The following is a 115343-nucleotide window of genomic DNA, read 5'->3' as shown; positions in this document are numbered from 1 at the left end:
GTGGTAAAATCGTATTCGATATCACTAATTCATCATTGTCATTGGAATAAATCCTGACAAGCAGTGGATTTTCTTCTTCCGTGCGATTATGTTTCAAGGCATTTTCAATAAAAAGTTGCAGCGTAATAGGTGGAATCTGCATACTCAGTTTCGATTTGTCAATGTCAATATGAAAACTACAGCCATCGCCCATACGGTTTTGAATAAGAAAAAGATAAGCATCGAGAAAATGCAGCTCTTCCTGTAAAGAAACCAATTTCTTTTTAGAGTTAACCAGCAGATAACGATAGACTTTAGCAAAATTCTCGGTGAAGTCATATCCTAACTGCTGATCCTTGAGTATTAACTCCGAAAGTACACTAAGGTTATTAAAAACAAAATGCGGATCCAGCTGTAATTTGAGTGCCTGAAGTTCTATCTCGGCCGCTATTTGTTTATTCTCGGCTGCTTTTACTTTATATTCGGCTGCTTTTAAAGTCGCGTTCTTCCAGTTTTTCAGTAAAAAATCACCCGTATTGAGGGCACTTATCATTAAAGCCCATAATACGATTGAAATAATGGTATATACAGCTTCTCGTACACCTACGTTAATTGGCTGTATAACAATTAAATAATCTCCGTAGATATAATAAATTATGCTTAAAACAGTAGTAACCAACAATGCTCCAATGGTTTGAAATATGATTTGAATTATCAGGCGCGTTATAGGACGAACCATCCATGATATTTTCTTGTTTAAAACCCTGTCAATAAAAAGGCTGGTGATCAATATTGTAACACCAAAAAGTATATTAGTTGCGATATCTATCAGCATCAAGTGTGCTGGAAGGTTAAAATATTCCTTCCAGTAAGAAAATGGAAATATGATGAATAGGGTAGAGTAAGAGCCTAAAAATAAAAATGTAATCAGGAGCAGACTCTTTAAGTAGCTCTTTTTTACAGGATCAGTTATTTCGTCGGTGTGATTCACAAGATTCGTTTTTGGCAGGACATCAAAAGTTTGTTAGATTCCTTTTTGAGTTTGCAAATAAAAGGATTTTTAAATAAAACTACAGAACTTTTTAAATGCTTATGTTTTATTTATCATTCGTAAATGTACTGTATATAAAGGGTTTCGTAAAAATAAACAACCCCATTTCAGTTCAATATCCCAAATTGACGATTCACCTGACAGATTTGCCGTTTCACTTAATAAATTTCCTGAAAGAGATATACCAGCAATATTTTTGCGCCATAATTATAACAATTAATATAACAAAAATGAAAAAAACAATGGTAATGACAAAGGAAGATTTCAGTACTACAAAATCTAATTTCCGATTGCAAAATTATAAGAGTAATGGATTAATTCTTTTTTTTCTGGTACTGTTTACTTCTGCGGTTTCTGCACAAAAATCAAAAATAGTAGATGTCTTTTTTAAATACGGAATTAACTCTAGTATTCTTGATCCTCAAAAAATAAAACGACCTGATAATTTTGCTTTCGGTTTTAAACAAACCATAATAACAAGCGCAAAGGAAACAGAAACAATTGCCAAATTTGACCCTTCTAATTCTGGAGCAGAGCAATGGAATGTTGTTTCTATTGATGGAAAATCACCATCTAAATCAGAGGTAAATTCTTTTAGAAAAAATCAAAATAAAGCTTCTGCAGCAACCCCGACAGATGATGCAAGTTATAAAATTGAAAAAGAAACGCCAGATCAATTGGTGATTAGTTATAAAGTCGATCCAGATTCTCTTACGAAAGAAAATGCTTTTGTAAAAGACTGCCGATTTTATATGACCATCAATCTTAAAACTAAAAAACTGGAACAAATACAGACGCTTAACGAAAAGCCTGTAAAAGTTAATATTCTTACTGCCGATAAATTTGATATTGTCTTAAAATACAAATGGAATGAAGAGGCAAAACAATTTTTTCCTGTAAATGAAAATCTTATTATGGAAGCTAAATTCCTAGGGCAGCCAACTAACATACAAACCATTACAGAATACTCCAATTACGTAAAAAAATAGTATTACGAAATATCATTATTTCAAATTAAAATAAGTTAAGAAATGAAAAAAATTATTGCAGCCACAGCCTTATTCATGTCCATATTTGGTTACAGCCAGGTTCATCTTGGTGTTAAGGGAGGAGTAAACATGAATAAGTTGGATGGCAAAAACTTTGACAGTGATTTTGAATTGGGTTATCAGCTGGGTGGTTTTGTGTATTACAATTTTACTGATTTTGTAGGTGTTCAGGGAGAAGTAGTATTCAATCAGACCAATACTAAAATCACGGATAATTATAAAGATATTTTTAAAGATGCTTTCAAAAAAGATAAAACACTTAATTATGTAAGCGTGCCGGTATTACTTCGTTTAAACAGTGAAGGATTAATTACTTTTATGGCTGGTCCTCAGTTCAGTTTTTTGGCCAGCGGTAATCAAAGTGTTTTAGATAATAGTAAAAAACTTTTCAAAAAAACGGACTTTGCTTTTGTTGCCGGAGCTGAAATCAATATAAGACCCATTACTATTTATGGAAGATATATCTGGGGATTTTCAGATGTAAGTAATTTTGGTGAAAAAGCGAACAGCCAGCAAATTCAGGCAGGATTGTCTCTTCGTTTGTTTTAAGATGATGAACTCCTGGAAAATAATAAAAGGACTGCTGATTACATTAGTAATACTCATTATCTCGTTATTTATACTAATTAGTACAACAATCACTTTTATTTTGAAAGCGAGAATAGAACTAAATGAAAAGATAAATAGCAGCTTAGGCGTTAAAAATGATGATTTGGTTCGCTAGAAATAGCGAACCTTTTTCGTTTTCTACATTAATAATAATTATCCATCATAATGTAAAAATTGTCCATTTCATATTAATATCTAATAGTAGAACTTTGTAATTATTTGCAAGAATAGATTAAGAACAATTTAAATTTTCTATTATGAATTACGGACAATTAGCTTTTACAGAGACTATTAAAAAAATGCAGGAAGAAGCGGGAAGCAGAAGCGCTTATGATCGTATGGAAAAAATGTCGGTTGTAGACGGATTGACAGAAAACGAGATTAGGTTTATAAGTGAGAGAGATAGTTTTTATATGGCCAGTTTTGGAGAAAATGAATATCCATACATTCAGCATCGTGGCGGACCAGCCGGATTTATAAAAGTGATCGACAATAAAAAAATTGGGATTGTTGATTTTTCAGGTAACCGACAATATATTTCTACAGGTAATATTTCTAAGAATGAAAAAGTAGCACTAATTATGATTTCATATCCGCAAAGAGCCAGATTAAAACTCTATGCAAATGCGAAAATTGTTGATTTAGAAGAGAACAAAGAACTTTTTGATCTTTTAAAACCAGCAGATTATAAGTTCCGTCCGGAGCGAATGATGATTTTTGAAATTCAGGCTTACGACTGGAACTGTCCGCAGCATATTACGCCGCGTTATACAACTGAAGAAATTGAGCAGGCATTATTGCCTCAGAAAAAATATATTTCTGATTTGGAAAATAAGGTAAAAGAACTTGAATTGGAATTATCCAAAAAATAAAATTTAACTATAAAAGACTGTCGCAAATGATAAAGTCTTTCTAATGCAAAGATTATAAATGATGCGTATATTTGGAATTATAAATAATAACAATGCTATCTATGAAAAAAATAGGATTTTTATCGTTTGGGCATTGGGCCAATCATCCATCATATAAAGCTCGTACAGCAAGCGATACACTTCTTCAATCTATTGATTTAGCTGTTGCTGCAGAAGAAATAGGTTTAGACGGAGCTTATTTCAGAGTACATCATTTCGCTCAACAGCTTGCATCTCCTTTTCCTTTGCTTTCGGCTATTGGTGCTAAAACAAGCAAAATAGAAATTGGGACGGGCGTTATCGATATGCGATATGAAAACCCTTTGTATATGGTTGAAGATGCTGGTGCCGCAGACTTGATTTCAGAAGGACGTTTACAATTAGGAATCAGCAGGGGATCGCCGGAACAAGTTATTGACGGCTGGCGCGCTTTTGGTTATGAACCTTTAGAAGGTGAAACAGATGCTGATATGGGGCGTAAAAAAGCTCTGGAGTTTTTAGAAAGGTTAAACGGCGAGGGATTTGCCGAGCCAAATCCATATCCGATGTTTCCAAACCCGCCCGGCTTACTGCGTCTGGAACCGCATTCTGAAGGATTACGCGATCGAATCTGGTGGGGAGCTGCCTCTAATGCTACTGCTGTTTGGGCGGCCGAAAACGGAATGCACCTGCAAAGTTCAACGCTGAAATTTGACGAAAATGGAAAACCTTTCCATATCCAGCAGGCAGAACAAATCAGACTTTATAAGGAAACCTGGAAAAAAGCGGGTCATGAACGTGAACCACGAGTTTCGGTAAGCCGTTCCATTTTTGCTTTGGTCAACGATCAGGATAAAATTTACTTTGGAAATCAGGGTAAAGCAGCGGATAGTTTTGGTTATATAGAAAGTGATAAACGTGCCATCTTCGGGAAAAGTTATGCCGCCGAGCCGGAAAAACTCATTGCAGAGCTTGCTCAGGATGAAGCTATTCAGGAAGCAGATACGCTGCTGCTGACAATACCTAATACTTTGGGCGTTGAGTATAATGTGCATATATTGTCTTCTATTCTAAAATACATTGCCCCAGAACTGGGCTGGCGTTAATTTTTTTAAACAAATAGAAAAAGCTCCCTTTTAAGGGAGCTTTTTATCTATATTATCTAAAACTGCTTAGGATCATAAAAAAACTTTTCTGTTTTTATAAGTTCGCCTTCCCATCTTTGATATGCAATTTCTTCAATTTCAGAAATAGTTCCATTTTTCCATTCAAATCTAAAAAACCATTGAATAACGGCATGATCACCATCTATAAAATACGGTCGAACGCATTTGGATACCAACGACTTGACTTTTAAAAGTGTATTTTTTTCATTAGCAGCAAGATTATCTCTGCCTACTCGTGGTTCTGCCTGATTTTCTTGCATGGAAGCATCAATAGTGTAAAATTTTTCAATTGCTTTATCATGTTCGTTAGATTCGACCATTTTGATAAACTGCTCTATTGTTTCTAATTTAGGCATTTGCTTTGGCTTTTAATTTTTGAATAATTTCTAAATATCTATTCTCAAAAATAGATTGATTGATAGGCAGAACAACCGATTGAAATAGTTTCATTAAATCTTCAGAATGATTTGCGGCTCTTTTGGTTTGTATGTTATAAGGAATAAACTTTATCCATAAAATTGCCTTTAATTCTGTTTCATTTTCATTCCACATCTTCATTTCAACCAGTAAAAGATTATCTGTATATTGAATCAGCTGAGACTCAATTAATACGGTTTCCATCGTAAAAGCAGGTTTCAAATAACTTATTTGATTAGAGGCAACAACCCAGCTCAGTCCTGTTGTTTTCATATATTTAAATATATCGAGGTCGTAGTTTTCAGCAATTTGATCCTCACGGGTATTGATGAAATACTCCAGATATTTTGAGTTGTTTAAATGATTAAAAGGATCACAATCCTGAAATCTGATTTTTCTTTTGGTTTTTAATATTTTTTCCATTTTTAAATGTATTATATCAAATACCGATCGGTATCTGATGGGTTAAATTTTTTTTATTTCCTGATGCCGGCAATTATGGTATTATCTATAAAATCCATTGCGGAATTTATGTATGTTGAATCATTATGGGTAAATGCCAAAAGGGAACTTCCTTCAATTAATGATAAAATTATTTTTGCACATTTAACGGGATCAGTATTTTGTTGAATTTCATTATCAATAATACCTTCATTGATAATATTTGTTAAGCCAACAGTAAATTTTTGAGATAAATTTTGTGCTGCTTTAAACAATAACGGATTAATAAATTTTGTATCAACCCCCGCTCGCAACATAGGGCAGCCGCCTCTGTCTTTAACTAAATCATAATAGCTGCGCTGATAATCGGTTATGGTATGAAGTTTATTTATACTGCCTTGTTGAGCTGCAACTAGTTTGAATAAAGGTGTTATTGCTAAATTTATATTTAATTGAAATGATTGTAATGCTAAATCTTCTTTGTTGGCAAAATTGCAGTAAATAGCACCTTTTGTAAGGCCGGTAGCATTTGTTATATCAGTTAAGCTCGTTCCAACATATCCTTGTTTGTTAAAAATTGGAGCTACTTTATTTAGTATAATTTCAGAAGTGTTCATAATTTAAGGTTGAATTGATAAAATTCTAAAACAAATATAAAACAAATACCGATCGGTATTTGATAAATAACAAAAAAAAATCCCATTTCGTCAAGATGGGATTTTAGCTTTGATCTTTAGCCATTTTAATTCAAAAAAGTGTTCTTTAAATTAATTCGTCAATGCTGCATATTGATACAGCATTTTTGGATTTTCGACTTCATTAATTAAGAAATGAGCAACATTGGCTCTTGAAATTTTTCCAACTTTCATTCCTTTTCGAAGTTCCGGTAATACTTTATAAGATGAGGTTTTATCTCCGTTGGTAAGCATTCCGGGCCTTATAATTTCCCATTTAAGAGCACTTTTCGTGATTAATTCTTCCATTATCGTTTTATCGATATATTGGTCTTTCAGAAATAATGAAATCACCGTTTGCATAAAAAAGCTCAAATACTTTTTACTTTCTCCGGCTCCAAAACCTGTAATAACAAAAACCGGAGCTGAAAAATTTAATTCATCAGCAACATTTATAAGTGTCTTGGCAATATCAGAAAATAGAGTAGTTGCTTTTTTATTTTTTGTTCCAACCGTTATAAGCACGGCATCACAATCTTTTATGGCCTGTTTTAAATCTATTGGCGATGTTGCGCTGCCTTTTATTTTAATTAGTTTAGGATGATTTGGAATCTGATCTGTATTTGTAGATAACGCTGTTACCGTATGCCCATTTTTAAGTGCTTGTATTACGGACTGTAATCCAATTCCGGCGCCAGCGCCTATAATTGCTATATTCATTTTATTTTGTTGATTTAATTTTTAGATATTTTGCAGCAATACTTTTTGGTGCGGTTAATAAACTTTCGCTTCCCCATTTCCATGGAGATCCGGCTGTTGTGAGGATTTCTGCACCAGCTTCTTTAGCAATAAGTAAACCGGCAATCCAATTATAAGTATCAATATCTTCCTGAATAAACAAATCGATTCTTCCTGCACCCACATAAGCCAATTGCAAACCGTGCGGCCCATAATTTCTAATGATTCCAAAATTATCGAGCAGTTTTGTTACGGTAGAACCAATTTTCTCATTTAAATTATTATTAGATTTATCCTGATGCCCGTATTCAAAAACAGCCAGCATAACTGCCAAATCTGTTTTACGGCTAAGTTTCAACGGTTTGTTATTCATAAAAGCACCTTCGCCGTCTTTTGCCCAAAACATTTCATTGGCTAAAGGATCATAAATGACAGAAAAGAAAGGTTTTCCATCACGGATAAGTGCCAGATTTATAGTCCATCCTGCAATGTGTTGAAGATATTGGATAGCACCATCCATTGCATCACAAAGCCAGTATTCCTGCAGTTCTGCCGGATTTCTTTGTGAATCAGTGTCAAATTCGTCGCCAATATGCCAGGGAATATTTGGAAATTCCAGAGATAAATCTTCTTTTAAAGAAGTGAGACACAACGTATCAATAGCTTCTAATTGTTTTAAAAGCTCGTCCATATTTTGTGGAATCGCATTTTGTTTATAGTCTTTTAAAAAGACGTCGCCCACTTTTCGTACTGCATCGAGTATGATGGGAATATTGATTTTGTTTTGCATATCAATTGTAGTATTAATTACAATGCAAAGCTAGTTGGAGTATGATTTTTAATGTAGTTTGAATGAAGGGAAGGATAGTCCTAATCACGGAATTTTTTCCGAAATTCAAGAGGAGTGAGGTTTGTTATTTTTTTGAAAAGTTTTCCAAAATAAACAGGTTCATCATAACCCACTTCATAAGCAATTTCCTTGACGCTTTTATCCGTAAAATAGAGTAATCTTTTGGCCTCCATAATAGAGGCTTCCTGAATGTGAACAGATACCGGACTTCCGGTTAGTAATTTTACAGTGTCATTTAAATGAGCCACAGAAATAGAAAGTGCCGAGGCGTATTGAGCAGGCTGCTTCCAGGTTTTGAAATGCTCTTTTGTTAGTTTTATAAAAGTTTCCTTAATTATAATACTGCGATTTTCTTTTTCTTTATCAACAGATAAATTAGGATCAAGTTCTCCGGCAATTAGGCTCAAAAGAGCATTTAGTAAAGAATGAATACTTTTTTGAGTATAGTTATTTGTGCTTTCTAACTGGACTTTCTCTATTAAACCCATTAGTATAACAAGCTGTTGACAAAAATTTGATTCTCTCTGAAGTAAAAAAGGGTTATCTATTTTATTTTCTAAAAGCTGTACTATTTCTTTACTAACCAGCGACGGATCAAAACTGATCATCCATCCTTTTGGATCTTTTACTTCTATAATATGATGTACTTCTTCAGGAAATATACAAAGTAAGGCTGGAGCAGAAAATTCAACATTTTCAAAATCAATATTTAATTTGAATGCTCCGTTAAGAGCCAGCATTAATTGACAGTGATTATCCCGGTGCGGTTTTGAGATATCGTGGTCTTCAACTTTTGGATCCTCCATATTAACAATGATAATTCCGGCCTTTGCAAGAGGCGAAAGTTCAAATTGTTTAATCGTATGATTTTGTTTTTTCAAGATCGGAAAAGGATGGTTTTTAAAGTAAAAGAGCTTTGTTACCTGCAAAAATAGAGATTAAAATCTCAAATGTTTATTGCCATATTAATACTTTTCAATATATAATTAAATTTTTGGCTTGTAATTAACAGGTTTGTTGAATTGGTTATAAATATAAATGCTAAACCTTTCGATTTAGCATTTATTAAAAATGACCATTGACTAAAATAACAAACGATAGAAATACTCATTTAACTCTAAGCTGTTAATAACACTATTATTATTTATTCCGTCAATTGGTTAAAGTATACTATAGAGCATCCCAGGAAGCACTTGGATAATAAATAGAACTTGTTACCGGAGCTTTCCAATATTCCTGGCTGCCGCCACGGAAGGTGTGAAGACTTACTGCATTTACATTTCGTTTAGCATCGTTAGTTACCCAGCGAATTGTTTGATTTAATATCTCTGTACCATTTACATAATATTTTACATATCCGTTAGTATTTGATCCAGTATTTAACTTAACAGATATTTGACAGTTATATGTCACACCTTCTTGTATGTAGTATTTTTTTCCAAAATCGTTACCAAATTGTCCAGGCTGATCTCTATAATAAACGTAAGGTTGCAGATAAGCTCCGCTTCCTTTGGCAGAGTTTGATCCATTTGGACAATACCACATAAATCTGGCACTACCGCCATTTCCATCCCATCCTGGATCACCGCCAGTATTCTGATCACCAATCAGGATACCATATCCGCATTTTCCACCTCTGCTCCAATAAAATCCGGAATTAAATCTCATTTGAAACCAAACCGTATAAACGCCTGTTGACCAAACGCCATACGATGTACACAGGCCGCCAGGACACGAAAGTGTATTAGTCTGCAATGTGATTGTTCTTGCTCCGGCACTTCCTAACGCAGAAACAATAGGTTCTGCCGCTGCACTATTTGCGGATACTTCCTTGTTAGAACTTTGCTGCACGTCTTTATTAACGCTTTGCGGCTCATTTAAATCTTGTTCCTTGTCGCAGGAATTAAACACTAATACTGTAATAAATAGGAAACTTGTTAATTTTAGGAATTTTTTCATTTTTAAATAATTAAAGGTTAGTAATAATTAATTAATTGTTAGTAAAAAATAGATAGTGGTTATCATTTGATATAGAACGGAAAACTTTTAAAATTCCCGAAATCAGTATCAATGGATACGTAAATAAAAAATAGGTTTTATCTGCGTATAGGTCATGCAATTGTCTTAGACTTGCTGTTGTTTATTACAAATCACATCAATGTTCATGCAATTAGTAATCGACACTGCAAAGTTGCTTAATAACAATTTACATGGGGAGTAAAAAAGTACGTTTTTAGGTACAAAAAAATCTAACCTATGTATTTTGTGTATTTTTTATAGGTTTTAAAAATAGTATTGGTAAAAAAAAGGTAAAAAAATGTACAACATTCAAATAATTAAGACTTTAATATATCGCATTTAGTTTAGCGAGGTTTGAATGGATTTTTATTCATAAGATTAATATGGCTTAAGATTCAAAATAGTTTTATAAAGATAAATACAACCGATTGTTTTTTTTGCTTTTTTTGTCTCCATATTAATGATAATTCGTTCTATCTTATTTATGATAAATAGTATTTATTGAGTTTTTTCCTTAAATAAAACTTTGCTTTAAGGTAAGTTTGTTTCATTTTTCGGATATTTTATGTTCCTATAATGTTTTGATCTTTTATTAAAATTTATAAAAGATCATTTTGTATTTGATAACCATCTTTCTCTTTGTAAAGCATTATTTAAATAAAATTCATTATTTTTAGAATAAAATTTAATTAATGCTTTTTTTATAGCTAATTATTTTATAATTGTTAATAAAAACTAAACACAACCGATTGTGTTTTGGTTATTTTTTATTATTTTTGTTTAAAATACACTTATTGACTAAGTTTTTTGTTGTAGGCAGCTAAACAACTGATTAAAATTCAACTTTTTATTAACCATATAACAGATTTAAATATAATATGAGTGTTAATCTTACAGTTACCTTATACTGGCTTTAGGTTTGTTAGTTGAAGCCGAGGGGCATTCTCTCGGCTTTTTAATGTTTGTAATAAATAGTATAACAATGATTAAAAGAAATATCTTTTTTACCACAGTAATCCTTTTGTTTTTTTTTCATGGGTCAGCTCAAAAAAAAATGCAAACTAAAAAAACTGCTGTCTTTTCGAATGTAGTTTATAATGGTGATGATCACATTTATAATAGCAACCCATTAAAATCGGATGAATTTTATACGCCAATTTTACAGGGGTGTTATCCTGATCCTGCCATTACAAAAAAAGGCGATGATTATTATATGGTATGTTCTTCATTTGCGATGTTTCCGGGAGTACCAATTTTTCATTCCAAAGACTTAGTAAATTGGACAGATTTAGGAGGTGTTTTGAATAACGTATCAGAATTTAATCCGCATGATACCGGAATCAGTGAGGGAGTTTATGCACCCGGGATTACTTACAATCCCCATAATGACACCTTTTATATGATTGTGACAGCATTTTCTGGTGGATTAGGAAATATTATTGTTAAAACAAATGATCCTATGAAAGGATGGGGAAGTCCTATTAAATTAGCTTTTGGCGGTATTGATCCTTCCATATTTTTTGATGATAATGGCAAAAGTTATATTGTTCATAATGATGCACCAGATAAAGGAAAAGAATTGTACGAAGGACATCGTGTAATTAAAATTTGGGAATATGATCTCAATATAGACAAAGTGATTCCCGGTTCAGATAAAATTATTGTAGACGGAGGTGTAAATCTTTCTAAAAAACCGATCTGGATTGAAGCACCGCATCTATATAAAAAAGATGGAAAATATTATTTAATGTGCGCTGAAGGTGGAACAGGAGACAATCACAGCGAAGTTATTTTTAGCAGTGATAATCCTAAAGGGCCTTTTAAGCCATCATCAAATAATCCAATTCTTACCCAGCGTTATTTTCCAAAAGACAGAACCAATAAGGTAGACTGGGCCGGTCATGCTGATTTAATTTTGGGACCGGATAATAAATACTACGGCGTTTTCTTAGGTATTCGTCCTAATAATCAGGACAGGGTAAACACAGGAAGAGAAACTTTTATACTGCCTGTAGACTGGTCAGGTGATTTTCCTGTTTTTGAAAATGGATTAATTCCCCTGCAGCCAAAATTAAAAATGCCGGCCGGAGTTACAAATAAAACAGGAAAAGAGGGCTTTTTTCCTAACGGTAATTTCGTTTTTACCGAAAATTTTGCCTCTAAAAATTTAGATTACAGATGGATAGGATTGCGAGGTCCTAGGGAAAATTTTATTTCATTAAGTAAAAAAGGCTTAGAAATAACTCCATTTGAAGTAAGTATTAAAGAAGTTAAACCAACTTCTACACTTTTTTACAGACAGCAGCACAACACATTTTTATTTACTGCCACAGTTGATTACAAACCGCAGTCAGAAAGGGATTTGGCTGGTATTGTCTGCCTTCAGAATGAACGTTTTAATTATGTATTTGGTATCACAAAAAAAGGAGATGACACTTTTATTTTATTGGAAAGAACAGAAAAAGGCCAATCAAAAATTATAGCAAGTTCTAAAATCAAAATAATAAATTCACTACGTCTGCAGGTAAAAGCTACAGGAGACAACTATGAATTTAGTTATGCTGTCAATGGTATTGATTTTGAAAACTTAGGCGGAGTAGTTTCCGGAGATATCCTTTCAACCAATATCGCTGGAGGTTTTACAGGGGCACTAGTAGGTTTGTATGCTACCGCTGCCAATGATGCCCATCCAGAATAATTGTTCATTTTTAAATTTTCAAACAAAAACAAATTTGTAAATAATGAAATCAATAATTAGGTTTTTAAAATTCGTAATTCTTTTTTTAATAGTACAAAAAGGATATTCACAAGATTCAGATTTTCATGTTTATTTGAGTTTAGGACAATCCAATATGGAAGGATATGCCAAAATTGAACCTCAGGATAAAATAGATATTCATCCACGTTTTCAGGTTTTAGCCGCAGTTAACTGTCCGGAAATGGGACGTGAAATGGGAAAATGGTACACAGCAGTCCCGCCTTTGTGCAGATGTACCACCGGACTTACTCCGATAGATTATTTTGGAAGAACAATGGTATCAAATCTTCCGGAAAAAATAAAGGTTGGTGTTATAAATGTTGCTGTAGGAGGGTGTAAAATAGAACTTTTTAATAAAAATAATTTTGAAACGTATGTTGCAGGTTCTCCGGACTGGTTAAAAAACATAGTAAAAGAATATGACGGAAATCCTTACGCAAGATTAGTTGCAATGGCAAAAATTGCTCAAAAAAAAGGAGTTATAAAAGGTATTTTACTTCATCAGGGAGAATCCAATACAGGAGATACGCTTTGGCCTCAAAAAGTAAAAATAGTATATGATAATTTAATAAAAGACCTGAATCTGGATCCTAAAAAAGTACCCTTGCTTTCTGGAGAAACCGTAAATGAAGATCAGAACGGTAAATGTGGCAGTATGAATAAGATAATTGCAAAACTGCCCCAGGTTATACCAAACTCCTATATTATTTCCTCAAAAGGATGTAAGGCCGAAGCTGATTTTCTGCACTTTAATGCTGATGGTTACAGAGAATTAGGCAGACGTTACGCTGAAAAAATGTTATCATTATCAGGTTATGCATTATCTAATAGGAAAGAGCCTTTTATAGTTCACGCCCCTCTTGGATTTGATGCTGTTGACCTAAATGTAAAAGAAGGAAAAATCGAAACAGTAACTTACGAATCTAAAACAGTAGGATCAGTTAGAAAAACCACTGTTTATACGCCGCCGGGATTCAACAAAAAAAGAAAATATCCTGTCTTATACCTTTTACACGGAATAGGGGGCGATGAAAAAGAATGGTTAAATGGAGGAAATCCTCAGATTATATTAGATAATCTTTACGCCGAAGGAAAAATTGAACCCATGATTGTTGTGATGCCAAATGGCAGAGCAATGAAAGATGATAGTGCTTCCGGAAATATAATGGCCCCGGATAAGGTAAAAGCTTTTAGTGTTTTTGAACAGGATCTTCTAAATGATTTAATTCCATTTATTGAAAAAAAATATCCGGTTCTAAAAGACAGAGAACACCGTGCAATTGCCGGTTTATCTATGGGAGGCGGACAGTCTTTGAATTTCGGACTAGGAAATTTAGATAAGTTTGCCTGGGTGGGAGCTTTTTCGGCAGCACCAAATACTAAGATGCCTGAAGAATTACTTCCTAATCCCGAAGAAGCAAAAAAGAAACTCAAACTGCTTTGGATTTCATGCGGTGATAAAGACTGGCTTCTAGAAAACAGCACACGTACACACGATTATTTATCAAAAAATAATGTACTTCATATTTACTATATAGAACCGGGAGTACATGATTTTAAAGTATGGAAAAATGGTTTATATATGTTTTCTCAGTTTTTATTTAAGACGGTCGATCAGTCAAAATTTGCAACTTATACCATTTTAGGTAATCCGGCCCAGACCAATCCATAATGCTCTTCGAAAGCAATTAGAAAGCTCAAATCTTTAATCAAAATAAATGAAAAATAATTATCTATATCTCTTAAGTTTAGTATGCTTTTTCAATTTAAATGCACAACAATATCCTTATAAAGATGTATCGCTTAGTTCTAAAAAGCGTGCAGAAGATTTAATTTCCCGATTAACTCTGGAAGAAAAAGCAGCATTCATGTGTGATCAGAGTGACGCTATACCAAGATTGGGAATCAAAAAGTTTAATTGGTGGAGTGAGGCTCTGCACGGTTATGCCAATAATGATAATGTTACTGTTTTTCCTGAACCCATAGGCATGGCAGCTTCGTTTGACGATCAATTGGTTTTTCGTGTATTTGATGCGGTTTCAGATGAAGGCCGGGCAAAATACAATCAGTGGATTCAAAACGGAAATGAAAATAAACGTTTTTTGAGTCTTTCAGTCTGGACGCCAAATGTGAACATTTTTAGAGACCCGCGCTGGGGACGAGGACAGGAAACCTATGGAGAAGATCCTTATCTTACTTCAAGAATGGGAGTTTCGGTTGTTAAAGGACTTCAGGGACCTGCAGATGCGAAATACCGAAAACTATTAGCCTGCGCTAAACATTTTGCAGTTCATTCTGGTCCTGAATGGAGCAGACATGAATTGAATCTAAACAATGTAAATCCTCGGGAGTTGTACGAAACCTATCTTCCAGCATTTAAAGCATTGGTGCAGGAAGCCGATGTTCGACAAGTGATGTGTGCGTATCAGCGTTTAGATGATGAACCTTGCTGCAGTAATACCCGATTATTACAGCGCATTCTTCGCGACGATTGGGGATTTCAATATCTGGTAGTTTCAGATTGCGGCGCTGTCACTGATTTTTATACCACACATAAAGTTTCATCAGATGATGTACATGCTGCATCAAAAGCTGTTCTGGCAGGAACTGATGTTGAATGTGTCTGGGATAAATATCCCTTTAAAAAATTACCCGAAGCCGTTGAGAAAGATTTAATAAAAGAAGAAGAAATCAATAAAAGTCTGCTTCGTGTTTTAATCGGTCGTTTTGATTTGGGCGAAATGGATGATGACTCAATTGTACCTTGGGCTCAAATTCCGGCAACTGTGCTTAATAGTAAAGAACATCAACAGTTAGCGCTTGAGATGGCTCAAAACTCAATGACGCTTTTACAAAATAAAAACAATATTCTTCCTTTAAATAAAACCATCAATAAAGTGGCAGTTATAGGCCCAAATGCAGATAATGAACCTATGTTATGGGGAAATTACAACGGAACACCGAATAAAACCATTACCATTAAAAAAGGAATTGAAACAAAACTTGCTATAAATAAAGTCATATACGATAAATCTTGTGATTTAGTCGAAGATAAAGTAACCCAGACATATTTTGACCAATTCTCATTTGAAGGAAAAAAAGGAATGAAAGCTACTTATTGGAACAATCCCAATAGAGAAGGGAACAGTATTGTTTCGCAGCAAATTTTAAATCCCGTAAAAATGACCACAGCAGGTCAGCATGAATTTGCTTCGGGAGTTAAACTAGAAGAATTTTCAGCAAAATATGAAACTGAATTTTCAGCGAAAGAAAACGATACTCTTGTTTTTAAAACCGGAGCTACAGGAGTTTTTGAATTATTTGTTGATGGAAAATCGATAGCGAAGTATACGAACTGGCGTACGGTTCCAGGAAAAATTCCGCTTGCAGTTGAAGCGGGCAGAAAATATAAAATCGAAATTCTTTTTGCCCAATCCAATAATTGGCAGGCTAATTTAGAATTTGATTTTGGAAAAGAGTTTGATATCGATTTCAAAGCCTTGATTCAAAAATTAAAAGGTATTGATACTGTAATTTTTGCAGGCGGACTTTCAACTTTACTGGAAGGAGAAGAAATGCCTGTTTCTTATCCCGGTTTTAAAGGCGGTGACCGAACCAATATTGAGCTTCCTGCCGTGCAGAGAAAATGCTTAAGAGAACTTAAAGCAGCTGGCAAAAGAGTAATTTTTGTAAACTGTTCAGGATCTGCCATTGCTCTAACGCCTGAGACAGAAAGCTGCGACGTTATATTACAAGCTTGGTACCCGGGAGAATCTGGAGGACAGGCAGTGGCAGATGTTCTTTTTGGGGATTATAACCCAGCGGGAAAACTGCCAATTTCATTTTATAAAAACTCAGATAAATTAGGCGACTTTGAAGATTATTCTCTTAAAGGTCGTACTTATCGCTATACCACAGATGTTTTGTTTCCGTTTGGATTTGGCCTAAGCTATTCTAAGTTTGATATTGACGCAGGAAACCTAAGTAAGAACAAGATAAAATCTAATGAAGATACACAGTTAAAATTTTCAATAAAAAACAGCAGTAAACGCGACGGAACAGAGATTGTTCAAGTCTATGTTAGAAAATTAAATGATGCAGAAGGACCGCTAAAAACATTAAAAGCTTTCAAACGGATTGAGCTAAAATCAGGTGAAAAACAAAATGTAACGATCAATTTACCGGCTTCCTCATTTGAGTTTTATGATGCTAAAACCAGGCAAATGAATATCACTTCTGGAGAATATGAGGTGTATTACGGTAACAGTTCGGATGCTAAAGATTTAAAAATGATTAAAATGAATGTTCAATAAATTAAAAACTACCTATTAAATTTCTTTCCCAATAAAAAGTAATTAATCTACAGCAAATTATGAGTTTTAAATATCTTTTATACTTATGTCTATTTAGTTTTTTAAACTTAAATGCACAATCAGTTGTAAAAAGTCCTGACGGAAAACTTAAAGTTTCTCTATCTGTTTCTAACGGTCAGCCTTTTTATAGTATTTCTTATAATGATAGACAGTTTTTAGAAAAGTCACCGCTTGGTTTAAAAACCAATGTTGGGGATTTTACCACAGGATTAGTTTTAAAAACAGATGCAATTCAAAATAAAATTGACGAAAGCTATCAGCTTCCCAATATTAAAAACAGCAATGTTCATTATGAAGCTAATGAAGCTGTTTTTTCTTTCACTAAAGAAAATAAAAGAGCGATCGACATTATATTTAGAGTTAGCAACAACAATGCGGCTTTTAAATATAAAATATATCCGCAAAATGAAAGCCGTTCTTGCATGGTACAGGAAGAAGCTTCAGGTTTTCTTCTGCCGGAAGGCACCACTACATTTCTTTGTCCGCAAAGTAAGCCAATGACCGGTTTTGCCAGAACTGCTCCAAGTTATGAGACATCTTATACATTAGATGATTCTATAGGCAAAAATGGAATTGGAGAAGGTTATACATTCCCATGTCTTTTTAAAATACAGAATAATGGATGGGTTTTAATATCCGAAACAGGAGTAGACAGTGGTTATTGTGCCAGTAGATTAATAGGACATAATAAAGGATTATATAGTATTGGTTTTCCAATGACGGGAGAAAATAATGGAAACGGAACAACTGCTCCCGGTATATCGCTTATTGGAGAAACGCCCTGGAGAACTATTACAATGGGAGAAACATTGTCTCCTATAGTAGAGACTACAATTCCTTTTGATTTAGTGAAACCAAAATATGAAGCATCAAAAGAATATAAATATACCAAAGGTTCATGGAGCTGGATCATGAAAATGGATGACAACACTACTTTTCCGGTACAAAAACAGTATATCGATTTCAGCGCTGCAATGGGATATCAGACTATTTTAGTTGATGCCCTTTGGGATACTCAGATCGGAAAAGATAAAATAGATGAATTGTCCCGATATGGCGCCGAAAAAGGGGTTGGCTTGTATTTATGGTACAATTCAAACGGATATTGGAACGATGCACCACAAGGACCAAGAGGAATGATGGACAACAGTATCATCCGCCGTAAGGAAATGGCTTGGTTGAAAAGCATCAATGTAAAAGGCATTAAAGTAGATTTTTTTGGAGGAGACAAACAAGTCACCATGAAGTTATATGAAGATATTTTAAAAGATGCCAATGATTTTGGTTTGATGGTTATTTTTCACGGCTGTACATTACCAAGAGGCTGGGAACGCATGTATCCCAATTTTGCCTCAAGCGAAGCGGTCTTAGCGAGCGAAAACCTGCATTTTGGACAAGAAAGCTGTAACAATGAAGCGATTAATGCTGCTACACATACATTTATTAGAAATACTGCAGGCAGCATGGATTTTGGCGGCAGTGCATTAAATAAATTTTATAATAGCGAAAATACTTCCAGCAAAGGTTCAAAACGAATGACTTCGGATGTATTTGCCTTTGCGACGGCTGTGCTTTTTCAAAGTGGTGTACAGCATTTTGCACTGGCACCAAACAACTTGACGGATGCTCCGGTCTGGGCTGTAAATTTTATGAAAGAGGTTCCCACAACCTGGGATGAAGTTCGTTTTTTAGAAGGATACCCGGGCAAATATGTAATCCTCGCCCGCCGAAAAGGAGCGAAGTGGTATATAGCAGGAGTAAACGCTCAAAAAGAAACGTTGAGTTTAAAATTGAAACTCCCAATGATTGTTTCCAATGCATCATTAACCTATTATTTTGATGATGAAAAATTAAATGGAAAAGTAAAAACAATCAAACATAAAAGTAATCAGGAAGTTGAAATTAAAATTCCTTCTAATGGAGGGATAGTGCTGGTGAATTAAATAAAAGTTATAATCCGAATCGCAAATTGTGATCTAATTTATATTTAAAAAAAGAAACAACTCCAATATTGTATTTTATTAAATAATAAACATTGAATTTTAATTTAACAATCATTTTATAAATGTCCTCAAAAAAATGTTTTAGAGCCATTGCTATTTTGTTTTTTATAATAAACAGCTTGTTTTCTCAAAATACATTTGAAAACTATCAATTTCGGCTGGTAGATAATGAAACTTCAAAAAGCGGTATTTACACCATTGCACAGGATCAATTTGGCGTTATGTGGATGGGAACAAATGGTGCAGGTTTATATAAATATGATGGAATAAATTATATGGGTTACGAGCAGGACTCAAAACGCAGTAATTCTATTAACAGCAATTTAATTTATACAGTTTATGTAGATAAGCAGAACCTTTTGTGGGTAGGCACCGATGAAGGATTGTGTCTTTATAATCGCAATCTGGATACTTTTGAAAATATCGATCTTCGGAAACCAAGCCAAAAAGAAACTGTAATTTCTGTAAGAAGTATCATTGAAGATGATAAAGGCAATATCTTTTTAGGAACGTTTAATAATGGTCTGCTAAAACTAAATGTCAAGTCAAGGAAAATTACCAGCCTTAAATTAGACACTCCAAATGCAGTAAATTATTTGATTCACTGTTTAGTAAAGGATAAAAAGGGAACTATTTATTTAGGAACTAATTCTGGTTTAAAAGTAGTCGACCCCATAAAAAATGAGGTGAAAAAGGTAAGAATTGCTAAGAATAATGAATTATTATCAGGCACCATTATATCTATGTTTTTTGACAGCCAACAAAACTTATGGATTGGTAACGGATACAAAGGTCTGGTTAAAGCTGATTTGTATTCTAAAGAAAAACAGGCTGTTACTTATCCTATTACCAGAAAAAGAATCATGTCGATTTTGGCTGCAGATGCCAAAACCATACTTTGTGCAACAGAAAATGACGGATTAATCATTGTAAATGACCAAGGTGTTGTTCAAAAAAAATATGAAAACAGCAAATTCAATAATCGCAGTTTAGGTTCTAATTCTGTCTGGTCGTTATATGTAGACAAAGAAAAAAGAATCTGGCTGGGATATTATAATAAAGGTTTAGGTGTTTTTGACCGAATAAACAATAAGGTAAAAGGAATTGAAAGTTTAGCCGGAAATCCACAGTCACTGCAAACCAATTGTGTTACCGGGATTGCCAAAGATGATGAAGGCCAGTTGTGGATTTCTATGGAAGGCGGGGGTGTAGATGTTTACAATCCGGAAACCCAAAACTTTAAACATATTACCAAATCAGATACTCATTTTTATTCAGGATTAACAAATAACAACATCACTAAAGTCTTTATTGATAAAAAACAAAATGTCTGGCTGGCGAGCTGGAATGAGGGAATCTTTTTTTTGAAGAAAGGAAGTAGAAACTTTATTAATTACAATACAAAAAATACTCCTGATTTAGCCTCAGACAATATTATGAGTATTACCGAAGATTCAAGAGGTGTAATATGGATTGGAACTTTTGCAAAAGGACTGCACTATTATACTCCTTCAGACGGCCGTTTTCATCATTGCAATACGAAACCATTTTACGCCAATGGAATGGTAAATTTAGACATCAGAAAAGTAATGGCCGATTCAGATGATGCTGTTTGGGTAGGTTCAACAACGGGTTTGTATAAAGTCAGCACAAAGGATTTTGTTTCTTTCTCCGTGACTTCCCTGCGCGATAAAATGTCAGAAAAGCTCAAAAATCATAAAAGTATACACACTATTAATACGTTATACCAGGCCAAAAATAAAGAAATCTGGATTGGTACTGACGGCGCGGGATTATTTAGCTACAATAAAAAAACAGCTGACTTAAAATGGTATATAAATTTTAATGGGCTGCATGAAAAATCAATTTCCTCAATTATAGAATCTAATGACGGGCGAATCTGGTTAAGCGGAAAAAAGGGAATCAGCAGATTGGATTTAAAAAACAAAACGACGGTCAATTACTCTACCTACGATGGTTTGTTTGGGAATGATTTCAACAACAATTCTGTTTTAAAAGATGAAAACGGAATGCTGTATTTTGGAGGCTACGAAGGCTTAAACTATTTTAATCCTGCAAATTTGGTAAAAAGCAAAAAACAGCTTCCAATTTATTTTACGGATCTGAAACTTTTTAATAAATCAGTAGGGCCGCTTGAAAAAAACTCACCATTAATAAAAGTAATATCAGAAACAAAAAAGATAATACTTAAACACGATCAGTCTGTATTTACAATTGATTTTATTGGTATAAATTATTCTTTTCCCGCCAGAAATGAATTTGCATATTACTTAGAAGGTTTTGAAGATTCTTGGAATTATGTGGGCAGTAAAAGTTCAGCAACTTATACCAACTTAGCTCCGGGCAAGTACGTTTTTAAGGTTAAAGCATCTGAAAAAAATGGGGTCTGGAGCCAGAAGCCATTAGAATTAAAAATTGAAATTTTACCGCCCTGGTGGAAAACATCATTTGCTTATCTTTTCTATTCGCTGTTAGTGCTGGCAGCAATTTATTTTGGCAATCAATATTATCAAAATAGGTTCAAACAGAAACAATTAATACAATTTGAACAGAAAAAAGCAGCTCAGATCGAAAAATTAAATGATAAAAAATTACAGTTCTTTACCAATATTTCGCACGAGTTTAGAACACCGCTTACTTTAATTTTAAATCCTTTAGGCGATATACTCAAGAATAATGCACAGGAACTTTCAGGCGGTGTTTTGAATAAACTGCAGACGATTCAAAAAAGTTCTGACAGACTTTCAAGATTAATCAACGAGTTGATGGATTTTAATCAGCTTCAGTTTAATAAAATGCCGCTAAAAGTGCAGCAATTAGAGATAGTTGGTTTTACAAAAGAAATTGTAAGCTATTTTGATGAAGAAGCCCAAAGCCGTGGAATTCAGCTGCAATTTCAATCAGATAAAAAAACATTAAACGATTGGGCAGATCCTAAAATGTTCGAGAAAATTATTTTTAATGTGATTTCAAATGCTTTTAAGGTTACTCCCGATAATGGAAAAATAACAATAAGAGTAATAGTCAATGAGGAATTAGTTTATTTTCCATTACTAAAACCGGCCTACAGTAATCCTTCATTTTCGGTTATTATTGAAGACAACGGCGCAGGATTGGATAAAAAAGATATTAAGCGAATTTTTGACCGTTTTTATCAGGTAAATAATTTAAACAAAGCGTATTATGGAAGCACAGGAATAGGTTTGGAGGTGGTTCGCGGATTTGTAGAATTACACAAAGGAAATATCGAAGTAGAAAGTGTATTAGGAGCTGGTACCACTTTTATTTTAATATTTCCGATGGGGAAAGAATTTTTCAATGAAAATGATATACTGCATGAAGAATTTAAAAGGAAAAAGAATATAAGTTTTACACCAACGATCGAAAAAGAAACTGTTCAATCCTTTGATGATCAGGAACAAAAAGATCGTGTTTATACCATTTTGATTGTTGAAGATAATGTAGAACTGCGGAATTATTTAAAAAACGAACTTAAAAAAGAGTATAAAGTAATCACGGCAGAAAATGGTCAGATTGGTTTAGAAGCAGCTTTGCAGAAACAGCCTGATTTGATTTTGACCGATGTAATTATGCCTGTTATGAATGGTTTAGAATTATGTAAAAACATTAAAGCAGATTTAAAAACGAGTCATATTCCGTTAATGATGCTGTCGGCAAAAGCATTAGTCAAAGATAAATTAGAAGGAATAGATTCCGGTGCCGATATGTATTTAAGCAAACCATTTGATATGGATATTTTAAGATCCAGTTTAGTGCAGCTGCTTAAAAGCAGGCAGATTATGTTTAATAAATTCTATAACGGCATTACTCCAAAGGCAAAAGAAAAAACTACGACATTAGATAATGAATTCATAAAAAATGTCCTGAATTATATTAATGAAAACATTAATGAATATGAGTTGAGTGTCGAAGTTCTGGCATCGAAAGTATTTTTAAGCAGAAGCCAGTTGTATCGAAAAATTAAAACATTAACTGGTGTTTCGGTAAATGAATTTATACGAAATGTTCGTTTAGAAAAAGCCAAAGAATTAATAGAGCTGGACAATGACAATATAACCGAAATCAGTATTAAAGTGGGTTTTAGTTCTCCTTCTTATTTTACAAAATGTTATAAAGAAAAATACGGACATCTGCCTACACAAAGTAAATAGTTTGTTCATTTTAACTTGAACTTAAAGACGGTTTTATACCGTCTTTTTTTGTTCTAATAATTAGGCAGATTATAGATTTATTATTTGTAATGCAATGTCTTGTTATTAAAAATCATAGTAATTCGTACTAAACGTCTTTTCAAGGAATTATTAAATAATTATGATTAGACCCTTTTTTTATTTCATGCTTAAAAAAAGAATATCATTATTATTAAAATCCTATTTCTGTTTTTTTAAATAAATCACCTGAAAACTGTCAATTAGCTGGTTTTTGTAGTTATCATGCTACAAAATTGATAGTTTTTGCATCATTTTTAATAGACAAAATTTAGGTTAAGCTTATATTTTTGGATGGTAAGAAAATTAAATAACCCAGAAAACAAGTATTAACCATTTTAAAAATTAAACTATGAAATGAAAACCAAATTATTTATTGAATCCTTTTTTTAATTAAAATTTAAGAGATATAAAAACCACTTTTAAATTTTAGAATAAGCATTACAATAATTAAAACTTTACAACCAAATAACTATTTAAACTAATCAAAAAACCAATTGAAATGATGTTAAAATTAAAATTTGCAATAATAACATTGCTGATAATCAGCAGTCATAATATGATGGCACAGTCAAAGACCATACAGGGGGTAGTTACAGATCCCTCCGGGTTTCCTCTGCCGGGTGCCGGTGTTAATGTAGAAGGCTCACAAAACAGCGCCGCTACAGATTTTGACGGAAAGTATACTTTAAAAGGCGTAAACCCTACAGACAAAATTACATTTTCGTTTGTTGGTTTAATTCCACAAACAATCACTGTAGGAACAAGAAATACTATTGATGTTACTTTAGCCTTATCTACACAAAACTTAAATGAAGTTATAGTAGGTTACGGAACTCAAAAGAGAACTAAAGTAACCGGAGCAATTTCAACAGTAGGTTCAAAAGATATTGCCGCCGTGCCAATTACAAATGCAGAGTCAGCTTTACAAGGTAGGGCAGCGGGTGTTACTGTTGTAAATGGTGCTCCGGGTTCTAATCCTACCGTTACCATTCGTGGTTTGGCTACCATGGGAAATAGCGCTCCCTTATATGTAATTGATGGAGTTTTGACCAGTAACTTATCTGGACTGAGTCCTAATGATATTGAATCGATGTCTGTTCTAAAAGATGCGTCAACAACAGCTTTATACGGTTCAAAAGCTTTTAACGGAGTAATTATGGTTACTACGAAAAAAGGTAAAAAAGGACCGGGACAGTTAAATTTTAGTACTTACGCCGGTTTTCAGACTATTACAAAAAGATATGATGTTTTAAATACGCAGCAATATCTTCAGTATGCTAAAGATTTAGGAAGTGATTTAACGGCAAGAGCTGCTGAATTTGGTAATACAAATACCAACTGGCAGGATCAAATTTTTCAGAGTGGTGTAATGCAGGATTATAATTTAAGTTTCTCAAATGGTACAGAAACTTCTACATCCCGTTATTCTGCAGAATATTTGAAACAGGAAGGAGCCGTTATCAATACTGGTTTTGAACGCTATTCGTTTAGAGCTAATAATACACAAGATATTGGCAGACTTAAAGTAGGAAGCAATATTGGAATCTCTTTCAGTAAAATCAATCCGGAGCGTAACTCAGGAGGAAGAACATTATTGGAACATGCTATTAAAATGGCACCTTATTTACCTGTTTACAATGGTGCAAATTTAGGCGGGTATCAAGGCCCAAGCGCTATTGACGGCAATGATGCCGAAAATCCTGTTCGTGTAGCAAATTTAGGATATCAAAAAATTAATAATTTATCTATAATAGGAAATATCTACGCTGAATTAGAAATTTACAAAGGCCTGAAATTCAAATCACAAGTTTCATTAGATTACTTTACGAGTAAGGATCATACCTTTATTCCTAGTTTTAGTGACGGTTCCTATCACAAACAAGCGTTTTCAACAACTAATGAAACCAATACCCAAGGTCAAAATATTGTTTTTGATAATAGTTTAACTTATAAAACGACTATTGCAGCGAAACATAATATTGAGGTATTAGGGGTTATAACTAAAATTGACGGAAAAGGGCAAAATTTAGCAGCAGGCAGCCGTTACTATATTTCAAACGAAATTGATCAGCTGAGATATAATGAAGGAAGTTTGAGTTCTGGAAATTTTGAAGAGAAAAATATTGGATATATCGCCCGTATCAATTACGATTACGATGATAAATATATACTGGCTGTTTCAGGGCGTAGAGATGCTTCTTCCCGCTTTGGAGCTAATAACCGCTGGGGTAATTTCTATTCATTTGCTTTGGGCTGGAATATTGCCAAAGAAAGTTTTATGGCAGATTCTGTTTTTAGTACATTAAAACTTAGAGCAAGTACAGGTACAACCGGAAATGACAGAATAGAAAATTATCAATATGCAGCGACATTGCTTGCTGATTATAATTATCCAATTAACGGAGGAAATGCTCCAGGTGTTTCTCTTGGAGTTGCTTCTAATCCTGACTTGAAATGGGAGTCTAAAAAGGATAGAAACATAGGTTTGGATTTTGGTTTGTTTGACGAAAAATTCACTGGATCTTTTGAATATTTTAATAATAAAAGCAGTGATATTCTTTTTGCAGTTCCGTTAGCGGCCTCTGTAGGGTCTGCCGGCGGCGGAACTCAAATTCAGAATATTGCCGATGTAAAGGTATCCGGATATGAAATATCATTAGGGTACAATGACAGAAAAGGAGATTTTACATGGTCTGCCGTAGCTAATTTAGGGACAAGTAAAAATGAAGTAACAAGTTTAGCGCCGGGAGTAACCAGTGTATTAGGCGGTCCAACAGCAAGAGCTGGTTTGGAGAATTTCTCAAGACTGGAAGTAGGTCAGCCGCTATTTTATTTTTATGGTTACGAAACTAATGGAATTTATCAAAATCAGGCAGAAGTAGACGCCGTTTTTGGACCAGGACAGACTATTATTAAACCAGGTGATATTAGAATTGTTGACCGTGATGGTAATAAAATAATCAATTCTAATGATAAAACTAATATTGGAAATCCATATCCGGATTTTACTTATGGTTTAAACCTTACGGCAGCCTATAAAAATTTTGATTTCAACTGTTTCATAACAGGAGTTCAGGGCAACGATATTTACAATGCCAATAAATTTGATTTAACAGGGATGAATCGTTTGTTTAATGCCAGTACAGAAGTTTTAGACAGAGCAATTGTGGTAAATGGTGTTGTAACCAATCCATCGGCTACTTTACCTCGAGCGCAGGGAGCAGATATCAACTGGTCTTCAGCCAATCAGCGTTATATTGAAGATGGTTCTTATACAAGATTGAAAAATATCACTTTAGGATATACATTATCAGGGGAGACATTTGACAGCCATTTTTCAAATATAAGATTCTACATAAGCGGCCAAAACCTTATTACGATTACAAATTATTCTGGGTTAGATCCTGAAATTGCACGTGCAGATACTAATGCAAATTCTGCTGGTATCGACTTAGGAAGGTATCCACAGCCTAAATCAGTAATTTTTGGACTTGATGTTAAATTTTAATATATAAGATGATGAAAAAAATAAAACATATAGTTGCAGCATTGTTGGGAGTTTTCGCAATAAATTCATGTGACACTTCGGAATTGGAATTAACTAATCCAAACACTTTATCTCCCGACACTTTCTTTAAAACCGAAGCGCAGGTAGAATCTGCTGTAAATGCAGCTTATGCTAATTTACAGACAAGAGGATTGTATGCCCGAAATCTTGCCTTTGCAATGGATCTTATGGCGCAGGATGCAGCAGGAAATCCACAATTAGAAGGTAATAAGAAACCTTTTCAGGATTTTTCTTTTAATGCAGGAAATGATATTATTCAGTATTATTGGGAATCTTGTTTCTTAGGAATATCCAGAGCTAATTTTGTATTAGATAATGAAGGTAAGATTAATGATTTACCAAATTCAGTTTTATCACAAGCGAAAAAGAATAAATTTTTAGGAGAAGCACATTTTTTAAGAGCTTATTATTATTTTCTTTTAGTAAATCGTTTTGGGGATGTGCCAATTTATAAAACCGGAACTATTACAGGTGCTGCAAGAAGCCCTAAAGCAGAAGCTTTTGATTTGATTAGGGCAGATTTAGAATTTGCCTCTCAAAATTTGCTGCCTAGGGGTACAGAAGTTGTAGGAAGAGTGACAAAAGAAGCGGCTTATGCTTATTTAGGGAAAGTATTGTTATACGAAAAGAAATACGATCTGGCTTTAGCTGCCCTTAATAACGTTACAGGATTCAGTCTTGAGGATAAAGGCAGTTTTTACAACAACTTTATGGAAGAAACGGAGCATGGTAAAGAATCTGTTTTTGAGGTTGAATTTAATGAAAACAATGGAACTGGTAACAAATGGGATGATGCTGGAAATAGCGGCGGAACCGGTTTTGCTGAGTCAACGCTGAGAGGTCAGGAATATGGTAATTTAAGCTGGTTCAACGTATATCCGCCTGATGCACTTTTAAATTCTTATGAGGCAGGAGATTTACGTTTTGGAGATACTTTTTATGTGCCGGGTTCCAAATATTTAAACGGAACACGTACTATGACTGCACAAAACTTTAATACATCTGCAGGCCTTAGAAATGCGGGTTGGAAAAAATACCAGAACTATTATAAAAAAGAAGATGAAGCTGTACAATCCAGTATCAACTTCAAAGTTATGCGTTATGCAGATGTGCTTCTTATGAAAGCAGAATGTGAAAACCAAAGAGACGGAGGTTCACAAACGGCTGCTATAGCCTTTATCAAAGAAGTTAGAGATCGTGCAGGTTTAACAACTGCAATTGCTCCAACAAAAGAGGCTGTTTTCACTGCAATCGTTCATGAGCGTAAAGTAGAATTTGCAGGGGAGCAAAGCCGTTTTGATGATATTATAAGATGGGGAAATGCCAGCACAGAATTAGCAGGCAGTGGTTTTCAGGCCGGTAAAAATGAATTATGGCCAATACCTAACAGAGAAACATCTTCTAATCCCAATATAAAACCAAGTGATAATAATCCCGGGTATTAAATGATTTAAATTATGTTAGTTTGAGTTAAGTTAAGTTAAGTTAGTATTTTTGATAAACAGCGCACTTGTAATGCGCTGTTTATTTTTTTGGTAAGTATAGAGAATCAATAACAATTTCAAATCCCAAATTCCAAATTCCAAAATCTACAATCTATCTCTTCTTTCCTTCAAGTCTGTTTCAATTTGAATTTCCATTTTTTTATCTATTACATAAAAGCATAATAGAACGGCACTTATAATAAAGATAAAGCCCGGATAAATACTTATTGAAAGTTTAATTCCTTCTACAGCTGCCGGAACCTGATTGACTTCTTCGGCTACATAACCATATTTAGATAAAAAAGCCGCACCTAAAGCACTGCCTATACTTATTCCAATTTTTAATCCAAAAATCATTGCAGAGAAAACAGTAGCAGTTGCTCTTCGATTGTTTTTCCATTCGCTGTAATCAGCCACATCAGCAATCATGGCCCACAATAAAGGAATTGTTACTCCATAGATAAATCCATGCAATAACTGGGTTAAAAAAACCATCGCAATAGCTGTTCTGCTGTAAAAATTAAACAGCAGTAAACTCAGAGCAGATAAAAAAATGAAAGAGATGTAAATATTTCGTTTACCAAATGAATCTGCAAGAGATTTTGAAAACATAATTCCGAATATCATAAAAATAATCCCTCCGCCATTAAAAAGACTAAAAGCAGAAGTTGGAGCATCTTTTGGCCATTGAAAATCTACAAATCCCATTGCTGTTAATGAATTATTTAGTCTTTCAATAAAAGCTGTAAAACCAATATCATTCAAAAAAACGGTCTGAGCAGCAGGATCTAAATAATATTTAAAATAAAAAACATACATACCGCCCTTTAAAGACAAAGTTATAAATACCAAAATAGTAACCAGTAACATAACCAGCCATGGGCCGTTTTTACACAAATCGATAAAATCCTGCTTCACCGAAGATTCCTGATTTTTTGCAGGAATGATTCTTTCTTTGGTAGTAAAAAAAGTAACCAGAAAACAAATTACCCCAATAAAAGCAAATAGTATCATGGTATTTTTAAAGCCAATTGCTTTATCGCCATTTCCTAAAATTAAAACAAATGGCAGCAAAAGCGACTGAACTATAAATTGAGCTATCATTACAGCAACAAAACGATAGGAGGAAAGACTATTTCGTTCTTTCATATCACCAGTTAAAACACCGCTTAAAGCAACATAAGGTAAATTATTTGCAGAATAAATCAGAACAAGGAAAAAGTACGTCAGCAATGCATAGGTTATCTTGCCTGACAGCCCAAAATCCGGAGTTAAAAAAGAAAGGATCGCAGCAATTCCAAAAGGTAAAGCAGTCCATAATATCCAAGGTCTAAATTTTCCCCATCGTGTTTGGGTACGATCGGCAATAATTCCCATAATAATATTGAAAAAAGCACCAATAAAACCTCCGGTAAAGATAATAATGCTTGCTGTTCCGGCAGGAATTTTATAAACATCTGTGTAAAAGAAAGCCAAAAAAGTAAGCAGAGTCTGAAAAATCAAATTCGCTGCAAAATCACCTAAACCGTAACCTGTTTTTTCTAGTATAGAAAGCTTTTGGGATGTATTACTCATAAATATTTAATGGTTGCTTTTACAGGTTTTATACCCTGTTATATTAATTGCAAATTATTTTTGAAGTGTATTTCTATAAAAAAATAACACTTCATTTTCGTTCTGTCTGATAGAGAATGTGTAATGTAAAAATAGCTTGAAAGTTGAAATAAGTGTGTCATTTTTGAAGCTTATAATATCATTTTTGAAGCATGAGTTCTTTCGGGTAAATCTTTTAAATAATTGATTTAAAACACAACCAGTTGTTTTAAAATTATTAAATAACGATTTACATGTATTTTTATGTGCTATATTTACTGATATTTTTGTTATGCAACCAGTTGTGTAATCGTTGTTTTTTACCTATATTTAAATTATTATAAAAGATTAACAAATAATCCTATAAAATATGAAGGTATATCATACTATTGCAAATGAATATTTGGTTAGAATCCGACGTTTTATTATCGTTTTTTCCTTAGTTATTCCGGTTTTTCTCATTAGTCAAAACAAAAAGAAAACGGATAAATCAGAGCTTATAAAGCCTCATTACAGAAATCTTTTTAAGGAAGCGGGTTACAGTCAGACCGAAATAGACAATAAATTATCCAAAGCCTATTATGATGTTTTTGAAGGGCCAGATAAAGTATATTTTGAAGAAGGAGATTCGTTAGGATATGTTTCGGATATAAAAAATAAAGATGCCCGTACCGAAGGAATGTCATACGGAATGATGGTTGCCGTACAGTTTAATAAAAAAGAAGTTTTTGATCGTCTCTGGCGATGGTCTGTCAAATATATGCAGCATCAGGACGGACCAAGAGAAGGTTATTTTGCATGGAGTGTAAATCCGGAGACTAAAAAGCAAAATTCCGCTGGTTCTGCCTCAGATGGCGAGTTGTACTATATAACCAGTCTGCTTTTTGCTTCCAATAAATGGGGCAACAATACTGGAATAGACTACTACAAAGAAGCCAGAAGAATATTAGATGAGATGTGGAAAAAAGACGGTACAGGAAACATCTATAATATTATCAATACAGAGCACAAACAAATTTCTTTTGTGCCAGAGGGAGACGGCTACAATTGGACAGATCCTTCTTATCATGTTCCTGCATTTTACGAGATTTGGGCATTGTATGCCAAAGACGGTCATGAACAGTTTTATAAAGAATGTGCCGATGTTTCGCGTAATTTTTTACATAAAGCTTGTCATCCTGTAACGGGTTTGAATTCTGATTATACAAATTTTAATGGAGAACCTCATCCTACACTTTGGATGCCGCCTGGATTTCGTTATGATTCCTGGCGTGTTCCTATGAATATCGCAATGGATTATACTTGGTATGGAAAAGATAAAAAATGGCAGGAGGAGTATGCTAAACGATTTCAAAATTTCCTTAGATCAAAAGGACTAAATAGTTATGAAGATCAGTTTAATCTGGATGGCTCTACTCCTGATTTTATTCTTCAGGCAGGCCCGGTAAAAAAACTCAGACATTCCATTGGGTTGGTAGGAACGGCAGCTACTGCATCATTAGTCAATCCTGATAAAGAAAGTATGGATTTTGTTCATGCTGTTTGGAATGCTAAACTCGAACCTTATGAGGATGGTTATTTTGATCCGTACTATGATGGGCTGATGTATCTTTTCAGCCTAATGCATCTTAGCGGAAAATATCAAATTATAGTCCCGGAAGTAAAATAACTTTTAAACAAAAAACTTGAAAAAGTACTTAATTATATAGTAAGTCAAAATTTTAGGATATTCATATCACATTTATGGCTAATTAAATCTATGTTAAAAGTGTTCCTGTTTTTTAATATTAATTTGAACTTTGTAAAACTTGTTTAATTAATAAATGATGATTATGGAAACGCAAATTATTGAACTGGAAAAAAAATATTGGCAGGGAATGGAAAATCACGATTATGAAACGGTAAAGAAACTTACTCGTTTTCCTTGTATAATCGCTGGTAAAAATGGTGTAGAAAGTGTAGATGAGGCCAGCTTTAAAAAGATGTTTGAATCAGGAGATGGTGATAAAATAAAAGTATTGAATATTTCTGATGTCGAATCTCAATTAATTGCTGAAAATACTGCGATAATAGCATATGCAATAGAGTTGGGAATAGCAGATGAAAAACAAAAAGCCCCTATGAAATGTGCCTGCACTTCTACCTGGATCAACGAAAACAACAATTGGGTTTGCGTACTGCATACCGAAGCTGAATTAACCCAGCAGTAAATTGTAATTAAATTTGAAATAATGAGCCCGATATTGCATCGGGCTCATTCGTTTTATTTTTGATGAATTAAAAATGAGATTTTCGAAGAATTGGTTTATACTTTATAAAAAGAGTCACGATTTCATTCTCATCTTTTTCGAGTAAGTCTATGGGAAAATAAAACGATTTTCTGTTTTCCAACAAAATATGTAAATAAGTAGAAGTGTTCCTCTCATTGTATTCATTATGAGTAATTCTTCTGTCTACTTCAAACGCATTTATATCATCCCAGGCAAAAGTCCCTATTGAATTAAAAAAAACTTCTGTATCTCTAAAAATAATCTCAGTGGGTTCTTCCTTAAGGCGGCTAATTCGTATAAATGAAAAAAAGTATAAGAGTCCGATTACACCCAAAAATACAGCCAGAAAAACAGATAAGTTTATAACAGCAATACTAACTGGCAAAAAAATGAGTAACCCTAACAATGAAATTGTTTTGCTTTGATTACTCAATCTTTTATCTCGTTTTATTATAATTGTTTCCATTTATCTATTCTTATTTTAAAGCTTCTCGGGATATAACCTTTCCATTTTTATCGTCTTCAAATCCTATTGAGTAATTTTTGCCATATAAAGGTATTGAATCTAATTAAATAATTGTCATTCAGTATCTTAAATTCGGTTTGTGTTTAGTTAGTTTATATTGTTTTTTTTCAAATAATAAAATAATCTTCTGAATTTATCTACTGGGAATTGTGTAACATACTGCTGAAATTTAATACTTCTGACGCTATTCTCATTTGTATCTTTAAATAGGAAATTAAAACTATTTTATAATCAAAAAAAATATGTTATGGCAGAAATTAAAATTGAGAAAAAGAAACCGATATGGCCATGGATTGCAGCAGTGCTGATAATCGGGGCACTTATATACTACATCTTTGTAAAAGATCATGAAGCTCACAGTGAAAGCAGCATTGAAGTCGAAAACAGTACAAGTGCACAATAACCGGAAAGTAAATAATATTATTTATAAAAAAATTATGGAAAATAAAGACAAAAACTTATACAGACTGGACGAACTATCTAATTATAAAATTGCTTCAAATTATTCTGATGTAAGAGGATGGATGATCGTAGATGCTGACAACCGTACAATAGGCAAAATTGATAATCTCTGGGTCAATAAAGACATGCAGCGCGTGGTCTACCTGGATGTGAAATTAGATAAAGGGTTAATAGATGACAATCGTAATGAGGTTCGTGATGTTATAGCAAACGACAATGGAAAGGAGTTTATTTATAAAGAAGGAGACAGCCATATTATCATACCAATTGGATCTGTAAGTATAAATAAAGACACGAAAATTGTTATGGCTAACAGTATAGGATATGATACATTTAGAAACACAAGCAGATATAACAGGCAGTATAATTTTGACAGGGAATATGAAAGAAAAGTAATGAAGTCCTATTATCCTGAAAATGACCCGGAATCTGGCTATGATAGTAATGATGATGCTTTTTACAACCGCAGGGAATTTGATAATCACTAGCTGCTGATTATGTTATCTTAATACGATTAGAAAGATCAAACGTTAATAATGTTTGATCTTTTTTTGTAATCTGCGATGCGCTAAAGAAATACAGCATTAAAAAATGTCGCAACTAACTACTATTATATAAATTTGTAAAACAAGAAGTAACTAGCTTCTTGCTATTATACTATGAGCAATACATTTTCTGACAGCAGCCAAATTAAAATGGTATCTACTTTCTCTGAGCTTGTACATACCCATTTTAAAGGAGAAATGAATGCGTTATGCTGGTACAGAAATTTAGATGGCGATTTTAATGAGATTGTAGTCAAGTTATCTTTAAAAGAAAATATAACAGAAGTTTATCCTGAAGATCTAATGGCGCTCCAACTATCAGAAAAGGGGAATATAGCAAGAGAAATAATCTTAAATGATTTACAATTATTAACTGATTTTGGAGCTTCGCCCTCACTTAATTTACTGAAGTGTTATGAACGTGATGATGAATTTGATTTCATATCGACAGATGTGTATTCGTTTCATGTTGATCGTTCGCCCATTGCAACAGATACTTTTTTATGTACTTATCATGGAGCTGCAAGTGACATTATTTCGAATTCGCAGGCAGAGCAAAAAATTCTAATTCCGGAAGTACGAACTAAACTAAAAGAGCTGCATAACGGACCATCTGAAGAATTTGAAGATTTTTTGATGGAAAATTATTTTGATTTGCATTATCAGTTACATACCGATGCAGAACCTATTAATTTAGGTTTAGGGCATCTTTGGCGACTGGCTGTAGATCATCCAAAACAACAAGTACTACCTTGTATTCACAGAGCACCAATAGAAAATGAAGGGGAATATAGGTTGTTGTTGATTTGCTGAAATTGCTGCACAATGTATATTTTAAAAAGCTCCAAAGTCATTTGACTTTGGAGCTTTTTTCGTTCGAACTTTCTTTTATCACTTTGTGAATTGCTAATTAGAAATGTGAGAAATGAATTTTTGAGTGAAGTATATTAAAATTTGGGAATGAAAGAGGTTGCAGATTATAATTTGCAACCAACTTGAACTGCTGATTCAATAATTTGAATCGATTAATAATTACTTTTAAATTGTTTGATTATTAACGGCTTAAATAAATTTAATGTATGAAAAATTTTTTTTTACTTACAGGATTAATTTCGCTATTTTCTTTAGGCAATGTAAATGCTCAGGAAAATTCTTCTTCACAAAACTGGCCGGACAGAACAGTTCTGCCGATTGAACCTTACCAAAAAGTAGGCAAAGTCGCGCCCACCATAAAAGATTCGGATAAAATTGACTGGCCAAAAGAGATTAGCGCGCCAGAAAGTGCACCTAACGTTTTACTAATTATGATTGATGATGTTGGTTTTGGTGCCAGCTCTGCTTTTGGTGGTCCCATAACGACGCCAAATTTTGATGCACTTTCCAAAAACGGATTAAAATACAATCGTTTTCATACCACAGCAGTTTGTTCGCCTTCAAGAGCGGCTCTTATTACAGGCCGAAATCACCACACAGCAGCTACAGGAATTATTATGGAGTTCTCAACTCCATATCCAGGTTATAACAGCTTAGTTCCTAGAAGTGTGGCCACTATAGGTAAAATTCTAACGGACAATGGTTACGGTACATCGTGGTTCGGTAAAAATCACAATGTACCAGACTGGCAGTCTACTCCTGCAGGTCCATTTAATTTATGGCCGACTGGTTTAGGTTTTGAATATTTCTATGGTTTCCTTGGAGCTGATGCACATCAATTTAGACCAGCCTTATTTGAAGGCACAAAAGCTATTGACCCTTACTTAAAAGATGAGAAAGTAGATCCTGATTATATTTTAGACAAAGATTTGGCAGACCACGCCATTCATTGGATACAAACACAAAAAAATGTTTCGCCTAATAAACCTTTCTTTGCTTATTATACACCAGGAACAGCACACGCACCTCATCAGGCTCCAAAAGAATGGATTGCTAAATTTAAAGGTAAATTTGATCAGGGTTTTGATAAACAGCGAATAGAGACATATGAAAATCAAAAGAAATTAGGAATTATCCCTGCTGATGCGCTTCTGGCACCAACACCAGATGTATATCAAAAATGGGATGCCCTTACTCCTGGAATGAAAAAAGTAGCAGCAAGAGAAATGGAGGTCTATGCTGGTATGCTTGCTTATTGTGATAATCAGATTGGTAGAATACTGCAGTCCATTAAAGATCTTGGAGAGTATGATAATACGCTGGTGATCTTTATAATGGGAGATAATGGTGCCAGTGCCGAAGACCCAACTGGTCAGGGAATGACCAGCGAGATTGGTATGCTGGTAAACGGAGAAGTTGATACAGAAGAATATATGTTAAAACACCTGGATGATTTTGGAGGACCCTGGATGGCAGAGCACTATTCACAAAGCTGGGCGCATGCTATGAATACTCCATTTCAATGGGATAAAAAAATTGCTTCTCATTTAGGCGGAAGCCGTACTGGAATGGTTATTTCATGGCCGGCAAGAATTAAACAGATCGGTCAGATCAGAAGCCAGTTCGCACATATTACAGATATTGTTCCTACTATTTTGGAAGCTGCAAATATTCCACAGCCTAAAAAAGTGGACGGTTTTGAACAGACACCAATTGCAGGAAAAAGTCTTGTCTATTCTTTCGACAATGCAAATGCTCCTGAAACCCATAAAACACAATATTTTGAAGTTATTGCTAACAGAGGTTTTTATAAAGACGGCTGGCTGGCAAGTACCACTCCTAAAAATCTTCCATGGCAGGGTCATCCTGTACCTTCAGAAGATCCGGTAAAAGATTATAAATGGGAATTGTATGATCTTACAAAAGATTACAGCCAGGCAAATGATATCGCAGCACAAAATCCGGAAAAACTAAAAGAAATGCAAAAAGCTTTTATGGAAGAAGCTGAAAAATATAAAGTATTCCCATTTGATGACCGTTATATTGACAGGGTAAATCCTGAGAATCGTCCGAATTTAAATAAAGGAAGAACAAAATATACTTTCCATCAGGGTGTTTCTCGTATAACCGAAGGAATGGCACCTAATATGAAAAACACATCATTTAGTATTACTGCTGAAATAGAGGTAAAAGCAGGACAAGAAGGCATGATTCTTACTCAGGGAGGTTATTTTGCAGGCTTAGCTTTAATGCTTCAAAAAGGGAAACCAACTTTTGCTTATGCATTCTCTCATTATCCTAACAGCAAATGGCGCATCCAAGCTCCAACTGCTTTAACAGCGGGTAAACACACGATTGTACTTAATTTTGATTATGCAGGAGGTGGTGCTGGAAAAGCAGCAAAAGCAACCTTAATGGTTGATGGAAAAAAAGCAGCGAGTGGCGACATTCCAAAAACAGTTCCAAGCAGATTTTCGGCTGATGAAACTCTGGATGTAGGAGAAGATTTTGGTACTCCGGTAGACAGAACCTATGATGCACCTTTTACTTTTCAGGGAAAAATTGAAAAAGTTACGGTTGATTTAAAATCATAATTATTAGAATATTAGGAGCTAATATAAATTATTTAGAGATTACAAACTTGTTTTATGAAAGAGTCAATGGTTCTTAACTATTTAAGACATTGGCTCTTTTTTTTTTGAAATGGTTTCCTTTGATGTATATTAAATTATTTTCTAAGGTAAAGCTGCATGTCATTTGTAGTAGCGACATTAGTATTATAAAGTTCAGAACGTCTGCTTTTCAAAAACACCATGTGCCACGATATTGTCACCAGTATCAAGATACCTCTTGCTGACGTGTTTATAATGAGTGATATAATTCATTTAATATTTAAAACTAAATACATTTTTATGTGAAAAACAAAAAACAAATGCAACACTTTTAAATCACATGAAAGTTAATATCAACACAATTACAAATTAGAATTTTGTTGCAAAAAAATTGTCATTAGAGCTTTTTTCCGTTTGTTTGGTTTCATTTTATAAGATGAAACGTATTTGCTATCCTATAAATCTATTTCTGTCTATCAATTGGTTAAATTTATTTTGGAAACACTTTTCTTAAAATAAATATGATACTAAATAGATAGAAATTATGAAAAAAATTCTCTTTTCTCTTTGGTTACTATTAGTGCTATTAGCTTGCAATCAGAAATCAAAAACAGTTTCTTCTGAAAACAACAATGAAAGCGACATCGTAACTAAAGTATTCAAACCGAATAATATTAAGGAACAGATCATTTATCAGCGTGGTATTGAAGCTGCTATCTGGAGCATGCCTGCTGTTAATTATCAATTGATGTTTGATGCGTTAGCAAAAATAAATGGCGATTATAATCAGGTTGTTATATGGCCAAAATTATTAGACTGGAAAAATCAAACCCTTACGCCTAATCCTGACGTTATTTATTTAATGCCTTTTTTCAATACAGAAAAAGCAGGACCTGTTGTTCTTGAAATCCCACCTGCAGATAAAGGTGTTTTCAACGGAAGCGTAATGACGTATTGGCAAAATGCCCTTGAAGATGTTGGACCGGGTGGTGTCGATAAAGGCAAAGGCGGCAAATACCTTTTTCTTCCTCCAGGTTATAATAAAAGCAAAATTCCTGCAGGGTATATTCCTTTACAGTCTGACACCTATCGAGGTTATGCCTTATTACGATCCGTTTTAAAAAGTGGAAGTCCTGCTGATGTTGCTGCAGCTGTTGCCTATTCTAAACGAATTAAAGTGTATCCGCTAAGTGAAGCTTCAAAAAATCCTGAGACAGTTTTTATAGATGCCAGTGAAAAAGTATTTGATTCATCTCTACATTATGATTTTAGTTTTTATGAATCTTTAAATAAAATCATACAATCAGAGCCATGGCTCGAAAGAGATAAAGCCATGATCGATCAGCTGAAAACACTTGGTATTGAAAGAGGAAAAACATTCAGTCCAGATGCAAGAACTAAAGATATTTTGGCATCGGCAGTAAAAGCAGCAAAACAATATCTGGATTTAAATTATGAATCTTTTGCTCCTTTTTTCAAAGATACACATTGGGTTTTTCCTGCTACTGCTGAATTCGGAAGAAATATTAAAACTAATTTTCAGGTAGCTGATTCTTATCCAATCGACAACAGGGGAATGATTTATACGATAATCTTTTTTAGCGCCAAACATATTGGCGAATCTCAGTATTATTTAATGCAGTTAGTAGACAAGGAGGGTAATCCGCTTGACGGAAATTTTTCATACAAACTCCATGTTCCTGCCAACGTTCCTGTCAAACAATATTGGTCAATGACAGTGTACAACCGTGATACGCATACTTTTATACGCAATCAAAAATGGGCCGGACGTTCCTCACAAACTCCCGGATTAAAAACAAACAGTGACGGTTCTGTTGATCTTTATTTTGGACCAAAACCACCCGAAAGCGGAGAATCTAACTGGGTGCCAACAGATCCAAAAGGCAAGTTTGAAATATTAGCACGTTTTTATGGTCCTAAACCAAATTTATATGATCAAAGCTGGAAACTGAATGATGTTGAAAAAGTGAAGTAACGTAAAGTAATTACAAAAATCAATACTGATTCTTGAAAACTAAAAAAGATATAATATCCTGACTAGGTGGTTTTTAGGGATTTAAGTAAGATAAAAACTCAAAAAAGATGAAAAAGAAAATATTTCTATTTATGATGTTGATATTCATAGCTGTTGGTCTGATATCTTCCTGTAAAAAAGATGTCAAAGAGAGCGACACCGCTGTTGTAACAGCAAGTGATTCAGTGAAAACTGAAATGATCTCAGGGCCGATACCTAATACCAATATGACGCCAGAATACATTAAAACATTATCAGGCAACATTTATTTATGGGCATGGCCAATGGTTAATATGCATAATCGGAAATTGATGTTTGAAAAAGTGCCCTATCCTGTGTTAGGAAAAGGAATACTTCCACTTTCGTCAATTAACCATATTGCAATGCTTACCGATTATGTTGATGCTGAAGAAAGAGAGGTTGCATGCCCTAATCAGGATGTTGTTTACGGACTAGCGCCATTAGATTTAACTAAAGACGCTGTTATTGTACAGGTGCCTGATTTTGGTGATCGTTTTTGGGTTTATCAGGTTTGTGATCAGCGTACAGAAGGTTTTGCTAAACTTGGAAAAATGTACGGTACTAAACCGGGATTTTATCTATTAACCAGCAGCGATTGGAAAGGTAAGGTTCCTGATGGAATCAACGCTGTATTTAAATCAACAACGACATTTAATGTGGTGATTCCACGTGCTTTCCAATCTGATGATCCAAGTGATAAAAAAGCTATTCAGCCCTTGATTAGTCAGATCAATGTGTATCCATTAGCAGATTTTGATGGAAAAATGAAAAAAGTAGATTACACAAAATTACCTAAAACTCCAGCTGATAAAGTAGTAGCAAAACAAGAAACGCAATGGGTAAATCCTGAACTGTTTTTTGACCAGCTTCCAACTGTTTTAAAAGAAGTTCCTCCTCTCAAAGGCGAAGAAGTTTGGTACACACAAGTACAATCGTTTTTGGATGCCATTAACAAAGATCCAAAACTAAAAGCAATTGCAAAACAGGCGGCGATAGATGCAGAAAAAAATCTTATAAAACCTTTGTTTCAATTTGAAAATGTAGGATATCCGGTAAAATTTAACTGGAACACACAAAAAAATGGCGCGCAGTTTGGAACCGATTATTTGACCAGAACGGCCTGCGCTAAATCGAACATATTTGTAAACAGAGCAATTGAATCTAAATATTTTTATCAGGATTTTGATTCTACGAGAGTTAAATTATCAGGCAGCAATAAATACACGATTACTTTTGCAAAAGGAGAAACCCCACCTGTAAAAGGATTTTGGTCACTTACCCTTTATGACGAACACCACTTTTTTGCTTCAAATGAGCTTAAACGTTACTCTTTAGGAACAAAAAATAAAAATTTAAAATACAATGCGGATGGCTCACTAACGTTGTACGTTCAACATTCTAAACCCGATAGTGATAAAGTCGACAATTGGCTTCCTGCCCCACAAGGCATTTTTTCTTTATACGTAAGGTGTTATTGGCCAGAAGAAAGAACTTTAAATGATGAGTGGAGCCCGCCGGCAGTTTTAAAGACAAATTGAGTGGTGTTTGGATCTTGTTAAATTATTAAACGTTAAACTTTAAATCTCTAGTTTTTAATTCAATGTGTATTTTGTACTGCATTTTTGGTGTTCGTTTTTCTTTTCAGACTAACTAATATTTATGTTTAATTTTTGTTGCTCCACAGGTTTTCTTTTTATGTATAATATTTTAAATCGCGTATGTATGATTGAAATTTATTTAAAAGAATTAAAAAGTTTTAGAAAAATATCTTTTTCTGAATTTTTTCATAAAGAAAAAATTTTCATTTTGTTACCCGTTAGCGCAGATTTGCAATCTGTGCCCTCATAGAAGAGCAAATACAAAAGTTGAGCATTTAAAATAAGTACAACAAAACGTCATCTAAATAATTTTCTACCGACCGTTAGCGCAGATTTGCAATCTGTGCCCGCATAGAACAGTAAATACAAAAGTTGAGCATTTAAAATAAGTATAACAAAACAACATCTAAATCATTTTCTAATCCTGAATAATTCCTAGCCGAACTAAAATAATAATTTTCAGCCAAACTAACAGTTTATCTTTTACGGGATTATTATGATGTAATCTATTTTTTGTTTAATAAATTTATTGCTGTAAATATGTTCCGCATGATAACCATTTTGCCAAACTTTATAATTCTGATTCTTTTTTAAATGCTCACATGACTTTGGAAATATTCCAGCATCCATTCTCTTCTGCTTTCGGGTTCATTTATTATAATCTGTATCATTTTTTTTGATGTAAATTTTTTAAAATCTCTAATAATATCAGATAATATAAAACCATTCGTCCCTTTGCAGAGTAAATGAATATGGCTGCTCATAATGCAATAGGCATAAATTTCTAAACCTTTATTTTCCTGACAATATTTTAAAGCATTTATTAAAACATTTTTTTGATTTAGTCTGGTAAATATATCTATCTATCCTACAGCAGTTATAGTTATGAAATATGCTTCCTCAGTTGTTGTTGCTTTGTATTTTGTCGAAATGTGCTTTTTTCCTACAAAAATAAAAAATATAGTGGAAAGTTTTACTTTTTATTTATGGGTTTTTGAAGGAATTACTTTGCGGGCACAGATTGTAAATCTGCGATATCGTTGCGGAAAGACTATAATAAACTTTACTGAAAATAAAAACGATTGCATTTGTCATTTGGCAAATGCAATCGTTTTTTGTTCCCATACTTTTACATTATGATTAATTTGAAATAATTAAAAAATGGTAAAAACAGTTTTGGTAACAGGAGCTTCAGCAGGAATAGGCAAAGCTACAGCTATTTATTTAGCACAAAGAGGATACAAAGTATATGGTGCAGCACGAAGAGTAGAACTTCTGCATGATTTAGAAGAATACGGCGTGAAAGTAATTGCTTTGGATGTAACAGACGACAACAGTATCTTGTCATGTATAAATAATATTTTGAATCAGGATTCCCGGATTGATATCTTAATAAACAATGCCGGTTTAGGATCTTATGGAGCATTAGAAGATGTGTCGATGGCAGAAGCAAAAAATCAAATGGAAATTAACCTTTTTGGTGCTGCACGTTTAATACAATTGGTACTACCTGAAATGCGAAAAAATAAGTTTGGGAAAATCGTAAATATTTCTTCCATTGGTGGTAAAGTTGGGCTTCCGCTGGGAAGCTGGTATCATGCCAGTAAGTTTGCTATTGAGGGACTGAGTGACTGCCTGCGTAACGAAGTAAAACAATTTGGCATAGATGTAATCGTTATTGAACCGGGCGGAACAAAATCAGAAATGATCCAGAATGGAACTGCCGATTTAATACGTATTTCCGGGAAAACAGTATACAAAAATTTAGCAAATGCAGTCGCAAAATCGTATGCCGCTCAAAAAGAGAAAGCAATTGAAGCTGTAGAAATTGCAAAATTAATAGCAAAGGGTATTGAATCAAAATCACCAAAAACACGTTATATTGCAAGTAATGCAAAACCATTTTTATTTATTAAAAAAATAGTATCGGATAAATTATTTGATAAATTAGTGATGAGTCAAATGAAATAACTATGGAAACCTTAATTAACTATTTATTGCAATTTGGAAATTTGAACAGTCATCAAATTGAATTAATTAAAAGCAAGCTTGTTTTCAGAGAAATTAAAAAAGAAGAGTATTACCATCAAGCTGGCAGGATACCTACTGAAATTATTTTTTTAACAGAGGGAATTATGCGAGTCTGTTATTACAATCACAAGGGAGATGAAATTACCAAATATTTTATTGATGAAAATAATTTTCTGGCTGATATAAATAGTTATAATCTTGAAATTCCATCCACAGAATATGTTCAGGCAGTTACTGATTGTAAATATTTTATGCTCTCCAAAAATGCAATGAAAGAATTGTCATCCACAATAATTGAGTGGGATAAAATTATAGCAAAAATTACGGCTAAAGGATTGGCTGACAAAGTCAATAGAATCAGCCCTATGATGACTGAGGGAGCCAAGGAGCGTTATCATAAATTTTTAAATAACTTTCCAGCTCAGGCAGAAAGAATACCGCTTTCTTATTTAGCTTCCTATTTAGGGATTACCCAATCTTCCTTAAGCCGAATAAGAAGAGCATCATTTGAAACGAAAAAAGATCAAGATGAAGAAATTACGTAAATAAAGTTTAATTGTTATTTACAGCTTTTTCAACTACAGATAATCTTTAAATAAAAAAGCAGTTCCTAATTTTGAACTGCTTTTTTTATTAATTTAAATTACGTAATTGTAGAAGTTTTTATATCTCAATTTAAAAAAGACAGTAGATAAATATAGCATGGGGAAAGCATTTTTAAATCCTTGAAAACCGAATATAACTAAAAAATTAAATTGCCTGGCTCTCCGAAGTCATCCTTGTAAAACGCTCCACAAATGTCTCCGACTTTGCGCATTTTTTTTGCTTCTTAGAAATTCTAAACCTGATAAAAGTCTCCCGACTTTTTATTGTTAGTTTTTATTTTTCCTTGATTATTTTAATTAACGTACTTTTGGTTTAACCAAAATATTATTTATAAAAGTAAAATATGAAAAAAATTATTGTTAGTATGTTTGTTCTAAGTCAATGTTATACTATACACGGACAATCGATTGATAAAATTATTACGAACAAGGAAGTAACTCGTATAGAGAAAATACTTTCGGCTGATGATATGCAGGGCAGGAGAACTTTTACTCCCGGTATTGATAAAGCATCAACCTTTATAGAATCAGAGTTTAAAGCAATTGGTTTGCAAACTTTTAATGCGGCAACCAATTACAGACAAGAATTTTCGATGACTTCCTCTAAAGCCGTTTCTTCAAAAATTACTATTGACGGCAAAGAAATAAATAATAATCAGGTGGCAACATTCTCCTACCTTCCTCAGGTTTCTTTAACTGAAAAAAGCGATATTGCTATAGTAAAAATAAATAAAGGGGATAACATTGGCGAGAAATTTAATGAATATTATAAAAGTCCGAAAAATCTTTTGGTACTGGTTGACCCTTCATTTGATAAAGTTTTACCCAATATTCAACATATTGATCGCGTAAATGCGAATCCTGGAAACAATACGATTATGTTTGTTTTTGGTACCACAGCAGCGACCACTTTTTCTGTTGAATTAACGAATACAATCTCCAAAAAAACACTGAATAACGTTGTTGGAGTATTACCCGGAAAAACGAAACCCAATGAGTATGTGATTTTTTCAGGACATTATGATCATTTAGGAGTAGGCTCTCCTGAAGAAGGTGCTCCGCATCCTGCAACAGATTCTATTTATAATGGTGCTAATGATGATGCCGCCGGAACAACAGCAGTAATTATGCTTGCGAAATATTTTAAAAAACAAAATAACAACGAGCGTACTATTATTTTTACCACATTTGTAGCGGAAGAAATAGGGGGGTATGGCGCCAAATATTTTTCTAAACAGCTTGCGCCAGAAACAGTGATTGCGATGTTCAATATCGAAATGATAGGAACAGAATCTAAATGGGGTAAAAACTCGGCTTACATTACAGGCTTCGAAAAGTCGAATATGGGACAGATTTTACAAACTAATTTAACAGGCACAAGTTTTAAATTTTATGCAGATCCTTATCCGGAGCAACAATTATTTTACCGTTCAGACAACGCTACGTTAGCCAAACTCGGAGTTCCTGCTCATACGATATCTACTTCAAAAATGGATAATGAGCTACTGTATCACACAGCCGATGATGAATTTGAAACGTTAGATATTGATAACATGACCCAAATAATAAAATCAATTGCATTAAGTTCTTCTTCGATTATTAGTGGAATAGATACGCCAACAAGAGTAGATACTACTCAATTGAAGTAACATATATAAAGAATCGAAAAAGCACTGAAAATGATTGGTTTTCAGTGCTTTTTTATTGGGTATAAACTAGCTGTCTAAAAGGTTAAATTATAAGCAAAATTGGAGGCGACGCAATAATTTGTGTGCGATGATTTTACCACAAAACTTAAACTGTTTTTTGATATTTACTTTAGAATTTTTTGGTTGCATCTTATAACTTGAAACCATTATAATTTATTCAATAAATTATCATTAGTTAATTTTAGATAAACCTAAATAATGATATTTATGAACTATTTAATTGCTACAGTCAAAAGAACTATTTCATTAATTAAACCAATTCTCTTATTGTTAGTTTTTGCAGTTGGAACAGGAATATTTGGATGCAAGGGTCCTAATGATTCAAAAGAAATAGAGAATCCAAAACAAGAAAATGGAGAAACAAGCAGTTTATTTAAGGAAATAGCCTCAAAGAAGGATCCCGTTATTGAAGTCGCCGGTACAAACGAAGTACAGAAACTTGGGGATTATTATGCTGCCAAAACTATTGGAATATTGGCTTATCAGTGGGGATATGCTCCCATTCGAATGGAAGAAACCATGCGGGATTATATAACTGTTCCAAATCCAAAACCTGCTACAAGTTACAGGGCACCTTTAAATCAAATAGGCTGGGCACGCTCATTGCCTACATCTGCAGATGCTGATATGCCGACAGCGAATAACGATACGTTCTATTTGAGCGCTGTTGTAGATTTAAAAGAACCAATGGTTTTGATTACGCCAGACACAAAAGACCGTTATTATGTTGTTGATGTTTTTGATATGTATCAAAATCTGATCAGTTATATCGGCAGGAGAACAACCGGTACAAAACCGGGCAAATTTGCTATTGTCCCTCCTGGATGGAAAGGCGTCATTCCCAAAGGCGTTACTAAAGTAATAACCACTACAACACCAAAAGTTTGGCTTTGGGGAAGATTAGCAGTGAAAGAAGGCGAAAATATTGATGAACTTCATAAACTACAAGATCAATTTAAATTACTCACTCAAACGGAATTTAACGGCGGTGCTGCATCAAAAGGAAAATATAGTTTACCATCTTTTCCACAACTTGCCGCAAATGATAGTTTGAAATTTTATAAAAAGCTAGCCTTTGTAATGGCTCAGAATCCAATTAATGAAGTTGACAAAGGATTGGTTGGTCAATTTGAAAAAATTGGACTTACTCCAGGTAAGTTTGATCCTTCAAAATTGAACAAAGATCAATTAAGAGGTTTATATGATGCCACGCTGGAAGCTCCGCTTACTATTATTGCCTCAGTAAAATCAGCTGCAGCAGTAGTAAACGGATGGCAATGGGTTACCAAACTGGACAGTTTTGGATATGATTATGCTTTACGTTCTATGATCGCGGGACCTTATTTAGGGGGGCAGGGAGAAAAAGAAGCTTTGTACCCAATACGATACACAGACAGTGAAAATAACGAATTAGACGGTAAAAATACTTATAAGATGACCTTTGAAAAAGAACCACCAGTAAATGCATTTTGGTCGTTAACAATGTATGATGCCAATAATAAACTGTTTGTTAAAAATGATTTAAACCGATATAAAATAAGTAAGGACATTAAAGGGTTTGTCAAGAAAGCAGATGGTACTTTTGAAATTACCATTTCCCATACAAAACCCGCCAACACGGACAACTGGCTACCCGCTCCAGATGGTGGTTTTTATATGATTTTAAGATTCTATCAGCCTACGGACGAAGTTTTAAGTGGAAAATATAAAATACCGCAAGTTATTAAACAGTAATCTATAAATAAAAGGTAACTTATTAATCAATAAATATAAAAAAAGGCGCCAATTTTCTTCAATTGGCGCCTTTTGGCTGTGGTGACCTCGACAGGACAATTTCTATAAATTTTACAGAAGATTTGAAGACATTGGCTTATTACATGCAGGATATGTCTTTGAATGGCACCAACATTTTGGTTTGGATGTCCTGTTAGGATTTAATGTAAAAATTGTGTCACTTTTACCAGATTTGCACCCGTTTTGTATTTAGATATACTTTTTTTAATTATCGCAGAACGAACCAATTTGTTTTAAATGCCTTTCGGTCTGGTATTTATTAAAATTGTCCCATTTTGGAGCGGTACTTGTTTTTTGTCCGTACATAGCATTCAGGCAAATGTTGTTGTCCTTGTATTTGTCATGTAAAACAGCCAAAATTTTAAAGAAAAATTCATCCAGCATGATGATGGCTTCAAATTCTGATTTTAGTGTACTGTAATTAGGATCTGAAGGATTTAATAGCTGCAGTAAATTTAAAAGTTCTAGCTTTTCTTCTTCATTGATTTCAGTAGCATAACCCGTTTTTAAGGTTTTAAAGACCAGGTTATTCCAGACTTTGCTGTCATGTCCCCATTGCACATCAGGCAGGTTTAGGGAATGTTCGCAAATTAGAATAATAGAAAAAAGAACATCATTTAAATACTCCGCCGGGAATTCGTCAAAGCTTCTGAATTCGAAACCGCTCTGGTACATTTTTTCCTGATTAAAATCAAGCCCCACTTCCGAAAGCATTTCATATTCCATGTCGGCTTCAATCTGATCGCGCCACCAGATGTTTTCTTCTTTTGTAAATTTCAGTAGTTTTCTAAAATTGTCTACCTTATAGGTTAGAATTTTACCTTTTGGCATTGATTTGTTATAAGTTCCAACACCTATGTAACGGGACATGGCATTTCGCATTGAACCCAAAGTAAATTTTTTGTCTAAACTATATTTATCACTGATCACACCCATAATATCAGGGCTTCCGAGCGTGGATATGAAAAAAGGCTCAAACCACTGTAATAGGTAAATGGCGTTAGCATGTGTTTTTTCAAAATCATTGTAATCCACAATTCTGCTGTCTTCTGTTAATGATGGTAAGGTGATATGAAAATGGTAAGTTCCGTTATTGAACAAAACCAGATTTTCCTGATTGGTCATAAACATATTAAGGCCGTTGTTGTAATCCGGAAAATTTAATTTTCCGTTTAACACAGACGATTCGTTGATTTTATCCAAAAACAATTTTTTGGTCGCTTTCAATTCTTTGCAGGAATCAGTAATGGTTCTGTTTTCAAAATATTTGGTTACAAATTCAATGGAATCACCATCAAAATGCACGGATCCCATTGTTTTGTTTCTTTGGGTAATCATACTCTGAATGTTGTATGGCTGATCTTCAAGGAAAAGTTCCATGATCGATTTGCCCAGATATTCCGGATTTTCAATCGGTTCTGCGATCGTCTCACCGGCTTCCGTATCGATTAATGTTTTTACTGGCGATAACGTTTTGTGTTGATAATTGATATCGAGCTTTTCCAGCGAATGACTGTTCATCATTCGGCTTACTTTATAGCTTTCAGTCAGGTTAAAAGCTTTTTTCAGCATAGGAGCCAGGCTTTCGGGTTTATAGCATTTTCTGTAATCAATACTATATTTCTCAAAGCCAATTTTTTCTTGTATAAATTCACCAGAAACTATTAGGGGTTCTTCAAACTGCATGTAGGTTTCGTTTTCCAATCCTATTCCCCAATAATATTTTTTTGTCTGATTGTCTTTCATTTATACTTACTTTCTTTTTTAAGGTTATTTTAATTTATAAAGTCATTTTTATTCAGGAATACAAATTCAATCTGTTAAAACCAGAGACAAGAAACCTATAACGGATTAAGCATATTGTTGCCTCCATTATAAAAGTTTTCGTTTACTTTTAAAAATATAGGAATTTGTATTTTAGATTTTTTGCAATTTTATCGACTGAAATATCAATTTAGAAGTAAAATTTTATAGTAAGTTTATAAAATTACTTTCGTTATTAATCACTTTTGTATCAATAATTTAGGCAAGAGAATAGCTAAATCACAATTTTTGCTGTTCTTGTTTTTTCTAAGTTGCAAAAGTAGTTTTTTATTATCGTATTTCCAAGTACTTAACTCGTTGGTAATCAATATTTTTTTTTGAATATTTAACGATATGGCAAATTGCGTTTTTATTCGTGATAATAAAACACATAAGAGGAATACAAATCATCATTCCACCAGTCTTTTCTCACCTCCGAAAAGTAATTGTAATTCAGTTTTCCTGCCTGTGACTGCAGCGGATATACGACAACGCCATTTTCGCGGTACGCTTTATGCAGCTCTGTTTCAGGAACCACGGGAACAATGTGTCCGGAGAGACCTTTTTCTCTTCTCTTGGCGCAGATTATTCCAATTCCGCCATGTGCATTTACCTTCTGCTGGATTTCTTCAGCTGTAAACATTTTTTCCCATCCAAAATTTGGTCCCCATTCTAAAAACCAGTCGTGTATGGCACTGGAATAGATGCGGTCTACGGTTTGTTCAAAAACAGCTTCTACATCTTGTCCCTGTATAATTTTTTCAAGGGATTCGGGAGCCCACCAAACGGTTGGAACATATACTTTAGCGAAATAGCAATAATCATAAGAGTATACATTGCAATAAGTGTCTTCTACAGTTCTTTGATATCTAAGACTGGTTTCAACGTCCAGTTTATCAATTATTCGGGCAATACTTTCTTTTTTACTGGCTGTATCAGTCAGGTCCCTGTAAGGAATGGAAGAATCCATTATCGGTTTTTCTTTCATTTCCATAGAATCCAGCCGCGATTGCAGATCTGGTAACAAATTGGCTTCCTTGATTTGAATATTCGATAGTGTATGATCATCTAAAGGTAACGATGCTACTGTTACAGTATTTTTTTCCATCTTGACTGCTTAAAATTAATTGACCTGACGCTGCTAAATTGATTAATTATACAGCGAAATTTGGTTAGCCAGCGGGTAAATGTAAGGATTTTAAGTTGCTAAAGAGTTTTAGAAAAAGACAAATTACAGAAAATTGTGTGATTGCTTTAATTGTTTGGTCCTTTTAAACACAAAAAAAGCACCAATTGTCTTCAATTGGCGCCTTTTGGCTGTGGTGACCTCTATAAGACAAATTTTTATAAAATTTAGTTTTATATCTAATTTTACAATTCTATAAAAAATACAGCTTTTTTAGTGGTAAATACTTTTGCCTATAAAATACTAATTCTTTGCAGTGAAGCCAGTATTGTATTATAGTGAGCTGACTATTTGCTGTGCTATTTCTTCTGGCTTCTCTTCAGGAAGAAAGTGTCCCGCATTTTTAATTACGAGCGAAGTTACATTTTCAGCTACTAGTTTTATCATTTCACCGACTCCTTTTCCTAGTGAATATTCACCTCCTATAGCAATTACAGGTACTTTAATTTTATTTTGTAGTAAAGGAGTTGTCTGATCAATCGAATCAAAAACTGCTCTGTAAATTCCAAAAGCTCCCTGAAAACCATTATTTCCTGCGAACGTACGACAGATTTCATCAATCTGTTCGTTGTCTATTACATCTTTACCAGCTGTCATCCAATCATAAAACCAAGTCAGGAACTCACGTTCTCTTCCTGTGAAAAGAATTTCCAGCGCTTTTGGAGCATGCGGAAGAATCCACCACCACATCGGTCCCATCTGGCTTTCCATGGTCTCGCGGGTGAAGGAAAGGTGGGGAGTCAGCACCTCGTTTAACATAACGACCATTTCCAGATAAAATAATGACTTAATTTCCTGTGGATGGTCGGCGCTCCATATAAGGGCTGGTGCAGCTCCCATATCATGTGCTACAATGGTAATCGGTTTTCCTTTTCCAAAATCTATTTTTTTGACCAAAGCCCTGAAATCCTCACTCATATTACGTGCGTCATAACCAGAAGTCCCTTCAGGTTTATCAGAATCTCCATATCCTCTCATATCAGGAATTAATACGGCGAGTCCTGCATCGATAAGAATTGATGCCACTTTTTTCCAGGAGCTGGAAGTGCCTAAAAAGCCATGCCATAATAAAACAGGTTTCCCTTCAGGATTGCCTCCAATAAGATAATTAATTTTAACTCCGTTAACTTCTGCCGTATAGGCTGTAAGCTCTTTATTTAGATTACTGGAAGGTGTTATATTTTCGTTTGTATTTTTCATTTTTTTATTTGTTTAGGGATGTTTTTCCTAAGCCAATTGCAGTATATAATGATTTTTTGATTTTGCAAGGCAATAGAAATTTCGCTGGAATTATCCAGTACTGATTTAAACAATCAGTTTGCTGGAAAATCCTGTCCGTAAATTTTTAATCTGTTTTTTGAATTTTTAAGAACTGTTACCCTAAGTAATCAGGCGCGTAGGTTCTCTGACCGTATTTAATATCTATTTCTTTTAAAAATTCTCTGCGTTTCTCTGTCATTTCAGGAACGGGCAGAAATTCACCAGCCTTTACCGGAGTACCGATCTCCTGAAATAAGTTTTCCAGTCCTGCGGGTATAACTGTACAAAGCAGACGTGCATAATTTTTTGAAGTGTTTTTAAAGCAGTGAACCGCTCCGCCAAAAGGAATATTTATAAAACCGTCTTGACTTATAATGTGTTTTCCGGCTTCAGTTTTAAATTCGAGTTCTCCCTCAAGTACATGGAACATTTCCTGTGTTTCAGGGTGCGCATGCGGAGGTGGTCCCCCGCCTGGAGGTACTATCATTTCGATAACGGCGTAATTGCCTCCAGTCTGTTCACCAGAGATTACGATTCTGTAATTACCTCCGGCAACTGCAAGTCTGTCTCCTTCATTTTTACTGATAATAGTGATAGTTTTTTCCATAGTTACATTTGATTTCCGCTGTACATGCCGCCTTTGTAGATTTCTCCTTGTTCATCTGTGAAGAATAAAACAAGTTCTGAATCTTCAGAAGCCTTTATTGAAATAGTTTCATCCTTAAGTACAATACATTCTTTTTTCTTAATGTCAATAGTACCGTTTACCTCCACCGATCCTTGGAAAACGTATAAAAGGGCAGTAAGGTTCTCAGCTGGTAATTCTGGAATTTCAGAAATACTTCCCTTAAGAAGTTTCATATCGTAAATCCAGGTTTGGCTGCTAAACTGAAATTCAGTTTCAGGATTTGGAGATCCGATAAGGCGCCAGCTGTTTTCACTATGCAGACTGTCGAGTTCTAAAAATACTACTTCGGGTTTGAGGTCTTTTCTGCCGGGACGGATAAAAATCTGAAGTCCTTCCATGGTTTCCTGCTGTCCCATAATTTTTTCTTCATGAAAAAATGAGCTGCCTGCCTTCATCAGCATAAGTGTTTTTCCGCCGATTACCTTTACAAATCCTTCCGAGTCGCTGTGTTCTGCTTCACCGGTTCTGAAATAAGATAATATTTCATCATTAATATGAGGATGCATTTTTATAACCGTATTGCTGTTGATTTCGGGATGGTCTATTCTTCCAATACTTCCAATGCCGGTATCTGTGCTTGATACCGCAGAGCCCGGATACAATATCTTTATAGGGCCGTGACCGAGAAACTGGGAACTGTTTATTTTCTGTATCATAACTATTTATTTTAAAGAAGCTGGATATTGTATATCCAGCTTCTGTTCTATGAATTTATTAATTAAGAAAACTGTCCAACTTTAGACATTACTTCTTCAAAAAGGATAGGAAGAACTTTCTGCCCATCTTCTGTTGCCCAGTTGTGTACCATTTCCGAAATGATCTGATTAATTGTTGTAGTTCTAACACCTTGGCTTTCCCAAGTCTGCTGTGCGATATCATCAGCAATCTGTGAAGGAGATCCGCCCGCGTCAAGAACTACCTGAACATTAAATCCTTCTTCCTGCATTGAAATTGAAGGCCAAACGATACATACATCATTTGTAAGCCCTGCCATAATTACGTTTTTTCTTCCTCCAGCTGCTTTTAAAACGGCATTTTTAAAATTCTCGTCATCCCATGCATTTGTAATTCCTTCTCTTTTTACTCTATCTGCAAATTGTTGTGGAAGCAGATCCTGTAAATCCTGAATCAGCGGTCCCTGTGCATGATCTTCCTGACTGCTTGTAAGAACAACCGGAATGTTTAAAGCTTTTGCAAATTTAGCCAATGCTCTTGTTCTGCTCACGATCATTTCATGAGGTCTGTTTGCTGCAAAATTAAGTGTACCTGTTTGATGATCTATTAATAGCATAACGGTATCATCTTTTGTAAACTGTTTCATTTTCTAATGTTTTAAATGTTTTGTAAATTTTAAAAATCTTTGTTATTGATTTATAAGACAAATTTATTGCAGCTCTGAAACAGAAAGCGATGACATTTGTCAATAAAGAACATTAGAAGCATGAAGAGGATCTTAATTTTATTTTTGAATCCGTTTATTTCGAACCCGGCTCAGTGTTTCTTTGCTGATACCAAGATAAGAAGCAATAATATGCTGGGGAAAACGCTGTATGAAATCGGGGTAAGTTTTGATTAACTCTTCATATCTTTCCATAGCAGGAAGAGCAATTGAATTATTGAGTCTTTTTTGGGAAGCTATAAAACTGCTCTGGTTCATTTTCCAGAACATTTCCTTAATTGTTGGTATTTCAAGCAGACGCTGTAGATCATCAGCTTCCAATACGAGAAGTTCGGTATCTTCCCATGCATCTATATTGTAAACGGAAGGTGTCTTCATTAGATAACTTTCGCGGTCTACCATCCACCAGTTTTCAAGAGCCAGTTGAATAATATGCTCATTACCAGCACTGTCAACACTGTACTGTCTCATGGCACCTTTTAGTATAAAACCAGTAAACTGGCAGATATTTCCCTGTTTCAGGAAAAGCTCTTTCTTTTTCAAGCTTGCAGGTTTCAGTGATGTTTTAATTAAAGCTTCATCTTCCGGCGTAAGAAGAGTTTCGCTGTATCTGTTAATATAGCTAAAAAGCTGGTCGTACATAGTATCAAATATTTTTAAATAAAAGTACAAAATATTTGCATTTTTGTGATAGTTATCTATAGGATCCGGAATCAGTTGAACAGGACATCCAAACTGTAGGTTCTGTTGTATCTGGGAATAACTTTTATCTTAAGAATTTTAAACCCATCTAAAAATGAATATGAAAGGTTATTGCTATCCAAAGGCTATTATTCTGCAGTCAGTCTATTTCAAGCTTAGGTTTACTTTAAGTTATCGGGATGTTGAAGAAATAATGAAAATTAGAGGGGTGATTGCTTCGGAAGAATCAGATGATTAGGCCAGGGATCTCTATGTTTAAATCATTCGGTATGTTGGCGGGTTAACTTTTAAATCACCTAAATTCTTATATTTGATTCTGACAGATGCGACAGAACCTTTATATTACCCAAATACTTAACAAGAAAACTGTAAAAAAAATAAGTTTTATAAACGTTTTTATTCAAACCTCAATAATTATTCTAATTACAAAAAGATTGCCCATGAAAAAACAAACCTATATTATTATCATATTTTTTTTTATTAATCTAATTCAAGCACAAAAGAATAGTCAAGATTATTTTACATTAAAGGGTGTTTTAAAAAATAATTACAAAGGGTATTTATACGTTTCTTATGCTGATAAAAAAGATAGTTGTTTACTAGAAAATAATAAATTTTCTTTCAAAGGGCATATATCAGGTAACATGACAAATGTATTTTTCTGGTTGAAAGGAAAAACTTGTGTAATGAAAAAAGAATTTTTTATCGAAAATAAAAACATTAAAATCAATTTAGCTTTTTATGATGAAATCCAAGACAGAGATACGACAGTTTTTTTTCATACAACTTCAATTGTGGGTACAAAAACAGCTCTAATACAGGACGATTATGAAAGGTTTGCTGCTAGTAATTTATATGCTAAAGATCAACATCAAAAGTTATACAGAAAGCTAAACACAATGGCAGTTAAAACCCAAAAAATTATTATGTGGGTAATTTAATAGAGGAAATGTGTTGGGATAGCACCTTGGATAAAAATCAATTAAAAAAAATATATAGTAAATTAGATAAAAAAAATCAACGAGAAAGCACTATTTATATTATAGAAAAAAAACTGTATCATAAAAACGACATAAATGTAAACGATATGGTTTATGATTTTGAATTGCCTGATGAAAACAATACTGTATTTAAAACAGTATCTTTAAAAAGGAAATGGTATCTTATAGATTTTTGGGCAACCTATTGTAGTATCTGTATTGCTACATTTCCTAAATTACAAAAGATTCATGATTTATATAAAGACAGGAATTTTGAAATTTTAGCAGTTTCTGTTGATAAAGATTTGCAACAATGGCAAAATTTCCTGAAAATACATGATCTAAAATGGAAAAATTTAATTGAAAAAAGAGGTATTGACAATAGCGAAGCTGTAAAAAAATATATTTCTTTTACCCCATCAAATTTTTTAATTAGCCCCGAAGGTAAAATAGTTGCAAGGAATATTAGTCCCGAAGATTTAGAAAAATTACTCAAAAAAAAATTAAAATAATCCTAAACAATGACAAAGAATTACAATTACCTTTCCCAGTATTTGGAAAAGGAAGACATCTTTATTGGTAAAAATGAATTTTTGTTTCAAATACAATCACATCCCAATTATCCATCGTTGTTGTCTGTTGCCGATACTTTGCGTATTTTTTTTGCTTCTTAGAATTCTAAACCTGATAAAAATCTCAAGCTAATGCTTCCTGTTTTATATTAAGCATTTCTCTGAAACGTTTTACGTTTTTTCTCTGATGTATTTTCTGTTCCATAAAGAATATCAATTTTCTAAAGGCTTAAAGATAAAACCATTTTTTGAATTAAAACCTTGCGTTTCAAAATTAAAAAAAAATCCCATTTCGTTAGAAATGGGATTTTAAGTTTGTGACCCTTACTGAACAATTTACAAACCATTTTATGAACGATTTAAAGAAATTGGCTTATTTTCAAGTGAATTTGTAAGGTAATTATTTTTGTTTTTTGTTTCAAAGCGGTTTGTATGTATCGTAAGGGTTAAACATTAAAAAATGTTAAAACATATTTATATTTAAATTTATCAAGATGTAATAGCTTTTTATAAAATTCCTGAAAATAATATTTGACATTGATTAAATAAAACGAGTTAGTTGGTAGTAAAATTATATATTATCTGGAAATTATTCAAATCAAAATTTGATGAGAATATACGAGTTTTTAAACAGGTTTATCTAATCAGAAAGTTATTGTTTTAGATATTTATTATATATGAATAAGAGCAGGATTCTAACCTTAAACTCGAAACCTGAGTATTTGCTGTATTTCTATTTTTTTTAAACCTGTGTTTCCACGATGTTGGCGGGTAGCCGAAAATTTTATCGTGAAAGAACTTTTTGAAGGACCAACTTGATTGTAATCAGCGTTATAATCTAGTTATAAAAAAAACAAATATTTTTTTTTCCTGCAAAAACTGAAAAAAAAAACGATTTAGTTCGGTTTACAATTGTTTTGTCTTGATTTTATAGACTTATCGCTTCAAATATTGCTGACAAAAAGGCATGCTCTCCATTTTTATATTTATTGGGAATTCTGCCTATCATTTTTTTGTTGAATAAGTTCGTTGCTGTTTGTCATTTCTGCCCCGTCTTGGCCAAGTTTTAAGATCATTTCGTCTTTCCTGTACTGTACGTCATCCCCAGTCCCTATACAGTCTTCAATAAGGCATACTTTGTAATTATTTTTTAATGCATCAATAGCAGTTTGTTCAACACAATATTCTGCGAGATACCCGCACAAAAATAATTTGCTGGGATTAGTATTATCTAAAAAATCATTAAAATCTTTTGAAGTAAAAGCACTGTGTTGATTTTTAGAAATATACGTAAAGTCATTTTCGAAGCTAAAGTCATTATCTAATTTATGTCCGAATGTATCTGGAATCCCAATTCCCAAGTTTTTCTGAAATTGTTCAAATTGATAATTAGAATAAATAACTACAATCTCATTTTTATTCCACAAACTTAGAAGTTCGTTTATTTTTTGTTTGGTATTAGTTATTTGAGAAGTTTGATGCTGCTGTGCATAAAATCCATCAAGATTAGTAAAGTCATTTTGGGGGTCAATAAGTATTAGCAGTTCATTACTCATAATATGGTACTATTTTAAGCTAGTAGTGTTTCTAAGTATAGAAGTTTTTTGCCCTTTTTAAGAATTTTATCAAAGATATGAATTTCTTTACTTGTTTGAATTAGGCAATTTAAACCAAATTACATAAATTACATGTAAAGTATAGTTTTAATTTTTTCCTTGATTTTTATGATTCATGTATGATACTTAAATACTATCTCGAATAAATCTGGCTAAATCTTTTTCTACTGTATTGATATTTTTTTCAAGATTTTGTATAATTCTCTGTCTTTCTGTTTCAGATTTATTCTGGCTTAATTTTTTCTGCCCCTGCAAATCGGTAACTTCAAACTCAAAAGCAGTTATTCCCCTCATCATCCCTTTTTTAAATTTATCGGGAAGATTATCCCATTGTTCTTTATAGCTTTGTTCGTAAGACATGATCATTTTTTCCAGAGCTTTATATTTAAGATTTTCATCAGTGATAATTTTTGCTTTACCGTATGCATGAACTGTTATATAATCCCAAGTTGGAACACTTTCAATTTTATCATAATGTGTAGGAGAAATATAGGCGTGCGGCTCACTGAAAATTATAAGTGAAATACTTTCCTCAATAAATTTAGCCTGCTCATTGGCGGCTGCGAAATGAGAAGTCAATATTAGTTTTTCCGAGCTGTCATCAATAGCAAATGGAAGGTGGGTAGCAATAGGAAGGCCATCTTTCACTGTAATAATACTAGCAAAACTGTACTGTTTGATAAAGGCAATTTTTTCTGTGATGTCTTCGAATTTAAAAATATCAGGTATAAACATGTTTTTTATTTTTTAGTTTAAAATTCTATTAAGCTCTTAATTTTATAAAGTTCTATTTGGCAAATTTTTTGGTTCCCGCAACACAAAGGATTACTCCGAGAATAACAATCAGCATACCGATGCTGACCTTTTCATGAAGAAGCATAGCTGCCAGCGCAAGACCAAAAAGCGGCTGCAGCAGCTGCAATTGGCCAATGATCGCAATCCCTCCCTGCGCGAGGCCTTTGTACCAGAATATAAAAGCTATAAACATGCTGAAAAGAGAAACATATCCAAGACTGATCCAGGCTCCTGAAGATATATTGGTAAATGTATCAGGCATGTAAATAAATGTGAGTGGGAGTATTACAGGCAGAGAGATGACCAATGCCCATGAAATTACCTGCCAGCCTCCTAATGTTTTAGTAAGTTTAGCTCCTTCGGCATAACCAAGTCCGCACAATATTATTGCGGCTACCATAAGAAGATCGCCTGCAGATGACGTTGAAATTCCCTGAGATGCCGAGTACCCTGCCACTAAAAGACTTCCTAAAATCGAGAAAACCCAAAAAATAGGATTAGGACGTTCGCCTCCTCGGATTATGCCAAAAATGGCTGTTGCTACAGGCAGAATTCCAACAAAAATAATGGAGTGTGCCGAGTTTATATACTGAAGTGCTAAGGCGGTAAGCAGTGGAAAACCAATTACTACTCCTAACGAAACAATTATTAAGGGTAAAATCTGTTTTTTGCTCGGGCGTTTCTCTCTGCAGATCAGTAGAGCAGAAAGCGCAAGTACGCCTGCAATAGCAGCTCTGGCTACTGTGAAAAACACGGGATTAAATTCTAAAACTCCCACTCTTGTAGCCGGAAGCGAGCCGCTGAATAATACTACTCCGATAAATCCGTTGATCCAGCCCTGGGCTGTGTTTTCTTTTATTTTATTCATGAAATATATTGTTTTTATCTGTTGCTGCAGTTTTCTTTTGTCAATTACTTTAACCGCATTTAAAAGTGTTTTCTAATATGGATCTCATAATCCTGCATTGCTCTCACAAGTTCTTTTACACTGTCAAGCGGGAGAGCATTGTAAAGAGATGCCCGGAAGCCTGCGTGTCCTTTATATTGCTTGATGCCGCATATATTTCGCCGAGCTGTAAAACTTAGAAAATCATTTTCGTAAGCTGGATTATTTAATAAGAATGTAACATTCATTCTGCTGCGCTGCTTACTGTTTGTGACGCTTCCTGAAAAAAGACTGTTTCTGTCAATCTCATTGTAAAGAATACTGCTTTTTTCGATATTGCGTTTTTCCATTTCATTTAATCCTCCCTGCGCTTTAATCCATCTAAGATTCATGAGGGTGCCGTAAATGGAAAAAACAGGAGGAGTGTTATAAACTGATTTATGTGCCGCCAGAACTGCGTAGTTGAAAACATTCGGAATTTTTTTGGTGATTTTTTCAAGCAGACTGTTTTTAACTATTATAATAGATACTCCGGCCGGCCCAGCATTTTTCTGCGCACTTGCATAGATCATATCAAATTTTTCAACGTCGATCAGGCTGCTTAATATATCAGAAGACATATCGCATATAACAGGTACGCCGGTAAACGGAACTTCATACTGGGTTGTGCCGTAAATTGTATTGTTTGATGTGTAATGAAAATAGACACAGTTTTTCGGAATAGAAATATATTCCGGGATAGAATTGTAGCTGTCTTCTTTTCCAGAAGCGGCAATATGTATTTTTCCATAATACTGCGCTTCTTTAATAGCATTTGAAGCCCATACTCCTGTATCCAGATAAGCAGCATGATCATTCTTCTCTAAAAAATTGAGAGGTATCTGCGCAAAATGCTGGCTTGCTCCGCCGGCAAGAAACATGACAGTATAATTTTTATTAATCGAAAGCAGATCGCGCAGCAGCTCTTCAGCTTCTTGCATAATTTTTTCGAAGTGAGATGATCTGTGCGAAATTTCAAGAAGAGAAAGCCTTGTTCCATTAAAATTTCTAAGTGCGTCGGCAGTTTCATTGTAAACTGATTCGGGAAGCACTGCCGGACCTGCACCAAAATTATGTGTTTTCATATTTTAAAAAGTAATTGCTTGTGCGAAAGTATATTGAATGCTAAACAAACACAGTAACAATTTTGTATATTTGAATAGACACAGTTACTTTTCCAATATGAAGAAAGATTTTTTATATAATGAAATAGCGGAAAACATTGCTGAAAAAATTCATTCAGGCGTATTAAAAGAAGGCGACCGTCTTCCATCAGTACGGATGTTAAGCAGAGAACATGGAGTCAGCATTAATACGGTAAAAAGGATATTTTTAGAATTGGAGTCAAGATCTCTGGTTCAGTCAAAAACGTAGTCAGGATATTTCGTAAGTCCTTTAAACTATCTGAAACTGCCTCTTCCTGAATCGAGCCAGCCTCTTTTAACGCTAAGCAGTAATGAACCTAATGAGCTGATAAACAAAGTCTATTCTAATATGGGAAATACAGACTTGACTCTTTTTTCAATTGGCGTGCCTTCAGGAAATCTTCTTCCTCTTGCAAAGCTCAAAAAAGAAATTGTTTCAGCATCAAGAGAACTGAGGGAAGGCGGAACAGAATATGAACCTCTTCAGGGGAATCTTAAATTTAGAAGGATGATAGCGGCGCGTTCATTAGCATGGGAAGGGCATTTAAGTGAAGGCGATATAATCACAACATCTGGATGCATGAACGCCTTATCACTATGCCTTATGGCTTTAACAAAATCAGGCGATGTAATTGCTATAGAAAGCCCGTGTTATCCGGGAATTCTGCAGTTAACATTAAGTCTTGGATTACAGGTTATGGAGATAGCAACGCATCCTGTAACAGGAATTGATATTGAAGTTCTTAAGAGCATAATGCCTAAAATAGATATTTGTCTTCTGGTTCCGAATTTTAATACGCCTTTGGGGTACTGCATACCAGATAAAAGTAAAAAAGAGATTGCAGAACTTTTTTCCCAGTATGATATCCCGCTTATTGAAGATGATACTTACGGCGATATTCACTTTAGCCAGAAACGTCCAAAATGCTGTAAATCATTTGATACGGATGGAAACATCTTATGGTGTAGTTCAGTGTCTAAAACACTTGCTCCGGGGTATCGTGTCGGCTGGGTCGCTCCAGGGAAATATAAAGAGCAGATACTGCGGCTAAAACTGATTCATTCTGTTTCTTCCACTTCTCTGATTAATGAGGCAGTTGGAAACTTTCTTATGACGGGAAAATATGAAAACCATCTTCGCAGGCTCCGTAAGACACTTCAGGAAAACTATCAGAACTACGCAGTTATAATCGCTGACCATTTCCCATTTGGAACCAAAATAAGCAGACCGCAGGGAGGTCTTGCACTATGGGTGGAGTTTCCAAAAGAAATTGATACGGCTGAGTTGTATAATTATGCATTACAGCATAAAATAAGTATTGCTCCAGGCAGAATGTTTACGCTTCAGGACCAGTTTCAAAACTGTATGCGTTTGTGTATCGGACTGCCATGGACAGAAGAATTAGGACAAAAATTAAAACTGCTGGGCAGCCTTTCCAAGAAAATGAAGCAGAATTCTGCCGGAAACTAGGCAATTCAGCTTAATTCTTCAGGGTTAAGGTTCTTTTCCTGATGTAAAACCGTTCCTATATTTTTAAGCCCCCAGTCATCCATTATTTTAATAAGGGGAATCAAGGATTCTCCCAGTTCAGTAAGAAAGTACTCTACGCGCATTGGCACTTCAGCGTATACTATCTTGTACACTGCGCCGTACTCTTCAAGTTCGTTAAGCTGCTGTGTTAACACTCTTTTTGTAGCTGTTGGTATTGCCCGCTGTATGTCAACAGGTCTGTGAGACCCTGTGTTTATAGCTCTTATAAGCCACGACTTCCATTTTCCGCCAATAACAAGCTGTGCTACTTCAACGCCGCAGGTTGTGTTTATTGGTATTTTACGCTCGTACATAACAAATAGAATATATTTAAAAGATTTTTCAAAGGTACTCAAAATAGAAGAGTGTAAAAATTATCAGTGGGTGATAAATTTATCACGTATTTTATTACTTGTTATTGGGATTTAACTTTGCAGCTGTAAAAACAATTATAAAAGTTTAAGTAAAACAGCTTAATTATGAAAGCAATACAAGTTAAGGCGAAAGGAGAACCGATGCAGTTAGTTGAAATACCAATTCCAACGATTAATGATGATCAGGTGCTTATCCGGGTAGAAGCATGCGGAGTATGCCGAGGCGACGCAAAAATTATAGAAGGTGCGGCATCTGAGTACCCTAGAATACCAGGACATGAGGTAGTTGGTGTAATAGATGCAGTCGGCGGTAATGTAACCAAATGGGAAATAGGACAAAGAGTTGGCATTGGGTGGCACGGAGGTCATAATCATACAACAGCACTTTCAATTGACGGCGGTTATGCGGAATACATGGCAGCTTATGAAGATGGATTAGTGATTATTCCCAATGAAATAAGTCCAGAGGAAGCAGCGCCGCTTTTATGCGCCGGCGAAACAGTATTCAGTGCTTTACGAAATAGTAAAGCACGTATGGGAGACTTAATTGCAGTATCTGGAGTTGGAGGACTTGGACATTTGGCAATCCAATATGCGAGTAAAGCGGGATTTAGAGTAGCAGCCATTTCCAGAGGCAGTGAAAAAGAGAAACTGGCAGTTCAGCTTGGGGCTCATTATTACATAGATTCTGAAAAAGAGGAAATAGGAGAGGCATTGCAGAGATTGGAGGGTGCGAAAGTAATTATCGCAACAGCGCCAAGCAAGAAAGCGATATCTCCATTGATTAATGGACTTGGTAAGGATGGGGAGATTATTATCGCTGCCGTTTCAGATGAGCCTATTGAATGGTCGGCAATGGACTTCCTGAAAGGACCCTACAGCGTGAAAGGTACTTTTACCGATATAAATGAAATGGCCGATGCAATCAATTTTAGTGTATTGACTGGAGTTCGCCCTATCATAGAATTGTTTCCTTTAGAAAAGGCGCAACAAGCCTATGAAAAAATGATGGCGGCCAAAACCCATTTTAGAGCAGTAATTCAAATATCACAATAAAAGAAAGAATCATGAAAAAGTTGTTAATAGCAAATATATTATTTCTAATACTCACAATAAGTGCTTCAGGACAGAATTCAAATGTAAGAAAAGGTCTGACAGATGAAATTTGCGAAAAATTATCTCTAACTGCACAGCAGAAAAGCAGGGAATTAGGAGTAGAGATCAGTTTTGCAATTACAGATGATGCTGGTGTAATGCGTCTTTTTAGAAGGTTTGGAAATGCCCTTCCCTTGAGTGTAACGCTTGTTCCCGGTAAAGCGTATACATCAGCTGTTGCAAGAACTAAAACGGAAGACCTTGCTAAAGCTGTTTCGGATGGAGGAGATCTATATGGCATAAATACTGCTGATTCCCGAATAACAGTTGTAACGGGTGGATTTCCACTAATTGTCGACGAAAAAGTAATTGGTGCGATTGGAGTAGGCGGAGGAACAAAAGAACAGGACAGGTTGATTGGAGAGTTTGTGGTTCTGACTTTTGAAAATTTGATCAAAAAATAATATCTTCAAAAGAAACTTTAAAAAACAACTGTGAGCATTTTACGTTCTAGCAGTTGTTTTTTTGTTTTTGGAATGTATACGGATTTTTCCGTAGTAGAATTACTAAATTTGTTATCAATATATTAGGATGAAATAAAAGAGAGAAAAACTATATCCTTAACGGGACTTCGAACCATCGTTCAGCTCCGATTAAATCTCAGATAAAGCCACTTTTAGACTGTTTACTTTAAACAGACTAAGAATTCCTTGTGAAATTTCGAACCATAAAATATCAGGTTGTAAAGGCTTGAAAAATCTACAAATTTGTTTATAAAAAAAGAGACAACTAGTAACTAGTTGTCTCCTTAAGTGACCTCAAAGATACAAATTTCAAACCATTTTCTGCAAGATTTAAAGAAATTGGCTTATTTTCAATTGAATTTGTAAGATAACTTCTTTGAATTTTTATGTAAAGGCGGTTTGTATGTATCGTAGGGGTTAAACGTTAAAAAACGTTAAAATATATTAAAATTTATTAAGATGTTGTATTTCTTATAATAATTATAACAATCAAATTTAGCACTGTCGGAATATAACAAGTAATTTTTTGATGAAATTATAAAATAATCTTGAGATTATTCTAATCAAAATTTGGTGCGGATATTAGAGTTTCCATAGTGCTTTAATCTAATCAGAATGAAATTTTGTTAGACATTTGATCTGCTAGTTTTCTGTATAAATAAAAATATTTAATTCATTAATTGTCGCTCGATTGAGGTCAATAACTGATTTATTTCTCTAATAAATATCCAGCAAATTTTAAAATTTTATCTTGCGACTTAGTCAATGAAGCAAATACAAATAAAAGTATCATAAGGCCCAACATTATCAGAATACTGATTAAGGGTATGTCTTTATTACTTAAATTGAAAGATTTAATAATGGCAATACCTGCTACTACTCCAGCAATTCCTAATGCATATTTAACAATTGGAACTTCTTTAATCGCTTCTTTAATAACTGAAATAGGATTCATGGAATTAAAATGTTAATGCAAATAAACTTTAATCGCAATTGGGGAGCTGCAAGTAAATTATTTTTAAATAATAAATATTTGATTATCAGTCAAATATAGTAAAATAATGTGATTGAAAGAGTATTTTAAATATTTTTAGGGATACAGCATTACTTTTTATTTGATTAAAAATAGGTTAAAAAGTGCTTGCCGCTGGAACAGTTTAAATGTACAACTTAAAGTCAGTTAAAAAATAATTGCAGCTGCGCTAAAAACTATATTTTAACTTCTTTCCAGCCTTTTTGAGATGAATTTGATGCTGAAAAATACCTCAATGGAATTTTGAATAATTTTTTGAGATCTTTTAAAACGCTCTGCAGGTTTTCCCTATTCATAGCTTTTGAATTTTTTTTGAACATAACCTGATAAAAAGAGCTCCAGAAAATTGCAGCATCGTCCATATAAATACTCTTATCAGGACCAATTATTGAAAAACAGTCTGATATTGACAACACTGCATCGGCTAAATCTGAATTAGTTGAAGAACACGATGAAATAAACAATCTTTTACGATCTAATTTGTCACCAAGAACCAGAGCTAACTGCTTAAAGCTGATCTCGTCTAAAGTCGTAAAAATTGAGTTCTTGCTACCATGGCAGGATAAGTGAAGATATCTGTAATTCAGTTCCACAAATTCCTGCAGAAGATACTCAAATTCCTTTTTGGTCCGGATATAATAATATTTGTGTTCAATCTGCGAAAGATTAAGGATTTTAGATATTATTTCACCTTCAAAATATTTCTTTTCCTCGTCTTCAAAATCAAGACTTTCAATGATGAAAACGTAAGGTTTTGTCTTTTCGAACTCGGTCATTACAATTAATTTAATATTTAGAAATAAGAATTAAACAGGTACTGAAAAAAAGAATAAATTTAATACCCTTTATAATAATGTTTGGTCAGCGATTTAAAATAAAGTTCCGTTAAATGGTGGTCAATTTCAATCTTTCCTATTTTTTTGAACAGTTCTTTACATCTGTTCTCTTTAGGTATCTTATAAATGATTTTTTTTACAATTGCATTAATTCCCTGTCTTTTTATTTCACTTTTCTGATCAAGCTCATCCACTAAATATTCCCAGAATTTATCACTGGAGAGTGTACTTTCCATAACTTGTATCTGCTGCTGCAAGCCGTAAAAAACTGGTATTTCGATATCTGAATTTAAAAGATACTCCAAGATTAATTTATAGTTTGGTTCATTGAGATCTTTATTAAATTCTTCAATTACGAACCTTTTCTGGTTAAACTTTAATTTTGTGTGGAACACAAGTTTACAGGCATGATATAAATCCAAAAGCAGTAGATCAGCAGTCCTGCTGATTTCTGTGGGTTCCAGCCTTCCATGTGCAACTTTATTTCTAATCAGCCTAAATTTAAAAGAATAGTATTCGTAATGAAGTTCCCATCCATAAATTTTCTCCAGCCTGTTTACTTTCTGCTGAAAGCCTTCATTTAATAAAATATTATCATCACTTCCTGTCAATATGCATATGTCATGGAAAATTCCCTCAATTATTGAAGGTACCGTATTGGAAAACATAATTTTTTTTCCGTTTTCATAAATTGTAAGAGCCTCATCAATTATTTCTTTTCTCATGTCCAGCAGATGATGTTTTTCTATCAAATCACCAACAGCTAAAACAATGTCGTTTTCTGTTATATAGTCAGCCAGATACTGATTAAATTCGCTGCCGTCCTCTTTTTTATATAATTCGCGTACTTTTTTAAATTCGGGATAGGGCATTTCAGGAAATTTATTGATTAGAGCGTCTGGACGCTGTGGTATATAAGAATCGGGATTCCATCTGTATGAATAAGCAATATCACCGAATGTTTTAAAGAAATACAAAGTGTCGACAGAGTTATCCAATGCATATCTTTCAATATCGTTCTTTAAAAAATTAATGATCTTTTCCTTCGCTTTCTCGTTCAGTTCTTTATAGTGGTAAAATATCGGCAGTTTTTCCTGAATCTGTAATGCATCACCATTTTTGTTTATATCTTCAATTTTGCTGCGGATACCCAGTAATGTCTCATCAATTTTCTTCAGATCATTTGAAGCGTCCATGAATGTTTCTAAAAGCACCTCTTTAGGTTCTTTTATTAGATTAAAATATTTCCTGCAGATGTATTTGTGAAAAGATTTTTCGTCACTGATTACGCTAGTTATTTCTTTAATTTTCCCCTTGCGCACATCTTTCATAATTTTATGTTCGCCAGGTATTGATTTCTTAAGCTCGCTGAAGTTGATTTTTTCAAGATAACTCTTTGTTAATTCATTAAAATCAGCATCAAAAGCGTTTATGTCCAATAATTCATTCAGCAGGTGTTTGGAAATTTGATTAAAATCGGATTTCGACAAGATGCCTTTTTCTAATAGATCATCTAATATTTTCCCAGAGTTGACTTCTTGCCCGCTTTTTTCTGATGCGATTTGCGTCATATTCATGAATTAAATTTTATGCTTGTAAAGTGGAGTTATTGCTTCTTATAAATCTGCTTTTATACTTATAATGCCTGTTAATTTTTGCAATATAAGAAATTACTACAAACTTTGTAAATTTTAATCTATCATAACGCTCTTAAAAAATAGAAAAAAACTATATCCTTTACGGGATTTCGAACCATCGTTAAGTTTCGATTAATTCTCTAATAGGACCACTTTAAGACTGTTTATTTCAAACAGACTAAGAATTTCTTTTGAGAAAATCGAAGCACAAATATTAGGCTGTAAAGGCTTGAAAACTCTATAAGTTTGTGCATAAAAAAAGAGACAACTATTTGCTAGTTGTCTCTTTTAGTGATCTACGATACAAAATCCAAATCATTTTATGCAAGATTTAAAGAAATTAGCCTATTTTCAAGTGAATCTATAAGATAATTATATTAGTTTTTATTGAGAATCGGTTTATTTGTCCTGTTGTGGTTAAATGTTAAAATTGTTTGTTTTTTCCTATGCTTATTTCCAATCTGCCTGTTGTTCTGAATACATTCTGCCTACTCAGGCTGCTATTGTAAAAGTGTTGAAAGTTGCTCAACATAGGTGTAATCATTGTTTTCTATTTTTTCGGATTGACTATTTTTTACCCATATGAAAAAATCATTCGTAGGATTAAGGTTTAGTCTTTTAAGCTGATCTTCTACTAATCCCATTGTATCAGCAGTTAACTTTTCAAACCATGCTTTTTCGATCCCGTTTTCCAGATTTATTTTTGCTTTATACTTAGAAAACTCCCACAATTTGTTGATAATCTCTGCCTTTACTGTTATCTCGATATTAAGTGAGGCAGTATTTAAAGCTTCTATCTCCGGTAGGATATCTTTAATGTTATCAGCAGGAACTATAGGCAATGGCAGATAATTATCGAGTTCCTCCATTTCTGATCCATTATAACCATCCCTAATAATCTCAAAAAATCTTTTTGTAAAGCGAAGACCGCCAATAGCCTTTTTACCTTGCACATTTAAAAGCGTAAAAAATGTCGACGGAAAATCGGCTAGAGGATATAATGCTCTGCATATAAGCTCCATAGTATCCATTCTTTTAAAGTCAAAATTGATTATTGCTAAAGTTGTATGTACATGGTGTTCGGTTTCTTCAAGTCGTTGAGGAGGTAATATTTGATGGCCAAGAATAAATTGACCAGCAAGCAGAATATTTTCCAATGTCTTTAATTTAGACTTCTGCTCCTGACAATACCATTGGTCAACACGATCTTTTCCTTTTTTATAAAACCTATTAATGGGATCATGTGAGTAAAAGTAATTTACGGTTTTAATTAAGTCGGAATATACTTTGTCTTCATTGGCAATTAAACTGCTTGTATTGAAATAGGCAACGGATAAAGCTTCAATTTTTGCATACGCCCGCTGCATTTCCTGTAACTTGTAAATTACGGACTTAAGCTGGATGAATGCTAAATTGCGAGCAGCCGGTTCTTTAGGAATAAAGAAGCTTATTAATTGATTGTTTGCATTATTAAGTGATGTAATCCAATCATTCACTGCTTTTTCGTCAATAGACTTATTTTCCCTTCGAAGCATGTTTCTGCCGAATTTTGGGTAGGACTTCTTGAAATGAATCCGTTCGGAAACGTTGTCGCTTATTATCTGGAGAACTCCAGGTATCACCTGCTGCTGAATTAGATTGCGTTCAATTAGAGCTTCGATGTAATTGTTTATTTTTCGAGCCCATTCAAGGGCAAGATTTCGCAAAGCTATAATCTGCTCCTGCCATTCGTATGCGGAAGTTGAATGGTAATTGGCAATTATTGTTTCTGACCAGATCTGATTATAGCGCACCGCTTCCTGATCGATTAGAACTTTTGGTTTTAGACGCTTGGAAGCATCGGTTTGAACCACCATTACAGCTTGCTGAGATGGGAATGGAAGAATGAGGCCCTCGGTATCATATCTGCTGTAATAGGGTAGTAATGAATAGGCTGATTCTATTCTCGTAACGCTCTGCTGGTGTGGTTTAAGAATATTTTCAGGTTTTACTATAAAGCTTATTATAAGGTTGTCTTCATCTCCCTCTTCGACCGAAATGGAGCCCGTTTTTACTTTAATATAACTAAGAATATTTTTTCTATTTTTTTTAATGTAATTCTTAAACTCAACTGGATTAGTCATTTGAAAATATTGATAGATTTCGAGTGCATCGCTAAAGGCGGTGTTATCATTCAATTTTAAGAGTTCTTCGTCGAAGGTGAAAAGGAAGTCCAGTTTGAATCCCAAACGATTATACCATTTTGTAAGACTGGAGAGCCCATCGAAGGACGTTATTTTTTTGCTTGAATCCTTCATTCCATTGAAAAGCTCAAGGGCAAAAAAACTTATATCGCTCTCCTTTAGGGAATATCGCGGTAAGTCTTGCAATTTTTCTAGAAGAAAATCAATTTTTGAAGACTGCGCACCCAATATGACTTTTAACTCCTGTAATGTAGTTAAATTAATCTTAGGAATAGTTTGCATGACAAAGAGATCCAGCCCGCCATTTTTAAAAACCTGATCAAATATGTCACGATTATCAAACCAATACCTTAAAGGCTCAGCATGTGATATCCCGTCTAAGGCCTGGACCATTTCAATTGCTGTGCTGTTTTTTAATTCACCAGCGACACATTTATAAAAATCGTATTTTTCTTCCGGTTTTATAATAAGTACAGCATTTGCAAAAAAATCAGGTTTTTGATCAGGTTGTAATATTTTATATAAATTCAGCAGTGTTTCGCTTTCTGGTATAGTTCGGTGGAGTAGTTCTGTAAGATGCGAGGATCTAACTGGATGAAGTCCCTCAATATAGGTTCTGTTGAAACTTAGGAAATATTCATTTTCTAATTCAGCAAGTGTTTCTCCACGATCCCCGCTAAAACCTACAGTATCGGCAATGTGCTTAAGCAATGCCTTGCTGGACACCTGAAGATTGATGCAGTTTGCCATTGAGACAAGCCTCAGAATTTCAAATTTTGAAGTGCCTGAAGCGGTCTGATTGATTGTTTTGAGCTGGTTTTCCAATCTCTCTCTAATCATTTCGCCTCTTGTAAGCAGAAAGGTGTATTCTATGAGTAATCCATTTTCACGAACCAGTTCGTAGGCAGGCTGCCAGGCAGTAATATCCTGATGAAGCTTCTGTGTTTTTTCAAACTGTTCAAAAATGCTTTTGGCTTCGTCCAATGATAAACTGATATCTACAAGGTTTACTTTAATTCTTGATATATCGCCTCCGTAGCGGAACCAGTCCTCCTGTCTAGCAGTGACAAGAAATTTTATTCCCTTTTGGCCCACTTTTTCAACTACAAAGCCCCATTTTTCTGTTGTTGAATTCAGACCGTCAATAATAACAATTGGATCCTGTCCTATATAAATTCTAGTCTCTAAAAAATCTGCTATTGCATTTGCTTCCTCCCAATTTCGACAGACGTTTAGCTGATAGATTGCATTGTTCTTAGATAATTCCAGCCCAATCTGCCAAGCCAATGTTGATTTGCCCTGTCCGCTGGAAGAACGGATAATGGTTACATTAGAGTTTGACATAGATTCAGAGATGGTTTCTTCCCATTTTTTGCGTCTGGCGGGAAGACAGGCAGCAACATGATACGGCTGCGCGGCTTTACCTTCAAAATAATCAAAAGAGTTTTCCGCCGTGCTGTAAAAATCTACTTCATGGATGTAATTGTTTGTAACTGCAGGATTAACAGCTGCCTTGGAATGCTGGTCTTTGATTTCTGCAAACAGTTTAGCCACGTCTATATGCGTAATGGTGTTTCTGTTTTTGGACCAATCAAGAACATGATAGAATAAGCTTTTAAAATACTGCATTTCTGTTCCCTTTGTAATATCCCATTTTTCAAAAAGAAGTTTTGTGCATAAAATAGACAGTTCTTGCTCGCTTTGATGCTGATAAGAAATACTGTTAAAAAAAGAAAGTATATCAAACTCGGAGTTGGTATGTCTGGATAATTTCTGTTTCCAAAAATACAGATTCCTATTATCGAGGTTATGCTGTATTAGATTTTTTAGCTGCCCGTCAGAAATTTTCATATTGTAAACCAGCCTGAATTTGCTTGAAGGATCAAGAAGATATACATTTAAAAAATTCTGCAGGATTCCTAAATTCCAGAAATTACCTGCATCCATTTTATTTTCCGATGTTTTTAATTGTATATATAAGCTGTCAGAACAGATAATTTTATTGGAGATTAGATCTAGGTCTTCAATGCCTTCCAGTCGAACATGGTTATTGCTTTCTCTGGATGACAGTTTATCAAGAATGACAGAACAAGCATACAAAGTTTGATACTGTATTCCCCTAATATTAATTGCTCCGCCATTTCTTCTTTTTAGAAGATCATTTAAAAGTTCAGGAATTTCTTTGGTTACTGGCATATTGATTTTAAAAATGTTATACTTTGGTTACTAATATAAATAGAAAATTTCATTCAATAGTGCACAAGGCGATCTAGTTGTGTAAGCTGACGCAGAAGGAGAAAGAGAGATACGTTTTTGATTGTATGAAGCGCTATTGAAATTGGATAAGTATTTCAGTTTCCATTTTGTCCATTTCGAAATTGAAAGTTATTATTCCAATCAATTTATAAATATGATAGATTGGAATGTTTATGTATCTGGGCGTAATTTTCGACAGTTATTTTGCTGCTTCACTTTATACCTTAAAAAAAGCGGTAAAAATAAATAAGATGGTACCGGTTTTAGACAATGTCTAGAAATAACAGGATAGAAAAAAGTTTTATTTAGATTTTAAATTTAAATAATCTGCACATTATGTCATGATAATTGACATTGTGGCGTATGTTTTTATGGAAATCCGTAATATTAATGACATTATGTCGTGGTTTTTACAAATCGTGTGTCATGGATATTTAGGAATAATTTATACATTTTATCGATAAAGATTAGCACTTTGTCGAATTCTGTTGTTAAAAACGATAAATATTAAGACAATTTAACAGATATTAACGAATCTGGCATCCTTTTAGAGTAAGTAAAAGAGTCCCGTGAACGCCAATCCTAAGGACTCTTATTCTTGCTAAAGTAATTCTTGTAGAAGTAAAGCTTTACTTTTAATTTAAAGGTGCAAAACTATTTTATTTTTTTTCTCCTGCAAATTTTTTTTATGTACTTCTCGGTCTAAATCCCAATACCGACTAATAAACTTGGGCAACTTCTAAAAAAAAGTATATGACGAAGAAGAAAAATGTTGTTTTACCGAACTTAACCAATTTAAAATTACTAAGATTAACTGAAAATCCTATTTTTCAGATTGTTTTAATCACGGAAGGAGGATTACAATATGAGTAGTGCTCTTAAAAATTCAATTAAATATTTTCCTGTTTGCAATGGAGACCAGTCCCTTATTACGCTGGAAGATGGAACAAGAATACTTATCGACTGTAATATTAGAGAGTCCGCAAAGGAAGATGATCAATTATGTGATGTTCATGCGGAACTATTGGAATCTATAAAGAAAGATTCTGATGGCATTCCGTATTTAGACGTTTTTATTCTTACCCATGGCGATCATGACCATTGCCGTGGATTTAAAAAGAATTTCTACACAGGAGCTCCGGGAGATTATTCGAAGGCTGATAAAGACAAAAATCTTATCAGAGTTGATGCTATGTGGTTCTCGCCAATGATTGCTGAGCAGTACAGTAATGAGGATGAAGATGCTTACCAGCAAGAGGCGGAACGGAGATTAGAACTGCATAGAAAAGGAGATCTAAAAAAGGACCTTCCTGGAAACAGGATTCGAATAATCGGTTATGACGGAAGTAAAAAATATGATGATTTGGATGATCTGCGTTCAAAACCTGGTGAGGTAGTCGTTAGCTTTAATGACAGGGTGCAGGATAAGTTTTCAATTTTTATTCATGCTCCATTTAAAATTCATTTAGATTCTCCTGAAAAAGATAAAAATTCGGCAAGTATTGTTTTTCAGGCAAGATTCAAAGAAAATTCTTGGGATACGGAATTTTCGTGTCAGGCCATTTTTGGAGGTGATTCCGATCATAGTACCTGGAAACAGATAATTGATAGAACCACTAGATATGGAAATGATAAAACGGAAAAAGCATTGGATTGGGATTTGTTTATGGCTCCTCATCACTGCTCTTGGACATTTTTCAACGATACTGACAAAGACGAGGTAATTGAGACCTCTCTGGAGGCACTTGATTATGCAAAACCAGGAGCGTTTGTTATTGCTTCCAGTAAAAAAATCGTAAACAATGATGATAATCCGCCGTATTATGATGCAAAGGTTGAGTATATTAAAAAAATTGAATCAAAGGAAAAATTTCTAAATACGGCTGTTGAGCCTAAAGAATCAAAACCGGAACCAATTGTTTTCGAAATCACTAAAAATGGTCCTGCAAGGGCTTTTAAGCAAAAGATTTCTGGAGCAGCTACTTCTGCCGGAGGAAGCGGTGCCGCGTCATCGATAATTTCTCAGGGCTGATGCAGTATAGTTTCCATTTAGAAGCATACAGCGGGCAGCTGAGTGCTAAAACTGCTGAAGCAGTAGAACAGGTCAAAGCGTATTTTAATGATCCCTCTCTACAGGTATTTGTCTGGGATGAGCATCACATTGTAATTGCGACAAGTTATAATGTTTCCCTTCCTGCACGCGGTTCTATAGATAATAATATATTAGCTGTCGAACCAATACTGGTAAAGATAGCTTTGCATAGATATCCAGAGGCTGCACCGTTGATTATGTCTGACAGAAAGACATTTCCTAAAAGCAGGCTGCCTCATCTGTATTATTCAGATGAAGGGAAACCGGCTGTATTGTGTTTGGTTCGCGGAAGTTTGGACGAGTGGTTTGCAACTAAGACCATTGGAGATTTGCTAATAATTGCGGCTCAATGGTTTTTCAAGGCAGCGATTGGAACCCTTGTAACAGACAATAACGAGTTTGATCCTGTGCGTCTGAATACATCACTGGGAAAACATGTTTTCAAATATGAAACTTTCAGAGATATCGTGAGTGAGAATCGAAGATTTGTAGAGAGTTACCCACTGGCGCTTATTTTAAGTTCCGCTTATACTGGAGAAGCAGAAAATGAGAGGGCTTTCAAATCAATTTCGGACATCCCCTTTATCAGTCTTGACAAATTTAGGGAGGCAATATCAAAAGTCGAGAATAAAAGTAGGGATCATAACAGTAAAGTACTTCCATTTTATTCTCTTTTGATATGGGATCCTGATCAGAATGAAGAACCGGCATATTTTACAAATCTGCCGGCTAATTATGGGGAACTGAAAGGGTTTTTAAAGATTAGAGGAATTGATATTGCTGAAATGTTGTCAGCTTTAAAAGTGGGTAATGTGCCTTTGAGATCACTTCTAGTGATGACTCATGCAATTAAGAGACCTTATAAAGTGATTGGGTATGAGGGAACTTATGAATTCTTTACCTACACTCTCATCTTAAACGATGATTTTAGCGGATTGGTTAATGATGAGGAAGAGGTTTGTATTTCCTCCCATTCCCAGCCTTTTACGGCAGAGCAGGCATCATCATTAAGTAATGAAACAAGATTGGCAGAAACTTTATATGTTGGAGCAGGTTCACTGGGATCGAAAATAATTATGCACGATGCCCGCTCAGGTAAAAATGTACTTGGTGTTGTTGATCATGATAGTTTCCAGCAGCATAATATTGGAAGACATGTCTTATTTTCAAATCATGTGGGCCGAAAAAAATCGCAAGCTGTTGTTGAGGAAATAAAAGCATTTTATGAACTTGATGCAACAAATAATTTTGTTTTTTTTGATAGGCCGATATCTTTTGTTAAAAACGAAGAGGTTGCAAAGTATAAACTGATAGTAGATTCAACGGCCAGCCCTGGTGTGATGCATAATCTCATTGAGAGGCAGGATGTAATAAATGCTCGTTACGCTAAATGTGAAATTGTTGATTGTGGTGAGATTGGATTATTATACTTACAAGGTTCAGCCAATAACCCGAGAATGGATGATCTTATCTATTTGGCCTGTTATTTAGCAGTTGAGAATTCAGAGTTGGCAAATTGGCGGATAGGAGATGCAGATAGAGAGCTGGATGTTTTAGATATCGGGCTGGGATGCAGTTCGGTTACCAATGTAATGGCTGATGATTTAATAAGCTTCCATGGCGCGGCATTCTCGCAAGTTCTTGCAGCTTACCCTTTTGAGGATTTTTTGAAAAGTGGATTTATTTATCTGAATGTTTTCAGGAAATCTGCGGATAATTTTCCACAGATTTCGAATAAGAGGTATTGTGTGGAACCGTTTGAAGTTTACGAAAGTAAAAATGATAGCCGTTGGACGTTAAGATTTTTGTCGGGTCTCAGCAGGAAACTGCTGGACCTCTGCAATTCACATGCGCCCAATGAAACTGGCGGCATACTGATTGGTATTGCGAGTTACAAAACAAAAACGTTGCATATCTATGATGTAATTGAGCAGCCGGCTGACAGCACGAGTTCTCCTGTGGCTTTTAACCGCGGTATTGAAGGTCTTGCAAATCTGGTTGATGATATAAAGTACCAGACAGGGCAGGTTATCGGCTACGTAGGGGAGTGGCATACACATCCAATGAATTTGGAAACATTAAGCGGTCAGGATATGGTTTCCATTGAGAAACTGCAGGTGATAAACAAGCAGATTCCAATTCCTACCTGTGCTGTAATTGTAACAAAAAATAAAATAATACCTTTTATATATGATTAAAATAAAAGATAGAAAATTTAAGATTGGATTATCATTGTCGGGAGGCGGATACAGGGCTGCTATTTATCATCTTGGAACATTACGAAAGTTACGTGAAATGGGAATTCTTGAAAAAGTGGATGTAATTTCTACTATTTCTGGGGGATCAATTACTGGGGCCTGTTACGGATTGAAAGGTGAAAATTTTGAAGATTTTGAAAAGTGTTTAAAAGCCATCGTACAAAAAAGCATAATTAAAGGAATCTTGCTTTCCTTTAGGTTTATCTGCATAGCTTTCTTTTTGATTTCCATAGTTTTGTTATCGCTATATTTATTATTTACACGTTTCGCGTGGGTGTCGACTCTTCTTCTGATTTCCATGATATGCTGCGTGCTTATTTTTCAGTTTAAAATATTTCCAGTCAGTACTATTATTAACAGACTTTATTCTAAATGGTTTTTTGAAGGAAAGGCTTTGAAAGATTTTAATCCAACGCCGCTAATAGCGATAAATGCAACCAATCTTGAAACAGGGAGACCCTTTACTTTTTCTAAAAACAAAATGAGTGATTCATTGTATGAGCATCCGGGAAAAGGGCATAAATCGATAAGATTTAAACCTGAACAATTTCCCATTTCTCTTGCAGTGGCTGCTTCTACCTGTGTTCCGTTTGCATTTACACCGATATTTATTGATAAAAAATATTTTCAAGATGAAAGTGATTTTGAAAGCATTAGACCCTGTTTAGTAGATGGAGGAGTCTATGATAATCAGGGTGTGCATAAGCTGACACAAAAAAATAGTTCATACGAATGTGATGTAGTAATTGTTAGTGATGCCGGAAACATGATGCCAAAGATAAGTTCCTTCAATAATGTGCTGCAGCTTCTTATGAGAACCAGTGAAATTTTCATGAACAGAATAAAAAACTATCAGATGATCCAGCATGTATACGACAATTATAGATTTAATCAAAAGTCAATAGCTTATCAGTCCCTTGGATGGGACTTAGAAAGCTGCCTTGATGGATTTATGGATAATTTAAAAAAGGGAGCAGTTTTAAAGGAAGTCGCAGAACTGCATGGGATATCCCAAGTTGAAATTGACAGTGAGAAATGGGATGTAATCCAGGAACGTTTGATGCGTAGCATCAAATATGCTGAAATTATTGCCCAAAAACCCACGGATGCTGAATTGACAACCGCAAGAGGCGTAAAGACAAACCTGACAAAGCTTGAGATCAAGCAGATAGACGCTTTGGTTAAACATGCCGAATGCATTACTGAGCTTCAGGTAAAATTGTATGCCCCAATTTTAATATCTTCAGAATAAAAAACAAGTAATCGGTTCAGTATTTTCAATGAATTTGCATATGTAATGTTCAATAAAGTAAGAGGATATTGTTTTTTACAGATGTAAATTGATGGTATGGATTTGAAAACAAATGAAACAGCGAGGTATAAACCCGTATAGCAAAGGGAAATTAAACAGGTTTATACAATAGCAAAACGTAAACTTAATATTAATCTTTTACTTTTTAAATCTTAAAGATATGGGAAACTTAAAAGTACGTGTATGGGACGTGAAGCATGGAAATGCAATTTTTGTAAGAACACCAAATAATAAAAATCTGGTTTATGATCTGGGTAGAGGAGATTACTCTGAGAACAGTGAGGACCGCAGTCCATTAGAAACCTTGTATGACCATTACAAAATTAGAGATATTCATTATCTAGTTATTACCCATCCGCATCGTGATCATATTGATGACATTCTCAACTTAGATAAATTTAACCTTGTCTCTCTGCACAGGCCGGTTTCCTTAGATAAGAAAGCGATATTGCAGGGTATTAGCGAAAGAGATAGACCAAAATTCAACAAGTTTTTTGAGCTTGATGAGTCTTTTACGGAGGATGCAACCGATTCAACAACGATTTCGAATCCGGATAATTACGGCGGGGTTAAAATAAATGTTTTTCAGACCGAGGAGCTGAATGATAACCTTAATAATATAAGTATATTTTCAGTACTTCAATATGAGGGACTGAAAATTATTATTCCGGGGGATAACGAGTATGAGTCTTTAGAACTTCTGATGGAGCGAAGTGATTTTAGGGATGCCGTTAAAAATGCGGATATATTGATAGCGCCTCACCATGGAAGAGAATCTGCATACCATACTGAATTTTTAAAGCTTGTAAATCCTCGTGTTACCATAATTTCAGACGGTTCTTTGTGTGACACGAGTGCTAATGCCAAATATTCCTCAATGTCAAGAGGGTGGAGGGTGCATCAAAAGGGACAGAAGGTTAAAAGAAATTTATTGACAACTAATTCCGATGGTGAAATCTATATTGATTTTGGCAGGAATCAAGAAGGAAAATATTTGCAGATTGAAATAAAATAATATTGTTTCTAAAATTCGATAAAATCTAATGTAATTTTTTTATCATAATAAGATTGGAAGACGGCTCGTAGGTTATTAAAAAGAAGGCTAAGAGCCTTCTTTTTAATTATAAAGCCCATTATGATACCTATTGATTTAAAATATAACAATCAATTGTTTGTGATAAATGAATCAGTGTATAGTTTTTTAATTATAATATTACTGAACCCTATGTGCGATAGTACAAGGCTTGCAATATATTACCTTCGTTTTGCGTTTTTCTGTCAGTTTTTTTTGAGTGTTTTTAATTTTTTTACTCTTAGAATCACAGTCATTTAAATACTTAGTAACTGCAATATTTGCTAGTTTTCTGAGAAAAAATAATATTTCTTCAGCTTCTTTAGCTGTCACATTCATACCTTCTTTTTTAAGTATTTTGATCGCTTTTTTAGAAGTAATTTGTTTTTTTAAATCGATTTCAGTTTTCATATCTTCAAATTTTTATGTTTGATAATTTTTAACAATCAATTAGATAAGATCCGGGTTAAAAAAAATAGAAATATATGAGATTAAACAAAATCAACTTTTGGTTTTCTGTTAAATTTGCGAATATTCCGAATGTTTGTGTTTGTAAGTATTTGAAATATAAATACTTGACGGTTTGAATCCTGTCGAGGTAACTCTTCGGGATTTCCAAACCATCTCATTTTTTAAGGATATATACTTGTTAAATAGTAAGAAAAAGACATGAAAAAAGGTATATTTTGTTAAATATACCTTAAATTGTTGTGACCTCTACGGGACAAATTTCTAGAAATTTTATGGAAGATTTGAAGAGATTGGCTTACTATATGTAGGAGTTGTCTTTATATGTCATCAGTATTTTGGTTTGGATGTCCTGTTGGGGATCGGTGGAAAAAATGTATTTAATTTATAAATACTTTTATCATAAAATGTAATCCGATAAATTTATTTAAATTAAAAAACACAGTGTAAACTTTTTGTGCAAAAAAGGTATTAGCTCCAATCAAACGAATGCATAATTATGTTTATTTTGAAATCAAATATCCTTGATCAAGTTTTGTGTTTTTATTGAACTGGCGCGGCATAATTCTAAATTTAAGATGTGTTTCTTTGTATATTAGTAAATAAGCTATAATTTTTTTGTAAATGATAGCTAATTTGGAATATTAATTCTGACTACATTTTTAGGTATTTAAAAAATTAATCTATTTTATTTAAGTTACCAATAACTTCACCAGTACTTAAAATTGAAAAGTTTCCACCAAGGAAAATTTTATCATTAGATCTTCCATTCAAGCTCGTTTCTCCTTTCCAAAAAATATCGCTTGATTCTTCTTTAAAATTTATAAAATCTTCAATTGTTCCATTATTTATTATTTCAAATAATTCACTTGTAAAGCCATACATCAAATATGCATTTGGCCTTATTTCGATTATCCTTCCCCAAACTATTTTATCGTCAATGTTAAAAGTTTCGGTTCTAAAAAAGTGAGGCCACGGGAAAAACTCATCAAATTTTAAAAATGATCTCAATAACATTTTTAAAGGAATACTACTATTTATTGTAAAATAAGGATAGATTTCTAATTTCTGACTTTGAATACTATCTTCTTCAAGAATATAATTTTTAATTTTCTGTAACCAATTTGGATTCCCTAGATTACTAAATCTAGTAGCATAATATCTTAGTTTTGAGTAAAACAAATAGTCTTTGGGAGAAAACTCTAAATCAGGTACTTCTGGATCAACTAAAATACATTTTGCATTTCTATTATCAGGTCGAACAGGAATTATGGTAATGATTCCAAAACTAATATCTCCTGCACCTGACGGTTGTGCTGTTTTTTTTGCGATAATATCTTTCGCTTTACTACCATAATCTGCATCCAATCCTTGCATCCCTTTGCATTCTACTCTAAAGAAACGTTCCCCATTCGAATATAGATATTCAAAATCTAATGTCTTATTTATTCCTTTGGCAGCTCCTTTAGCAGGTCTTCCTTTCTTTTCGGGTATTCTAATATAATCTGAATTATTTAAACCAAATAGTTTGTTTGCAGTCATTAATGTTCCGCCACATCCCGCATAACATATTTGTTGTGTAGTATTATCTGAATGATTAAAAGAAATAGTTCCATTTATTGAAAAAATACTATCAAATTCTCTTTTTCGATCTTTAGCTATTTCTTTGAAACCAATAAATGAACTAAAATCAGGATTATGAGGGTTATAATCTTCAAATAATCCGTAAGCAAAAAATTCCTCCGAAGTAACTTGAACTCCATTATCAATTACTTCTTGTAAGTTATCCAAGTATTCAGGACATTTATTATTTATCTGTCTTTCAAATAGTGCTTTATGGTCAGTCCCGTCTGGACTTACATAGAATTCAAAATCTAATTTAGCCATAAAAAATCGCTTTAATCACTTATGTTCAATAATTGGTTTAAAATCACTGAACCCTCTATTTAATGAGAACTATTTTTTATTTTACTCAACAACTTCAAACCCGCCCTCAATAATAAATTTTTCCAAAATATTGTGAATTCTAATATTTACCTTGAATGCTGGTAATGTAACTCCCTCTAATTTTTCGAAATACTCTTTAGCTTTAACTTTGTCTACTGTGTTTTTTAGTTCGTCGAAACGACCGTAATCGTTGATGTTTACATTATTAATACCGATGTCCATTAAATTTCGGAGCTTAATCTCGTCTAAACCTAGATTACTTGCTATTTTTTTTATTTGGTCGTTTTTAGAATTGTATTGATATTCTGTAATATATTCTCTGAATGTTTTTCCCCTTTCTAATATCACAACACCGCTTTGTACATCGTGAATGAAAATGTTGGCATACTTTTGTTCTTCTTGAGAAAGAAATGCAAATGTCTTATGTAATTCATCTAATGTATTTTGTAAGTCAGCAGCATCGATATCTTCTTTTTTAAGATTTCTAAGGTACTTTTCAAAACGAGAGTTCATGTAATCAGCATCAATTTTTTCGGTATCAATCTCTGTCAGGTAACTTTCTATTTCAAATGGTATATCGGAAGAGGTATTGCCACCGCCATTAGAATTAAATAATTCTTTATAACGTAGCACTAATACTAAATAGATGTTTTCATCAAAGTTTAATTCGATTACCATTTTACTTTTTCCTGTACCAAATGGGTATATTAATTTTTTCCAAGTAAAACCTTGGATTTTTGCCGCTTCTAAATGTAGATTGAGTTCTTTGAACAATGATGCAAATCTTCCTCTTTCTGACAAATCATCAGGTAAACGTTCAAAATTTTCTATTCTTGCACATATAAATAACTGAGTTATTTGAGTAAAAGCATGATTCATCGCATTTAGATTAGTATCTAAGTGTTCTACAAACAAGCCTATTGGTTTGTCTCCTGAATATAATTTTATAGCATCATTAATATTCCTTTCCATTGAGTGAGGGAATCTGTAATAACGAATAGTACCAAAAGGTTTATCATGACCAAAAAGACGATTTGTACGTGAAAAGGCTTGAACGATATTTTCATATTTCAACACTTTGTCCATGTACAAGGTATTGATCCATTTGGAATCGAAACCTGTCAACATTTGATCTACAACTATTAAAATATCTATTTGTTCATCTGGTTTGTTTTTAATTCTGATGTACGGTGCCTTATGAGCCAAACGAGCTGCAATGTCTTTTTTTAATTTACCATGTTTTGCTAAATTGAAGTCTTGGTTGTAAAGCTCGTTATAATCGGTAATAATTTCAACCAGACCATCTTCTTTGTATTCTGTATTGCCGTTGTTATCGATGTTCGGGTCGAAAAGTGCGGTAACTTTTAAATCGGGTTTTGTGGCTTTTATTATACGATAATAGTCTATAGCATCGGCAATACTTGATGTGGCAAAAATGGCATGGAATTTACCGTTTTGGCTTAGCCTAAACCAGTTCTCTAAAATGTCTTCTACCACCTTTTGGAAATGTCCTTCGAGGTCATATTGCGATTTTGGTATATAATCTTCGATTCCTTTTACATAAATCCCTGAATCATCGACATAACCTGCCATTTGTACGTCGCTCATGAATCTGTTATAAATTTCTCTTTTCTTTGAGTCTGCTATAGCAGTGGCTTCATCTGCTGCCTTTGCTTTCTCTAAAGCTACCTCTCTACGCAAATCGCGGTCTCTGTGGGTTAATACTTTATAAGGATCAAAACCTAATACATTTTTATCCCGGATACCATCGGCAATACTATAACGGTGCAATTCATCACCAAAAACTGTTGACGTAGTATTTAATTTCTTTTTATTTTCTTCATGAATCGGTGTACCTGTGAAACCAAAAAATATAGCGGAAGTGAAGGTTTCTTTTATCGTTGGAAGCATTTCTGTACCCATTGTAGAGCGATGTGCCTCGTCAACAATAAAGACAATTCTTTTTTTATTAATAAGTTCAATATCGTGTGTGTTTAATCCTTCCTCTTCATTATTGATGTTGCTCATTTTTTGAATAGAGGTAACAATCAATGTATTGGCCGGGTCGTTGCTTTTGAGTTTTGTCACTAAAACTCCTGTATTTTCTGTTGCCTGAACATCTTCTCCTTCATCTGCAAATCCTCGGTATTCTTTTAGTGATTGTGTTCCTAATTCGATACGATCCATTAAGAAAATTACTTTATCAGCATCTTTAGAATTGGCTATTAATTGAGCTGATTTGAAACTGGTCATTGTTTTACCCGAACCTGTGGTGTGCCAAATATATCCACCCAAGGAATTTTTGTTTTTCCAATCGGTTTTGGCTACTTTGTCGGATATGGCATTAGCAGCAAAATACTGATAACTGCGCATTACTTTTAAAACTCCATCTGTATCATCTGGCACTGTATAAAAACCAATAAGTTGGTGTGCCATAGGAATAGAAAGCAGGGTAGAAGCAATTTCGCTCCAATGGTTTATGGGTTCGTTGTCAACGTTTGCCCAATGAAAATAGTAATCTTTGTTGAATTTACCATCAGGACCAGGATTGGCAAAGTAAATTGTTTCTTCGGGTTCCATGGCGACAAAGATTTGTACCAAAGAAAATAAATCAGAAAAAATGCCATTACGAGAGTATTTTTCTATTTGATGATAGCTCTGACTTACCGAAACACCGCTCTTTTTCAACTCAATATGTATAAGTGGCATACCATTGATTAACAACAACAAATCGCCACGACGGTCATTTAAAATACTGGATTTGGATTTAAAGATAGGTTGTTGTGCAATCTGGTAACGACTTTGACCACCAATTATTTCGTGGCGGTCGTATATTTTTAAACTTACTTCTTTCCCAAAATGTAAAGTATCGTTTAGGTTATCGCGAGTAATGGCAACCGTTTTCCCGTTGATGAAACCATTTAACTTAAGTGGTGTACGCAAAGCATTGATTTGCTCTACAATTTGTTGCATTTCGCCCTCTGTTAATGGGTGATCGTTGAGACGGTCAATGGTTCTGTTGTTTTCAAACAGGATATTTGCCCAATTGACTAACAAATCTTTCTCGGTAGGATGTTTTAATACTTCTTTTTCCCAGCCTTTTTGAGCAGTTAGGGAATGTATTAGGGCTTCTTCAAATGCGGTTTCGGTAGTAAACGACATAGTGTGTTTTTTATATAAACATTTTGGCTAAAAATGCTTTTTTGATGTTGTTTAGTTTTTTTATTTGGATATTATGATTGCTTATTAACTTATCAAGGTTATTAAAATATTCACCTATCTTTCTTTGTTCTTCTTTATTATCTGGAATTAAGAATTCGAAAGAATCTATTTGTTTTGGCGAAACATTTGGCTGAGCACCAGCTACTAATACTGATTTCATCTTTCTTTCAAAAAGTGATGATTTTACCAATGTAGATATAAAACTATAATCAATAAGATCTTTATTTTCAAAGTATCCTACTCGTTGATTTTGATAAACTTTTTCATTTTCTGAAATTTTTAAAATTGAAACTTTACCAGTTGTTGCACCTGACATTGCAATTACAGCAGATCCATTTGGTAAGGAGATGTCAATATCTTTATCTATTTCATCATAAAAATAAAAATCTCCACCTACCTCACCAGTAGCAAGTATATTTGAAATCTTCACAATTGGAACGCCTTCTTTTCTAAAACAAATACTTTTGAATGCATAACCACCTCTTACTGGGACTTTATCACCTAATTTAATTTTCTCCCAATCTCCAACAAATCCTTTGAAACGAATCTCTGGAGAGGTTTGACTTTGCTGTGGAAACATTTTGGCCAACATGGCTTTTTTAAGCGCTTTAAGTTTATTGTGCTTTTGTTTGTGCTCTTTTAGTAGTTTGTCGAGTGTTTCAAAAAACTCGGTGATCCTATTTTGTTGATTTATATCAGGAATAGTTAGAACTCTTTTCTTCCAGTCATTAACATCAAATACTAGTTTTTCAATATCAACACCATATGAACTCAAAAAGAATATTTTATGCATTTGTGGAAGCATAGAAATTAACGTCCAATACTGTGTAGTTATATTTTCATTTGAAGTAGCTACTAAATATTCGTTAGACACAACAGCTTTGTGAAGAGATTTAGGAATAATTCCATTTGCACCATGTACTACCTGTCTTTTAGAAATTATATAATCTCCTTCTTTAACCTCGAAGTAATTTTTAACTAAAATATTTTTACCCTTTAATTTTCCTCTTGAGACAACACCTTCATTTCTTCTTTTTACCGTAACTAATTGATAGTCTTTGTTGTCTTCTAAACTGATAGAACGACTCTTTTCAGTTAGAATATCACCAATTTTCCATGTTTGCCATAGACCAAATTCATCTTTAAAATGTATTTCTGGTTTGTTTTTTTCTACCTTTTTTTTATGCTTCTCCATGTAATAAAGCTTTTAGTTCGTTTAGTCCTTGTAGGTCAAACTCATTGCCCTGTAAATCATCTAGTAAAGTTTTTAATATTTCTTCGGCTTGGTTGATTTCTATAGCTACATCAGCATATGTAGTTTTGTATTTATCTGCTAATACTTGTACTTTGTTTGTTAGATTGTTTATGATAATTGTTGGTAAGCTGTTGAATGAAGTAACTACTGGACTTATCCATTTTAGTTCTAAAACATTCAAAACTTGCTCCTCGGAAAGGTTTTCGATATACGTTTTTGTATTGTTGTGTAAGGTGATGTTTTCGACTTTTATTTTGGCTTTTAGTGCTTTTTCCTCTGTGATTAATTCATCTACATTTAAAAGAATCGCTTCCAAAGAATCTTTTTCTATTAGAACTTTCTTTTTTATTTCTGCTCTAATACGTTTGGCTTCTTTGATTACCTCGGCGTTTACAAAAGCATCTTGTGTTTCGTTTACGGTTTGCGATTCTTTATCGTCTTCGGCTAATTTATCTAATTGCTCTTCGTACTCAGAAGCAATTTCTAGCACTCTGTTTTCTTTGTCTTGGATGCTTTTTAATTCTTTTTGGAAATAGGTTTCCTGAATTAATTCAAACGGCATGATGCGTCCTTTCCAACCTTGTTGCTCTTCTACGTCTTTGCCGTTTTTCTTTTTGATTACCATATTAGGGTCAACAATTGTCGTAGCTTCAAAACCTTCGGTTTGTATGATTTCTAAATCTACTTTTATGACATCCCATTTATCAGAAAGCAATTGGTAGGCTTCGTATTTATCAATTAAATCAATATTTTCTAAACGTTGAAAAATGGCATTGCTCAAGATGGTTTTTTCTCGGTTGATTTTTACCGTTAGACAATTAGTTAATAATTCGTCTTTTAGATAGCTACCGATATCTTTGAATGATGTACCAAATTTTGTAACAAACCCCAATACTGACTTATGAGTTGTAATAGCTTTATTGATATCGTTTACTTTTAGTTTCGCATTCACTTCATTATTTTTTTCAAATAAAGTTTCACGCAATCCCGGAAAAGCTTCCAAATAGTTGGCTAAGGCATCGATTTCATTTTCTGGAATTCCTCCAAACATAGAAGCATAGATGTCCCAAATTTCGGGATTTTCAGATGAATCAACATAACGTGGAATATTGAGATTGTATTCGTTGAGACGAATGGTATCTCTTTCTACTAGTTGAGAATATTTAGATAATGAAACTCTATCACGAATGGTATCGGCAATTTTTTTGATGTCTGAAGCTCTCAGTTTGTTGTTTTTACCGTCTTTGATAAAACCTTTGGATGCATCGATAAACAACACATCATTATTGGCTCTTTTTTGTTTTAAAATGATGATTGTTGTGGAAATATTAGTTCCAAAAAAGATATTTTTCGGTAAACCTATAATGGCATCAATATGATTGGATTCAATTAATTTTTGACGAATGGCACTTTCCTCACCACCTCTAAACAAAACGCCATGAGGCAAAACAATAGCCATAATTCCATCGGGTTTGATATGGTATAAATCATGGAGCAAAAACGCATAATCTGCTTTTGCTTTTGGAGCCAAACCAAATCGTGCATATCTTGGATCGGCTTCTTTGTGTGAAGAGTCCCATTTTTGCGAATATGGTGGATTTGAGACTACTGCATCTACATACAAGGCATTGTAAGAATGGATTGGATCATTCTCATCAAAGTAAGGCCAATCTTCTTCTAAGGTATCACCATTACGTGTTACAATATTGTTTGCTAAAATGCCACGCATTACCAAGTTCATTCTTGTCAAATTGTAGGTGTTTTGCTTTAGCTCTTGAGCGTAATATTTGATGTTGTTTTTATCGTCGATGTGTTTGGCTACACTATTACCAATATTAATTAGCAAGGAACCCGAACCACTTGTTGAATCGTAAATTTGGATTTCTTTTCTATCTTTTAAATGGTCGGCAATGATTTCAGAAATTAATACCGAAACTTCGTTGGGCGTGTAAAATTCCCCAGCCTTTTTACCTGCATTTGCTGCAAACTTTTCGATAAGATATTCGTAAATAAAACCCAGTACATCATAATCTTGCTTGCCATCCATTGGGATGTCTTTGATTAAGTGTAATAAGTCGCTAATTGCTTTTGTTTGTGAAGCGGCACTATCTCCTAATTTACTTAATCCTGTTTGTAAGGTATCAAAAATGCCATCGAATAGTTTTTTATGTTTAGGACTTATTAATCGACTAAAAGCTGATAATGCATCTCTTACATTTGCTACATCAAAATCTTTTCCTTTATTTAACCAAGTTGAAAATAAATTTTCATAAGCAATGAAATATCCAATGTTAGTTTTGATATGTTCAACACTTTCGATGTCTTCTTCTTTTAGTTCTTTTATATCGGCACTGGTATAGTCTTCTTTTTTAAGGAATTGTAATTCTGTTTCTGAAAGGTATTTATAGAAAATAAAACCTAAGATATAATCCTTATATTCATTTGCCTCAATTTTGGAACGCATTTGATTTGCTGATTCCCATATTTTAGCTGCAAGTTGTTGTTTATTCATTCTCTTTTCTATTACTAATAATAAATTAATAGTGTATGCTACATTTTTTGCAAGATACTATTTATGCTTCACTAAAAAAAGATCTAGTGTTTTGTATCATGAGTTTTTAGTAAAAGATTAATGTAATTAACTTCTACGGATCAGTATTATAATTTGAAAAATGATCATTTCTTATTCGTATTTTTCTCCAAATAGTGTTGTACTTGAATATTAGCTAGCTTCCGAAGAAAGTATAATATTTCTTCTGCCTGCTCAACTGTTACATTCATTCCTTCCTTTTTAAGCATTTTCTGTGCCTGTTCTGGAGATATTTTTTCCTTGTTTTGCTCATCTCTATAATTCATAATTTAGTTTTTTAATGTTAAATTATTCTTAATATAAAGATAGGTTGAATGTTTTTCGTCTGTAAATCAATATGTTAAGTTTGGTTTAAATCCTGACTAGTCACCTCAACAGGATGTCTAAACCGTGTATTTAAGTAAGATAAAGATTGTGAAAACCATATAAAAAGCATAAAAAAAAAACGCTAAAACCTAAGTTTTAACGTTTTTTTAGTAGTGACCCCAAAAGGACAAATCACGCACCATTTTATGGAGGATTTGAAGAGATTGGCTTACTGGAAGTAGAGGCTGTCTTTCATTGGCTTTATGAATTTGGTTTGGATGTCCCGTTGGGGATTGATGGAATTCGTATCTAATCTTTAATAGGAGAGCTGCGAATTCTAACCTTAAGATTTAGTAATTGATTTAGAAGGAATATTATTTTTCAGAATAGTATGTGCAACGATTGTGTGATAAAACTAATAATTTAAAGAACTTTATCTAAGCTTTTTCAAGTGCTACGGATTTTGGAAATAAAATATTATTCTCAAGATGAATATGCTTGTGCAGGTCACGTTCAAATTCTTTAAGCATTGCAAAAGTTACTTTATAAGTATTGCAGGTATCTGCTGGAGCGGTATAATTTTTGGTTAATGCAGCAATTTTTTTAAAGCGTTGTCCTACTGTATCATGTTCTTCTTTAATTAAAAGTATTTGATTTTCAAGAGTTCCAAAGTGTGCTATCTCTAAAAATAATCCTTTCGCATGCGCCTCATTTATTTTTTTTATAAAAGGAAAAAGGATCTGTTCTTTTTTTCTCATATTAGCAGAGAGATCTAAGGCAGATTCAGTAAATAAAGTATTAATTTCAAAGAGGTCAGGATATGTTTCACCATGAAGAGTACATAATTCATTTAATAATTTAAGCAACACGGGTGTTTTTTCAGCCACATATCGATGATGTGTTTTTTCTATATAGTCTGCCAACAGATCCGATGACCATGATTTATAATTAAAAGATTGGTTGGCCGAATTATTTGTTGCACGATCAAGCTCCTCAATTAAAAGAGACTCCTCAATGCCTCGTTTTTTGCAGGCTTCTTTTAAGGTACGATGACCTTTATAACAAAAATCAATGCTATATTTTGAAAAAATTGCTGCCGTCCTAAAATCATCAGCTGCGATTTCGCCAATTGTGGTTTTGTTTGTTGTTTTCATAGGAAGTTATAAAGACTTAAGGTTATTAATTAGTATGAATGTTCTTTTTCAGGTTGGCATTGTTTAATAATAATTAAGGCCGTCGTTAGCATATTTGAGAAATCAATAAATGGAATTGTAATTTCATTTTTATCTATAAGATTTTCTGCTTCGTTTTTTAGCATTTTTATTTTTAGCATTGCTAAATGCGTGTCGCGTTCATCGCTGGTATAAAATGAAGTTATAAGTTTCTGTAGTTCTTTTTTTAAAATTTGGTACGGTTCGTAGTTATTTTTAATATTTACGGTTGAAAATTTGGGAAGAAGAATTTTGGAAGAAAAAATAAATGCGGCAATAGTTTTATCAATGTTGTTGGATGCCTGATGAGCAAAAACCAAAGCTTCAAGAAGTGAATTAGAAGCCAATCGATTTTTCCCATGTAATCCTGTCTGGGCACATTCACCAATGGCATATAAATTTTTGATTGTCGTAACACCGTTGCGGTCTACTTTAATACCACCACATTGGTAATGAGCCGCAGGAACAATTGGAACCAGATCTTTTTCCGGATATAAACCTATTGCATTGCAATGGGCGGAAATAGAAGGAAAATGTTTAAAAAAATCAGCTTGATCTAAATGCCTGCAATCCAGATATACATGTTTTTTTTGAGTTTCGAGCATTTCGATACTAATAGCACGGGAAACAATATCTCGGGTAGCTAGTTCACCTCTTAAATCGTATTTAAAAAGAAATCTTTTGTGTTCGTCGTTTATTATATAGGCTCCAAAACCTCTTACAGCTTCTGAAATTAAGAATAGCGGATTTTTATTCCCGGAAGCTAACGCTGTAGGGTGAAATTGCATGTATTGCATATCTTTGATTTCGACTCCTGCACGAGCCGCCATTGCAATTCCGTCACCAGTAGCAATTGCAGGATTGGTTGTGTTTTCAAAGAGTTGTCCGCAGCCACCTGTGCTAAGCACAATAGCTCTGGTACGTATATATTTTATTGCGTTATTGTTCTTATCATAAAAAAAAGCACCGGTGCAATTCACTTCATTGCGCTTTGTTTCAGTATTTAATTCTATGACCTGATGATTTTCTAAAAGTTCAATATTTGCTGTTTGAGTGATAATTGAAAGGAGCTTTTTTTCAATTTCTAATCCTGAACTGTCTTTATGATGTAGAATTCGATGTTGTGAATGGCCACCTTCTAGTCCTAAATCCCATTGGCCTTCCTTATTTTTATCAAATATGGCACCAAGTTCTATTAGTTCTTCTAATCTTTCGGGAGCTTGTTGAATAACCATTTTAACAATTTCTTCATCACAAAGTCCAGCGCCAGATTTCAGCGTATCTTTTATATGCTGTTCAAAACTATCTTTCAATTGATTTGTGACTACAGCTATTCCTCCTTGCGCAAGTTGCGTATTGGTGTTGTTAGCCTTTTCTTTTGTCATGATACAAATAGATAAATCGGGGCGTTTTCTTGCCGTTTTAATGGCAAAAAATAGTCCTGAAATACCAGAACCTACTATTAGAATGTCAGTCTTAGGCATATTTTTAGGTTTAAGAAAGTTTAAGATTTTTATGGGTTTGTGCGTTTCACGCTTCTCTTATTACATTTATTTTAATCCGCAACATTTGTTTTGTGATGTAGATAAGCTGTTTTAGGTGTATTTATCTTAATAAAGATTTGTTTACCAATTAGTCTTGTGTGGAAGGAGTCGGAATCAGCTTTTTATAAAATACTGCTTTTAAAGACTCGCACACGATTCCGACTTCTGTAGCCACAATGAAAACGGTAGTAGGGGCCCGTTTTAATAAATTAAATAATGACTTATGTCAACCAATATCAAGCTACCTTTAAAATATGAATTCATATTCTTGATGTGCAACATTTTTAGAGGTTCGGTATTTTTTGAATTTTCAAACATCTAAAGCACTAATAATACCGAGTTTTTTTTGAACATCACTCCTTAAATGTTCGCCAAAGATCATTTTTTATTTTAAGTACAAAACAAGTTGCTCAAGGCTTTGATTGAAAGAACATCTGGGAGTATATTCTCCCAGATGTTTCTATTTTAGTTTACTAACTTTTTTTTCTAAGGGTAAGGTCAAAGACAAACCAGCACAATGCCAATACTCCAAATCCGAAAATAGTATCGCCGATAGCCCTAAGCCATTTCAAGGTTACCATCGCTGGCTGCTGCATTAGTTCGGCCGAACGTGCATACCACATTCCGTGCTCGATACTTTCTATAGCTTGCCAAATTCCAACAGGAAGAAGACTCAATAAAGCCATAGCCAGCAATCCAATATTGGTAGACCAGAATATGAATTTCATTGCTTTTTCATTCCATATCTCATGTCTGTACAAACTGCGGAGCACAAATAGCATCAAACCAATTCCGAGCATTCCATAGACTCCAAATAAGGCAGTATGTCCATGCAAAGGCGTTGTGTTTAAGCCCTGAACGTAATATAAAGCAATAGGCGGATTAATGATAAAACCAAATACTCCGGCTCCTAAGAAATTCCAGAAAGCAACAGCAATCATAAAATAGATAGGCCATTTATAATCCTTGATCCATTGTGTTGATTTTGAAAGTTTGTAGTTATGGTAGGCTTCATACCCAATTAAAACCAGAGGCACAATCTCCAAAGCGCTAAAGGTTGCCCCAAGAGCCATCACAGCAGTTGGCGTTCCTGAGAAATAAAGATGATGAAATGTTCCTAAAATTCCTCCAGACATAAAAATGATAGTAGAGAAAATAACATTCAGCGTTGCTGTTTTTGTTTTTAACAGACCTAAACGAACAAATAAGAAAGCAATTACTACAGTAGCAAACACTTCAAAAAAGCCTTCTACCCATAGATGCACAACCCACCATCTCCAATATTCAGCAATTGCCAGATTGGTCTGTCTTCCCCACATTAGGCCAGCTGCATAGAAAGTAGCAATAGCGGTACATGAGATTAGGAACATTATGATAAGATTTCTTTCGCCTGTTTTTTTCTTCAGTACCGGAAGTAAAGGACGAACCATTAATGCCAGCCAAAGAAACAATCCTACAAGAAGGAATATTTGCCAGAATCGACCTAAATCTACATATTCGTAACCTTGATGACCAAACCAGAAGTTTTCTACCAAATTAAGTTTCTGCATTACCCCAAACCATTGTCCGGCCATTGAGCCTAATACAATTAGAATTAAAGCATAGAATAAAAAATCAACACCAAATGTTTGAAATTTTGGGTCTTTCCCTGCAACAGCCGGTGCAATGTATAATCCAGTTGCAAGCCAAGCGGTTGCTATCCAGAATATAGCCAGTTGAGTATGCCAGGTTCTTGTTACTGCGTAAGGCAGAATCTGATCCAGAGGAATACCAAAGAATCCGTTTCCTTCTACGCCGTAGTGTGCAGTAATGACCCCCATTACAACTTGCAATACAATTAAAAGACTTACGACCCAAAGATATTTTTTTATTCGAAACATCGAAGGTGTCATTCCTTGTTTTAATAGTGGATCCTGAACTGGTATTTCGAAATGCTCATCTTCGCCTGATCGCACATGATAAAAAATTAGAACACCGATGCAAAATAACAGCAGTATGATACTAACTCCTGACCATACAAGAAGATCTTTGGTAGCCACATTTCCAACTAATTCATCAGATGGCCAGTTGTGTGTGTATGAAATTTTCTGATTTGGTCTTTCTGTTACAGTTGCCCAGGTTGCCCAAAAGAAAAAAGCGTTCATTTTATGCATTCTTTCCGGATCTTTTATAGACATTTTTGGAATCGCATAATTATGGCGTAGTGTCTCAAATTTGGGATCATCCATAAACAACCCTTCATAATACTTACTCAAATAGGCTATGGCTTCAATCCTGTTTTGAGAAATGGTTATGATGCCAGTACTACTGTCGTAGGTGTTTTTGCGAACATCATTTTGTAGCCTGATTTTCATTGTGGCCTGCTGCTCTTCTGTCAGTTCTGCAAAAGTTTTTGCATATTCCTTTTCGGATAATTTATCCAAAATAAACATGGCTTCTCTATGCAGCCAGTCTGCAGTCCAGTCTGGCGCTACATAGGCACCATGTCCCCAAATAGTACCAACTTCCTGTCCACCCATACTTTGCCATACATTCTGCCCATCCTTAATTTCCTCAGAGGTAAAGATTACGGTGTTGTTTGGCCCAACTATTTCGGTTGGAATAGGAGGTGCTTCCTGATAGATCTCATATCCGTAATATCCTAAGACAGAAAAAGAGATACTCATCACAAGTGCAAAACCTATCCACAGTTTTTTTTCCTTGTTCATTATAATAATTTTAGCTTTTTATATTAAAAAAAATGCTTTATTCTACAATTAATTTTCCTTTCATCATCGATACATGTCCAGGGAATGAGCAGATAAAATCGTAAGTTCCTGGTTCGTCTATTGTAAACTCGATAACATCGCTTTCGCCGCCGCCAATTATTTTTGTATGGGCAATTACTTTTGCTTTTTCAGATGCAGGTATGTAATCTGTATCTTTTGCATCTACAGCTTTAAGTGTAAAATCAGAAATATCAGTTCCAGGTTTTAAAATAACTAAATTATGTCCCATTGCGATTTTTTCCATCTTGCCGACATGTTTTAGTGTAAGAGTAATTTTTCCTGCGGGAGCTCTTAATTCAGTTACAGAATATTGCATTTGATCATTGCTCTCAATCTGAAGATCATTTGTAGCGACTGGGGTTTCGATCGGACTTTCTTCGTAAGGTTCCTCAGTTGTGGGTGTTGCAACTGGTTCTATGTCTTTTGAATCTTTTTTTCCGCATGAGAATAAACTGAAAATTGCAAAGGCTGCTACGAGGGTAATCTTGAAAGACTTTTTCATTGTTTTTGGTATTTAAATGTTATTAAATTTTATTACTGTAAAAGTATGGCTATCGTTTTTTTTGGTTTATGATTCTAATCATAAAGGCGATTTATTTTTGTTTCAAATCTTAGTGAAAACTATAAGTAAAATTTATAAAACCATTGCGTCCCATTCGTGGTATTTTGTTCCAGTCTGAAAAAGTAGCGTAATATTTATCAAAAATATTTTCAATACCTGCCTGCGCTTTTATTTTGTTTTGATTACAATCAAAGCTATAACCTGCATTGATATTAAATATCAGGTAATCGGGTGTTTTGGTTTGTCCGTATACTTTTGCGAAGTTATTTTGTGCTAGATTTCCAGAGGCAAATATTCCCGCAGTGATTTTTTCTTTTTTAAACTCTATTCCGGCATTATATCGGAGCGGACTTATAAAAGGAAGGTTATTTTCCTGATCATCTTTGCCCAGACTGTAGGCGATCTGTGTCTTTAAATTCCAGTTTTGCAAAAAGGAGTATTCAAGATTAAAATCAGTATTAAAAATTATAGCATAATTAATATCGTCGTAGATTTTTATACCCGATGCTCCAATCGTCATAGGCAGCGTGCCTGGGTCAATTTTTCCGATGATATAATCTGAGATATAGAAATACGAAGCCGTAATTTTAGACGTTAGCCTGCCATTTTTATAACCAAAAAAAAAGTTTCCTTCTACTGCTTTTTCATTTTTTAAATTTGGATTTCCTATATAATCGTAAAAATCATTGCTGTTATACAGATAAAAGCCATAGCCTTCAGAAACAGAAGGTGCTCTTTCGGCATAAGCCAAACCAAATCCAAATTCAAACTTACCAGTATTTTTGGTATAATTTCCGGAGAGGCTTTTTAAGGATCGGTTTTTTGTGGCATCCATTTCAGGATAAAAAATACGAAGGCTTTGTAGTCCAAAATCATTGGCTACTGTATTAGAATGAAAACCTAGATTAATGCTGATTCTAAGAATGGTTTCGGGTGAGATTGTAATAATATCTTCTAATGATAATCCGTTATATAGCGTTCGAACATCAGGCCAGGTGTACATAAACATCAGATTTTCAGTTGGATCAACAGGATACATTGTCATCTCGGCTACAGCCTTATTATAAAAAGAATTCAAATCGGCTAGAAATTCATGATTTTCGTGTTTTCCTTTTATTTTAGAATAAAAACCATAGGTGTCAGACCAGCCCGGCATATCCATATGAATAGGAATTGCTGGTCTTTTAGTATCATCCATTTTATGGGTAATGGTATTAAAATATCCTTTTGTTTCCCAACCAGAAATAACAGCAGAATCTGGAATGTACTTGTAACTCAATGAAATGATTTTAGCTTCTGCCAATAAAACATCCATTGGAAGCGCCGGATAGCCAACATTCACAGCTTTATCATAAATAATCGAAGTTTCGAGTACATTCTTCTTATCGATAAAATAGCCAGCATTTGCCGAAATATTGTACTTGGTAAATTGAGAAAAATTAATTTCTTTTTCGTTTCCCGCTTTGTAGTTTTCGGCATCACGATGCATAAAATCAACATACGCAAAAAAGGTACTGTCAGTATAACCTAAAGCGGCACCAATAATCTTTTGCTGGTTATTGCTTTCATAACCAGAAGATAAACTGCCATTCCAGCCGTTTTTTCTGTGTTTATATTGATTTCGTTTTAGATCTATCGAACCTCCAATCGTAGCGCCATGACAGCTGGCCTGCTGACCTGAGGCAACTGTTGCCTCAGATAAATTTGAAATCTCGACATAAGAAGTCACGGGATCCATTTTATCGGTACAGGCACCAAAAATCCGCATACCATCAATGGTAATTACAGTACGCTCGGTTGACATATTGTTAATCGTAGGTTCCCATGCATATGCACCTCTTTTAATCATATTCATTTTTGAAGAACCCATCAGATAATCTTCTACAGACGTTAACGATTTGGGCTGTTTAAGATGTAAAGGTGTTTTTCTTCCTATAACTATAATTTCATGGAGATTTTCAGCTGCAAGACTATCATTCTTTTTTTCCTGTGCCCAGCAAGCTGTCGAAAAGATAGCTAAAAGGACTACGGTTATATTTTTCATCATAAGATAATTGTAAGAAAGAGCCAGTCAAAACCATCTCTTTCTTGTTAGTATTCAATATTTAGAATTCGATTTCTAAGAAAAGACTGCTTGCAGGATTTTCTGTCGTTACAGGCTCTCCTTTAAGTACATTATCTGAAGCATTTAAAAGTTGAAGATTAATTTTCCAATAGCCAGTCATTGTCAAAGAAAGTTTTCCGTTGTAAAAGCCATCGGTTGTAGATTGTGTTAAATCGGTATTATTAGGCGAACCGTGATTACCCATGCTGGGCATTCTTGGATCCATTTTTATTTTGAAATTATTCACGACAGGAAACGTCATCATATCCTGCATTTTATAAACACCAACGCTAATAGCGTTCGTGGCTACTTTAGGATTTTGGGGAGCGACATAGGCAACCAAATAACGAATGCCATCAGTACCTGTAAAAGTACTTACAGTTTTTTTTGCAGATACCAGAACTTTAATAGTATCAGCAGCTGTGTAAGAAAAGGTATTTACAGTATATGTAATTGTAAGATCCCAGTATTCAGTATCATTTTGAGCCATTTGAAAGATAATGTCACCTTCATATAATGTTTGTTTGCCAGAAGTTTTCATTACTTCGGATTTTGGGCAAGAATGCTTCATTGTAACCATATGCATAAGAGGTGTCCAGTTTATTTTGGCATCCTGAATATAGCTGTTCGTCTTTTTGTCCTTAATTCTAAGTGTGATATGATTGTAACCCTGGAGTAAAATACCGCTTTGAGAATAAAGCTCTATAGTATGATTGTCATTGGATATTTCCTGAATTTTTTGCAGCCCGGTGATTTCATCAATTGGAATCTGAGTGGAGGTATTATCATCTGAGGAGCATGAGAACAGAGAAATGGACAGCACTAAAATGGCTATGTGTTTTAAAATTTTCATTTGAATATTAATTTAAATTATGGATGTAAGGCTTCTGTCGAATGCAAATCCGAAGGAGAAGAAATTAGATAAGCGAAAAATTAATACTTGAAAATGGGGGGGATGGAATACAAAGTAAGTGTTCAGATAAACGTAAAGATTTTTATATCGTGAGTTTATTTCTAAGATGACTTTTTGGTTGTTTTGAAAATTAAAAACGGGAATGTTTTCAAAGTATAGCAAAATAGTTTCAGTGATTTCAACTTTTTTCTCACTCGAGGAAGGTGTTTCATTTTTTAAGGCTTTTGCCAGCTCTTTCTTCAAATGGCATTTGCCATTACACTCTAGTTTAGGAGTATCCCTGTTTTCGCATAATTCTGCAGAAATATAATTGTAATTCAGTGCGTAATCCAAGATTGGAAATAGCGGTCTGAACAATACTGCAAAAAGGAATATGTAAATACAAAATTTCATTACCTGTATTTTGAAAGTACGAAGGTATCATGATCTTTTTTTTCATGTTATGATTGTGATCATACTTTATGTAATACAAGTTTTGGAATTTTGCTCTAAAGTTTAACAAATTAAAAACCTTAGTAATGAACAGATTATTTTTATTAACGATGTTTGGTTCTTTCTTGCTCGTATCGTGTGGGAAAGAAAAATCGAATACAGATCAGGATTTTTCAACTCCTACAGCTACAGAAAAAACAGCCGACGCCGAATCATACGATCCTAAACGAGGCTTGGGAAAATTTTCTACAGTTGAAGTTGGTACTTCCTTAGATCAGCCACTGGCTGAAAAAGGATTAAAAGTGGCCGAAGTAAAATGTACATCCTGTCACAAAACTACAGATGAAAAATTGGTAGGGCCTGGATGGAAAGGCGTTACAGGACGCAGAACTCCTCAATGGATTATGAATTTTATTACCAATCCTGATCCTATGATTGATAAAGATCCTGAATTGCAGGCTCAATTAGAACTCTGTATGATTCGTATGCCTAATCAAGGTCTGACCGATGATGAGGCCAGAAGTATTCTTGAATACATGCGCCAGAACGACGGCGTGAAATAACCAGAATAAAAAATTCAAATTCAAATGAGAATGTTATGAAAAATAAATTATTAAAATCAGTTTTTGCCGTTGCGTTAGGCTGTGCCTTCTTTGTTTCCTGCAAGCCCAAGGATTCCAGCGATACTGTCGATGGAGATGCTGCGCAAAAAGTTTACGTTGCTCCAGGTAAGTATGATGAGTTCTACAATTTTGTATCTGGTGGTTTCAGCGGTCAGGTAAGTGTTTATGGACTTCCTAGCGGTAGATTGTTAAGGGTTATGCCGGTGTTCTCAGAAGATCCACAAAGTGGCTATGGTTACAGTGAAGAAACAAAAGCCATGTTGAATACTTCGCATGGTTATGTGCCATGGGATGATCAGCATCATTTAGATTTATCTCAAACCAATGGAGAAATTGACGGGCGCTGGCTTTTTGCCAATGCCAATAATACGCCAAGGATTGCACGTATTGACCTGAAAACTTTTAAAACAGCTGAGATAATCGAGCTTCCAAATTGTGGAGGAAACCATTCTTCTCCTTTTATCACGCAAAACACAGAGTATATTGTGGGGGCAAGCCGTTTTAGCGTTCCCGCAGATAATGACGATGGAGATGTACCCATTAATACATATAAGAAAAACTTTAAAGGACACCTTAGTTTTGTAAAAGTGGGTAAAGAAGGAGAGTTGGATCTTGCTTTTCAGATCGTAACTCCGGGTGTTAATTTTGATCTTAGTCATCCGGGGAAAAAAGAATCTCACGGTTGGTTCTTTTTCTCCTGTTACAACACTGAGCAGGCCAATACCCTGCTTGAGGTAAACGCTTCTAAAAATGATAAGGATTTTATCATGGCCGTCAATTGGAAAAAAGCTGAAGAGTATATTAAAGCTGGAAAAGGAAAACGTGTACCGGCAAATTATGTTCATAATACCTGGGATGAGAAAACCCAAACGGCTAAATCTGAAATCAAGAAAGAAGTATTGATTCTGGATGCTGCTGAACTGAAAGATATCTGTTATATGATTCCCTGTCCTAAATCTCCACACGGGTGTGATATTGATCCAACTGGTGAATATATTGTTGGAAGTGGAAAACTAGCAGCCCTTATTCCTGTATTTAGTTTTACGAAACTGAAAAATGCTATTGCCAAAAAACAATTTGATGGTAGTTATGCAGGAATTCCTGTGATTAAGTATGAGGCCGCTCTTCATGGCGAAGTTCAAAAACCGGGTTTAGGACCGCTACATACCGAATTTGACGGAAAAGGGAATGCCTATACTACAATGTTTGTTTCTTCTGAAGTAGTAAAATGGAGCATAAAAGATTTAAAAGTTTTAGATAGAAAAGCCACCTATTATTCTCCAGGGCATTTAATGATTCCGGGAGGCAATACAGAGAAACCATTTGGAAAATATATGGTGGTTTATAATAAAATCACTAAAGACCGCTTTTTACCAACTGGCCCGGAATTAGCGCAAAGTGCACAATTATTTGACATTAGCGGGGATAAAATGAAGCTTTTATTGGATTATCCAACCATTGGAGAACCTCATTATGCGCAAGGTATTCCAGCTGATAAAATACGCAATAACGGTCAATTGAAATATTACAAAATGGCAGATAATCTGCATCCTTACGTTGCCAGAGGTGAAAAAGAAACCAAAGTGGTCCGAGAGGGAAAAAAAGTACATGTTTATATGACTTGTATACGTTCGCATTTTGCTCCCGATAATATTGAAGGTATACGAGTAGGGGATGAAGTTTATTTCCACGTTACCAATTTGGAACAGGATTGGGACGTTCCTCACGGATTTGCTATTAAAGGGGCAAATACTGCTGAGTTGCTGATCATGCCCGGAGAAACGATTACACTAAAATGGGTTCCTCAGAAAAAAGGAATTTTTCCATTTTATTGCACGGATTTCTGCAGTGCACTTCATCAGGAAATGCAGGGTTATGTTAGAGTTTCACCTGCAGGAAGTAATGTGCCAATTACGTATAGTTTGGGTACGAATTTACCAAAGGAATAACTAATAACCAGTGAAGGGGACAAAGTTTTCTTTGTTCCCTTTTTATTTGAATCATCATGAAAAATAAAATACTTTCAATTTTTTCAAGAGCAGTACTTTTTGTGTGTGGCTTTCTGTTAATAGGGTCCATTTTTGTTCCCATGTGGAAAATTGAACTGACAGCTCCACAATATCCTGAAGGTTTGGTTTTAAAACTTCATGCCACAAAAATTGCAGGAGATGTAGATATTATCAACGGATTGAATCATTATATAGGTATGAAAACACTTCATACCGAAGATTTTATCGAGTTTAAAATCCTGCCTTACATTTTAGGATTGTTTGGCATCATTGCTTTAAGCTGCTCTTTTTATGCTAAGCGAAATTCCTTGTATATATTGTTTTGTTCTTTTGTGCTTTTCGGAGTTTTAGCTGCTATTGATTTTTACCGGTGGAATTACGACTATGGCCATAATTTAGACCCGAATGCTGCCATACGGGTTCCAGGTATGGCATACCAGCCTCCATTACTGGGCTATAAACAGTTGCTGAATTTTGGCGCTTATTCTATACCTGATATAGGTGGATGGATGCTCATTACAGTTGGTGTCTTGCTTTTTCTGGCTATAATTAAAGAGAGGAAATCAGCTTTAGGATTTAATAAATTTTTTAGCGTTTTAATTATTGCTTCTTTTCTTTTTTCATGTTCAGGAGATAGACCAATTTCCATCAAAATAAATACAGACAATTGTGATTATTGTAAAATGGGAATAAGTGACGGTAAATATGGCTCAGAAATTATTACCCAAAAAGGCCGGGCATATAAGTTTGATGATATTGCCTGTATGGTCAACTATTGTAAAGAACATTCAGATATGAAGGTTAAGAGTTATTATGTACATGATTATACAAAGGAAAATGAACTAATTCAGGCAGAAAAAGCTTTTTTTATTTCAGGCGGCACAATAAAAAGTCCGATGCATGGTAACATTGCGGCATTCTCGACTGAAAGCCAATCACAAGCATTTGGAGCAGAATCAAAGGGAACAGAGATACAATGGGCGTCAATTTTAGAAAAATAATTTTGGGACGAAAATGCTAATTACAATCAATTAAACATGAAAATACTTCTCTGTCTTTGCTTCTCATTTTTTTTTACCTGTCTTCATTCTCAAAAGATTGAAGTAGGAAAAAATAGAGCCATAAAAACCATAAAAAAAGCTATACAACTGGCCAATCCCGGCGATACGGTGTTGGTTTACAAAGGTGTTTATAGAGAAGGAAACATAGTGATAGATAAAAAAATAATACTGCAGGGAATTGGCTTTCCTATCCTCGATGGCCAAAAAAAATATGAAGTGGTTTCTATCAAAGCTGATAGTGTAACCATTGCAGGTTTTAAAGTCATAAATTCAGGGTATGCCTCCCTGAATGATCCCTGCGGTATTAAAATATATAACAAAACAGGGGTTACCATAAAAGAAAATATTCTGGAGAATAATTTTTTTGGTATTTATGTTCAAAAAGGAATTGGCTGTATTATAAAAAATAACACAATAAAAGCCCATCAAAAACAAGAGCAGCGTATTGGGAATGGCATTCATTGCTGGAAAAGTGAAAACCTGCAAATTGTCGGAAACCAAGTCTCAGGACATCGGGACGGGATTTACTTTGAATTTGTGTCTAATTCTATTATTTGGAGGAACATCTCAAAGAGTAATATTCGATACGGACTTCATTTTATGTTTTCTAATGATGATTCGTACATCTCCAATGTGTTTAAAAATAATGGGGCAGGAGTGGCAGTCATGTTTACCAAAAATGTAAAAATGTTCCATAATTATTTTGCAGAAAACTGGGGAGATGCCGCGTATGGTTTATTGCTAAAAGAAATTTCTGATAGTTACATCATAGGAAACAAATTCATCAGAAATACTTCGGGAATTTATATGGAAGGAACCAGCCGGGTAGCCCTCTCAAAAAATATTTTTAGAGATAACGGGTGGGGTATGAAAATTCAGGCAAGCTGTATGGAAAACGAAATTTCCTTTAATAATTTTATCGCCAATACATTTGATATAAGCACCAATGGCAGTTTAGTTCTTAACCATTTCAATAATAATTATTGGGATAAATATGAAGGTTATGACCTTAATAAGGACGGAATTGGAGATGTACCTTTTCACCCTTTGAGCCTTTTTGCAGTGCTTACAGAAAACAATCCCTCTGCAATGTTATTATTCAGGAGCTTTATGATTACGCTTCTTGATAAGTCAGAAAAGATTCTGCCAAGTATTACCCCGGATAATTTTGTTGACCAAACCCCCGAAATGAAATCTCTTGTGTTATGATTACTTTACAAAATATAAACAAAAAATTTGGCAAGCTTCAGGTATTGCAAAATGTAAACCTGAAATTTAACGCAGGTGAGTGCATTGCACTTATTGGTCCAAATGGTTGCGGAAAAACGACCTTGATAAAATCCATCCTGGGAATGGTTTTACCGGACAGCGGTGATATTTTATTCAATAAAGAATCTATTCTTAGAAAGTTTGAATATAGAAATAATATTGGCTATATGCCTCAGATAGGCCGCTATCCAGATCATATGACTATTGGACAAATTATTGCCATGATCAAGCAAATCAGGAATTCGAAAGACATTCTGGATGAAGATTTAGTTAAAGCTTTTAAACTTGATAAGATGGATGATAAACAAATGCGCACGCTTTCCGGCGGAACAACCCAAAAAGTAAGTGCAACATTAGCCTTTCTTTTTAACCCTGACGTCCTTATACTTGATGAGCCAACTGCAGGATTGGATCCCCTGGCATCAGAAATCCTGAAGGAGAAAATTATTAAAGAAAAGGAAAAAGGAAAATTAATTTTGATTACCTCTCATTTGTTAAGCGAACTTGACGATATGATTACCCAGATTATTTTTATGCAGGATGGTAAAGTGCATTTTCATAGAAATATAAACGAACTGCTTGAATCAACGGGTGAAATCAAAATTTCAAAAGCCATATCTAAAATTTTAAAGCAAAAGAGTCATGAACAGGATCATTAAAATTGTATTGTTGGATATTCTTAAAAATAAAATCGTTCTGAGTTACACTTTTGTTTTGGCCTTGCTCTCCTGGGGATCTTTTGGCCTTGAAGACAATTCTGCTAAAGGGCTGTTGACAATTTTGAATGTAATTTTATTTACAGTTCCATTAGTTTCGATACTTTTTTCGACGATATATATTTATAACAGTTCTGAATTTATTGAACTGTTACTCAGCCAGCCATTAAGGCGAAAAAAAATATGGATCAGTTTATTTGCCGGGCTTTCCATTGCAATGATTTTGGCTTTTTTGCTGGGTGCGGGAATCCCCCTTGTAATTAATGCGCCTGATGCTTCAGGTGTTATGATGCTTTTGTCAGGATGTTTAATCTCGGCTGTTTTTGTGTCTTTAGCTTTTTTGAGCTGTATTTTGACTCGTGATAAAGCAAAAGGAATTGGTGTAGCGATTATGTTTTGGATGTATTTTGCAATACTATTTGACGCTTTGGTTTTATTTCTGTTGTTTCAGTTTGCCGAGTATCCTATTGAAGAGGCAATGGTGGGGGTAACGGCCCTGAGCCCAATAGATCTTGCACGTATTCAGATTCTCTTACATCTTGATCAGTCAGCTATGATGGGTTACACAGGCGCAATTTTTAAAGATTTTTTTGGGACAACTATTGGATTGATTATCTCTTTTTTTCTATTGATTTTATGGATTGCGATACCTTTTTTTATTTCAGTCAGAAAATTTAATAAAAAAGATCTTTAACAATTAATATTTAATACTCAATTATGAAGGAGAAGATAAAAACAGATATTAAAAACAGACAGGATATCAAAATATTGGTTGATGCTTTTTATGGTAAGGTTCAGACAGATGCTACTATCGGATATTTATTTACCAAAGTGGCGAATGTTAATTGGGAAAAACATCTTCCAATTATGTATGATTTTTGGGATAATATCCTTTTTCATTCCGGAAATTTTGAAGGAAACCCGATGATGAAGCATCGGATTTTAAATCAGAAAAGCCCCTTAACTGAAACTCATTTTAAACATTGGAATAAGTTGTGGAAAAAAACTGTTGATGATTTATTTGAAGGACCAAAAGCATCAGAAGTAAAGATTAGGGCTCAGAGTATTTCGAAAATGATGATGAATAAAGTAGTAAAATAAAGTGATAAAGTAAAAAACGGGCGCTCGAAGAGCGCCCGTTTTTAAATTAAATGCTATTAGAGCTGAATTAATAATTTTCATTTAACCTCCACAAAGAAAGAAAAATATTTAAAAAAGATATATGATCTGAATCATATATTAAAGTATTTAAGAAATTTCAATAAAATATTTTATGATCTATAATTTCTATTTTTTTTTTCTTGTTCATAATAGAAATTGTCCGAATGACCGTCTCAACGCGCAAACCAGTAAAATCTGCAATTTCCTGACGGGTATACTGAATTTTCAGTCTTTGATTTGGGGGAATATTCTGCTGTTTTTTTAAATTATCGAGAAAATACTGTACCCGGTACTCAGGTTTATGATTAATTATATTTTTTGAAAATACTATTTTATTGTAAATTCTCCAGGCAAAGACTTTTAATATTTTCGATTGGATTTTTGGATTTTCTTCAAGAAGTAAAAAGAAGTTGGCTTTTGAAAGTTTTAAGAGCACACAATCGGTCTGTGCTACTGCTGAGGCTGGATAAGGCTGATCAATAAAGAGGGGCGGTTCGCCAAAACTGCTTCCATTTTCAAAAATTCCTACTGTCAGGTCTTTTCCGTCTTCATTGGTATAGGTCATTTTTACAGTCCCTTCAAGAATCTGATAGAAGTATAGGGGAGGATCATTTTCGTAAAATATGATACAGTTTTTGGGTGTTTTTTTTGCAACAGCGCCCCAAGTGAATAGCAAATCTGTATCAATATCCATTTTTTCTAAAGTTATATGTATTTATAAATGATGCGAAATATTTCATCGCTTGAAGACAGCGCCTGCGGTTATTATTGATTTTCATGAAAGCGGAGGTATATGTTTTAAGCAAAGAAAAGAAATCAGGTATAAAAAAAACATGATAAATATTAGGTTTTGAAAGTTTTGTTGAAGCTAGAATAGGTGTTAAATTAAAGATTTATAAAAAGATATTTTTAATTTAAACTGGTAGCTAATCTTTTGGAAGTCATTGTGTAATCTGAAGTGTTATGATATTTATCATATTACAAAAGCAGTATACTTCGGATATTTGTAATGCATTAGAATGGTAATAGCTAAAAAGATTCATTTCAATTAAAAAAAGTTCTATTTCATTTTCTTCCTAATTTCTAAAATTAAAATTATGTCAAAGTCTTTAATTCAAAAATATAATGTTCCAGGTCCCAGATATACCAGTTATCCAACTGTTCCGTACTGGAATGAAATACTTTTTTCAATAGAGGCATGGAAGATTTCTTTTCAAAAATCATTCTTGGAGAGCAATTCACAAAATGGGATTAGCCTATATATTCATTTGCCTTTTTGTGAAAGTTTGTGCACTTTTTGCGGATGCAACAAACGAATTACTAAAAATCATTCAGTAGAAGAAAAATACATCATGGCTGTTTTAAAAGAATGGAGTATTTACTGTGGACTGTCTTCTGAAAGACCAATCATAAAAGAAATTCATCTGGGAGGTGGAACTCCGACTTTTTTCTCATCAGAAAATTTAGAAAATCTTATAAACGGTATTTTTAGGTTAGCTGATAAAGCTGAAAATCATGAGTTCAGTTTTGAAGGACATCCCAACAATACGACTTATGAGCAGCTTAAAAAATTATATAATCTAGGGTTTCGCAGAGTAAGTTTTGGTGTTCAGGACTATGCGGAAAAAGTCCAGAAAGCCATTCACAGGATTCAGCCATTTCACAATGTGGCAAAAGTCACCTTTTGGGCAAAAGAAATTGGTTATACCTCAATAGGACACGATATTATTTTTGGATTGCCTTTTCAAACAATTGAAAACATTGTGGACACCATCGAAAAAACAAATTCTTTAAAACCAGATCGATTGGCTTTTTACAGCTATGCGCATACGCCCTGGATCAAAGGAAATGGACAACGTGGATTCAATGAAGCCGACCTTCCAAAAGATATCGAAAAAAGAACATTATATGAAACAGGAAAAAACCTGCTTTCTCAAAACGGCTATCACGAAATTGGGATGGATCACTTTGCTTTAGCTTCGGATAGTTTGTATAAGGCTGGTCATAAACGTGAATTGCATCGAAATTTTATGGGATATAGCTCTTCAAAAACCCAGTTAATGATTGGATTGGGAGTTTCAGCTATCAGTGATAGTTGGTACAGTTTTGCACAAAATACAAAGAGATTGGAAGAATATTATCAACTGTTGGAGTGCGACCAACTACCTGTTGTCAAAGGGCATATACTTGACAAGGAGGATTTAATTATTCGCAAACATATTCTCAATTTAACCTGTCAATTTGAAACTGCGTGGGATGATAAAGCCTTTTATTTTGACGAATTACCACGTGTTTTGTCCGATTTAAAGGAAATGGTAAATGATAATCTGGTAACTATTGAAGAAAATAGAATCGAGATCACAGATGCAGGCAGACCTTTTGTTCGTAATATTTGTATGGCTTTCGATTTGCATTTGAAAAGAAAATCTCCCGAAACTAATCTTTTTTCAATGACAGTCTAAACGATTAATGGAATTCCTTGCACAAATTGACTCATATCCTGAAATTTTCTAGGTATACTAATTATCAAACATGATATCTTGGCAAGATTGATGTGGTTTACTACTTCCGATTTAAATTGAGATCGATATGCCAGTTAGCCATTGTATCAATGTTTAAAAAATAAATTTGCTGGAAAATAAAATTATTAGAATTTTTCAAGTAATGTCTTGTAATGACTCTAATTATTCTACTTTTGCAGCAAAAAATTACTATGAATAAATGCGATCAATGTATTGTAAGACAGCTTAGTGCCCTAAAAGCACTAAACAAAGAGCAAATCATACAATTGGCAAATAGTAAAAGCACCCAGGTAATTAAAAAAGGCGAGGCTATAATAGAGGAAGGGGAAGTAATTAAAGGTGTTTTCTGTATCAAAGATGGCATTGGAAAACTTTCGAAATTAAGTGCCAACGGCAGGGACCAGGTTGTTAAACTTGTTAAGGCGGGTGAACTTTTAGGGCAACGTTCAATGATCAGCAATGAACCTGCAAACTTGTCGGCTACAGCAATTGCAGATATGGAAGTTTGTTTCATTCCAAAATCTGAGATTATTCATTTCTTTAATAATAACAATCAGTTTTCAATGAACTTAATGCAGTCGGTTTGTGATGATTTGAAACATGCGGATGAGCATACTGTAGATATGGTCCAGAAGACTGTTAAGGAAAGACTGGCTGAAAAGTTATTATATCTTAGTGACACTTTTGGTGTAAATGCTGATCAATCCTTAAAAGTGCAATTATCAAGAGAGGAATTGGCCGGAATGATCGGTACAGCCACCGAGAGTTGCATCCGATTGCTGTCTGAGTTTAAAAAATCAGGGCTGATCGAATTAAAAGGAAAGCTGATTTTTTTAAAGGATATTAAGGGATTAAAAAAAGAAGCCAGCTAACATCATCATTTGGATAATTCCAGCATTCTTTCAATAGGAACAAACGCTTTTTTCATTATATCAGCAGGAACTTTAATTTCAGGCGTTTCATTAAGCAAACAGTCGTATAATTTTTGTAACGTATTTACTTTCATGTAGCCACATTGGCTGCAGGCACAAGTGTTGTCTTCGTTTGAAGGTGCCGGTATCAATATCTTATCAGGAACTTCCAGTTTCATCTTATGAAGAATTCCCACTTCTGTAGCTACAATAAATTTGGTGCCCGGATTGGTTTTAACATATTCAATCATTCCTGCAGTCGAACCAATATAGCTGGCTGTTTTTAAAATATGGGTTTCAGATTCAGGATGGGCAATAATTTGCGCATCTGGATTTTGTTTGTACAATTCAATTAATTTATCAAATGAAAATGCTTCATGAACCACACATGCACCGTCCCAAAGCAACATTTCCCTGCCTGTTTGTTCCATTACATATTTTCCCAAATTTTTATCGGGAGCAAAAATAATGGGTTTGTCTTTTGGTATAGAATTGACGATTTTAACGGCATTAGAAGATGTTACCACAATGTCAGTTAAAGCTTTAACCTCTGCAGAACAATTCACATATGTAATAACAATGTGGTCTGGATGGGCTTGGGTAAATTGTTGAAATAAATTAGCGGGACAAGAGTCAGCCAACGAGCAGCCAGCATTCAAATCGGGAAGAATAACTTTTTTACCTGGATTTAAAATTTTTGCAGTCTCAGCCATAAAATGTACTCCTGCAAAAACAATTATATCAGCATGCACCTGCATTGCTTCTTGTGACAATCCCAGGCTGTCACCCACATAATCTGAAACATCCTGAATATCGGATTCCTGATAGTAATGTGCCAGAATAACTGCATTCTTCTCTTTTTTTAATTTCAGTATTCGCTCTTTAAGGTTTTTCATTATTAAATTATTTTTAATTATTCTCTTTTATTTTAAAACAAAAGAGTTGATGCTGATACTTATGTTGGGTTTTTAAAATCGGTAAGTTTTTTGAAAATTAAGTTTTGCTCGTTTTTCGGAAATCCAATCAAACAAAGCTTTCATTATGACACTAAAATTAATACCTAAGGAAGGTGTCTCCCGATTTAATACCCAAAGCCAATTCTTCCAGATTTGTATTTTCAAGCGTGAAAACCAAATCATTGCGAATAGATATAAATTTATCGTGCATCGGACAAGGATGGTCTTCAGAACAATTACTTAATCCTAATGCACAACCGGTCAAAATGCGATTGCCATCCAAAGAATTAACTATTTGAGCTAATGTAATTTCTTTCATATTCTCTTTGGAAATTTCAAAACCTCCGCCCACTCCTTTTATAGATTTAATAATATTGTCTCGCGATAGGATTTGAAGAATTTTGGCTGTAAAAGCCTCCGGAGAATCGATTTTTTTGGCAATTTCTTTCAAGCCGATGCGATTGTCCTGATAGGATTGAAAAGCAATAAAAATAGCTGCACGAATGCCATATTCACATGTTTTAGAGAACATAATTTTTTTTTTGTAATGTATAAATCATATAAATCAAAGCCCGCCATAACGCACAAAAGATCCAAAAACAACCATCAAAACCCCAATTATGGTAACCAATAGAATATGAAAGGTCATTTCAGGTAACTTCTCAGCATTTTTTTCAAGTTTTGGCAGCACTCTAAATTGAGCACTCAAAGCAAAAAGAACCGTCAATAATAAAAGAGCTAATTTTGTTGAAACAACTTTTTCTATAGGTGTCTCGAACTGAAACCAATATTCGATGCCAACACCATATTTATAGGCCATTAAAATTCCGGTAATGACCAGCAAAACCAGAGCAGTCATGCCAACAGGTTCATACTTTCTTTCATAATCGAGAATTATATTCTGATTTTTTTCTTTTAATGCTTGTGGCAAAAAACCAAAGACAAGCAACAAATGACCACCAACCCAAATGGTGGCACTCAAAAGATGGATGATTAACAATAAATGGTGGCTCATATAGTTTTAGGTTTTAGTTTCACAATTTTAACAGATAGCATTATAAGGCCTGCTGGCATAAAAATACTGGATAAGAATAGATTTTGATAATAATTCGGTAAACTACCTTTACCCAAGAAAAACCAAATGCCCTGAAGAAACAAAAGAATTTCAGTTGTAAAAAATCCGAATAAAAAAATTGCGATTCCCCATGTTTGAATACGGTTTCTCGAATTTAAAAAATCATTTTGTAATGCAAATCCAAACAGGAAACCTGTAATAATTCCCAACATAGTCAAGTGAATGTATCCAATGACAAAATTACGAATCTGATGGGATACCTGTGCCAATTCCGGAAACAAAACCACCAGTTGAATAACGACTTTTAAAGCCAATGAAAACAAAGCAAAACCATAAACTATTTTTGTGATCGTTGGTAAAACAGCAAAAAAGGACTGAAACTGCGGGCGGATAAATTGTATAAAAAGTACCGCAGCATATAGCTGAAGCATTACTCCAAGAGCATTTAACCAATAAAAAACCGGGTTAGGCAAATACCAACTTACCGGCAAAGCCAATGTTAAAAAAGTAGAAGCAACAAATAAATTATAAAATATCCTGAATTTTTTAGCTTCAATAATAAGTTTTGCCTGTTTGAAAAACAAAGCCAAAATGGCAAACAGGAACCAGCCATTAAATTGAAAATGAAGAAAAAACTGAATCGCAATTTGATAAAAAGCGCTTGCTTTACCTAACAATGAAACTGCAGGACCCAGGCACCAGACACCCAAACTAGAAAAAATCATGAAAAACAAAGCCGCACGAAGCAGCTTTTTTTCAGCCAGAGTTGTTGGATTGGCATCCTTTATAATTAAATAAAAAAAATAGTAGCTGCAAAAAATATGCAAAGTCGAAAAAAGAATAGAAACAAAAGCATACCCTTGAGCAGGAAAATCAATTATCATTCCGACTACGGCCAGTTCTGTTATCCAAAATAATTGGTTGTAGATGGGTTTTTGCTGTTTTTCTTTTGGAACAAAAAAATGAAAAATCAAACAGTACAACATCATATAGACCCAACCTAACATCGCCACGTGTGAATGGCCGTGCATTAAAAACTGAAAATTGACTCCGGCGATCGGTGCAACATACATCCATCGAAGCAACAGTCCCATCAATGAAGCGATGAAAAAATTACAAAAAGTACAGAGTAACCAACTCTTCTTCATGATTTTATAAAGGATTTAATTCTTGATGCTTAAAAGTGTGTTCATGCTTTAAATAAAAAAAAGCTTATATTGTTCTAAATGAACCAGGATCTCTTTTTTAATTTCAGCTTTATTGGAATCCTCAAGATTATCAATTTTTAATTTTAACGGAATCAAATAGTTGTGTAACTGAATGTGGGCTTCACCTTTCATTGTACATTTTTTAAAAATCATGGCAAATTCAGATTTCAGTTTCTCTTTCAAAATCAATGCGCTTTCTTCTTCTCCTGATTCCAGAATTATTTTTTGTAAAGTAGTAATCCCGTCAGTAGTTTCTGGGTTGGCTACCCATAATTGTCCTTTGTTCAGGCCCACTTCCGCGGCTGTTTCGGTATTTTTTTCCGAAACTGAATTTATTTCATTTGCTTCTTTCGATGTTTGATCTTCTTTGTTTTTTTGGCATGATCCGATAGATACAATGGCCAATAAAAATAATACTAGTTTTATTTTTTTCATTTTGTAAAATTTTAGCTCCAAAAATCAGCATCTTCATTTTCTATAAAAGCTTCCTTTGAATGTATTTCTTCTATTTTTTTTAATTGTTCCTTTGTGGCTGCTTTTTGAATTTCAGCAAATAAAACACGCTCTTCAAAACGGATATGAGAGTCTAACTCTTTTTCGATTCTTTTTAAATTTATTTCCAGATCCGAAGTACTTTCAAATAATTCGTTTAACGTTCTGTGTTCTTTCAAAGCCTGCTCAATGAGCGCGTCATGTGCTTCTAAGATCGTGAAAACGTATTTTTCCTCCAGCTCAAAATGCGTCTTTAAATAAATTTCATAAAACCAATCGACGTATTTTTTGATGCGCTGCAGGTCAATATTTTTCGCCATTCCAGTTTTAATTTTCCAGCAAAGCAGCAGACCATGATGGTGGTCGTGGCTTAAAGGCCTTAATTCCGGAGCTCTTTTGATGGGAGTAGTTGATTTCATTTGCTTAAAATTGATTGATTTAAAAAAATAAATTACTATCCTCTAAAATGAATTTTAATTTTCTCTGTACCAATATTTTGGTTTTCCAATTCTTTAAAAGAATGCCCAAGTTTTTCTATTGTCGAGGATCCATTAATAAAATGCTGAATGTAATAATTTCCTGAATATCCCAAATTTTCCAGAAAAAACACCATTTCCTGGATATCTCTTTTGTTTAATAAATCAGAGTGCACTGTTGTACGAACTTCAAAAGGTACTGTATGATGAAGCAATAAAAGTAATGATTTTGCAAAGGGAATGAAAAGTTTTGATTGGGTTATCTTTGCAAATTTCGCAGGCATTGCTTTAAAATCAAGTGCTACATAATTAATGAGTCCTTTTTGAATCAGTTCTTCCAATATATCCGGCCGTGATCCATTGGTGTCAATTTTGATCAAAAAACCCATTTTTTTGACTTCTTTAATAAACGAAACAGCCTTTTTATGTAACAGACATTCACCTCCGCTAAAAACTACGGCGTCCAATAGATTAACCCTGCTTTTGAGGAATTGAAGTGCTTTATCAAAAGTAATACGTCCTTTTCCGTATACAATCTCTGGATTATAGCAATACAAACACCGCATATTACAGCCTGCAAACCAAAAAATGCAAGCTGATTGGTGCGGATAATCTAATAAAGTAAACGGTGTAATACTGTAAATAGGGGCACTAACATTTTGCTTCATTGAAATGGGTTCGCTGTTTGTGTTCACCTTTTTTTCCGATATTAAAACTTTCTACGGGTCTGTGATAGCCCATTACTCTTGTGTACACCAGGCATTTGGTGCGAACTTCTTGATTTTGTTCTAAAATCGCGTTGGTTGTTAGTTTCATATTTGCTGTTTTTTAGTTATGAATTGTGTAAAATTTGCGGTGTGGTTTTTTCAAATCTCTATAAGCTTTGTTTTTTCTTCAATGATAATTTCATCGCATTTTGGGCAATATTCATGCTCTCCGTTTAGATAGCCATGAACAGGGCAAACACTAAATACAGGTGTTACTGTGATGTAAGGCAATTTAAAATTAGTAATCACTTTTTTTACAAAATTTTTGCAAGCTTCAGGTGAGCTTATTCTTTCGCTCATATACAAATGCAAAACGGTTCCTCCTGTGTATTTGCATTGCAATTGGTCCTGAAGCATCAAAGCTTCAAATGGATCCTGGGTAAAATCTACAGGGATTTGGGAACTATTTGTGTAGTAAATATTTTTTTCTGCTCCCGCCTGAATAATATCGTCAAAACGTTTTTTATCCTCTTTGGCAAATCGGTATGTCGTTCCTTCTGCCGGAGTGGCTTCTAAATTATAAAGATTTCCAGTTTCTTCCTGATACTGCTTCATTCTGTCCCGGATGTGTTCCAGAATTTCAGAAGCAAGTTCAATACCAGTTTCAGAAGTTATGTCGTCTTCATTATGGGTAAAATTCTGTATCATTTCGTTCATTCCGTTTACACCAATAGTTGAAAAGTGATTTCTGAAATGTTGTAAATACCGTTTGGTGTAGGGATACAATCCACGATCGTACATTCCCTGAATAAAAGTTCTTTTTTTCTCTAAAGTTGATTTGGAAATCAATAAAAGCTTGTCCAATTGTTGAAATAAAGCTGCTTTGTTTCCTTTGAATAAATAACCTAAACGAGCCATATTAATAGTTACCACGCCAATACTTCCTGTCATTTCAGCGCTTCCAAAAAGTCCGTTTCCACGTTTTAGTAGTTCGCGCAAATCGAGTTGCAAACGGCAGCACATACTGCGAACAGCATTGGGCTTGTAGGCATTTTCATTTTCTATTTGATTGCCATTTTCGTCCAAAACATATTGGCTTCCAATGAAATTTTGAAAATAAGAAGAACCAATTTTCGCTGTGTTTTCAAAAAGCAGGTTTGTGTTCTCTCCATCCCAGTCAAATTCTTCGGTAATATTAACCGTTGGAATAGGGAAGGTAAAGGGCTGCCCATTGGCATCACCTTCTGTCATTACGGTATAATACGCTTTATTGATTAGATTCATTTCTTTTTGAAAATGCTCGTATCGTAAATTAGTAACTTCAGAAACTCCTCTGCTTTTAGCCCTTGTCAATAGGTCTGTACTATTGTTCTTTTCAAAAATATGACAATCATTTTTAGTCGGAATTTGTGCTTTTAAATCGTCAGGAACAACCCAGTCTAAAGTGATATTAGTAAAGGGAGATTGTCCCCAGCGTGCGGGAACATTCAGGTTGTACACAAAACTTCGTACCGCTTTTAAAACGTCATCATAAAGGAGATCGTCTTTGAATACATAAGGAGCCAAATAGGTGTCAAAAGAACTAAAGGCTTGTGCACCTGCCCATTCGCTTTGCAAAATCCCCAGAAAATTTGCCATCTGTCCTAAAGCTTCCCTAAAATGAGATGGCGGTTTGCTTTCCACCCGGCCTCTGACTCCATTGAAACCTTCATTTAACAATACACGCAAACTCCAACCCGCACAATAGCCCGTGAGGCAATCCAAATCGTGAATGTGAATATCACCATTGCGGTGTGCATAGCCTTCTTCTTTAGAATACACTTTATCCAGCCAATAATTTGCGATAACTTTTCCTGCTACATTGCTAACCAATCCTGCGTTCGAATAAGAGGTGTTGGCGTTGGCGTTGATCCGCCAATCTGTTTGTTGTATGTATTCTTCAATCGTTTGGGTGCTGTCGACATAAGTTGTATCATCATTCAATCCTTCAAGATGTTCGCGTTGCAGCTTTCTGGTGTGTCGGTATAGCATAAAGGAGCGCATGGCATCAAAATGGTTTTTATCGAATAATTTTTTTTCGATTACATCCTGAATTTCTTCAACAGACCATACTTCTTTGTTTTCGAGTTGTATAGCCACACTTTCAAAAACACTTTCATCAACAGCTATAGAGACACTCTGAAAAGTTTTTTCAATTGCATCTTTGATCTTATAACTTTCAAATGGCTGATACTTTCCATTTCTTTTGATGACATAATTTTCCATAGTTGTTAGTTCTTAGTGATTGAAAGCTACTTATTATTGAGCTGTAAAGTCTTTTTCAAGTTTGGCAGCTTTTGGAAATAAAATATTATTCTCCAAATGAATGTGTTTATGCAAATCCTGCTCAAATTCTTCTAGCATTGCAAACGTAACTTTATAAGTATTACAGCCATCGGCTGGCGGTGTATAATTGTTAGTTAATTCTGCTATTTTTCTAAAACGGACACCTTCGGCGTCGTGCTCGTGCATCATCATAGCAATTGGATTTTGAATTGTTTCAAAATGAGGCAGCTCAATTAATTC

The 115343-nt window shown here is 34.2% G+C and carries 89 protein-coding genes and 3 pseudogenes (2 of these 92 cut by a window edge); 41 read left to right on the top strand and 51 right to left on the bottom strand.

Annotated elements, in window-relative coordinates; genetic code table 11:
- A protein-coding gene (locus tag ASD98_RS13965) for a sensor histidine kinase (protein ID WP_128414844.1) crosses the window boundary here: on the bottom strand, nt 1-970 show its 5' portion. Its footprint begins 134 nt before the window's first position; only the first 970 of its 1104 coding nucleotides appear in the window; the start codon lies at nt 968-970; the stop codon falls past the left edge of the window.
- A gap of 290 nt (nt 971-1260) precedes the next feature.
- Here ASD98_RS13965 and ASD98_RS13960 point away from each other — a divergent pair, with 290 nt between their 5' ends.
- From ASD98_RS13960 to ASD98_RS13945, 4 genes are all read left to right on the top strand, one after another.
- Complete coding sequence (locus ASD98_RS13960) at nt 1261-2019, top strand: hypothetical protein (protein ID WP_056205710.1); 759 nt, start codon at nt 1261-1263, stop codon at nt 2017-2019.
- A gap of 42 nt (nt 2020-2061) precedes the next feature.
- Complete coding sequence (locus ASD98_RS13955) at nt 2062-2628, top strand: porin family protein (protein WP_056205709.1); 567 nt, start codon at nt 2062-2064, stop codon at nt 2626-2628.
- 317 nt (nt 2629-2945) lie between these two features.
- Nucleotides 2946-3560: a pyridoxamine 5'-phosphate oxidase family protein gene (locus ASD98_RS13950; RefSeq protein ID WP_056205708.1), complete on the top strand. Its 615-nt coding sequence runs from the start codon at nt 2946-2948 to the stop codon at nt 3558-3560.
- 101 nt (nt 3561-3661) lie between these two features.
- Nucleotides 3662-4684, top strand: a complete 1023-nt coding sequence (locus ASD98_RS13945) for an LLM class flavin-dependent oxidoreductase (RefSeq protein WP_056205707.1) — start codon at nt 3662-3664, stop codon at nt 4682-4684.
- A gap of 56 nt (nt 4685-4740) precedes the next feature.
- Here ASD98_RS13945 and ASD98_RS13940 read toward each other — a convergent pair whose 3' ends face one another.
- The 7 genes from ASD98_RS13940 to ASD98_RS13910 form a co-directional block, all read right to left on the bottom strand.
- Nucleotides 4741-5100 carry a hypothetical protein gene (locus ASD98_RS13940; RefSeq protein ID WP_056205706.1) on the bottom strand — a complete coding sequence of 120 codons (360 nt, stop codon included), beginning with the start codon at nt 5098-5100 and terminating at the stop codon, nt 4741-4743.
- A complete protein-coding gene (locus tag ASD98_RS13935; protein ID WP_056205705.1) occupies nt 5093-5584 on the bottom strand; it encodes a thioesterase family protein in 492 nt (163 codons plus the stop codon). Before ASD98_RS13935 ends, ASD98_RS13940 begins: the two co-directional genes overlap by 8 nt.
- Nucleotides 5585-5637: 53 nt before the next feature.
- On the bottom strand, nt 5638-6219 hold the full coding sequence (locus ASD98_RS13930) for a TetR family transcriptional regulator (RefSeq protein WP_056205704.1): 582 nt from the start codon (nt 6217-6219) through the stop codon (nt 5638-5640).
- A 150-nt stretch (nt 6220-6369) separates the two neighbouring features.
- A complete protein-coding gene (locus tag ASD98_RS13925; protein WP_056205703.1) occupies nt 6370-6996 on the bottom strand; it encodes an NAD(P)-dependent oxidoreductase in 627 nt (208 codons plus the stop codon).
- Between the two features lies 1 nt (nt 6997).
- Entirely contained in the window at nt 6998-7804 is an 807-nt protein-coding gene (locus ASD98_RS13920) for an inositol monophosphatase family protein (protein WP_056205702.1), read from the bottom strand.
- An 80-nt stretch (nt 7805-7884) separates the two neighbouring features.
- Nucleotides 7885-8745, bottom strand: a complete 861-nt coding sequence (locus ASD98_RS24520; protein WP_128414843.1) for an AraC family transcriptional regulator — start codon at nt 8743-8745, stop codon at nt 7885-7887.
- Between the two features lie 289 nt (nt 8746-9034).
- Nucleotides 9035-9823 carry a polysaccharide lyase gene (locus ASD98_RS13910; protein WP_056205699.1) on the bottom strand — a complete coding sequence of 263 codons (789 nt, stop codon included), beginning with the start codon at nt 9821-9823 and terminating at the stop codon, nt 9035-9037.
- Between the two features lie 1114 nt (nt 9824-10937).
- On the opposite strand from ASD98_RS13910, the gene ASD98_RS13905 reads away from it, so the two are divergent.
- The 7 genes from ASD98_RS13905 to ASD98_RS13875 all read left to right on the top strand — a co-directional run bounded on the left by ASD98_RS13905 (nt 10938) and on the right by ASD98_RS13875 (nt 28283).
- The gene (locus tag ASD98_RS13905; RefSeq protein WP_242412116.1) at nt 10938-12581 is read left to right on the top strand and encodes a glycoside hydrolase family 43 protein; all 1644 of its coding nucleotides are present in this window, start codon (nt 10938-10940) and stop codon (nt 12579-12581) included.
- Nucleotides 12582-12624: 43 nt separating this feature from the next.
- Nucleotides 12625-14313 carry a sialate O-acetylesterase gene (locus ASD98_RS23730; protein ID WP_082577858.1) on the top strand — a complete coding sequence of 563 codons (1689 nt, stop codon included), beginning with the start codon at nt 12625-12627 and terminating at the stop codon, nt 14311-14313.
- 46 nt (nt 14314-14359) lie between these two features.
- The gene (gene xyl3A, locus ASD98_RS13895; protein ID WP_056205694.1) at nt 14360-16954 is read left to right on the top strand and encodes a xylan 1,4-beta-xylosidase; all 2595 of its coding nucleotides are present in this window, start codon (nt 14360-14362) and stop codon (nt 16952-16954) included.
- Nucleotides 16955-17013: 59 nt separating this feature from the next.
- On the top strand, nt 17014-18957 hold the full coding sequence (locus ASD98_RS13890) for a glycoside hydrolase family 97 protein (protein ID WP_056205692.1): 1944 nt from the start codon (nt 17014-17016) through the stop codon (nt 18955-18957).
- A gap of 122 nt (nt 18958-19079) precedes the next feature.
- Nucleotides 19080-23210 carry a hybrid sensor histidine kinase/response regulator transcription factor gene (locus ASD98_RS13885; RefSeq protein WP_056205690.1) on the top strand — a complete coding sequence of 1377 codons (4131 nt, stop codon included), beginning with the start codon at nt 19080-19082 and terminating at the stop codon, nt 23208-23210.
- Nucleotides 23211-23769: 559 nt separating this feature from the next.
- Nucleotides 23770-26778, top strand: coding sequence for a TonB-dependent receptor (locus ASD98_RS13880; protein WP_056205687.1), 3009 nt, complete (start codon nt 23770-23772; stop codon nt 26776-26778).
- 8 nt (nt 26779-26786) lie between these two features.
- Nucleotides 26787-28283 (top strand): RagB/SusD family nutrient uptake outer membrane protein, encoded by a 1497-nt coding sequence (locus ASD98_RS13875; protein ID WP_056205685.1) that lies wholly within the window; start codon nt 26787-26789, stop codon nt 28281-28283.
- A 144-nt stretch (nt 28284-28427) separates the two neighbouring features.
- Here ASD98_RS13875 and ASD98_RS13870 read toward each other — a convergent pair whose 3' ends face one another.
- Nucleotides 28428-29897 (bottom strand): MFS transporter, encoded by a 1470-nt coding sequence (locus ASD98_RS13870; protein ID WP_056205683.1) that lies wholly within the window; start codon nt 29895-29897, stop codon nt 28428-28430.
- 388 nt (nt 29898-30285) lie between these two features.
- Between ASD98_RS13870 and ASD98_RS13865 the strand changes: the two genes are divergently transcribed.
- Nucleotides 30286-31584: a glycosyl hydrolase family 8 gene (locus tag ASD98_RS13865; protein WP_056205681.1), complete on the top strand. Its 1299-nt coding sequence runs from the start codon at nt 30286-30288 to the stop codon at nt 31582-31584.
- 163 nt (nt 31585-31747) lie between these two features.
- Nucleotides 31748-32125 carry a nuclear transport factor 2 family protein gene (locus ASD98_RS13860; protein WP_056206492.1) on the top strand — a complete coding sequence of 126 codons (378 nt, stop codon included), beginning with the start codon at nt 31748-31750 and terminating at the stop codon, nt 32123-32125.
- 67 nt (nt 32126-32192) lie between these two features.
- On the opposite strand, the gene ASD98_RS13855 is transcribed toward ASD98_RS13860, so the two are convergent.
- Complete coding sequence (locus tag ASD98_RS13855) at nt 32193-32651, bottom strand: hypothetical protein (protein WP_056205679.1); 459 nt, start codon at nt 32649-32651, stop codon at nt 32193-32195.
- Nucleotides 32652-32958: 307 nt separating this feature from the next.
- On the opposite strand from ASD98_RS13855, the gene ASD98_RS24130 reads away from it, so the two are divergent.
- From ASD98_RS24130 to ASD98_RS13830, 6 genes are all read left to right on the top strand, one after another.
- Complete coding sequence (locus ASD98_RS24130) at nt 32959-33114, top strand: hypothetical protein (RefSeq protein ID WP_199866300.1); 156 nt, start codon at nt 32959-32961, stop codon at nt 33112-33114.
- Nucleotides 33115-33148: 34 nt separating this feature from the next.
- Nucleotides 33149-33661, top strand: a complete 513-nt coding sequence (locus ASD98_RS13850) for a PRC-barrel domain-containing protein (RefSeq protein ID WP_056205677.1) — start codon at nt 33149-33151, stop codon at nt 33659-33661.
- Between the two features lie 171 nt (nt 33662-33832).
- Nucleotides 33833-34531: a hypothetical protein gene (locus tag ASD98_RS13845; protein WP_056205675.1), complete on the top strand. Its 699-nt coding sequence runs from the start codon at nt 33833-33835 to the stop codon at nt 34529-34531.
- A gap of 266 nt (nt 34532-34797) precedes the next feature.
- Entirely contained in the window at nt 34798-37185 is a 2388-nt protein-coding gene (locus tag ASD98_RS13840) for an arylsulfatase (protein ID WP_056205673.1), read from the top strand.
- A 562-nt stretch (nt 37186-37747) separates the two neighbouring features.
- Nucleotides 37748-39199, top strand: coding sequence for a DUF1254 domain-containing protein (locus tag ASD98_RS13835; protein WP_082577857.1), 1452 nt, complete (start codon nt 37748-37750; stop codon nt 39197-39199).
- Nucleotides 39200-39306: 107 nt separating this feature from the next.
- Nucleotides 39307-40797, top strand: a complete 1491-nt coding sequence (locus ASD98_RS13830) for a DUF1254 domain-containing protein (protein WP_199866299.1) — start codon at nt 39307-39309, stop codon at nt 40795-40797.
- A gap of 440 nt (nt 40798-41237) precedes the next feature.
- Here the strand turns inward: ASD98_RS13830 and ASD98_RS23725 are convergent.
- A pseudogene (locus tag ASD98_RS23725) lies at nt 41238-41720 on the bottom strand (transposase).
- Between the two features lie 298 nt (nt 41721-42018).
- On the opposite strand from ASD98_RS23725, the gene ASD98_RS13820 reads away from it, so the two are divergent.
- The 4 genes from ASD98_RS13820 (at nt 42019) to ASD98_RS13805 (ending at nt 46936) form a co-directional block, all read left to right on the top strand.
- Nucleotides 42019-42828 carry an oxidoreductase gene (locus ASD98_RS13820; protein ID WP_056205670.1) on the top strand — a complete coding sequence of 270 codons (810 nt, stop codon included), beginning with the start codon at nt 42019-42021 and terminating at the stop codon, nt 42826-42828.
- Nucleotides 42829-42830: 2 nt separating this feature from the next.
- On the top strand, nt 42831-43433 hold the full coding sequence (locus ASD98_RS13815) for a Crp/Fnr family transcriptional regulator (RefSeq protein WP_056205668.1): 603 nt from the start codon (nt 42831-42833) through the stop codon (nt 43431-43433).
- A 404-nt stretch (nt 43434-43837) separates the two neighbouring features.
- Nucleotides 43838-45142: a M20/M25/M40 family metallo-hydrolase gene (locus tag ASD98_RS13810; protein ID WP_056205665.1), complete on the top strand. Its 1305-nt coding sequence runs from the start codon at nt 43838-43840 to the stop codon at nt 45140-45142.
- Nucleotides 45143-45409: 267 nt separating this feature from the next.
- Nucleotides 45410-46936 (top strand): DUF1254 domain-containing protein, encoded by a 1527-nt coding sequence (locus ASD98_RS13805; protein WP_056205663.1) that lies wholly within the window; start codon nt 45410-45412, stop codon nt 46934-46936.
- A gap of 264 nt (nt 46937-47200) precedes the next feature.
- On the opposite strand, the gene ASD98_RS13800 is transcribed toward ASD98_RS13805, so the two are convergent.
- From ASD98_RS13800 to ASD98_RS13770, 7 genes are all read right to left on the bottom strand, one after another.
- The gene (locus tag ASD98_RS13800) at nt 47201-48742 is read right to left on the bottom strand and encodes a hypothetical protein (protein WP_056205661.1); all 1542 of its coding nucleotides are present in this window, start codon (nt 48740-48742) and stop codon (nt 47201-47203) included.
- Between the two features lie 427 nt (nt 48743-49169).
- Complete coding sequence (locus tag ASD98_RS13795; RefSeq protein ID WP_056205659.1) at nt 49170-49907, bottom strand: hypothetical protein; 738 nt, start codon at nt 49905-49907, stop codon at nt 49170-49172.
- A gap of 351 nt (nt 49908-50258) precedes the next feature.
- Complete coding sequence (locus tag ASD98_RS13790) at nt 50259-51185, bottom strand: alpha/beta fold hydrolase (RefSeq protein ID WP_056205658.1); 927 nt, start codon at nt 51183-51185, stop codon at nt 50259-50261.
- A 175-nt stretch (nt 51186-51360) separates the two neighbouring features.
- Nucleotides 51361-51852: a cupin domain-containing protein gene (locus tag ASD98_RS13785; RefSeq protein WP_056205657.1), complete on the bottom strand. Its 492-nt coding sequence runs from the start codon at nt 51850-51852 to the stop codon at nt 51361-51363.
- Between the two features lie 2 nt (nt 51853-51854).
- Nucleotides 51855-52589 (bottom strand): pirin family protein, encoded by a 735-nt coding sequence (locus tag ASD98_RS13780; protein ID WP_056205656.1) that lies wholly within the window; start codon nt 52587-52589, stop codon nt 51855-51857.
- Nucleotides 52590-52651: 62 nt separating this feature from the next.
- Entirely contained in the window at nt 52652-53254 is a 603-nt protein-coding gene (locus ASD98_RS13775) for an isochorismatase family protein (protein WP_056205653.1), read from the bottom strand.
- 138 nt (nt 53255-53392) lie between these two features.
- The gene (locus ASD98_RS13770; RefSeq protein ID WP_056205652.1) at nt 53393-53974 is read right to left on the bottom strand and encodes a Crp/Fnr family transcriptional regulator; all 582 of its coding nucleotides are present in this window, start codon (nt 53972-53974) and stop codon (nt 53393-53395) included.
- A 500-nt stretch (nt 53975-54474) separates the two neighbouring features.
- Here ASD98_RS13770 and ASD98_RS13760 point away from each other — a divergent pair, with 500 nt between their 5' ends.
- Entirely contained in the window at nt 54475-54975 is a 501-nt protein-coding gene (locus ASD98_RS13760) for a DUF4369 domain-containing protein (protein WP_157849155.1), read from the top strand.
- A complete protein-coding gene (locus tag ASD98_RS13755) occupies nt 54963-55526 on the top strand; it encodes a TlpA disulfide reductase family protein (protein ID WP_128414842.1) in 564 nt (187 codons plus the stop codon). Before ASD98_RS13760 ends, ASD98_RS13755 begins: the two co-directional genes overlap by 13 nt.
- A gap of 187 nt (nt 55527-55713) precedes the next feature.
- Here the strand turns inward: ASD98_RS13755 and ASD98_RS24405 are convergent.
- The 5 genes and pseudogenes from ASD98_RS24405 to serC form a co-directional block, all read right to left on the bottom strand.
- A pseudogene (locus ASD98_RS24405) lies at nt 55714-55791 on the bottom strand (XRE family transcriptional regulator); the annotation flags it as partial.
- Nucleotides 55792-56572: 781 nt separating this feature from the next.
- Nucleotides 56573-57142, bottom strand: coding sequence for an isochorismatase family cysteine hydrolase (locus tag ASD98_RS13750; RefSeq protein WP_056205644.1), 570 nt, complete (start codon nt 57140-57142; stop codon nt 56573-56575).
- Nucleotides 57143-57328: 186 nt separating this feature from the next.
- Complete coding sequence (locus tag ASD98_RS13745; protein WP_056205643.1) at nt 57329-57937, bottom strand: FMN-binding negative transcriptional regulator; 609 nt, start codon at nt 57935-57937, stop codon at nt 57329-57331.
- A 52-nt stretch (nt 57938-57989) separates the two neighbouring features.
- The gene (locus ASD98_RS13740; RefSeq protein WP_056205641.1) at nt 57990-58865 is read right to left on the bottom strand and encodes a DMT family transporter; all 876 of its coding nucleotides are present in this window, start codon (nt 58863-58865) and stop codon (nt 57990-57992) included.
- Between the two features lie 59 nt (nt 58866-58924).
- Nucleotides 58925-60007 (bottom strand): 3-phosphoserine/phosphohydroxythreonine transaminase, encoded by a 1083-nt coding sequence (gene serC / locus ASD98_RS13735; protein ID WP_056205639.1) that lies wholly within the window; start codon nt 60005-60007, stop codon nt 58925-58927.
- A gap of 97 nt (nt 60008-60104) precedes the next feature.
- Here serC and ASD98_RS13730 point away from each other — a divergent pair.
- Nucleotides 60105-61538 (top strand): annotated as a pseudogene (locus ASD98_RS13730) (PLP-dependent aminotransferase family protein).
- A 5-nt stretch (nt 61539-61543) separates the two neighbouring features.
- Here the strand turns inward: ASD98_RS13730 and ASD98_RS13725 are convergent.
- The gene (locus tag ASD98_RS13725; protein ID WP_056205637.1) at nt 61544-61912 is read right to left on the bottom strand and encodes a helix-turn-helix domain-containing protein; all 369 of its coding nucleotides are present in this window, start codon (nt 61910-61912) and stop codon (nt 61544-61546) included.
- 246 nt (nt 61913-62158) lie between these two features.
- On the opposite strand from ASD98_RS13725, the gene ASD98_RS13720 reads away from it, so the two are divergent.
- Both ASD98_RS13720 and ASD98_RS13715 read left to right on the top strand, forming a co-directional pair.
- A complete protein-coding gene (locus tag ASD98_RS13720) occupies nt 62159-63028 on the top strand; it encodes a zinc-binding dehydrogenase (RefSeq protein WP_242412115.1) in 870 nt (289 codons plus the stop codon).
- Nucleotides 63029-63039: 11 nt separating this feature from the next.
- Entirely contained in the window at nt 63040-63531 is a 492-nt protein-coding gene (locus ASD98_RS13715) for a heme-binding protein (RefSeq protein ID WP_056205635.1), read from the top strand.
- A gap of 769 nt (nt 63532-64300) precedes the next feature.
- On the opposite strand, the gene ASD98_RS13710 is transcribed toward ASD98_RS13715, so the two are convergent.
- The 4 genes from ASD98_RS13710 to ASD98_RS13695 all read right to left on the bottom strand — a co-directional run bounded on the left by ASD98_RS13710 (nt 64301) and on the right by ASD98_RS13695 (nt 71476).
- The gene (locus ASD98_RS13710) at nt 64301-64546 is read right to left on the bottom strand and encodes a hypothetical protein (RefSeq protein ID WP_056205633.1); all 246 of its coding nucleotides are present in this window, start codon (nt 64544-64546) and stop codon (nt 64301-64303) included.
- Between the two features lie 254 nt (nt 64547-64800).
- Nucleotides 64801-65400 (bottom strand): hypothetical protein, encoded by a 600-nt coding sequence (locus tag ASD98_RS13705; protein WP_056205632.1) that lies wholly within the window; start codon nt 65398-65400, stop codon nt 64801-64803.
- A 59-nt stretch (nt 65401-65459) separates the two neighbouring features.
- Nucleotides 65460-67031 (bottom strand): hypothetical protein, encoded by a 1572-nt coding sequence (locus ASD98_RS13700; protein ID WP_056205629.1) that lies wholly within the window; start codon nt 67029-67031, stop codon nt 65460-65462.
- A gap of 566 nt (nt 67032-67597) precedes the next feature.
- Nucleotides 67598-71476, bottom strand: coding sequence for a hypothetical protein (locus ASD98_RS13695; RefSeq protein WP_056205627.1), 3879 nt, complete (start codon nt 71474-71476; stop codon nt 67598-67600).
- Nucleotides 71477-72401: 925 nt separating this feature from the next.
- On the opposite strand from ASD98_RS13695, the gene ASD98_RS13690 reads away from it, so the two are divergent.
- The 4 genes from ASD98_RS13690 to ASD98_RS13675 all read left to right on the top strand — a co-directional run bounded on the left by ASD98_RS13690 (nt 72402) and on the right by ASD98_RS13675 (nt 78213).
- A complete protein-coding gene (locus ASD98_RS13690; protein ID WP_056205626.1) occupies nt 72402-73568 on the top strand; it encodes a hypothetical protein in 1167 nt (388 codons plus the stop codon).
- Nucleotides 73568-75826 carry a ThiF family adenylyltransferase gene (locus ASD98_RS13685; protein ID WP_056205624.1) on the top strand — a complete coding sequence of 753 codons (2259 nt, stop codon included), beginning with the start codon at nt 73568-73570 and terminating at the stop codon, nt 75824-75826. Before ASD98_RS13690 ends, ASD98_RS13685 begins: the two co-directional genes overlap by 1 nt.
- Entirely contained in the window at nt 75819-77138 is a 1320-nt protein-coding gene (locus tag ASD98_RS13680) for a patatin-like phospholipase family protein (RefSeq protein ID WP_056205622.1), read from the top strand. The genes ASD98_RS13685 and ASD98_RS13680 overlap by 8 nt, the downstream gene beginning before the upstream one ends.
- Nucleotides 77139-77358: 220 nt before the next feature.
- Nucleotides 77359-78213: a ComEC/Rec2 family competence protein gene (locus ASD98_RS13675; RefSeq protein WP_056205620.1), complete on the top strand. Its 855-nt coding sequence runs from the start codon at nt 77359-77361 to the stop codon at nt 78211-78213.
- Nucleotides 78214-78411: 198 nt separating this feature from the next.
- Here the strand turns inward: ASD98_RS13675 and ASD98_RS13670 are convergent, their stop codons facing one another.
- The 12 genes from ASD98_RS13670 to ASD98_RS13615 all read right to left on the bottom strand — a co-directional run bounded on the left by ASD98_RS13670 (nt 78412) and on the right by ASD98_RS13615 (nt 97100).
- Entirely contained in the window at nt 78412-78681 is a 270-nt protein-coding gene (locus ASD98_RS13670) for a hypothetical protein (RefSeq protein WP_056205618.1), read from the bottom strand.
- A 735-nt stretch (nt 78682-79416) separates the two neighbouring features.
- A complete protein-coding gene (locus ASD98_RS13665) occupies nt 79417-80625 on the bottom strand; it encodes a hypothetical protein (protein ID WP_056205616.1) in 1209 nt (402 codons plus the stop codon).
- Nucleotides 80626-80706: 81 nt separating this feature from the next.
- Entirely contained in the window at nt 80707-83847 is a 3141-nt protein-coding gene (locus ASD98_RS13660; RefSeq protein WP_056205614.1) for an HsdR family type I site-specific deoxyribonuclease, read from the bottom strand.
- Nucleotides 83848-83857: 10 nt separating this feature from the next.
- On the bottom strand, nt 83858-85102 hold the full coding sequence (locus ASD98_RS13655) for a restriction endonuclease subunit S (RefSeq protein ID WP_056205612.1): 1245 nt from the start codon (nt 85100-85102) through the stop codon (nt 83858-83860).
- Nucleotides 85089-87674: a type I restriction-modification system subunit M gene (locus ASD98_RS13650; RefSeq protein ID WP_056205610.1), complete on the bottom strand. Its 2586-nt coding sequence runs from the start codon at nt 87672-87674 to the stop codon at nt 85089-85091. The genes ASD98_RS13655 and ASD98_RS13650 overlap by 14 nt, the downstream gene beginning before the upstream one ends.
- A 164-nt stretch (nt 87675-87838) precedes the next feature.
- On the bottom strand, nt 87839-88018 hold the full coding sequence (locus ASD98_RS13645) for a hypothetical protein (RefSeq protein ID WP_056205608.1): 180 nt from the start codon (nt 88016-88018) through the stop codon (nt 87839-87841).
- Between the two features lie 477 nt (nt 88019-88495).
- The gene (ric, locus tag ASD98_RS13640) at nt 88496-89212 is read right to left on the bottom strand and encodes an iron-sulfur cluster repair di-iron protein (protein WP_056205606.1); all 717 of its coding nucleotides are present in this window, start codon (nt 89210-89212) and stop codon (nt 88496-88498) included.
- A gap of 29 nt (nt 89213-89241) precedes the next feature.
- Nucleotides 89242-90753 carry an L-aspartate oxidase gene (gene nadB / locus ASD98_RS13635; protein ID WP_056205604.1) on the bottom strand — a complete coding sequence of 504 codons (1512 nt, stop codon included), beginning with the start codon at nt 90751-90753 and terminating at the stop codon, nt 89242-89244.
- A gap of 533 nt (nt 90754-91286) precedes the next feature.
- On the bottom strand, nt 91287-93521 hold the full coding sequence (locus ASD98_RS13630; RefSeq protein WP_056205602.1) for a nitric-oxide reductase large subunit: 2235 nt from the start codon (nt 93519-93521) through the stop codon (nt 91287-91289).
- A gap of 37 nt (nt 93522-93558) precedes the next feature.
- Nucleotides 93559-94083, bottom strand: a complete 525-nt coding sequence (gene azu / locus ASD98_RS13625; RefSeq protein WP_056205600.1) for an azurin — start codon at nt 94081-94083, stop codon at nt 93559-93561.
- 109 nt (nt 94084-94192) lie between these two features.
- Nucleotides 94193-96190, bottom strand: coding sequence for a TonB-dependent receptor domain-containing protein (locus ASD98_RS13620; protein WP_242412114.1), 1998 nt, complete (start codon nt 96188-96190; stop codon nt 94193-94195).
- A gap of 58 nt (nt 96191-96248) precedes the next feature.
- Entirely contained in the window at nt 96249-97100 is an 852-nt protein-coding gene (locus ASD98_RS13615; RefSeq protein WP_056205597.1) for a FixH family protein, read from the bottom strand.
- A 578-nt stretch (nt 97101-97678) separates the two neighbouring features.
- Between ASD98_RS13615 and ASD98_RS13610 the strand changes: the two genes are divergently transcribed.
- From ASD98_RS13610 to ASD98_RS13580, 7 genes are read left to right on the top strand one after another with little or no spacing between them, the layout of a single operon-like run.
- On the top strand, nt 97679-98155 hold the full coding sequence (locus ASD98_RS13610) for a cytochrome c family protein (protein WP_056205596.1): 477 nt from the start codon (nt 97679-97681) through the stop codon (nt 98153-98155).
- Nucleotides 98156-98190: 35 nt separating this feature from the next.
- Nucleotides 98191-100164, top strand: a complete 1974-nt coding sequence (nosZ, locus tag ASD98_RS13605; RefSeq protein ID WP_056205594.1) for a Sec-dependent nitrous-oxide reductase — start codon at nt 98191-98193, stop codon at nt 100162-100164.
- A gap of 56 nt (nt 100165-100220) precedes the next feature.
- Nucleotides 100221-101225, top strand: a complete 1005-nt coding sequence (locus ASD98_RS13600; RefSeq protein ID WP_056205592.1) for a nitrous oxide reductase accessory protein NosL — start codon at nt 100221-100223, stop codon at nt 101223-101225.
- A 36-nt stretch (nt 101226-101261) separates the two neighbouring features.
- Nucleotides 101262-102494: a nitrous oxide reductase family maturation protein NosD gene (locus ASD98_RS13595; protein ID WP_056205590.1), complete on the top strand. Its 1233-nt coding sequence runs from the start codon at nt 101262-101264 to the stop codon at nt 102492-102494.
- Nucleotides 102491-103213: an ABC transporter ATP-binding protein gene (locus ASD98_RS13590; protein ID WP_056205589.1), complete on the top strand. Its 723-nt coding sequence runs from the start codon at nt 102491-102493 to the stop codon at nt 103211-103213. Before ASD98_RS13595 ends, ASD98_RS13590 begins: the two co-directional genes overlap by 4 nt.
- 10 nt (nt 103214-103223) lie before the next feature.
- Nucleotides 103224-103964 carry an ABC transporter permease subunit gene (locus ASD98_RS13585; protein ID WP_242412113.1) on the top strand — a complete coding sequence of 247 codons (741 nt, stop codon included), beginning with the start codon at nt 103224-103226 and terminating at the stop codon, nt 103962-103964.
- Between the two features lie 23 nt (nt 103965-103987).
- Nucleotides 103988-104371 carry a group III truncated hemoglobin gene (locus ASD98_RS13580; RefSeq protein WP_056205587.1) on the top strand — a complete coding sequence of 128 codons (384 nt, stop codon included), beginning with the start codon at nt 103988-103990 and terminating at the stop codon, nt 104369-104371.
- A 157-nt stretch (nt 104372-104528) separates the two neighbouring features.
- Here the strand turns inward: ASD98_RS13580 and ASD98_RS13575 are convergent, their stop codons facing one another.
- Nucleotides 104529-105125: a Crp/Fnr family transcriptional regulator gene (locus tag ASD98_RS13575; RefSeq protein ID WP_056205585.1), complete on the bottom strand. Its 597-nt coding sequence runs from the start codon at nt 105123-105125 to the stop codon at nt 104529-104531.
- 403 nt (nt 105126-105528) lie between these two features.
- On the opposite strand from ASD98_RS13575, the gene hemN reads away from it, so the two are divergent.
- Nucleotides 105529-106893 carry an oxygen-independent coproporphyrinogen III oxidase gene (gene hemN / locus ASD98_RS13570; RefSeq protein WP_056205584.1) on the top strand — a complete coding sequence of 455 codons (1365 nt, stop codon included), beginning with the start codon at nt 105529-105531 and terminating at the stop codon, nt 106891-106893.
- Between the two features lie 251 nt (nt 106894-107144).
- Nucleotides 107145-107825: a Crp/Fnr family transcriptional regulator gene (locus ASD98_RS13565; protein ID WP_056206486.1), complete on the top strand. Its 681-nt coding sequence runs from the start codon at nt 107145-107147 to the stop codon at nt 107823-107825.
- Between the two features lie 5 nt (nt 107826-107830).
- Here the strand turns inward: ASD98_RS13565 and nadA are convergent, their stop codons facing one another.
- The 10 genes from nadA to ric (ASD98_RS13520) form a co-directional block, all read right to left on the bottom strand.
- On the bottom strand, nt 107831-108760 hold the full coding sequence (gene nadA, locus ASD98_RS13560) for a quinolinate synthase NadA (RefSeq protein WP_056205582.1): 930 nt from the start codon (nt 108758-108760) through the stop codon (nt 107831-107833).
- Nucleotides 108761-108917: 157 nt separating this feature from the next.
- Nucleotides 108918-109352 carry an Rrf2 family transcriptional regulator gene (locus ASD98_RS13555; RefSeq protein WP_056205579.1) on the bottom strand — a complete coding sequence of 145 codons (435 nt, stop codon included), beginning with the start codon at nt 109350-109352 and terminating at the stop codon, nt 108918-108920.
- Nucleotides 109353-109385: 33 nt separating this feature from the next.
- Nucleotides 109386-109835, bottom strand: coding sequence for a CopD family protein (locus tag ASD98_RS13550; protein WP_056205577.1), 450 nt, complete (start codon nt 109833-109835; stop codon nt 109386-109388).
- Entirely contained in the window at nt 109832-111043 is a 1212-nt protein-coding gene (locus ASD98_RS13545; RefSeq protein WP_056205575.1) for a hypothetical protein, read from the bottom strand. Before ASD98_RS13545 ends, ASD98_RS13550 begins: the two co-directional genes overlap by 4 nt.
- A 48-nt stretch (nt 111044-111091) precedes the next feature.
- Nucleotides 111092-111538: a hypothetical protein gene (locus ASD98_RS13540; protein ID WP_056205573.1), complete on the bottom strand. Its 447-nt coding sequence runs from the start codon at nt 111536-111538 to the stop codon at nt 111092-111094.
- Nucleotides 111539-111549: 11 nt separating this feature from the next.
- Nucleotides 111550-112014, bottom strand: coding sequence for a hemerythrin domain-containing protein (locus ASD98_RS13535; RefSeq protein WP_056205570.1), 465 nt, complete (start codon nt 112012-112014; stop codon nt 111550-111552).
- Nucleotides 112015-112049: 35 nt separating this feature from the next.
- The gene (locus ASD98_RS13530; RefSeq protein WP_056205568.1) at nt 112050-112739 is read right to left on the bottom strand and encodes an anaerobic ribonucleoside-triphosphate reductase activating protein; all 690 of its coding nucleotides are present in this window, start codon (nt 112737-112739) and stop codon (nt 112050-112052) included.
- Nucleotides 112723-112887 (bottom strand): anaerobic ribonucleoside-triphosphate reductase, encoded by a 165-nt coding sequence (nrdD, locus tag ASD98_RS24495; protein WP_128414841.1) that lies wholly within the window; start codon nt 112885-112887, stop codon nt 112723-112725. The genes ASD98_RS13530 and nrdD overlap by 17 nt, the downstream gene beginning before the upstream one ends.
- A 50-nt stretch (nt 112888-112937) precedes the next feature.
- Nucleotides 112938-115043: a ribonucleoside triphosphate reductase gene (locus ASD98_RS13525; protein WP_056205566.1), complete on the bottom strand. Its 2106-nt coding sequence runs from the start codon at nt 115041-115043 to the stop codon at nt 112938-112940.
- Between the two features lie 33 nt (nt 115044-115076).
- Nucleotides 115077-115343, bottom strand: the final stretch of a protein-coding gene (gene ric / locus ASD98_RS13520) for an iron-sulfur cluster repair di-iron protein (protein ID WP_056205564.1). Its footprint extends 462 nt past the window's final position; 267 of the gene's 729 nt are visible here — the last part of the coding sequence; the start codon falls outside the window, past its right edge; it ends in the stop codon at nt 115077-115079.

This window comes from Flavobacterium sp. Root186 (assembly GCF_001428525.1).
Classification (GTDB): Bacteria; Bacteroidota; Bacteroidia; order Flavobacteriales; family Flavobacteriaceae; genus Flavobacterium.
This window is presented reverse-complemented; position numbering and strand designations above follow the sequence as displayed.

Bases quoted from the DNA above. Each gene is read 5' to 3' on its own strand.
- ASD98_RS23730 (WP_082577858.1), top strand. From the start codon at position 12,625: ATGAAATCAATAATTAGGTTTTTAAAATTCGTAATTCTTTTTTTAATA.
- ASD98_RS13695 (WP_056205627.1), bottom strand. From the start codon at position 71,476: ATGCCAGTAACCAAAGAAATTCCTGAACTTTTAAATGATCTTCTAAAA.
- ASD98_RS13685 (WP_056205624.1), top strand. From the start codon at position 73,568: ATGCAGTATAGTTTCCATTTAGAAGCATACAGCGGGCAGCTGAGTGCT.
- ASD98_RS13940 (WP_056205706.1), bottom strand. From the start codon at position 5,100: ATGCCTAAATTAGAAACAATAGAGCAGTTTATCAAAATGGTCGAATCT.
- ASD98_RS13545 (WP_056205575.1), bottom strand. From the start codon at position 111,043: ATGAAGAAGAGTTGGTTACTCTGTACTTTTTGTAATTTTTTCATCGCT.
- ASD98_RS13955 (WP_056205709.1), top strand. From the start codon at position 2,062: ATGAAAAAAATTATTGCAGCCACAGCCTTATTCATGTCCATATTTGGT.
- ASD98_RS13820 (WP_056205670.1), top strand. From the start codon at position 42,019: ATGGTAAAAACAGTTTTGGTAACAGGAGCTTCAGCAGGAATAGGCAAA.
- ASD98_RS13575 (WP_056205585.1), bottom strand. From the start codon at position 105,125: ATGGATATTGATACAGATTTGCTATTCACTTGGGGCGCTGTTGCAAAA.
- ASD98_RS13750 (WP_056205644.1), bottom strand. From the start codon at position 57,142: ATGAGTAATGAACTGCTAATACTTATTGACCCCCAAAATGACTTTACT.
- ASD98_RS13815 (WP_056205668.1), top strand. From the start codon at position 42,831: ATGGAAACCTTAATTAACTATTTATTGCAATTTGGAAATTTGAACAGT.
- ASD98_RS13590 (WP_056205589.1), top strand. From the start codon at position 102,491: ATGATTACTTTACAAAATATAAACAAAAAATTTGGCAAGCTTCAGGTA.
- ASD98_RS13710 (WP_056205633.1), bottom strand. From the start codon at position 64,546: ATGAATCCTATTTCAGTTATTAAAGAAGCGATTAAAGAAGTTCCAATT.
- ASD98_RS13565 (WP_056206486.1), top strand. From the start codon at position 107,145: ATGAATAAATGCGATCAATGTATTGTAAGACAGCTTAGTGCCCTAAAA.
- ASD98_RS13650 (WP_056205610.1), bottom strand. From the start codon at position 87,674: ATGAATAAACAACAACTTGCAGCTAAAATATGGGAATCAGCAAATCAA.
- ASD98_RS13530 (WP_056205568.1), bottom strand. From the start codon at position 112,739: ATGAAGCAAAATGTTAGTGCCCCTATTTACAGTATTACACCGTTTACT.
- ASD98_RS13870 (WP_056205683.1), bottom strand. From the start codon at position 29,897: ATGAGTAATACATCCCAAAAGCTTTCTATACTAGAAAAAACAGGTTAC.
- ASD98_RS13655 (WP_056205612.1), bottom strand. From the start codon at position 85,102: ATGGAGAAGCATAAAAAAAAGGTAGAAAAAAACAAACCAGAAATACAT.
- ASD98_RS13725 (WP_056205637.1), bottom strand. From the start codon at position 61,912: ATGTACGAGCGTAAAATACCAATAAACACAACCTGCGGCGTTGAAGTA.
- ASD98_RS13920 (WP_056205702.1), bottom strand. From the start codon at position 7,804: ATGCAAAACAAAATCAATATTCCCATCATACTCGATGCAGTACGAAAA.
- ASD98_RS13665 (WP_056205616.1), bottom strand. From the start codon at position 80,625: ATGGCTAAATTAGATTTTGAATTCTATGTAAGTCCAGACGGGACTGAC.
- ASD98_RS13745 (WP_056205643.1), bottom strand. From the start codon at position 57,937: ATGTTTATACCTGATATTTTTAAATTCGAAGACATCACAGAAAAAATT.
- ASD98_RS13935 (WP_056205705.1), bottom strand. From the start codon at position 5,584: ATGGAAAAAATATTAAAAACCAAAAGAAAAATCAGATTTCAGGATTGT.
- ASD98_RS13910 (WP_056205699.1), bottom strand. From the start codon at position 9,823: ATGAAAAAATTCCTAAAATTAACAAGTTTCCTATTTATTACAGTATTA.
- ASD98_RS13885 (WP_056205690.1), top strand. From the start codon at position 19,080: ATGTCCTCAAAAAAATGTTTTAGAGCCATTGCTATTTTGTTTTTTATA.
- ASD98_RS13705 (WP_056205632.1), bottom strand. From the start codon at position 65,400: ATGACCGAGTTCGAAAAGACAAAACCTTACGTTTTCATCATTGAAAGT.
- nosZ (WP_056205594.1), top strand. From the start codon at position 98,191: ATGAAAAATAAATTATTAAAATCAGTTTTTGCCGTTGCGTTAGGCTGT.
- ASD98_RS13580 (WP_056205587.1), top strand. From the start codon at position 103,988: ATGAAGGAGAAGATAAAAACAGATATTAAAAACAGACAGGATATCAAA.
- ASD98_RS13800 (WP_056205661.1), bottom strand. From the start codon at position 48,742: ATGAAAGACAATCAGACAAAAAAATATTATTGGGGAATAGGATTGGAA.
- ASD98_RS13700 (WP_056205629.1), bottom strand. From the start codon at position 67,031: ATGACGCAAATCGCATCAGAAAAAAGCGGGCAAGAAGTCAACTCTGGG.
- ASD98_RS13540 (WP_056205573.1), bottom strand. From the start codon at position 111,538: ATGAAAAAAATAAAACTAGTATTATTTTTATTGGCCATTGTATCTATC.
- ASD98_RS13770 (WP_056205652.1), bottom strand. From the start codon at position 53,974: ATGTACGACCAGCTTTTTAGCTATATTAACAGATACAGCGAAACTCTT.
- ASD98_RS13715 (WP_056205635.1), top strand. From the start codon at position 63,040: ATGAAAAAGTTGTTAATAGCAAATATATTATTTCTAATACTCACAATA.
- ASD98_RS13860 (WP_056206492.1), top strand. From the start codon at position 31,748: ATGGAAACGCAAATTATTGAACTGGAAAAAAAATATTGGCAGGGAATG.
- ASD98_RS13795 (WP_056205659.1), bottom strand. From the start codon at position 49,907: ATGGAAAAAAATACTGTAACAGTAGCATCGTTACCTTTAGATGATCAT.
- nrdD (WP_128414841.1), bottom strand. From the start codon at position 112,887: ATGAAACTAACAACCAACGCGATTTTAGAACAAAATCAAGAAGTTCGC.
- ASD98_RS13840 (WP_056205673.1), top strand. From the start codon at position 34,798: ATGAAAAATTTTTTTTTACTTACAGGATTAATTTCGCTATTTTCTTTA.
- ASD98_RS13610 (WP_056205596.1), top strand. From the start codon at position 97,679: ATGAACAGATTATTTTTATTAACGATGTTTGGTTCTTTCTTGCTCGTA.
- ASD98_RS13785 (WP_056205657.1), bottom strand. From the start codon at position 51,852: ATGGAAAAAACTATCACTATTATCAGTAAAAATGAAGGAGACAGACTT.
- ric (WP_056205606.1), bottom strand. From the start codon at position 89,212: ATGAAAACAACAAACAAAACCACAATTGGCGAAATCGCAGCTGATGAT.
- ASD98_RS13875 (WP_056205685.1), top strand. From the start codon at position 26,787: ATGATGAAAAAAATAAAACATATAGTTGCAGCATTGTTGGGAGTTTTC.
- ASD98_RS13595 (WP_056205590.1), top strand. From the start codon at position 101,262: ATGAAAATACTTCTCTGTCTTTGCTTCTCATTTTTTTTTACCTGTCTT.
- nadA (WP_056205582.1), bottom strand. From the start codon at position 108,760: ATGAAAAACCTTAAAGAGCGAATACTGAAATTAAAAAAAGAGAAGAAT.
- ASD98_RS13525 (WP_056205566.1), bottom strand. From the start codon at position 115,043: ATGGAAAATTATGTCATCAAAAGAAATGGAAAGTATCAGCCATTTGAA.
- ASD98_RS13805 (WP_056205663.1), top strand. From the start codon at position 45,410: ATGAACTATTTAATTGCTACAGTCAAAAGAACTATTTCATTAATTAAA.
- ASD98_RS13645 (WP_056205608.1), bottom strand. From the start codon at position 88,018: ATGAATTATAGAGATGAGCAAAACAAGGAAAAAATATCTCCAGAACAG.
- ASD98_RS13630 (WP_056205602.1), bottom strand. From the start codon at position 93,521: ATGAACAAGGAAAAAAAACTGTGGATAGGTTTTGCACTTGTGATGAGT.
- serC (WP_056205639.1), bottom strand. From the start codon at position 60,007: ATGAAAACACATAATTTTGGTGCAGGTCCGGCAGTGCTTCCCGAATCA.
- ASD98_RS13600 (WP_056205592.1), top strand. From the start codon at position 100,221: ATGAAAAATAAAATACTTTCAATTTTTTCAAGAGCAGTACTTTTTGTG.
- ASD98_RS13850 (WP_056205677.1), top strand. From the start codon at position 33,149: ATGGAAAATAAAGACAAAAACTTATACAGACTGGACGAACTATCTAAT.
- ASD98_RS13835 (WP_082577857.1), top strand. From the start codon at position 37,748: ATGAAAAAAATTCTCTTTTCTCTTTGGTTACTATTAGTGCTATTAGCT.
- ASD98_RS13760 (WP_157849155.1), top strand. From the start codon at position 54,475: ATGAAAAAACAAACCTATATTATTATCATATTTTTTTTTATTAATCTA.
- ASD98_RS13620 (WP_242412114.1), bottom strand. From the start codon at position 96,190: ATGATGAAAAATATAACCGTAGTCCTTTTAGCTATCTTTTCGACAGCT.
- ASD98_RS13660 (WP_056205614.1), bottom strand. From the start codon at position 83,847: ATGTCGTTTACTACCGAAACCGCATTTGAAGAAGCCCTAATACATTCC.
- ASD98_RS13960 (WP_056205710.1), top strand. From the start codon at position 1,261: ATGAAAAAAACAATGGTAATGACAAAGGAAGATTTCAGTACTACAAAA.
- ASD98_RS13550 (WP_056205577.1), bottom strand. From the start codon at position 109,835: ATGAGCCACCATTTATTGTTAATCATCCATCTTTTGAGTGCCACCATT.
- ASD98_RS13675 (WP_056205620.1), top strand. From the start codon at position 77,359: ATGGGAAACTTAAAAGTACGTGTATGGGACGTGAAGCATGGAAATGCA.
- ASD98_RS13740 (WP_056205641.1), bottom strand. From the start codon at position 58,865: ATGAATAAAATAAAAGAAAACACAGCCCAGGGCTGGATCAACGGATTT.
- hemN (WP_056205584.1), top strand. From the start codon at position 105,529: ATGTCAAAGTCTTTAATTCAAAAATATAATGTTCCAGGTCCCAGATAT.
- ASD98_RS13890 (WP_056205692.1), top strand. From the start codon at position 17,014: ATGAGTTTTAAATATCTTTTATACTTATGTCTATTTAGTTTTTTAAAC.
- nadB (WP_056205604.1), bottom strand. From the start codon at position 90,753: ATGCCTAAGACTGACATTCTAATAGTAGGTTCTGGTATTTCAGGACTA.
- ASD98_RS13930 (WP_056205704.1), bottom strand. From the start codon at position 6,219: ATGAACACTTCTGAAATTATACTAAATAAAGTAGCTCCAATTTTTAAC.
- ASD98_RS13880 (WP_056205687.1), top strand. From the start codon at position 23,770: ATGATGTTAAAATTAAAATTTGCAATAATAACATTGCTGATAATCAGC.
- ASD98_RS13845 (WP_056205675.1), top strand. From the start codon at position 33,833: ATGAGCAATACATTTTCTGACAGCAGCCAAATTAAAATGGTATCTACT.
- ASD98_RS13855 (WP_056205679.1), bottom strand. From the start codon at position 32,651: ATGGAAACAATTATAATAAAACGAGATAAAAGATTGAGTAATCAAAGC.
- ASD98_RS13945 (WP_056205707.1), top strand. From the start codon at position 3,662: ATGAAAAAAATAGGATTTTTATCGTTTGGGCATTGGGCCAATCATCCA.
- ASD98_RS13680 (WP_056205622.1), top strand. From the start codon at position 75,819: ATGATTAAAATAAAAGATAGAAAATTTAAGATTGGATTATCATTGTCG.
- ASD98_RS13830 (WP_199866299.1), top strand. From the start codon at position 39,307: ATGAAAAAGAAAATATTTCTATTTATGATGTTGATATTCATAGCTGTT.
- ASD98_RS13690 (WP_056205626.1), top strand. From the start codon at position 72,402: ATGAGTAGTGCTCTTAAAAATTCAATTAAATATTTTCCTGTTTGCAAT.
- ASD98_RS13925 (WP_056205703.1), bottom strand. From the start codon at position 6,996: ATGAATATAGCAATTATAGGCGCTGGCGCCGGAATTGGATTACAGTCC.
- ASD98_RS13775 (WP_056205653.1), bottom strand. From the start codon at position 53,254: ATGAAACAGTTTACAAAAGATGATACCGTTATGCTATTAATAGATCAT.
- ASD98_RS13555 (WP_056205579.1), bottom strand. From the start codon at position 109,352: ATGTTCTCTAAAACATGTGAATATGGCATTCGTGCAGCTATTTTTATT.
- ASD98_RS24130 (WP_199866300.1), top strand. From the start codon at position 32,959: ATGGCAGAAATTAAAATTGAGAAAAAGAAACCGATATGGCCATGGATT.
- ASD98_RS13615 (WP_056205597.1), bottom strand. From the start codon at position 97,100: ATGAAAATTTTAAAACACATAGCCATTTTAGTGCTGTCCATTTCTCTG.
- ASD98_RS13950 (WP_056205708.1), top strand. From the start codon at position 2,946: ATGAATTACGGACAATTAGCTTTTACAGAGACTATTAAAAAAATGCAG.
- azu (WP_056205600.1), bottom strand. From the start codon at position 94,083: ATGAAAAAGTCTTTCAAGATTACCCTCGTAGCAGCCTTTGCAATTTTC.
- ASD98_RS13670 (WP_056205618.1), bottom strand. From the start codon at position 78,681: ATGAAAACTGAAATCGATTTAAAAAAACAAATTACTTCTAAAAAAGCG.
- xyl3A (WP_056205694.1), top strand. From the start codon at position 14,360: ATGAAAAATAATTATCTATATCTCTTAAGTTTAGTATGCTTTTTCAAT.
- ASD98_RS13905 (WP_242412116.1), top strand. From the start codon at position 10,938: ATGCAAACTAAAAAAACTGCTGTCTTTTCGAATGTAGTTTATAATGGT.
- ASD98_RS13780 (WP_056205656.1), bottom strand. From the start codon at position 52,589: ATGATACAGAAAATAAACAGTTCCCAGTTTCTCGGTCACGGCCCTATA.
- ASD98_RS13865 (WP_056205681.1), top strand. From the start codon at position 30,286: ATGAAGGTATATCATACTATTGCAAATGAATATTTGGTTAGAATCCGA.
- ASD98_RS13535 (WP_056205570.1), bottom strand. From the start codon at position 112,014: ATGAAATCAACTACTCCCATCAAAAGAGCTCCGGAATTAAGGCCTTTA.
- ASD98_RS13790 (WP_056205658.1), bottom strand. From the start codon at position 51,185: ATGAAAAATACAAACGAAAATATAACACCTTCCAGTAATCTAAATAAA.
- ASD98_RS13810 (WP_056205665.1), top strand. From the start codon at position 43,838: ATGAAAAAAATTATTGTTAGTATGTTTGTTCTAAGTCAATGTTATACT.